Source organism: Streptomyces coeruleofuscus, assembly GCF_039532725.1.
In the GTDB taxonomy this organism is placed as follows: domain Bacteria; phylum Actinomycetota; class Actinomycetes; order Streptomycetales; family Streptomycetaceae; genus Streptomyces; species Streptomyces coeruleofuscus.
This window is the reverse complement of the sequence record NZ_BAAASE010000003.1, coordinates 686,429-799,564: the sequence shown is the minus strand read 5'-3', so window position 1 is coordinate 799,564 and position 113,136 is coordinate 686,429. Positions and strand designations below refer to the sequence as shown.

The window sequence follows — 113,136 nt, the reverse complement described above, 5'->3', positions numbered from 1 at the left end:
TAGGCCGCGAGACACGCCGGGACGGAGGGCAGGTGGGCCACGTCGTACGGATTGCGGGTCGCGACCGCCACGACCGGCCGTCCCGTCGCCGCGAGCTGTTCGACCAGCGTCTTCTGCCCGCTGCCCGCCGTGAGGTTGTACGTCGCCGCCACCACCGCGTCCGCGTCCTGAGCCGCCGCGACCGCCCGGGCGATGACCGCCGCCGACGGGGACGTGCCCGTCGGCAGGGCGGTGGCGGTGAAACCGAGTTCGGTCAGCGCGGCGGCGAGCACTCCTGTCGGCGGCCCGGTCGTCCCCGAGGGCGAGGCCGGATCGGCCCCGACCACCAGCACCTTGGGGTACCGGCGCCGGGACAGCGGCAGCAGCCGCCCCTCGTTGACGAGCAGGGTGGTCGTCCGCTCGGCGATCCGGTCGGCCGCCGCCAGGTGCGCCCGGGTGCCGACGGCGCGGTCGACACCCTTCTGACTGACGTACGGGGCGCGGAACAGCCCCAGCTTCGTCTTCAGCCGCAGGACTCGCAGGACCGATTCGTCGAGCCGCGCCTCGGTCAGCTCGCCGTTCCGCACGGCTGCCAGGACCGCGTTCCAGGCGAGGTCCAGATCCGGCGGGTTGAGGAGCTGGTCCACGCCCGCCTTCAGCGCGAGCACCGGCACCCGGTCGTCGCCGTACTTGGTCCGCACGCCCTCCATGCCGAGGGAGTCCGTGACCACGACCCCGTCGTAGCCGAGCCGCTCGCGGAGGATGCCGGTGAGGATCGGGCGGGAGAGGGTGGCCGGGTCGCCGGAGTCGTCCAGGGCCGGGACCATCAGATGCGCGGTCATGATCGAGTCGATGCCCGCGGCGATCGCCGCCCGGAACGGAGGCGCGTCCAGCTTCTCCCACAGCTCCCTGCTGTGCGTGATGGTCGGGAAGCCGGTGTGGCTGTCGACGTTGGTGTCCCCGTGCCCGGGGAAGTGCTTGGCGGTCGCCGCCACCCCGGACCCCTGGTAGCCGGCGACCTCGGCGGCCACCAGCGCGGCCACCGCCCGCGGATCGGCGCCGAAGGACCGTACGCCGATGACCGGGTTGGCCGGGTTGACGTTCACGTCGGCGACGGGGGAGTAGTCCTGCCGGATGCCCATCGCCCGCAGCTCACGCCCCGCGATCCGCCCGAGGGCCCGGGCATCGGACCGCGACCCGCCCGCGCCGACGGCCATGGCCCCCGGGAAGAGCGTCGCGGGCCTGCCCACCCGGGCGACGATCCCGTGCTCCTGGTCGGTGGAGACGATCACGGGCAGCCCGCGCGGCAGTTCCAGGGAGGCCCGCTGGATGCCGTTGGACAGGTCCGCGATCTGGTGAGGCTCGCGGGTGTTGTGCGCCCAGGCGAAGTAGATGATGCCGCCGACCCGGTACTTCTCGACCAGCTCGGCGGCCGTACGGACCCCGATCTCCTTCAGGTTGGCGTCGATGTCGGCCTGGTCGGGGGCGGTGGCGGAGTGGCCGTACACCCGCATCACGAAGAGCTGGCCGACCTTCTCCTCCAGCGTCATGCGCGAGACGAGGGCGCGGAGTCGCTTGTCGTCGGGGGCGCCGGCCGCGTACGAAGGCCCGGCGGCCGCGAGGGCGCCGGCGGCGCCGGCCGTGGCGGCGAGGACGGCGCGTCTGGAGGGCTGTGCGGTGTTTCCCGTGCTTCCCGTGCCGGTGTCGTGCACGTGCGCTCCTTCCGGAGGTGATCCGCTCGGATCCGCTGAAGGAAACTTCCAGGAGGTCACCAATAACCGGGAAGTTTCTGCCAGTCAAGGGAACGCACACTAACCGCGCGGGGGCCGCCACCGGCGCGGTTGGAGGGGGGCGCGCCGATGGCGGCGGGGCCGCCGGCCGCGGTACGGCGGAGAGGGTGGTCAGCGATCGCAGCCAGCAGCGAGGGCCGACACCGCACCGTGGTGACTCTCCGGCGGCCGGCGATTGGACGACGGGAGTCCGGGCCGGGTTCCCGACCCGGGCCGGATTTTCCGGAAGTCGGTACGCGGGGTGACACAGGGGCCGACGGGGCCGGTGAGCCGAGCACGCGGAGGCGGACGGCCGGCTGCCCCACCCCGATCTTCGGGGCAGGGCAGCGAGCGCGCTTCAGGGCCGGATCACAGGGTGTGCTCGACGAACCTCGCCGCCGTCTCGGCCAGTACCTCCCGCCCGTCCCTCGCCCACAGCACGTCGTTGAACAACTCGACCTCGATGGCACCGGTGTAACCGGCGTCCTCCACGTACCGCTGCCACTCCTGCATGTCGATCGAACCGTCGCCGATCTGGCCACGGCCGGTCAGCACGCCCTCAGGGAGCGGAGTCGTCCAGTCGGCGAGCTGGAAGGTGTGGATACGGCCGCCCGCGCCCGCCCGGGCGATCTGCGCGGGAGCCGTGTCGTCCCACCAGATGTGGTACGTGTCGACGGTGACCCCGACCTGGTGCGCCGGGAAACGTTCGGCCAGGTCCAGCGCCTGGGCCAGCGTCGACACCACGCAGCGGTCGGAGGCGTACATCGGGTGGAGGGGCTCGATGGCCAGGCGGACGCCGTGCCGCTCCGCGTAGGGGCCCAGTTCCGACAGGGCGTCCGAGATGCGTTCCCGCGCGCCGTGCAGGTCCTTGGAACCGGCCGGGAGACCGCCCGAGACCAGGACCAGGGTGTCGGTGCCCAGCGTCGCCGCCTCGTCGATCGCCCGGCGGTTGTCGGCCAGGGCCTCCGCACGCTCCCGCGGGTCGATCGCCGTGAAGAAGCCGCCCCGGCACAACGTTGTCACCGTCAGGCCCGCGTCCCGGACCAGCTTGGCCGTGGCCTCCAGGCCGTACGACTGGACCGGCTCGCGCCACAGGCCGACGTTGCCGATGCCCGACTGGACGCAGGCGTCCACCAGGTCCGGCATCGACAGCTGTTTGACCGTCATCTGGTTGATGGAGAAGCGCTCCAGCTCCGCAGTGCTCACTGGTCCACCCCGTACACGCTCAGCAGGTTCTTCATCCGCTCCTCCGCCAGCTTCGGGTCGGGGAACAGGCCCAGCCCGTCCGCGAGTTCGTACGCCTTCGCGAAGTGCGGGAGCGAGCGGGCCGACTGGAGGCCGCCGACCATCGTGAAGTGGGACTGGTGACCGGCCAGCCAGGCCAGGAACACCACGCCCGTCTTGTAGAAGCGGGTCGGCGTCCGGAAGAGGTGCCGGGACAGCCCGACCGTCGGGTCCAGCAGCTCCCGGAAGCCCTTCACATCGCCCGTGTCGAGCACCCGCACCGCCTGCGCCGCCAGCGGGCCCAGCGGGTCGAAGATGCCCAGCAGGGCGTGGCTGAAGCCCTGTTCGTCGCCGGCGATCAGCTCGGGGTAGTTGAAGTCGTCGCCCGTGTAGCAGCGCACGCCCTGCGGCAGGCGGCGGCGGATGTCGATCTCGCGCTGCGCGTCCAGCAGCGAGACCTTGATGCCGTCGACCTTGTCCGGGTGGGCGGCGATGACGTCCAGGAAGGTGTGGGTGGCGGCGTCCAGGTCCGTCGTGCCCCAGTAGCCCTCCAGGGCCGGGTCGAACATCGGGCCGAGCCAGTGCAGGATCACCGGCTCGGACGCCTGGCGGAGCAGGTGGCCGTAGACCTCCAGATAGTCCTCCGGCCCCTTGGCGACCGCCGCCAGGGCCCGGGAGGCCATCAGGATCGCCCGCGCGCCCGACTCCTCGACGAGCGCGAGCTGCTCCTCGTACGCCGCGCGGATCTCCGCCAGGCTGTACGGGTATCCGATCTCGGTGGCCGACAGCTGGTCCGTGCCCACACCGCAGGCGATCAGGCCGCCGACCGACTTCGCCTCCGCCGCCGACCGGCGGATCAGCTCCGCCGCCCCCGCCCAGTCCAGGCCCATGCCGCGCTGGGCCGTGTCCATCGCCTCGGCGACGCCCAGGCCGTGCGACCACAGGTGACGGCGGAAGGCCAGGGTGGCGTACCAGTCGACGGCGGCGGGCGAGTCGGGCGACACGTCCGCGTACGGGTCGGCGACGACGTGCGCCGCCGAGTAGACCGTGCGGGAGGTGAAGGGGGTGCCGGGCGTCACCAGGAGCGGTTCGGTGCGCGGCTCGTACGTCCGCGACGCCCCGTTGCTGTCCGGGAGTCGGATGGTCACGGCTGGATCTCCGGGACGTCGATACGGCGGCCCTCGGCCGAGGACTTCAGGCCCAGCTCGGCGAGCTGGACACCACGGGCACCGGCCAGCAGGTCCCAGTGGTAGGGGGCGTCGGCGTAGACGTGCTTGAGGAACAGCTCCCACTGCGCCTTGAAGCCGTTGTCGAACTCGGCGTTGTCCGGGATCTCCTGCCACTGGTCGCGGAAGACCTCGGTGGCGGGGATGTCCGGGTTCCAGACCGGCTTGGGCGTGGCCGAGCGGTGCTGGACGCGGCAGTTGCGCAGTCCGGCGACGGCCGACCCCTCGGTGCCGTCCACCTGGAACTCGACGAGCTCGTCGCGGTTGACGCGCACGGCCCAGCTGGAGTTGATCTGGGCGATGGCGCCGCCCTCCAGCTCGAAGATGCCGTACGCGGCGTCATCGGCGGTGGCGTCGTAGGGCTTGCCGTTCTCGTCCCAGCGCTGCGGGATGTGCGTGGTGGCGATGGCCTGGACGGACTTCACCCGGCCGAACAGCTCGTGCAGGACGTACTCCCAGTGCGGGAACATGTCGACGACGATGCCGCCGCCGTCCTCGGCCCGGTAGTTCCAGGACGGGCGCTGGGCGGCCTGCCAGTCGCCCTCGAAGACCCAGTAGCCGAACTCGCCGCGCACGGACAGGATCCGGCCGAAGAAGCCGCCGTCGATGAGGCGCTTCAGCTTGAGCAGGCCGGGGAGGAAGAGCTTGTCCTGGACGACGCCGTGCTTGATGCCGGCCTCGTTCGCCAGCCGGGCGAGGTCCAGGGCGCCGTCGAGGCCGGTGGCCGTGGGCTTCTCGGTGTAGATGTGCTTGCCGGCCGCGATGGCCTTCTTGAGCGCCTCCTCGCGGGCGGAGGTGACCTGGGAGTCGAAGTAGATGTCCACCGTCTCGTCGGCGAGGACCGCGTCCAGGTCGGTCGAGACGTGCTCCAGCCCGTGCCGCTCGGCCAGCGTCTTCAGCGCGTGCTCACGGCGGCCGACCAGGATCGGCTCGGGCCACAGCACGGTGCCGTCGCCGAGGTCGAGGCCGCCCTGCTCACGGAGGGCGAGGATGGAGCGGACCAGGTGCTGGCGGTAGCCCATGCGCCCGGTCACGCCGTTCATGGCGATACGCACCGTCTTGCGTGTCACGTCGTTCCCTTCGTACGCGGTCGTCGCGCCGCGTACGCCTCACCCGTCACTGGCGGACCGGTGGGCCGCCGGTGGACTGGTGAGCGTTACAGCAAGCGCTTTCTATACATGAAGAAGCTAGCCTCTGAACCGCGGTCCGGACAAGACCGTGACCAGGACGAGTTGTTCGAGGGGGCGAACAACCCGGGGCCGGGGGCTTAAGGTCTGCTCGGAACCAAGGCCACAGGTCCGTCGGAACAGGGGCCTCGGTTCTGTCGGAACCAAGGTCACAGGTCTGTATGTGTACGAGGGCGACGAGGGCGGACGACGAGATGCGCGACCGGAGGACGACGAGATGACGGTGACCCTGGCGGACGTGGCGGCCCGCGCGCAGGTCTCGCCCGCGACGGTGTCGCGCGTGCTGAACGGGAACTACCCCGTGGCCGCCTCCACCCGGGAGCGGGTGCTGAAGGCCGTGGACGAGCTGGACTACGTGCTCAACGGGCCCGCGAGCGCCCTGGCCGCCGCCACCTCCGACCTGGTCGGGATCCTGGTGAACGACATCGCCGACCCGTTCTTCGGAATCATGGCGAGTGCGATCCAGGCCGAGATCGGCGGGCCGGGCGGCCGCGCGGGCGGGGAGAGACTCGCGGTGGTCTGCAACACCGGCGGCTCTCCCGAGCGGGAGCTGACCTATCTCACGCTGTTGCAGCGGCAGCGGGCGGCGGCCGTGGTGCTGACCGGCGGGGCGATCGAGGACGCGGCGCACCAGGCGGCGATGGACACCAAGGTGCGGAAGCTGACCGACGCCGGGACGCGGGTCGTCCTGTGCGGACGCCCGCCGGCGCCGGAGACCGGGGCGATCGCGCTCACCTTCGACAACCGCGGCGGCGGGCAGGAACTCACCGAGCACCTGATCGGGCTCGGGCACCGGCGGCTCGGCTACATCGCGGGCCCGGAGGAACGGACGACGACCCGGCACCGGCTGGAGGGGCACCGGGCCGCGCTCGCCGCGCACGGCATCGAGGAGGACCCCCGGTGGACGGTGCACGGGCGCTACGACCGGCGGTCCGGCTACGAGGCGACGCTGGAACTGCTGCGGCGCGACCCGTCGCTGACGGCCGTCGTCGCCGCGAACGACTCCGTCGCGCTGGGGGCGTGTGCGGCGCTGCGCGACTCCGGGCTGCGGATTCCCGAGGACGTGTCGGTGGCCGGTTTCGACGACCTGCCGTTCAGCATCGACGCGGTGCCTTCGCTGACGACCGTGCGGTTGCCGTTGGCGGAGGCCGGAGCGCGTGCCGGGCGGATCGCGATGGGGCGGGAGGAGGCGCCGCCCGGGGGGATCGCCTCGGTGCGGGGGGAGTTGATGGTGCGGGGGTCTTCCGGGGTGCCGCGGGTTTCCTGACCTGGGGGGGTGTCCGCACGCACGGGCAACTACGCCTTCACCCCGAGGAACCCGAACAGATCCGGCACGCCGTCCGGCCCCGCCTCCGCAGTCCGCTCGATGCGCAGCCCCGCTGCCGCCGCCCCGTTGAGCAGGTCGGACAGCGGGACGTGCCAGGCGCCGAGGCGGGCGCGGACGCCGGTGGTGTTCCAGGAGTCGAAGGTGTGGGACCGGTCGGTGTAGCGGGAGTCGATGACCGTCCTCGACGCGTCCCTGCGGTCGGCGAAGGCGCCGACGAAGCACGGGTGCACTCCCAGATGCACGAAGCGGCCGCCCGGGGCCAGTACGCGGGCGATCTCGCGCAGGACGGCCGGGTAGTCGGGCACGTCCGTGCTGGCCAGGACGCACACCGCGGCGGGCACCGAGCCGTCGGCCAGGGGCAGGGCGGTCGCGTCGGCGACGGCCACGGGCAGGCGGTGGGCGGCGTGGCGCAGCTGGTTGCGGGAGAGGTCCACGCCGACGGGCGTCCAGCCGAGGCCGGCGACGGCGGACGCGTGGGCGCCGGTGCCGCAGCAGACGTCGAGGCAGGTGCGCCCGTCGCCGGGGCCGAGCAGGTCACTGAGGGTGGCGTGGACACGGCGGATGTAGTCGCCGCCGCCGGTCGGTGACATCAACTCGTTGTACCAGTCGGCGTGTTCGTCGTATACGGCCGTCGCCTTCGAGGACACCATGTCCCGGACGCTAATCCCCCTCTGCCGGCCGTGCGGAGGTGTTCGCCGCGGGCGTGACGTGGCGTACGGACCCACCGGCGATGAGTTTCGCGTCCTGCCCAGGTCTGTAGTGCGTCATCGTAAGAAACCGTCATCGCACGAACGAGAAAAGCGGAGTGAGTCCCATGCGCATCGTCATCACCGAGTTCATCAGCCTGGACGGCGTCGTGCAGGCCCCGGGCGGGCCGCAGGAGGACACCGACGGCGGCTTCGCGCACGGCGGGTGGTCGCATCCGTACTTCGACGAGGAGGTGCTGGGCGGCGCCTTCGACGCGGGGCTGGCCGGGGCCGAGGCGCTGCTGTTCGGGCGGCGTACGTGGCAGACCATGGCGGGCGCCTGGCCCGAGCGGGCCGGGGACCCGTTCGCCGACCGGATGAACTCCCTCAAGAAGTACGTCGTCTCCAGCACGCTCGGCGAGGCCGACCTCACCTGGAACAACACCTCGCTCATCCCCGGCGACCAGGCCGTCGCCCGCATCCGGGAGCTGCGTGAGGCCGAGGGCGGCGACCTCGCGATGATGGGCAGCCCGACGCTCGTGCGCACGCTCCTGTCCGAAGGCCTGGTCGACGAGCTCCAGCTCATCGTCATGCCGGTGCTGCTGGGCGGCGGCAAGACGATCTTTCCCGACGACGGTGGCAAGCGCCCGATGGAGCTGGTCTCGACGACCACCGCCAAGACCGGCGCGCAGGTGTGCGTCTACCGGCCGGCCACCCCCTAGTCCCGGAGGTCCTGGACGTCTAGGCTCGACCCACGGGAATCTCTGACTGAGTCAAGCATCGGGGGTCGTGGCCATGACCGTCCAGGACATCCGCTCCTTCAACCGCTTCTACACGAACGTGATCGGCGCGCTCGACTACGGCCGTCACCTCTACGCCCCCTACACCCTCACCGAATCCCGCGTGCTCTACGAGCTCGCCCACGCGCCGCGCACGGACGCCGCCGACCTGCGGGCCCAGCTGCACCTGGACGCCGGGTACCTGAGCCGCATCCTGAACAGGTTCGAGGAGGACGGGCTGGTCGAGCGCGGGCCGTCCGAGACGGATCCGCGCCGCCGCAGTGTCGCCCTCACCGGGCGCGGCCGGGAGGCAGCCGCGCTCCTCGACGAGCGGGCGCGCGAGACGGTCGGGGCACTGCTGGACACCGTGCGCGCCGAGGACCGGCCACGGCTGGCGGAGGCGATGCGGACCGTCCGGGAGATCCTGGGCGAGGGCCTGGCGCCACGTCCCGAGGACGTCGTCCTGCGCGACCCCGCCCCCGGCGACCTCGGCTGGATCGTGCAGCGCAACGCCGCGCTGTACGCGGCCGAGTACGGCTTCAACCTCGACTACGAGGGCCTGGTCGCCCGGATCGTCGCCGAGTACGGCGAGGACCACGACCCCCATCTGGAGCGGACGTGGATCGCCGAGCTGGACGGCCGGCCGGTGGGGTGCGTGATGTGTGTACGGGACGACGTGCCGGGTGCCGCCCGGCTCCGGCTGCTGCTCGTCGAGCCGGACGCGCGTGGCCTGGGCATCGGGGACCGGCTGGTCGGGGCCGTGGTCGGCTTCGCGCGCGAGGCCGGATACCGCGAGGTGGTCCTGTGGACCAACGACATTCTCGCCGCGGCCCGCCGCATCTACCAGCGCCACGGCTTCGTCCTCGTCGCGGAGAAACCGCACCGCTCCTTCGGCCAGGACCTGGTCGGCCAGGACTGGCGACTGGATCTTCTCGCAACACCCGAGTGACGAAGGGGAGTCGCCGGCGGGGGTGCCGGGTAGGGTCCGTCCACATGAAGCTGGCGTTCTCCACCCTCGGTGTCCCCGGCCTGCCCCTGCCCGACGTCCTGCGGCTCGCCACCGCCCACGGCTACCACGGCGTGGAACTGCGCGCCCATCCCGAGGAACCGGCCCACCCCGGCCTCGGCCCCGCCGAACGGGCCGATGCCGCGGCCGAGTTCAAGGGGTCGGGCGTAGAGATCCTGGGCCTGGCGGGCTACGCGCGCGTCGCCGCGCCGGGCGACGACGAACCCGTCCTGGCCGAGATCCGCTCCCTCCTCGACCTGGCCCGCGACCTCGGCGCCCCGTACATCCGGGTCTTCCCCGGCGGCGACCTGGACGTCCAGACCCCCGAGGAGGCCGACGCCACGGCCGCCCGGCGGCTGGGCACGGCCGCCGAGTACGCGAACGACCTGGGCGTGCGCATCCTCCTGGAGACGCACGACTCGCACCGCACCGCCGCCGACGCGATGCGCGTCCTCGGGCTGGTCGGCCACCGCCAGGTGGGCGCGCTGTGGGACGTGATGCACACCTGGCTGGGCGGCGAACAGCCCTCGGAGACCTACGCGGCGCTCTCCCCGCACCTCGGCTACGTCCAGGTCAAGGACATCGCCTCCGCCGAGGACACCACCCCCCTGCCGCTCGGCGCCGGCGTCCTGCCGCTGGCCGAGTGCGTGGAGGTCCTCTCCCGGCACGGCTGGGACGGCTGGCTGTGCTGGGAGTACGAGAAGCGCTGGTACGAGTCGGCTCCCGAACTGCCCGGCCTGCTGAAGGCGGGCCACGAGCATCTGAACCGGCTGCTGAACGACTCGGCGTGACGGGGCGCGGGGCGCCGGCGCCCTCCCGGTGAGGTCGGATCACACGGAACAGGTCGGCGGTGGCGTGGACGCCGGTGAGGTCCTCGACGGAGCGGAGGTTGTCGCACAGGGCCTCCAGCACCGAGCCGGCCTCGCCGACGAGACGGGCCTGCCCCAGAACCTGTGACGAGGCGAAAGATAGCCTGGCCCATCACCGGTCGCTCCCGGGAGGACCCCGCCACGGCCCTCGCCGAGGACGGGGAACCACCGGCCGGCCGCGCACAGGGGGAGGCACAGCACGATGACGAACGGCGACAGCGGTGACACCACTGCACTCGACGACCCGGTGGGCGAGTCGCTGCGCGGCCGCCATGCGGATCTCGGCCGCCGGGCCGGCCGGGCCGCCACCTACCTGCCGGAGGTCGCGACCTTCTCGGCGGTACCCGCCGAGGCGGACGGGGCGGACTGGGCCGATCTCGCACGGCTCCTCGGCCGGGACGCGTTCGCCGACATGTTCAGCTGCCCGGCGACCCCACCGCCGGACTGGGAGCCGGTTTTCGTCCTCGAAGGCCGCCAGATGTTCTGGCCCGCCGACCGCCGGCCCGATGAGGCCCATGCCGCCGCGACCGGCACCGACGTGGTCGAACTGGGCGAGGCCGATGTGCCCGAGATGCTCGACCTGGCCGCACGAACCCGACCCGGGCCGTTCTGGCCGCGGACCCGGGACCTCGGCACCTACCTCGGCGTCCGCGACGGAGGCACGCTGGTGGCCATGGCGGGCGAGCGCCTCCGCCCTCCGGGATGGACCGAGATCAGCGCCGTCTGCACCGCCCCCGAGGCACGCGGGCGAGGCCACGCCATCCGCCTGGTCACCGCCCTCGTCACCCGCATCCTGGCTCACGACCGACGCCCCTTCCTGCACGTGGCCGAGACGAACACCGAGGCGATCGCCCTCTACGAACGACTCGGCTTCACCAGCCGCAAGCACGTGACGTTCCGGGGCTTCCGCACCCCGTGACGGTCCAGGGGGCAAGCTGTCCGGCAAGAATCCGGCAAGAAATTCTTACCTGACCGTGCAACCCTTTCTGCCCTACGCGGGTCGTACATGGCGTCAGGACTTTCTGGAGGGGGATCTGGGGGGATCGCGGGGGTTCTGACGGGAGGGGAAAGCCGAGGGGGCCCGGTCGACAGACGGGCCCCCTCGAAGCCGTTCCGGGCACTGGCTCAGCCGCCCGGAGCCGCCGGAAGAAGACAGCCGTCCGAAGGAAGACAGCCGTCAGAAGAAGACGCCGCACCTCAGCAGCACGTTCGCGTACGGCCGTGCCTCGCCCGTGCGGACCACCAGCCGGGCCCCGGCCGACAGCTCCTTGAGCCGCTCGTGCGACACCAGGTCCAGCGACGGGAAGTGCCCGTCCAGGAGGTCCGAAGCCTCCTGGTTCGCTTCCCGCACCTCCGTCGCCGCCGTCGCCCCCTCGACCACCAGCTCGGCCAGCAGCCCCTCCAGCACCTCGGCGAACGACGGCACCCCGGCCCGGAAGGCGAGGTCCACCACCCGGGGGCCGTCGGGAATGGGCATGCCCGCGTCGCACACCAGCACCCCGTCCCCGTGGCCCAGCTCGGCCACCGCACCGGCGAGATGACGGTTCAGTATTCCGTTCCGCTTCACAGCCCGGCGACCTCCGCAGCCGTCGGGAAGGACGCCTGCGCGCCCTCCCTCGTCACGGTCACCGCCCCGACCCGCGCCGCGTACGCGGCCGCCTCCACGAGGGACTCACCGGCCCCCAGCCGGAAGGCCAGCGCGGCGGTGAACGCGTCACCCGCGCCGGTCGTGTCCACGGCGCTCACCTTCACGGACGGCACCCGGGAGACACCCTCCGCCGAGGCGACCAGCGCGCCCTCCCCGCCCAGCGTCACGACCACCGACCGCGGGCCCTTCGCGAGCAGGATCCGCGCCCAGTCCTCCGGGCTGTCCCCCACGGCGGCCGAACCCAGGATCACCTTCGCCTCGTGCTCGTTGACGATCAGCGGGTCGCACGCCGCCAGCACCTCCCGCGGAAGGGGGCGCGGCGGCGAGGGGTTCAGCACGAAGCGGCTCTCCGGCGCCAGGTTCCGTACGACCTCCACCACCGTCTCCAGCGGGATCTCCAGCTGCGCCGAGACCACCCGGGAGGCGTGGAAGAGGCTCCCGGCGGCGCTGACGTCCTCCGGGGCCAGCCGGCCGTTGGCGCCCGGCGAGACCACGATGCTGTTGTCCCCGGACGGGTCGACCGTGATCAGCGCGACCCCGGTCGGCGCGCCGCCCACCAGGACGCCCACCGTGTCCACGCCGGCCGAGCGCTGCGAGTCGAGCAGCAGCCGGCCGTACGCGTCGTCGCCGACCCGGGCCAGCAGAGCCGTACGTGCCCCGAGCCGGGCGGCCGCGACCGCCTGGTTCGCGCCCTTGCCGCCCGGGTGGACGGCCAGGTCGGAGCCGAGCACGGTCTCGCCGGCACCGGGCCGGCGCTCGACACCGATCACCAGGTCGGCGTTGGCCGACCCCACGACCAGGAGGTCGTAGTCGTACATGAGTCGTCTCCCCACATGAGTGACATGGGCGGGCGGCCCCACCAGCGTGGGTGACCGCCCGCCGTTCCCCGATGTCAGCCGCTGAAGCCGGCCACGTTCTCCTTCGTGACCACCTTCACCGGCACCTTCACCGTCTCCTCGACCTTCTTGCCCTGAAGTGCCTTCAGCGCGTTGTCCACGGCGATCTTCCCGAGCTCGGACGGCTGCTGCGCCACGGACGCGTACAGCGTGCCGCCCTCGACCGCCTTCAGTCCGTCAGGCGTGCCGTCGAAGCCGACCACCGAGACCGACTTGCCGGCCTTGGAGCCCAGCGCCTTGATCGCGCCGAGCGCCATCTCGTCGTTCGCGGCGATGACGCCCTGGACGTCCGGGTGGGCCTGGAGCAGGTTCGACATCACGTCGAGGCCCTTGGTGCGGTCGAAGTCCGCGGGCTGCTGGGCCACGACCCGGATGCCCGGGTAGGCCTTCAGGCCGTTCGCGAAGCCCTGGGCGCGCTCGCGGGCGGCGGAGGTGCCCGCCTGGCCCTGGAGGATCACGATCTTGCCCTTGCCGCCCAGCTTGTCGGCGATGCTCTTCGCGGCGAGTTCACCGCCGGCGACGTTGTCGGAGGCGACCAGGGTGGCCGTCTTCGCGTCGTTGACGACGCGGTCGACGGCGATGACCGGGATCTTCGCCTGGTCGGCTGCCTGCACCGAGTTGCTCGCCGCGTCCGAGTCGACCGGGTTGACTATGATCGCGCCGAGTCCGGAACTGGTGAAGTTCTGGAGCTGGTTGGCCTGCTGGGAGGCGTCGTTCTGCGCGTCCGTGACGGTCAGGTCCACGCCCAGCTTCTTCGCCTCGGCCTGCGCGCCCGCCCGGATCTGCACGAAGAAGGGGTTGTTGAGGGTGGACAGCGACAGGCCCATCTTCGGGGCGCTCGCGGAGGAGGAGCCGTTGTGCAGGAAGGACGTGGCGCCGACGATCGCGACGGTGACGACGGCCGCGAGCGCGTAGGTCGTCGCCTGCTTGCCCTTGCCGCCGCCCGCGCCGCCCGCGACCGGGGTCACCCCGGCCTTGCGGCGCGCGGTGTCGAGCAGCACGGCCAGCGCGATGACGACACCGATGACGACCTGCTGCCAGAACGCTGACACGTTCAGCAGGTTCAGCCCGTTGCGCAGCACGGCCAGGATCAGCGCGCCGATCAGCGTGCCGGACGCCTTGCCCGTGCCGCCGGCCAGGGACGCCCCGCCGATGACGACCGCGGCGATCGCGTCCAGCTCGTAGCCGTCGGCGGCCTGCGGCTGCGCGGAGGAAAGGCGGGCGGCGAGGACGACACCGGCGACGGCGGCGAAGACGCCCGAGAAGGCGTAGATCGCGAGCTTCTGCTTCTTCACGCGCAGGCCGGACAGCCGCGCGGCCTCCTCGTTGCCGCCGATCGCGTACATCGAGCGGCCGATGTACGTCCGGCCGAGCACGAACGCGGCGATCAGGCCCATCACGACCATGACGAGCAACGGCACCGGCAGCCAGCCGCCGAGCGTGTCCCCGAGGCGGGAGACGGAGTCGGGGAAGGCGATCGGGGTGCCCTCGGAGATGACGAGGGACAGGCCGCGGGCCGCGGACAGCATCGCGAGCGTCGCGATGAACGGCGGCAGCTTGCCGTAGGAGATCAGGACGCCGTTGACCAGGCCGCAGACGATGCCCGTCGCTATGGCCAGCAGGACGGCGAGGAACACGGGGACGCCCGCCGAGGTGGCGCTCCACGCGAGGACCGTGGCCGAGAGCGCGGCGACCGAGCCGACCGACAGGTCGATGCCCGCCGAGACGATCACGAAGGTGACGCCGAAGGCGAGGATGGCGGTGACGGCCGCCTGGATGCCGACGTTCAGGAGGTTGTCCGTCGTCAGGAAGTCGCCCGACAGTGCCGACATCGCGACGACGAGGACGATGAGCGCGGTGAGCGCGCCGTTGTCGAGCAGGAGACGGCGCAGGCCGCCGGAGGCGCCACCCGCGCCCGTCGTGCTCTTGAGCGTGTCAGTGGCCACGGGAGGCCTCCGTTCCGCTGGTGGTCGTGATCGGGGTCGTGGTCGTCGGAGTGCTGACGGCGAGTGCCATCACGGTGTCCTGGGTCGCCTCGTCGGCGGAGAGCTCGCCGGCGATCCGGCCCTGCGCCATGACCAGCACCCGGTCGCTCATGCCGAGCACCTCGGGCAGATCACTGGAGATCATCAGGACGGCGGCACCGGCGGCGGTGAGTTCGTTGACGAGCTGGTAGATCTCGACCTTGGCGCCGACGTCGATGCCGCGCGTCGGCTCGTCGAGGATCAGCACCTTGGTGTCGGCGAGCAGCCACTTGCCGATGACGACCTTCTGCTGGTTGCCGCCGGAGAGCGTGCGCACGTGCTGGCCGAGTCCGGCCATCCGTACCCCGAGCTGCCCCGCGATCCGCTCGGCGGCCTCGCGCTGCCCCTTGAGGTCGACGAGCCCCGCCCGGGTGGCCGAGCGCAGCGTCACCAGGCCGAGGTTCTCCTCGACCGACGCGTCCAGCACCAGGCCCTGGCCCTTGCGGTCCTCGGGGATGAGCCCGATGCCCGCGGTCATCGCCGCGTTGACGTCGTACTTGAGGACGGCCGAACCGGCGACCTTCACGGCCCCCTTGTCGTAGGGGTCCGCCCCGAACACGGCCCGTACGACCTCCGTACGGCCGGCGCCGACCAGTCCGGCGATGCCGACGACCTCGCCGGCGTGCACCTCGAAGCTGACGTCGTGGAAGACGCCGTCGCGGGTGAGTCCCTCGACGGACAGCAACGCGGCGCCGCGATCGGCCCGCTCGCGCGGATACTGCTGTTCGATCGAGCGTCCCACCATGAGCCGGACGAGCTCGTCCTCGGGCGTGGCGGCGGGCACCTGCCCGACGCTCCTGCCGTCCCGGATGACCGTCACCCGGTCACCGAGTGCGGCGATCTCCTCCAGGTGATGCGTGATGAACACGATCCCGACGCCGTCCTCGCGCAGCGTGCGCACGATCGCGAAGAGCTTGTCGACCTCCTCGGAGGTGAGCACGGCGGTCGGCTCGTCCATGATGAGCACGCGCGCGTCGAGGCTGAGCGCCTTGGCGATCTCGACCATCTGGAGGCGGGCGATACCGAGTTCGCGGACACGCGCGCGTGGCGACACCTTCACGCCCACGCGTGCGAGGAGGACCTCGGCGTCGGCCTCCATCCGCTTCCGGTCGATCACCCCGAACCGGCGCGGCTGCCTCCCCAGGAAGATGTTCTCGGCGACCGTCAGATCCGGAACGAGGTTGAACTCCTGGTAGATGGTGGCGATCCCGAGCCGCTCGGAGTCCTGCGCACCGTGGATGCGCACCTCCTCGCCGCCGACCAGGATCCTCCCGGCGTCGGGCGTGTAGGCGCCGGAGAGCATCTTGATGAGGGTGCTCTTGCCCGCGCCGTTCTCACCGAGCAGCACGTGCACCTCGCCCCGGCGCAGGTCGAAGTCCACGCCGTCCAGCGCGACCACACCCGGGAAGGTCTTCCGTATGCCCTCGATGCGCAGCAACTCGTCCGCGTTGCTCACGTGTGGCTCCTGTTCTCAGCGGGGGGCTGCACAGCGGGGGCCTGTGCAGAGTCCGGCTCCGGGGAGGCCGGATACGGCTCGCCGCACGAGCGGCGTGCGACGAGCCGGGCGGGGAGGGTGACGGACTCGCCGGGCCGCCCCTCGATCCGGTCGGCCAGCGCGCGCACGGCGGCCCGCCCCAGCTCGCCGGTCGGCTGGGCGATCGCGGTGATCGGCGGATCGGTGTGCACGAACCACGGGATGTCGTCGAACGCGGCCAGCGCGATGTCGTCCGGCACGCGCAGGCCACGCGCGCGTACGGCGTCCAGAGCGCCGAGCGCCATCAGGTTGTCGGCCGCGAACACGACCTCGGGCGGCTCGGCCAGGTCGAGGAACCCCTCGGTGACCCGGCGCCCGCTCTCGGCCTGGAAGTCGCCCTGCCCTATGTAGGCGTCGGGCAGGCCGAGCCCGTACTCCTGGAGGGCCTCCCGGAAGGCCTCCACGCGTTCGCGTCCGGTCGTGGTCGCCGCCGGGCCCGCGATGATCGCGACCCGCCGGTGCCCGAGCCCGTAGAGATGCGCCACGAGGTCCCGCACGGCGGCCCGGCCGTCCGCCCGGACCACCGGCACGTCCACGCCCGGGATCCACCGGTCCACGAACACCATGGGCGTTCCCGCCCGCGCGGCGTCCAGCATCAGCGGCGAACCGCCGTCCGTCGGGGAGACGAGCAGCCCGTCGATCCGCCGGTCCAGCAGGTTGCGTACGTGGTGGTCCTGGAGGTCGGGCCGCTCGTCGGCGTTGCCGATGATGACGCTGTAGCCGAGCGCGCGGGCCTCCTCCTCGACGGAGCGGGCCAGCTCGGTGAAGTAGGGGTTCATCACGTCGCTGATGACCAGGCCGAGGGTGTGGGTCTGGTCGGTGCGCAGGGAGCGGGCGACGGCGTTCGGGCGGTAGCCCAGGGACTCGACGGCGGCCAGGACGCGCGTGCGCGCGTCGGCGCTGACCGACGGGTGGTCGTTCAGGACGCGCGAGACCGTGGCGACCGATACGCCCGCCTCGGCAGCGACGTCCTTGATGCTGGCCACCGCCGCTCCACCTCCTTGTGGATCAGTCGTGGGAGCACTTGCTGAAGCGCTCGTGGAATCGATTACATCGACGGGTGGATGGAATCGATTACACGCCGGTAAATCAAGACCCCGAGGGCAGCTCTTGACCGGATCGTGATGTCGCGGGCGGCTCGGCGGCGGTTCAGGGTGGAAGGAGAGGTCCGTTGTCGCGAGGCCCAACCCGGGCCGGAGCGGAGGAGTCATGACGGCGGCGACCCGGAACGACGTACCCGTCGCACTCGAGGGCGACGGCGTGGAACTGCGCCTCATGCCGATCGGGGGCGGCATGTCGGTGGGCTACATCAGCCTGCCCCAGGGCACGGACATGGGCCCGGCCCTCAAGGGTCTGCCCGACGACGCGTGCCAGTGCCCCCACTGGGGCTATCTGCTGAAGGGCCGGATCAGGATGCGCACGGCCTCCGGCGAGGAGGAGTACGAGGCGGGCCAGGCGTACTACTGGGGCCCCGGTCACGTCCCGTTCGCCCTGGAGGACAGCGAGTTCGTGGAGTTCTCCCCGAGTGAGGACTTCCAGCAGGTGATCGAGCACGTGGCCGCGCAGGGCGGGTGAGGCGGGGGAGCGGTCTGGACGGTGAGTTGCGGGAGCCGGACGGGCCGGTGTGGCCGGAGGGACCCCCGACGGGCCGGTGAGCGGGAACCCCTGACGGGCCGGTGAGCGGAACCCTTGACGGGCCGGTGAGCCGAGGAAGCCGAGGGACCGTCGAACAGCCGGAGGCACTCGGGCCTTCGGTGAGCAGAGGGGGCCGACGCGCCTTCGGTGAGCTGAGAGAGCCGATGGACCACCGGTGAGCCGAGAGAGCCGCGGACCACCCGTTTGCCGAGAGAGCCGACGGACCACCGATGAGCGAAGGAAACCGCCGGGCCGCCGATGAGTTTCGCCGGCCCGGGCGGTCCACCCCTCGTCGACCACAGGAGGAACGCCGTGCCCCACCAGCTACTGCGAGTGCAGAACTTCAACGTCTCGAGCGACGGGTTCGGTGCCGGAGAGCACCAGAGCTTGGAGCGCCCGTTCGGTCACGCCGACCCGGGACAGATGTTCGCCTGGGCCGGCGCCACGGCGAGCTGGCCCAACCGCACCGACCCCGGCGGGAGCCGCGGTCTCGACGACTACTTGACGCGCGACTTCGCCAACAACATCGGCGCCGAGATCATGGGCCGCAACAAGTTCAGCCCCCATCGCGGGCCGTGGCAGGACCACGAGTGGCGGGGCTGGTGGGGCGACGAGCCGCCGTTCCATACGCCGGTGTTCGTCATGACCCACCACGAGCGCCCCTCGTTCACGCTGTCCGACACCACGTTCCACTTCGTCGGCGGCGATCCGGCCGACGTCCTGGAGCAGGCGCGCGAGGCGGCCGGCGGCAAGGATGTCCGGCTCGGCGGCGGGGCGGCCACCGTCCGGGAGTTCCTCGACGCCGACCTGGTGGACACGCTGCACGTGGCGGTCTCGCCCGACGTGGTCATCGGGTCCGGCTCACGGCTCTGGGAGTCCCCCGAGGAACTGTTCGACCGCTTCCACTGCGATGTGGTGCCGAGCCCCAGTGGGGTGGTCCATCACCTGTTCTGGAGGAAGTGACGGCAGGTCAGGCGTCCTTGCTCCAGTCCAGCCGGTCGGCGAGCCCGGCGGCGGTGAAAGCGGCCTCCAACTCGTCGCGGCCCTCGGTGAAGTGGGCCCAGCTGTCGTAGTGGACGGGGACGACCCGGCGGGCGCCGAGGATCCGCGTGGCCTCGGCGGCCATGGCGCTGTCCAGGACGATGACCTTTCCGTCGAAGACGTCGGCGAAGCGCGGTGCGCCGGCGAAAAGGATGGCGGTGTCCACCGGGGCGAAGCGCTCGGCGACCTCCTTCACCGCGTCCAGTGAGGCGTTGTCGCCGCTGACGTAGACGGTGGGCAGGCCCTCGCCGGTCAGGACGAAGCCGACGACCTCGCCGCAGATCGGCTCGACCTCCTCGCGGGGGCCGGGGCCGTGGATGGCGGGGACGCCCGTGACGGTGACCGTGCCGCCGTCGGGGCGGTCGAGCTCGACGGACTGCCAGTCGGCCAGGCCCGTGGCCTTCGCGCCGAGGCGCTGTCCGCCCCCGGGGGTGGTGAGGGTGAGCGGGACGTCGGCGAGCAGGGCCCGGCCGGAGGTGTCGAGGTTGTCGGCGTGCTCGTCGTGGGAGAGGAGCACCACGTCGACGGGGCCCAGTTCGGCGGGCGAGGCGGCGGAGGGGGCGGTCTTCGTCAGGACCACGGCGGGCGCGGGGAAGTCACCGGGGCCGTCGAAGGTCGGGTCGGTCAGGAAGCGCAGGCCGCCGTACTCGAAGAGGGCGGTCGGGCCGCCGAAGACGCGGACAGGGAAGGGGGTGGTCGTCGCGGGAAGCGCAGACATGAAGGAAACCTCACGGATAGATGCGTTCGAACCGTGAGACGACCGTAGCTGCTTCTCACGGATACAGGCAAGCCGTACCATGAGAGGTATGCAGGAGCCCGTGATCGACCAGCCCGCCCCGCCGCCCGCGCAGGGCGAGGAGGAGCACCCCTCGCTCGCCCTCGTCAACAGCGCGATCGCGCTGCCCGGCGGGCACACGGTCGATCTCCTGGGCACCCCCGCGCAGACGAACCACTGGCTGACCCAGCGCGGTCTCGCCCCGGTCGACGCCGGCATGCGGGAGATGTGCGCGACCCAACTGCGCTCCCTGCGCGAACAGATCAGATCGCTGTTCGCCGCCCGAGCCGAAGGCCTGCCCGCCCTCCCCGCGGCCGTGGCGGCCGTCAACGACGCGATGACCCGGGTCCCCACGGCCCCGCTGCTGCGCTGGGACGACAAGACCGGCCCCTACCGCACGGCCCCCCACCCCACCACCGCGATCGTCGACCTCGCCCTGGCCACCCTCGCCGCCGATGCCGCGGACCTGCTCACGTCCCCCGACGCCGAGCGCCTCACCGCCTGCGGCTCCCCGCCCTGCAACCGCTACGTGCTCCGCCACGGCCGCCGCCAGTGGTGCTCCACCCGCTGCGGCGACCGCGCCCGGGCGGCGCGGGCCTATGCCCGCCGCAGCACCCCGCGATGACTCGATCGCTTCGCTCATGTGGGACGGTTCGACCATGACCAGCGACTACGACCGTCTGCGTAACGGCATCGAGTTCATGACCGCCTACGTCTCCGGCAACGACCTGCTGACGGCCTACGTGACAGAGCGACGGCGCGAGGACCCCATGGCGAACGAGGCCCTTATGGACGGGGCGGCGGCCCTCTGCGCGCTGTTGCTGCGCAAGATGGCCCGGGATACCGGAAAGACCGAGCACGAGCTGCTCCAGGAACTGGCCCGCGGCACCCACCGGCACGAGCGGCAGTCCGAAGAGTGACTCCGATCCTCGGTCAGAGTCATGGCGACGGGGCACACCGTGCCCCTCTGCTCTCCGCCACCCGCTTGACGTCCCGCAGGGACTCGGTGAGCCGCAGGGCCAGATAGCGCAGCTCCGCGCTCGTCACGCGGCGTTCCGCGAGGAGTGCGGCGGCGTGGCCGAGAAGACCGTCCGCCATGTCCAGCTGTACGGCTTCGATGTCGTCGGCCAAGCGTGAGACGTATCCGGCCCCGTCGCCCACGAGGTAGCACGGCCTCCCGTCGACAGTCGTCCAAGGCAGCAGCCGCCCGGCCATCACGCGCTCACTTCCGCCGCCAGGTAGGGACGGACCAGTCGGTTGTCCTCTCCGTGCAACGGACGTTCCTGTGCGCGGCAGTACGGGCACGGGGGCGGTGCCGGGGATCGCCGTCGCCGTCCGCGTGGAGGGAACAGGACGCGGAGGAGCGGTTCGAGGGCTCGAGCGATGAGGTCTGTCACGACTGCTTACCTTCCGACCTGCGGTGACTGCGTTCTGTGGTGAATCACTCACAGAGTGGGGTCGGTGGTGGCTACGCTGCCAGGGGTCGGGACTTGACATCGCGCTTGTCAAGAAGAGGAGTTGCCGCATGGACGAACGCCGCACACTTCGGACGCCGCGCCAGAAGTACGGAGAGGAACTGCGGCTGCGGCGGATTGCTGCCGGCCTCACCCAGGAGGAACTGAGTGACCAGGTCGTGTGCTCGCCCACGCTGATCAGCCATTTCGAGGCCGGGAGGCGCCTTCCGAAGCCCGACGACGCGCAGCGGATCGACCGCGCGCTGGGAACGGACGGGTTCTTTGCGCGGTGGCTGGAGGATCTGGAGTCGAAGTACACCGACCACTTCGCAACGGTGGCCGAGCTTGAGCAACTGGCCGTGGTGATTCAGCAGTTCGCGCTTTCACTGGTTCCCGGAGTGCTTCAGACCGACGACTACGCACGCGCCCTGTTCCGTGCATACCGGCCGAACCACACGGTTGAGGAACTTGACGAGCTCGTTGTCATCCGAACAGAGCGCCGTCGAATCCTCGACGGACCGGCGCCGCCCGTGGTCTGGACTCTGCTCGACGAGGCGGTCCTCCGGCGTTGCGTCGGCGGGCCGCAGGTCATGGCAGAGCAGCTCCACAAGATCGCGGACATGGCCGAGTGGGGACGACTACGCTTGCACGTCCTTCCGTATGGAGTGGGGGCACACGCGCTCATGCAGAGTCTGCTCACGCTCATGACGTTCGAGGACTCGGCCCCAGTGGCCTACGTCGAGGGCTTCCAGACCGGGAACCTGATGGACGATCCGGCCCTGGTGAGGGCATGCCAGACCGCCTACTCTCTGGCTCTGAGCGACGCGTTGTCGCAGCAGGAGTCACTGGCCCTCGTCAGGGCGGCAGCGGAGGAACACGCGCATGGGCACCACTGAAAGAAGCATCACCGGCTGGTACAAGTCCAGTTACAGCGGCGGCGATCAAGGAGAGTGCCTCGAAGTCGCCCGCAACCACCCCGACGTACCCGTCCGCGACAGCAAGACCACCCCCGGCCCCACCCTGGTCTTCTCCACCCACGGCTGGACGGCGTTCGTGACGGCCGTCAAGGAAGGGCACATAGAGGCCTGACTGTCGTACCCCGGCGGTACGGTCGGATCATGCCCAACCAGACGGGAACCCCCGCCGGCGAACGGCGACTCGCCGTGCTCGAAGGCGTTCTCGAGCGGATCACGTACGCCAACGAGGAGAACGGCTACACGGTCGCCCGGGTCGACACCGGCAGAGGCGGCGGCGATCTGCTCACGGTCGTGGGCGCGCTGCTCGGCGCCCAGGTCGGGGAATCCCTGCGCATGGAGGGCCGCTGGGGCTCGCACCCCCAGTACGGCAAGCAGTTCCACGTGGAGAACTACACGACGGTCCTGCCCGCCACCGTCCAGGGCATCCGCCGTTATCTCGGCTCCGGCCTGGTCAAGGGCATCGGGCCGGTCTTCGCCGACCGGATCACGCAGCACTTCGGGCTGGACACCCTCCAGATCATCGAGGAGGAGCCCAAGCGGCTCATCGAGGTCCCGGGGCTCGGGCCCAAGCGGACGAAGAAGATCGCCGACGCCTGGGAGGAACAGAAGGCCATCAAGGAGGTCATGCTCTTCCTCCAGACGGTCGAGGTGTCCACGTCCATCGCGGTGCGGATCTACAAGAAGTACGGCGACGCGTCCATCTCCGTCGTGAAGAACCAGCCCTACCGCCTCGCCGCCGACGTCTGGGGCATCGGCTTCCTCACCGCCGACAAGATCGCCCAGTCCGTCGGCATCCCGCACGACAGCCCGGAGCGCGTCAAGGCGGGCCTCCAGTACGCGTTGTCGCAGTCCACCGACCAGGGCCACTGCTTCCTCCCGGAGGAGCAGCTGATCAAGGACGCGGTCAAGCTCCTCCAGGTCGACACGGGCCTGGTCATCGAGTGCCTCGCCGAGCTGGCCGAGCCCCAGGAGGACGGCGAGGACCCCGGCGTCGTACGGGAGAAGGTCCCGGGCCCTGACGGCGGCGAGCCCGTCACCGCCGTCTACCTCGTGCCCTTCCACCGCGCCGAACTCTCCCTCTCCGCCCAGATGCTGCGCCTGCTGCGCACCGAGGAGGACCGGATGCCGGGCTTCCGGGCGGTGGCCTGGGACAAGGCCCTCGGCTGGCTGAGAACACGCACCGGCGTCGACCTCGCCCCCGAGCAGGAGGCCGCCGTCAAGCTCGCCCTGACCGAGAAGGTCGCCGTCCTCACCGGCGGCCCCGGCTGCGGCAAGTCCTTCACCGTCCGCTCCATCGTGGAGCTGGCCCGCGCGAAGAAGGCGAAGGTCGTGCTCGCCGCCCCGACCGGCCGGGCCGCCAAGCGCCTGTCCGAGCTCACCGGCGCCGAGGCCTCCACGGTCCACCGCCTGCTGGAGCTGAAGCCCGGCGGCGACGCGGCCTACGACCGGGACCGCCCGCTGGACGCCGACCTGGTGGTGGTCGACGAGGCGTCCATGCTGGACCTCCTCCTCGCCAACAAGCTCGTCAAGGCCGTGCCACCGGGAGCCCACCTCCTCTTCGTCGGGGACGTGGACCAGCTGCCGAGCGTCGGCGCGGGGGAGGTCCTGCGCGACCTCCTGGCCGACGGGGGCCCGATCCCCGCCGTCCGCCTCACCCGGGTCTTCCGCCAGGCCCAGCAGTCGGGCGTGGTGACGAACGCGCACCGGATCAACGCCGGCCAACACCCCCTCACCGACGGCATGAAGGACTTCTTCCTCTTCGTCGAGGACGACACGGAGGAGGCGGGGCGGCTCACGGTGGACGTGGCGGCGCGGCGGATCCCCGCCAAGTTCGGTCTGGACCCCCGCCGGGACGTGCAGGTCCTGGCGCCCATGCACCGCGGCCCGGCGGGGGCCGGCACCCTCAACGGCCTGCTCCAGCAGGCCGTCACACCGGCCCGCCCCGACCTTCCCGAGAAGCGGTTCGGTGGTCGCGTCTTCCGCGTCGGCGACAAGGTCACGCAGATCCGCAACAACTACGAGAAGGGCGAGAACGGCGTCTTCAACGGCACGGTCGGCGTGGTGACTTCCCTCAACCTCGACGATCAGCGGCTGACCGTGCGGACGGACGAGGACGAGGAAGTGCCGTACGAGTTCGACGAACTCGACGAGCTCGCCCACGCGTACGCGGTGACGATCCACCGCTCCCAGGGCAGTGAGTACCCCGCTGTCGTCATCCCGGTCACCACCGGGGCCTGGATGATGCTCCAGCGCAACCTGCTGTACACGGCGGTCACTCGGGCGAAGAAGCTGGTGGTGCTGGTCGGTTCGCGGAAGGCCCTGGGCCAGGCGGTCCGTACGGTGTCCGCCGGGCGGCGGTGCACGGCGCTGGACTTCCGCCTGGCCGGGGGCCGGCTCCCGGACGAATCAAACTGACGCCGACGTGTTCACGCGCTGCCGGGCGAACGCCGTCCTGCCCCGCTGTCGGAGTGGTCGTGGCAGGTGCAGTCGCCGCGGCCGAGAAGCCCTGCCCGGTGCAGGCACTCGCGCGCCTGGACCCATGCCCACCGTGACAGGACGCGGGTCCTGGGGCCGAAGAAGCCGCTGAGCAGCACGCCCGGCGTCAGGTTGACGACCTCGTGCCACCAGTACGCGGGCACGTAGAGCACATCGCCCGGCTCGAGATCCACCACGAAGAAGCCGCCGTGCTCCTGCCCGGCTGCCAGCTCCTCGGCGCCGACCAGGGACAAGCGGGCCCATGCGTCGTACTTCCCGGATTCCTTTCCGGCCCGTTTCACCGCCCCGGGGCCGGCGAGATAGAAGCGCTTCGTCCCCATGATCTGAACGGCGAGATTGTCCAGGAGATCGCAGTGCAAGCCGGTACGAGCGCGGGAGGGGCCGATCCAGGTGGCGCTCGACCTGATGGTCCCCGACGGGAAGAGTTCGCGGCTTCTGAGATCCGCGCGCAGTTGCGGGAACTTCTTGAGCAGATCGAACTCTTTGAGATAGGCCGGTGCGTCGTCCGAGGGTGCATCGCGCGTCAGACTGCCGATGTAGGAACCCAGGGTCGACGACGTGAATCGAGTCCTTGCGGTCTCCCTGTTTCCCGCAACCAATTGCACGGGGAGGCCGGGGTCGAGTGAGGCGAGGTACGGGAAGCTCCAGTCTTTGACGGCCGGCCAGGTGGCGGCGGCCGCTCGGAATACCGTTGGCGTACGAGTACGGACATGAAGTGCGGGCGCTTCCTCGGAAGCGGGCAGCGGTCGGAACATGGGCATGATCCCTCTCCCTTCAGGGATGAACAGGATCCGCCGCCCTGGGCAGCGCCAGAATCAGATCGTCTATATCGCCTCGTATCACGGCCGCATGGTCCAGTGACCGTTCGTGCGGAAAGTAGTTCTCCTTGCAGGCGACGATGCTGTGGAACCCTTTGCCGTGGTAGTAGCGGAGCTGAGGGTCGAGCGGCAGGCCGTTGCGCTTGGCGTATACGTAGTCTCCGGCCGGCACCTCGGGGTTGGCGCGCTTCCAGGCGTGCAGGCCGGGCAGGGGGGACCCGAGATACACCTCGTGGTATCCGAGGGCCCGTACGTGCGGAAGGAAGAATTGGAAGACAGCCGTCACCGCGTCACCGTCGATACTGCTGAGGCTGATGCCGAAGAGGGAGCGTTTCGCGCCCGGACGCGGAGACGGAGATGCGGCGTCGGCGCATTCTTCCCAGGAAAGCGCAGTGCGGGCCCTTTCGGGCGTGATCGGCTTCACGAACAGCGAGGTGAGGACTTTACCGGTGGTGACAGAGAAAGCGCCGGCGTTGAGTTGCGGATTCTCCGTGATGCGCTGGATGAGACCTTCGCGGCTCCCCGACTGTTCTCGTGTCCACTTGACCTCCTCCAGCACCATGAGCCCGTCGATGTCCTCCGGTCGAAGAAGGCGCACCTCAATATCACGGAATGTCGGAGGGCGGTCGGATCCGTGCGCGTCGATGGCGGAACTCCCTAGGCTGCGGCTGAAATGAAGCTGGGGTCTTCTGAATATTTGCATGCCAAGTGGGAGCCGGGCGGTAAGGATACTTTTTGTTGCGGTGGCATTCACTCGGAGTTGAAATTCCCGGTCGCAGTTCTGGGCTGTGTGACTTTTGGAACCAACCGGCTGAAGTCGTGAAGGTCCGGGGGAGGAGGGCGAACGCCGGGGGGCGCGGGCGTCCGGGTGCCGCCTCCCGGCGACGAGGCCGCCCCGCTCGCCCGGCGGCGGAGCTGACCCCGGGTCAGGGCCACCGGGGGCCTCGGCCGACACCCGCCGACCGAAAAATGATCGATCAAACAAGTCGGAAAGGTCACACAGTGCTTTCCTCGGGAGGGCAGGAGGGGGCAGGATGGACAGGTTGGCGGCACTCAGTGCCGCCGATAGGCCCAATGGTCGACCCCGAGTGCACTCTCCTGCGCCAAATGGGGGATGGTAGAGACAGTCAGGGCACCTCGAAGAAGAGGCACAACGTCGGTGAGGGATGACGTGAGCGACAACTCTGTAGTACTGCGGTACGGCGACGGCGAGTACACCTACCCGGTGATCGACAGCACCGTCGGTGACAAGGGCTTCGACATCGGCAAGCTCCGCGCCCAGACCGGTCTGGTGACGCTGGACAGCGGGTACGGCAACACCGCCGCCTACAAATCCGCCATCACCTACCTGGACGGCGAAGCGGGCATCCTGCGGTACCGCGGCTACCCGATCGAGCAGCTGGCCGAGCGCTCCACCTTCCTGGAGGTCGCCTACCTGCTGATCAACGGCGAGCTGCCGACCGTCGACGAGCTCTCGACGTTCAAGAACGACATCACGCAGCACACCCTGCTGCACGAGGACGTCAAGAACTTCTACAAGGGCTTCCCCCGCGACGCCCACCCGATGGCCATGCTGTCCTCGGTCGTCTCGGCGCTGTCCACGTTCTACCAGGACAGCCACAACCCGTTCGACGAGCGCCAGCGCAACCTCTCCACGATCCGCCTGCTCGCCAAGCTCCCGACGATCGCGGCGTACGCGTACAAGAAGTCGATCGGTCACCCGTTCGTCTACCCGCGCAACGACCTCGGCTACGTCGAGAACTTCCTCCGGATGACCTTCTCGGTCCCGGCGCAGGAGTACGACCTGGACCCGACCGTGGTCTCCGCGCTCGACAAGCTGCTGATCCTGCACGCGGACCACGAGCAGAACTGTTCGACGTCCACGGTCCGCCTGGTCGGCTCCTCGCAGGCGAACATGTTCGCCTCGATCTCCGCCGGCATCAACGCGCTGTGGGGCCCGCTGCACGGCGGCGCCAACCAGTCCGTGCTGGAGATGCTGGAGGGCATCCGCGACTCCGGCGGTGACGTCGACTCCTTCATCCGCAAGGTGAAGAACAAGGAGGACGGCGTCCGCCTGATGGGCTTCGGCCACCGGGTCTACAAGAACTTCGACCCGCGCGCCAAGATCATCAAGGCCGCCGCGCACGACGTGCTGTCCGCCCTCGGCAAGTCCGACGAGCTGCTGGACATCGCGCTGAAGCTGGAGGAGCACGCGCTCTCCGACGACTACTTCGTCTCGCGCAGCCTCTACCCGAACGTCGACTTCTACACCGGCCTGATCTACCGGGCCATGGGCTTCCCGACCGAGATGTTCACGGTCCTGTTCGCCCTCGGCCGGCTGCCGGGCTGGATCGCCCAGTGGCACGAGATGATCAAGGAGCCGGGCTCCCGCATCGGCCGCCCGCGCCAGATCTACACGGGCGTCGTCGAGCGCGACTTCGTGCCCGTCGAGGAGCGCTGAGGCGCAGTACCGCTCGGCCCCCGTATCCGCGCTCGTGCGGGTGCGGGGGCTCTTGCGTACGCGCGGAGCGGGACGGCTGCGTACTGAGGCGGGACGGCTGCGTACGCGCGGGGCGACAAGGCCCGGGAGACGGAAAGGCAAGAAAGAAGGCGCCCTGTCGCCGGTCCCCCCACGGGCCGACGACCAGGGCGCCTTCCCAGTCCCGGTACGGATTCCCCCCACGGGATCCGGCCGGGCGTCTGTGAGGACAGCGCCTGAATCGCTGTTGAGCACAACGAGCAAAACTCGCCGTACTGCGGTGTGCGGTCTGCCGGGACAGCGCACTACCGGGAGGGCCGCTCAAAGCTTCCCGGTGTACGTGCCCCGGCAACGCATCTCTGGAGAGGTCCCCCAAGACATCTCCAGATGCCAGGTGGCGCCCCCCAAGACGCTCCCCGACATCGTCAACTTAGACCTTCGAACCCCTTCGATGGTTACGTTCACATCACTGTGATCTGCGTCTCTTGCGTATGTCCGTAAGGTGCGCAAGAGCCCGGGTATGCCGCTTGGGGCTCAAGCGTAAGGATGGTGCGTGAGCCTTGTGAAGAGCTTATGTGAGCCGGGCCCGGGACTCCAGAGGGGCTCATATCACGTTCGCCGTGAACTTAGGGCGAATTCGGGCGACTTCACCGGAATGTCCGCAGTCGGAGACTGTTCGTGACGACGAAGACCGACGAAAAGGCCATCGCGGCCCCGGCGATCATCGGGTTCAGCAGTCCCGCGGCGGCCAGCGGCAGCGCGGCCACGTTGTAGCCGAAGGCCCAGACCAGATTGCCCTCGATCGTGGCCAGTGTCCGGCGCGACAGCCGGATCGCGTCCGCGGCCACCCGCAGGTCGCCGCGGACCAGCGTCAGATCGCCCGCCTCGATCGCCGCGTCCGTGCCGGTGCCCATGGCCAGGCCGAGGTCGGCGGTGGCGAGCGCGGCCGCGTCGTTGACGCCGTCGCCCACCATGGCGACGACCCGCCCCTCAGCCTGCAACCGCCTTACGGCGGCGACCTTGTCCTCGGGCAGGACCTCCGCGATGACCTGGTCGATCCCGACGGCCTCGGCCACCGCTTCGGCCACCGCCCGGTTGTCCCCGGTCAGCAGCACCGGTGTGAGCCCCAGTGCGCGCAGTTCCCGCACCGCCTCGGCACTGGTCTCCTTGACCGCGTCCGCCACGGCCAGCACGGCCCGCGCCGTCCCGTCCCAGCCGGCCAGGACGGCCGTACGACCTGCCCGCTCGGCCTCGTCCCGCGCGCGGGCCAGTCCGGGCGGTACGTCGTCGAAGAGCCGCCCCACGGCGACCTCACGGCCCTCCACACGCCCCCGTACGCCCCGCCCCGGGACGTTCTCGAAGCTCTCGACGTCCGGGAGCCGTCCGGCCCTCTCCTCGGCGCCCAGCGCGATCGCACGGGCCACGGGGTGCTCGGAGGCGTGCTCCACGGCGCCCGCCAGCCGCAGTACCTCCTTCTCGTCGGCGCCCTCGGCGACGTGGACGTCCTGGAGGGTCATCCGGCCCGTGGTGACCGTGCCGGTCTTGTCCAGGACGACCGTGTCGATCCGGCGCGTGGACTCCAGGACCTCCGGGCCCTTGATGAGGATGCCGAGCTGGGCTCCACGGCCGGTACCGACCATCAGCGCGGTCGGGGTGGCCAGGCCCAGCGCGCACGGACAGGCGATGATCAGGACCGCGACCGCGGCCGTGAACGCGGCGACGCCGTCGCCGGTCGTACCCAGCCACGCCCCGGCCGTGGCGGCGGCGATCAGCAGGACCACCGGCACGAAGATCCCGGAGATCCGGTCGGCGAGCCGCTGTACCTCGGCCTTGCCGTTCTGCGCGTCCTCCACCAGCTTCGCCATCCGCGCGAGCCGGGTGTCGCCGCCGATCCGGGTCGCCTCGACGACGAGCCGTCCGCCCGCGTTGACCGTCGCGCCGGTGACCGCGTCCCCGGCCGTCACGTCCACCGGCACCGACTCGCCGGTCAGCATCGAGGCGTCCACCGCCGAGGCGCCCTCGACGACCGTGCCGTCGGTGGCGATCTTCTCGCCGGGCCGTACGACGAACCGGTCGCCGACGGCCAGCCGCTGCGCCGGGATCCGCACCTCGCGCCCGTCCCGCAGCACGGCGACGTCCTTGGCGCCCAGCTCCATGAGCGCGCGCAGGGCGGCTCCCGCGCGGCGCTTTGAGCGGGCCTCCAGGTAGCGGCCCAGCAGGAGGAAGGCGGTGACGCCGGAGGCGACCTCCAGGTAGATCGAGGAGGCGCCGTCGCCGCGCGAGACCGTGAACTCGAAGGGGTGCCGCATGCCGGGCATGCCCGCGTCGCCGAGGAAAAGGGCCCACAGGGACCAGCCGAACGCGGCCAGCGTGCCGAGGGAGACCAGTGTGTCCATGGTGGCGGCACCGTGCCGGGCGTTCGTCCACGCCGCCCGGTGGAACGGCAGCCCGCCCCAGACGACGACCGGGGCGGCGAGGGTGAGCGAGAGCCACTGCCAGTTGTCGAACTGGAGCGCCGGGACCATAGCCAGCAGGACGACCGGGACGGCGAGCGCGGCGGAGACGACGAGGCGGCGACGGAGAGCCGACAGCTCGGGGTCCTCCTCGGCGGGGCGCGTCCCCTCGGCGGCGGACTCCTCCTCGCGCGCGGGCGCGGGCTCCTCAGCGGTGTATCCGGTCTTCACCACGGTCGCGATCAGGTCGGCGACCTCGATGCCCGCGGGGTAGGTGACCCGGGCCTTCTCCGTCGCGTAGTTCACCGTGGCGGTGACGCCGTCCATGCGGTTGAGCTTCTTCTCCACGCGGGCGGCGCAGGAGGCGCAGGTCATCCCGCCGATGAGCAGCTCGGCCTCGGCGAGCGCCGGCTCGCGGTCCGTCGGCGCCTTGGCGGTGGTGCTGGTCATGTCCGTACTCCAGGTGGTGCGGGGTGCCCGGGAAGCGGAACGGGCCGTACGGGCCGGGGCGGCGGTGTACGGCCCGTACGTCGGTACGAGTGCCAGGACCGGGATGTCTCAGGCCTGCGCGTCTCGGGCTTTTGCGACCGGGCCGGGCTGTTGGAGCCGGCTCGGGCTCTTGAACCCGGCCCGGGCTTTGGAGCCGGCTCGGGCTCTTGAACCCGGCCCCGGCTCTTGGAACCGGCTCAGGCCTTCCCGGCCAGCTCGTAACCGGCCTCGTCGACGGCGGCGCGCACGGCTTCGTCGTCGAGCGGGGTGGCCGAGACGACGGTGACCTCGCCGGTCTTGGCGACGGCCGTCACCGAACTGACGCCGGAAATCTCGGAGATCTCACCGGAGACGGCGCCCTCGCAGTGTCCGCAGCTCATGCCGCTCACCTTGTAGACGGTGGTGACGGGGCCCATGGTTTCGGTCTGGGCGGTCATGTCGTTACTCCTCGTCGACTGCATGTGGGGCAAGGGGGACCTGTGGGGTCCGCACACACCAACTGTACCCCTAGGGGGTATCAGTTCACGACGTCCTCGACCAGGGGTCGCAGGTAGCGCAGGAGGGCGTCCTTCAGCTCCTGGACGTAGGCCTCCCGCTCGGTGCCCTCATGGGCCAAGACCAGCTCCAGACCCGCCTTGTAGATGCCGACGCACATCTGGGCGGCGCGGGCGACGGCCGGGGCGGGGGCCCCAGGGGTGAACGGGGCGAGGAATGTCTCGACCCGGGCGGCCAGCGTGCGGTGCAGCGCGTCGTGCTCCTCGGCGATGCGCCCCGGGATGTCGGAGCCGTGCATCAGCGCGAAGAAGGCCGGGTGGCGGCAGTTGAACTCGATGAAGCGGTCGACGGTCCCGGCGATCACGTCCTCGATCGGGGTCGCCGCGGGGTCGATCGGGGCGAGGACCTCGTCGTAGGACTGCCGCATCTCGTGCATGAGCCGGCTGCCCAGCTCGATCGCGATCGCTTCCTTGTTCGGGAAGAACTGGTACAGCGTCCCCGGCGAGACGCCCGCCTCGCGGGCGATGGCGTTGGTGCTGGCGGCCGTGTAGCCGGTCGTGGAGAAGACGGTGGCGGCGGCGTCGAGGAGCTGGGCGATCCGGCGCTCGCCGCGCGCCTGGCGGCGGCGCGGCCGGTCCTCGGCCGCCGTCGTCGTCTCTGCTCCGGGTTTCGCCGTTCCGGGTTTCTCGGTCTTCTCGGGCACGCGTTTTCCCCAGGTCTCAGAACGCGATTGACAAACACGAGCGGCCGCTCGCATTCTGGAGTCGGCAGAAATGCGAGCGATCTCTCGTGTTTGCCAGTCTACGGCAGCCCCGTGCTGCCAGGCTGCGCCTGGACACGGGTCACGGTGAAGGGGACACCGCACGATGACCGAAGTCAACACACCACCACGCGTCGGATCCTGGACCCGCTTCGTGACCGCCCGGCCCAGACTGTCACTGCTGGTGGCGCTGGTCCTCACCGCTCTCGCGGTGCTGGCCGGCAGCGGCGTCGCCGACCGGCTCGGCGCCGGCGGCTGGGAGGACCCGGCCGCCGAGTCCACCTACGCGACCAAGGCCCTGGAGCGCGAGTTCCCCGGCTCCCAGCCCAACCTGCTGCTCCTGGTCGACGCGGGCGACGCCTCGGTCGACGACCCGGCCGTCGCCGCCCGGGCCGAGCGTCTCGCCGAGCGACTGGCGGACGAGAAGGGCGTCACCGGCGTCGGCTCCTACTGGCAGTCCGGCACCCCGGCCCTGCGCGCCGAGGACGGCCACGAGGCGCTGATAGCCGCCCGCATCACGGGCGACGAGAAGACCGCCGGCGAGACCCTTGAGCGCATCGCGCCCCACTACCGCGGGGTGCACGGCCCGGTGGAGGTCACCGTCGGTGGCCCGGTCGCCGTGCGGCACGAGATGCAGACGGTCATCCAGGAGGATCTGACCCGGGCCGAGCTCATCGCCCTGCCGGTGACGCTCGTGCTGCTGGTGATGGTCTTCGGCAGCGCCGTCGCGGCCCTGCTGCCGCTGGGCATCGGCATCGTCGCCATCCTCGGGACGAACGCGATCCTGCGCGGCCTCACCGAGCTCACCGACGTGTCCGTGTTCGCGATCAACCTCACCACGGCCCTCGGTCTCGGCCTCGCCGTCGACTACGCGCTGTTCATCGTCCGCCGCTTCCGCGAAGAACTGTCCACCGGTGCCGAGCCCCTGACCGCCATCGGCACGACGCTGCGCACCGCCGGCCGCACGGTGCTGTTCTCCGCCCTCACGGTCGCGGTGTCCCTGGCGGCGATGCTGGTCTTCCCGCAGTACTTCCTGCGGTCCTTCGCGTACGCCGGGATCGCCGTGGTGCTGCTGGCCGCGGCCGCCGCGCTGATCCTGCTCCCGGCGGCGCTGATACTGCTGGGCCACCGGGTCAACTCCCTGGATCTGCGCCGCGTCTTCCGGCGCGGACAGCGGCCGGAGCCCGCCGGGGAGGACGGCAGGGCCTGGGCGCGCTCGGCGTCGCTCGTCATGCGCCGCGCCCCGTTCTTCGCCCTGGGCACCACAGCCGTCCTCGTCCTGCTCGGACTGCCCTTCCTGGGCGTGAAGTTCGGCACCGCCGACGACCGCCAGCTGCCCTCGACGTCCGAGTCCCACGTCGTGCAGCAGCACATCCGGGAGGGCTTCCCGGGCAGTCCCGGCGGCGGCCTCGAAGTGCTCGCCGAGGGCCGCGCGACCGAGGCGCAGTACGGCGCCTACAAGGAGCGGATCGCCGGACTGCCCGAAGTGCTGCGGGTCGACGGACCACTGGTGAAGGGCGACTCGGCGTACTTCACGGTGCTGCCGAAGGGCGAGGCGGTCGACGACCCGGCCCAGCGCCTCGTCGGCGACCTGCGTGAGGTCCGGGCCCCCTTCGACACCAAGGTGACCGGCACGGCGGCCGTCCTGGTCGACTCCAAGGACGCCATAGGGGAACGCCTGCCGCTCGCGGCCGTCTTCATCACGATCGTCACCCTGCTCCTGGTCTTCCTCCTCACGGGCAGCGTGCTGATACCGGTCCAGGCGGTCGTGCTCAACGCGCTCAGTCTGACGGCCATGTTCGGCGCGGTCGTCTGGATCTTCCAGGACGGCCACCTCTCCGGCCTGCTCGGCTTCACCAGCCCCGGCTCCATCGAGACGACCCTCCCGGTCCTGATGTTCTGCGTGGCCTTCGGCCTGTCCATGGACTACGGCGTGTTCCTGCTCTCCCGCATCAAGGAGGAGTACGACCACACCGGCGACCACGACCAGGCCGTCCGCCACGGACTCCAGCGCACCGGCGGGCTGATCACGGCGGCGGCGGTCATCCTGGCCGTGGTCATGGTCGCGATCGGCACCTCCCGGGTCACCAACACCAAGATGCTCGGCCTGGGCATCGCCCTGGCGGTCCTGATGGACGCGATGATCGTCCGCAGCCTCCTGGTCCCGGCGGTCATGCGCCTCACCGGCCGCGCCACGTGGTGGGCCCCGGGCCCCCTGCGCCGCTTCCACGAACGCTTCGGCCTGAGCGAGTCGGACCAGGAACCGGCCAGAGCCCCGGAACCGGACAGGGACAAGGTCGGAGCCCCGGGCTGAGGCACGGTCCGCAGGGCACGGGCTAGCGTTCCCCGAGACGCTGACTGCCCGGGGCGCCAGGACACCGGGCGATCCCGGACACGGACGAAGGGCGGGCAGAACATGCGTGCCGTGGTGTTCGAGCGGTACGGGGAGCCGGCCGAGGTGCGCGACGTCGCCGATCCGGAGCCCGCGGAGCACGGGGTCGTCGTGCGCGTCGAGGCCACGGGGCTGTGCCGCAGCGACTGGCACGGCTGGCAGGGCCACGACCCGGACATCGTGCTGCCGCACGTGCCGGGGCACGAACTCGCCGGGGTCGTCGAGGCGGTGGGCGACCGGGTGGCCCGCTGGCGGCCCGGCGACCGGGTCACCGTGCCGTTCATCTGCGCCTGCGGCACCTGCCCGTCCTGTGCGGCGGGTGACCACCAGGTGTGCGAGCGGCAGACCCAGCCCGGCTTCTCGCACTGGGGCTCCTTCGCCCAGTACGTGGCCCTGGACCACGCCGACGTCAACCTCGTGGCGATCCCTGAGGAACTGTCGTTCGCGACGGCGGCCTCCCTCGGCTGCAGGTTCGCCACGGCATACCGGGCGGTGGTGCGGCAGGGCCGGGTCGCGGCGGGGGAATGGGTGGCGGTGCACGGCTGCGGCGGGGTCGGCCTCTCCGCGGTGATGATCGCGGCGGCGTCGGGCGCGCGGGTCGTGGCCGTCGACGTGTCGGCACGGGCGCTGGACCTGGCGCGGAAGTTCGGGGCGGCGCAGTGCCTGGACGCGGCGGCCGTGCCGGACCCCGCGGCGGCGGTCCGTGACCTCACCGGCGGCGGTGCCCATCTCTCCCTCGACGCCCTCGGCTCACCCGGCACCTGCGCCGCCTCCGTGAACGGCCTGCGCCGCCGCGGCCGGCACGTCCAGGTCGGCCTGCTGCCCTCGCCGACCGGCACGACACCCGTGCCGATGGCCCGCGTGATCGCCCTGGAGCTGGAACTGCTCGGCAGCCACGGCATGGCCGCGCACGGCTACCCGCCGATGCTGGAGCTGGTCCGCGGCGGCGTCCTGCGCCCCGACCTGCTGGTGACGTCCACGATCCCGCTGGACGAGGCCCCGCCCGCGCTGGCGGCGATGGGGACGGCGCCACCGGCGGGCGCGACGGTCATCGAGCCCTGGCGCTGACCATTCCCCGAAGTCACCCGTGCCCACGCGACGGTGGGGGGCCATGGCCGGGCCGGGAAGGTCAGTCGGCTCTTCGGCCACGGTTGCCGGGCCTGGAAGCCACCCAGGCCCGGACCGTGTCGGCGTACCAGTAGGGCTTGCCGCTCTCGACGTGGTCGGGCGGGGGCAGCAGGCCGTGCTTGCGGTAGGACCGCACGGTGTCCGGCTGCACCCGGATGTGTGCCGCGATCTCCCTGTAGGACCAGAGCCTTCGGTCGGTCATGACGTGCACCTCCCCGCGCGCACCACGGCGGCGACCGGGGACGGCCGTCCGGGGGAGCCGGGCGCTGCGCTGGCGATCAACAAGCCTGTGTCCGGACAACGACGCTCCCGTGACACCGGGCAGTGCCTGTGCGCGGGGTGTGACGGAAGACCCGCCTGGATGCGACACCTGTGACAGGAAGGGGGCCTTTGTGACACAGCCGGGGCAAAGGCGCGCGCCGGAGCTCCGGCGGGGCGCCTTGACGCGGCACCGGGCGAAGACTGGGAACTGAGCGGGCACGCACAGCGGACACATCCCCCGGCTCGCCGAAAGCGCTGTCATGATCTGGTCCGAATGTCCGGACAAAACATTGACAGGGCTTCGGGAAGGGGACTACAAAGCCGGGGAGAGCCGACACGAGGGGAAGCCGATGGCGTACGACCTGATCACCATGGGGCGTATCGGAGTGGATCTGTATCCGCTCCAGACGGGCGTCCCGCTGCCGCAGGTCACGTCCTTCGGCAAGTTCCTCGGCGGCTCGGCCACGAACGTCGCGGTCGCCGCGGCCCGCCTGGGACGGCGGACCGCGGTGATCACCCGCACCGGCGACGATCCCTTCGGCACCTACCTGCACGAGGCCCTGAAGGGCTTCGGCGTGGACGATCGCTGGGTCACCCCGGTCCCTGGCCTGCCCACCCCGGTCACCTTCTGCGAGGTCTTCCCGCCGGACGACTTCCCGCTGTACTTCTACCGGCAGCCCAAGGCCCCCGACCTGGAGATCGACGCCCACGAGCTCGACCTCGACGCCATCCGCGACGCCCGCGTCTTCTGGGTCACGGGCACGGGCCTGAGCGAGGAGCCGAGCCGTACGGCGACCCTCGCGGCCCTCGCCCACCGCGCCAAGTCCGGCACGACGGTCTTCGACCTCGACTGGCGCCCGATGTTCTGGACCGACCCCGACGCGGCCCGCCCCTTCTACGAGGAGGCCCTGCGCCACACCACCGTCGCCGTCGGCAACCTCGACGAGGTGGAGGTCGCCACCGGCGTGCGCGAGCCCCACGCCGCCGCCCGGGCCCTCCTGGACGCCGGTGTCGAGCTGGCCGTCGTCAAGCAGGGGCCCAAGGGCGTCCTGGCCGTGAACCGCGACGGTGAGAGCGCCGAGGTCCCGCCGCTGCCCGTGAACGTCCTCAACGGCCTCGGCGCCGGTGACGCCTTCGGCGGCTCCCTCGTCCACGGCCTGCTGTCCGGCTGGGACCTGGAGAAGACCATGCGGCACGCCAACGCCGCCGGCGCCATCGTCGCCTCCCGCCTGGAGTGCTCGTCCGCGATGCCCACCCCGGACGAGATCGAGGCGGCCGTCACCGCGGGGGCCGTCAAGTGACCGTCGACGTCTCCGAACTCGTCCGCCTCCGCAGCCACCGCCCGGAGGCGATCGCCGAGGCCGCCGCCCGCCGCCCCCGCCGTTCCCTGCTGAACGACAACGGCCGGCTGATGATCGTCGCCGCCGACCACCCGGCCCGCGGCGCCCTCGGCGTCGGCGGCCGCAGCATGGCCATGGCCAACCGCGCCGACCTGCTCGAACGCCTCTGCCTGGCCCTGTCCCGCCCGGGCGTGGACGGTGTCCTCGCCACCGCCGACATCCTCGACGACCTGCTCCTGCTCGGCGCCCTCGACGGCAAGGTCGTCCTGGGCTCGATGAACCGCGGCGGCCTCCAGGGCGCGCGCTTCGAACTCGACGACCGCTTCACCGGCCACCGCCCCGAGGACATCGAGCGCCTCGGCTTCGACGCGGGCAAGCTGCTCCTGCGCATCGACTACGACGACCCGGGCTCCCTCACCACCCTGGAGTCCACCGCCCGCGCCATCGACGACATGGCCGCCCGCCGGCTCCCCGTCTTCGTCGAGCCGTTCATCTCCCGCCGCGACGAGACGGGCAGGCTGCGCAACGACTTGTCCGCCGAGGCCGTCACCCGGTCCATCGCCATCGCCTCGGGCCTGGGCGGCAGTTCCGCCTACACCTGGCTGAAGGTGCCGGTCACCGACAACCCCGACGACATGGCCGAGGTCATGACCGCCTCCACGCTGCCCGCCGTACTGCTGGGCGGCGAGGTGGGCGACGACCAGGACGGGGCGTACGAGAAGTGGCGCGGCGCCCTGCAACTGCCCACCGTGCGCGGGCTGGTGGTCGGCCGGTCGCTGCTGTACCCGGCGGACGGCGACGTGGCCGCCGCCGTGGACACCGCCGTAGGACTGCTGTGAGGGCCGTTTCATGACCAGTGAGCTGTACGTCCCCAAGGGCACCACCACCGACGTGAACTACGTCCTGGACATCGACCCCAAGCGGGCCGGCTGGACGCACAGCAGCCTGCGGATCGTGGAGCTCGCACCGGGCGGCACCCACACCTTCACCACCGGGGACAGCGAGTGGATCGTGCTGCCCCTGACGGGCGCGTGCACGGTGCGCGTCGAGAACGAGGAGTTCCACCTCTCGGGCAGACAGAGCGTGTTCGCGTCGGTCACCGACTTCGCGTACGTGCCCCGTGACGCCCGGGCCCAGATCGCCTCCGGCGCGGGAGGCCGCTTTGCTTTGGCAGGAGCGAAGTGCGAGCGACAACTCCCCGCCCGCTACGGCCCCGCGCCGGAGGTCCCCGTCGAACAGCGCGGCAGCGGCACCTGCGCCCGCCACGTCCGCAACTTCGCCTCGGCCGACGCCTTCGACTGCGACAAGCTCATCGCGGTCGAGGTGATCACACCCGGCGGCAACTGGTCGTCGTACCCGCCGCACAAGCACGACGAGCACCGGCCCGGCGAGGAGGCCGAGCTGGAGGAGATCTACTACTTCGAGATCGACGGCCCGAACGGTTTCGGCTATCAGCGCGTATTCCCCTCGCGTGAGGGCGGATCCGACGTCCTCACGGAGGTCCGCTCCGGCGACGCCGTCCTCGTCCCCGACGGATGGCACGGCCCGTCGATCGCCCAGCCCGGCCACGACATGTACTACCTCAACGTCATGGCCGGCCCGGGGGAGACACGGGAGTGGCGGATCTGCTTCCACCCGGACCACACGGAGGGTTACCGATGACCACCCGCCTGACCGTCGCGCAAGCGCTGGTCCGTTTCCTCGCCGCCCAGTACACCGAACGCGACGGCGTCCGGCAGCGGCTCATCGGCGCCACCTGGGGCATCTTCGGCCACGGCAACGTCGCCGGCATCGGCCAGGCGCTCCTGGAACACACCGACGCGATGCCGTACCACCAGGGCCGCAACGAACAGGCCATGGTGCACGCGGCGGTCGGTTACGCGCGCCAGTCCAACCGCCTGTCCACGCACGCGGTGACGACCTCCATCGGCCCGGGCGCCACCAACCTCGTCACCGGCGCGGCCCTGGCGACCATCAACCACCTGCCGGTGCTGCTCCTGCCCGGCGACATCTTCGCCACCCGCCCCGCCGACCCGGTCCTCCAGCAGCTAGAGGTGCCGTACGCGGGCGACGTGTCGGTCAACGACTGCCTGCGCCCGGTGTCGAGGTTCTTCGACCGGATCACCCGGCCGGAGGCCCTGATCCCCTCGGCGCTGAACGCGATGCGCGTGCTCACCGACCCCGTCGAGACCGGCGCCGTCACGCTCGCCCTGCCCCAGGACGTGCAGGCCGAGGCGTACGACTGGCCCGACGAGTTCTTCTCCGAGCGCACCTGGACCGTACGGCGTCCCGGTGCCGACCCGACGGAACTCGCCGAGGCGGTACGGCTCATCCGCGCGGCGCAGAGGCCCCTGGTCGTCGCCGGTGGCGGCGTCCACCACAGCCGCGCCGAGGAGGCGCTCGCCGAGTTCGCCGAGACCACCGGCATCCCGGTCGCCTCCACCCAGGCCGGCAAGGGCTCCCTGCGCCACGACCACCCCCAGGACGTCGGCGGCATCGGCCACACCGGCACGGCCACCGCGGACGAACTCGCCCGCACCGCCGACCTGGTGATCGGCGTCGGCACCCGCTACACCGACTTCACCACCGCCTCCGGCACCCTCTTCACCGGCGAGGACGTCCGGTTCCTCAACCTCAACATCGCCTCCTTCGACGGCCACAAGCTCGCCGGGCAGCCCCTGATCGCGGACGCCCGCACCGGCCTGGAGGAACTGACCGAGCGGCTGGAGATGCACGGCCACCGGGTCGCGCCGCTGTACGCCACCGAGTACACCGAGGACAAGGAGCGCTGGGAACAGCGCGTCGACGCCTGCTACGAGGTGGACGAGCCGGACACCCGCCCGACCCAGCCGCAGGTCCTCGGTGTGCTGGACGCCCTGGTCGACGAGTCGGACATCCTCATCAACGCCGCCGGTTCTCTCCCCGGCGACCTGCACAAACTGTGGCGGACCCGCTCGTACGACCAGTACCACCTGGAGTACGGCTACTCCTGCATGGGCTACGAGATCCCGGCCGCGATCGGCGTCAAGATGGCCGCTCCCCACCGGCCCGTGTGGGCGCTGGTCGGCGACGGCACGTACCTGATGATGCCGACGGAGATCGTGACGGCCGTGCAGGAGGGCGTCGCGATCAAGGTCCTGATCATCCAGAACCACGGCTACGCGTCCATCGGCGGACTGTCCGAGTCGGTCGGCGGCGAGCGGTTCGGCACCGCCTACCGCTTCCCGTCCGAGGACGGCACGTACACGGGGCCGCCGCTGCCGGTGGACCTCGCCGCCAACGCGGCCAGCCTCGGCATGCGCGTCCTGCGCGCGAAGTCCGTACGGGATCTTCGGGAGGCGCTCGCCGAGGCCCGGGCCGCCGACACTCCCACATGTGTCTATGTGGAGACCCAAACGGCAGACACAGTGTCGGGCGCGCCTCCCGCCCAGGCCTGGTGGGATGTACCCGTGGCCGAGACCGCGACACGGCCGTCCGCGGTCAAGGCACGTGAGCTGTACGAACGGCACGTCTCCACCCGACGCCGCCATCTGTGAAGGAGTTCCCGGCCATGACGAAGATCGTCAACCACTGGATCGGCGGCAAGACCGTCGAAGGCGCCTCGGGCACGCACGGGCCGGTGACCGATCCGGCGACCGGCGAGGTGACGACCAAGGTCGCGTTCGCCTCGGTCGACGAGGTGGACGCGGCGGTCGCCGCCGCCAAGCAGGCCTTCGCCACCTGGGGCCAGTCCTCGCTGGCCCAGCGGACCTCGATCCTCTTCAGGTTCCGGGCGCTGCTCGACGCGCACCGCGACGAGATCGCCGAGCTGATCACCGCCGAGCACGGCAAGGTGCATTCCGACGCGCTCGGCGAGGTGGCGCGCGGCCTGGAGATCGTCGACCTGGCCTGCGGCATCAGCGTCCAGCTGAAGGGGGAGCTGTCCACGCAGGTCGCGAGCCGCGTCGACGTCTCCTCCATCCGCCAGCCGCTCGGCGTCGTCGCCGGCATCACGCCGTTCAACTTCCCGGCGATGGTGCCGATGTGGATGTTCCCCCTCGCCATCGCGTGCGGCAACACGTTCGTGCTGAAGCCGTCCGAGAAGGACCCGTCGGCGTCGGTCAGGCTCGCCGAGCTGCTCGCCGAGGCCGGCCTGCCGGACGGTGTCTTCAACGTCGTCCACGGCGACAAGGTGGCCGTCGACCGCCTGCTGGAGCACCCGGACGTCAAGGCCGTCTCGTTCGTCGGCTCGACCCCGATCGCCCGCTACATCCACAGCACCGCCTCCGCAAACGGCAAGCGCGTCCAGGCGCTCGGCGGCGCCAAGAACCACATGCTGGTCCTCCCGGACGCCGACCTCGACGCCGCGGCCGACGCCGCCGTGTCCGCCGCCTACGGCTCGGCGGGCGAGCGCTGCATGGCCATCTCGGCGGTCGTCGCGGTCGGCGCGATCGGCGACGAGCTGGTGGAGAAGATCCGCGAGCGCGCCGAGAAGATCAAGATCGGCCCCGGCAACGACCCCACCTCCGAGATGGGCCCGCTGATCACCAAGGTCCACCGCGACAAGGTGGCCACCTACGTCGAGGGCGCGGCGGCCGAGGGCGCCGAGGTGGTCCTCGACGGCACCGGCTACAGCGTCGACGGCTTCGAGAACGGCCACTGGATCGGCATCTCGCTGCTCGACAAGGTGCCCACGTCGGCGAAGGCCTACCAGGACGAGATCTTCGGCCCGGTCCTGTGCGTGCTGCGCACGGAGACCTACGAGGAGGCCCTGGACATCGTCAACGCCTCGCCGTTCGGCAACGGCACCGCGATCTTCACCCGGGACGGCGGCGCGGCCCGCCGCTTCCAGCTGGAGGTCGAGGCCGGCATGGTCGGCGTGAACGTCCCCATCCCGGTCCCCGTGGGCTACCACTCCTTCGGCGGCTGGAAGGACTCGCTCTTCGGCGACCACCACATCTACGGCAACGACGGCACGCACTTCTACACCCGCGGCAAGGTCGTCACCACCCGCTGGCCCGACCCGGCCGACGCCCCCGCCGGCGTGGACCTGGGCTTCCCGCGCAACCACTGAGGTTTCGTTCCGGCAGTACCACACCCGCGGTATGCCGAAGGCCCCCGTACTCCCCGGGGAGGGTCCGTACTTCAGTCTCCGGTCGACAACCGTTCGACAGGTTGACCCCGTACCGTTGACGCATGGATCTTCGACTGCCCGGACTGAACGGGCTGCTTCGGAGGCCCCGGAGGCTCCTCGCCGCCGGGGCCGCCGTCGTCGTGCTCGCGGGAGCGGGGACGTGGACGGCCGTCGCGTCCGACGAGGTGCCCCCGGTCGACCGCGCCGACCGGGTCCTGGACACGGGGAACGGGGTGCGTATCGACACCTCGTACTTCACCTCCGGCGGTGCCGGTCGCCGCCCCGCCGTCCTGCTCGGCCACGGCTTCGGCGGCAGCAAGAACGACGTACGGCAGCAGGCCGAGGATCTCGCCAGAGACGGCTACGCGGTGCTGACCTGGTCGGCGCGCGGCTTCGGCAAGTCCAACGGGAAGATCGGGCTGAACGACCCCGAGGGCGAGGTCGCCGACGCCTCCAAGCTCATCGACTGGCTCGCCAAGCAGCCCCAGGTCGAACTCGACAAGCCCGGTGACCCCCGCGTGGGCATGGCCGGCGCCTCCTACGGCGGTGCCATCGCGCTGCTCACGGCGGGACACGACACGCGGGTGGACGCCGTCGCCCCGGCCATCACGTACTGGAACCTCGCCGACGCGCTGTTCCCGAACGGCGTGTTCAAGAAGCTGTGGGCCGGCATCTTCGTCAACTCCGGCGGCGGCTGCGAGCGGTTCGAGCCCGCGCTGTGCCGGATGTACGAGCGGGTCGCCGAGTCGGGCGAGCCGGACGCCGAGGCGCGCAGGATGCTCGACGAGCGTTCGCCCTCCGCGGTCGGCAAGGACATCAAGGTGCCGACGCTGCTGATGCAGGGCCAGTCCGACTCGCTCTTCCCGCTCGGCCAGGCCGACCAGGCGGCGAAGGCCATCCGTGCCAACGGCGCCCCCGTCGACGTCGACTGGATCGCCGGCGGCCACGACGGCGGCGACATGGAGACGAGCCGCGTCCAGGGCCGCGTGCAGAGCTGGTTCGACCGATACCTGAAGGACGACAAGGGCGCCGACACCGGCCCCGCCTTCCGCGTCACCCGCACCCTCGGCCTCGGCTCCGGCGACGGCGAACCCCGCCTGACCGGCGTGACCTCGGACCGCTACCCCGGCCTGGAGAGCAAGCAGCGCTCCATCGCCCTGGCCGGCCGCGAGCAGAGCTTCGACAACCCGCCAGGCGCCAGCCCGCCCGGCGTCTCCGCCCTGCCCGGCCTCGGCGGCGAGGGCGGCCTCAGCCAGCTGTCCTCGCTCGGCGTAGGTGTCTCCCTCGACTTCCCCGGCCAGTTCGCCGCGTTCGAGTCGGCCCCCTTCCGGGACGACGTCCAGATCACCGGCTCCCCGACGGCCACGGTCCACGTGAAGTCCACCAGCGACGACGCCGTGCTCTTCGCCAAGGTCTACGACGTCGGCCCGGGCCGCACCCAGCCGGTGCTGCCCTCCCAGCTCGTCACGCCCATCAGGGTCGAGGGCGCCAAGGCCGGCAAGGACGTCACCATCACCCTCCCGGCGATCGACCACGAGGTCGACGACGGCCACCGGCTGCGCCTGGTCCTCGCCTCGACGGACCTCGGCTACGCCTCCCCGGCGACCCCGGCCAAGCACACCGTCTCCCTCAAGGGGGACCTGAAGGTCCCGTCGGCGCTCGGCGAGAGCAACGCACAGGGCCCGCTGCCCGCCTGGGTGTGGTGGATGCCGCTCGCCGGCGCCGCGATCGCCCTGGCGCTGATCATCACGGGACGCCGCCGCACGGCCGCACCCGCCCCGCCGGACCCCGACCTCGCCGAAGTACCGCTCCAGATCACGGACCTGACCAAGCGGTACGCCAAGTCCTCCGACCGGTACGCCGTCAAGGACCTGTCCTTCCGCGTGGAGAAGGGCCAGGTCCTCGGCCTGCTCGGCCCGAACGGCGCCGGCAAGACCACGACCCTGCGCATGCTGATGGGCCTGATCAAGCCGGACGGCGGTGAGATCCGCGTCTTCGGCCACGCCATCAGCCCGGGCGCCCCGGTCCTGTCCCGGGTCGGCGCCTTCGTCGAGGGCGCGGGCTTCCTGCCGCACCTGTCCGGCCGGGAGAACCTGGAGCTGTACTGGCGCGCCACCGGCCGCCCGGCCGAGGACGCGCACATGGAGGAGGCCCTGGAGATCGCGGGCCTCGGCGACGCGCTCGCCCGCGCGGTGCGCACCTACTCCCAGGGCATGCGCCAGCGCCTCGCCATCGCCCAGGCCATGCTCGGCATGCCGGACCTGCTCATCCTGGACGAGCCGACCAACGGCCTCGACCCGCCCCAGATCCGCGAGATGCGCGAGGTGATGATCCGCTACGCCGCGGCCGGGCGCACGGTCATCGTCTCCAGCCACCTCCTCGCGGAGGTCGAGCAGACCTGCACGCACCTGGTCGTGATGGACCACGGGCAGCTCGTCCAGGCGGGCCCGGTCGAGGACATCGTCGGCTCGGGCGACACCCTCCTGGTGGGCACGGCCACGCCCGTCGACGAGCCGATCGTCGAGAAGGTCGCCGCCCTGCCGGGCGTCGCCTCGGCCGTGCCCGTCGACGAGGGCCTCCTGGTCCAGCTCGACGCCGACGGCATCCCCCAGCGCCTGGTCGCCGAACTCGTGCGGCTGGACGTGCCCGTGCGGTCGGTCGGCCCGCACCGTCGCCTGGAGGACGCCTTCCTCACCCTGATCGGAGCCGAAGCATGAGCAAGCTCGCCGACCGGGCCGAGCCCGTCGAGGTCGCCGAGGGCTACCGCGCGGGCCGCACCCTGCCCTTCCGCGTCGAGCTGGTCCGGCAGCTGAAGCGGCGCCGCACGATGGTCATGGGCGGTGTCCTGTTCGCCCTGCCGATCATCCTGCTCATCGCCTTCCAGGTCGGCGGCGACCCGGGCGGCAACAACAACCGCGTGAACCTCATGGACACGGCGACGGCGTCCGGCGCCAACTTCGCCGCCGTCAACCTCTTCTCCGCCGCCGGGTTCCTCCTCGTCATCCCCGTCGCCCTGTTCTGCGGCGACACGGTCGCCTCGGAGGCGAGCTGGTCGTCCCTGCGCTACCTGCTCGCGGCCCCCGTACCCCGGGCCCGGCTGCTGTGGTCCAAGCTCGCCGTCGGACTCAGCCTGAGCCTGGCCGCGCTGGTCCTGCTCCCGATCGTCGCCCTCGTCGTCGGCACGGCGGCCTACGGCTGGGGCCCGCTCCAGCTGCCCACCGGCGGCACCCTGCCCACCAGCACCGCCGCCGTGCGCATACTGATCGTCGTCGCGTACATCATGGTGTCCCAACTGGTCACCGCGGCCCTCGCGTTCTGGCTGTCGACCCGGACGGACGCACCGCTGGGCGCGGTCGGCGGCGCGGTGTTCCTCACCATCATCGGCAGCGTCCTGGACGAGGTGACGGCCCTCGGCGACTGGCGGCACTTCCTGCCCGCGCACTGGCAGTACGCCTGGCTCGACGCCGTCCAACCGCAGTTGCAGTGGACGGACATGATCCAGGGCACGTCGATTTCCGTAACGTACGCGCTCGTGCTGTTCGCCCTGGCCTTCCGGGGTTTCGCCCGCAAGGACGTCGTCTCCTAGGTCAACGGAGGATCACCCACCGGTCTCGAAGACCGGTCCCCGTGGCCGCTTCGAGACGCTTCCGCAACCCTCCGTACCGCACGTTCCGGCCCCCTGCGCCGTCACAGTCGCAAGAAGGCGACGCCAACGGACCAAGGGGGCACGGATGATGAAGCCGTACGAGCGGTACCGGACACGCAGGCTGCTGCTGGCGCTCACAGCGGCGGGCGGGCTGCTGCTCACCGCGTGCAGCGGGGGCGGCGGCAGCAGCGAGGGCAGCAATGCCGCCGACCGCGACACCTCGGGTCTGCCCGCGCCCGCCCATGGAGACAAGGACGGCACGAGCGAGCAGGAGGACCAGGACCGCGAGGCCGCCCCCGACCACCTGTCCACCTTCGCCCTCGACGTCGACACCGCCTCCTACGACTACGCCCGCCGCGCCCTGGCCGACGGCCGGCTCCCCGACCCCTCGACGGTCCGCCCCGAGGAGTTCGTCAACAGCTTCCGCCAGGACTACGAACGCCCCGACGGCGACGGCTTCTCGGTCACCGTCGACGGCGCCCGCACCGACGACGAGGACTGGTCCCTGGTCCGCGTGGGCCTGGCCACCCGCACCACACAGCGCACCGGCGAACGCCCGCCCGCCGCCCTCACCTTCGTCATCGACGTCTCGGGCTCCATGGCCGAACCGGGCCGCCTGGACCTCGCCCAGGAGTCCCTGTCCGTGATGACGGACCGGCTGCGCGACGACGACTCGGTCGCCATCGTCACCTTCAGCGACGAGGCCGAGACCGTCCTTCCCATGACGCGCCTCGACGGCAACCGCGACGAGATCCACGACGTCGTCTCCGAGCTGCACACCCGCGACTCCACCAACCTCGGCGCGGGCGTCGAGACCGGTTACGAGACGGCCGTCGAGGGCCTGCGCGAGGGCGCGACCAACCGGGTCGTCCTCGTCTCCGACGCCCTCGCCAACACCGGCGACACCGACGCCGACACGATCCTGGAGCGCATCTCCGGCGAACGCCGCGAGCACGGCATCACCCTCTTCGGCGTCGGCGTCGGCAGCGACTACGGCGACGCCCTGATGGAACGCCTCGCCGACAAGGGTGACGGCCACACCGTCTACGTGTCCGACGAGGACGAGGCCCGCAAGGTCTTCTGCGAGGAACTCCCGCGCAACATCGACCTCACCGCCCGCGACGCCAAGGCCCAGGTCGCCTTCGACCCCGAGACCGTCGAGGAGTTCCGCCTGGTCGGCTACGACAACCGCCGGGTCGCCGACGAGGACTTCCGCGACGACCGCGTCGACGGCGGCGAGGTCGGCCCCGGCCACACCGTCACCGCCCTGTACGCCGTCCGCACCGAGCCCGGCGCCGGGGGTCACCTCGCCACCGCCACCGTCCGCTGGCTCGACCCCGACACCCGCGACCCGCACGAGGAGTCCGGCGACCTCGAGACCGATGCCCTCCACGAGTCCCTGCGTGCCGCCCCCAGCCGCTTCCGGGTCACCGCGGTGGCGGCCTACTTCGCCGACGCCCTCCGCTCGGGCGACGACCGCTACGACCGCATCCCCGGGGCCCCGGTGTCCTTCGCCGAACTCGCCGGTAGCGCTCGCGCGTTGGCCGGGACCACGGAGGACAGGGCGGTGCGCGAACTCGCCGAGGCCATCGAACAGGCCGACCGCCGCCGGGATTGAACACGGTTGCGGTCTTTCGAAATGCGATGCGGGCCAACCGGGTGAACCTGCGGAACCAATTCTCCTGCACCGGGTTGATGAGGCAGTAGAGCATGCGGCGCTACGAGAAAGGAACGCGCAGTGCTCAAGGAGGCTATGAACGTCGCGGCCGCCGCCGCTTCTGCCATCGGCATGCCGGTGACGGCCGCTGCCCCGGCGCTTGCCGGCGGACCGGCCGTCGCGATGGGCCAGGGCGGGGAACGCTGAACCGACTCCGCAGCCCTTCGGCGCGAGCGAGCATCCCGTACGCCTCATTCCTGTTCAGCACTGCGACTTTCCGTGCCGCCACACCGCCGACCTTGGATGTGGATCTCCGTTCCGCGGCCGGCTGCCCCAATTCTTCAAGCAGGAGGACAACTGCAATGCGACAGACCCTGAGCAAGGGAGCGTTCGCGGCGGCCGCCGCCACGGGGATTCTGTCCCTGTATGGCAGCCCCGCCCTCGCTGACTCCGACGCGTCGGGAGTGGCGAAGGACTCTCCCGGTGCGTTGTCCGGGAACAACGTGCAGGTGCCGATCGACGTGCCGATCAACCTGTGCGGCAACACCGTCGAGGTGCTCGCGGCGCTCAACGAGTCGTTCGGCAACGTCTGCCGCAACGGCTCGCACAAGGGGAAGGGCTCCGGCGCGGACGCCTCGGGGGTCGCGAAGGGTTCCCCCGGCGTGGGATCCGGGAACGTCGTGCAGGTGCCGGTCGACGTGCCGGTGAACGCGTGCGGCAACAGCGTCGCCGGACTCGGGGTGTTCAACGAGGCGTCCGAGAACTCCTGCCACAACGACTCGTACGGCGGCCACGGCGGCTACGGCGGCGAGGACGACACCGAGAAGCCGAGTGGTGAGGACCGGACGGTCCCGCCGGCCAAGGACCGTCCCACCCCGCACGACGAGGAGACGCCGGGTTCCCCGTCCTCACCCGAGAAGGACAGCGAGACGCCGTCCACCCCGGAGGAGGAGACGGAGAGCGGTCCGCTGCCCCAGCTGGCCGAGACCGGAAGTGAGGCCCTGGTGGCCGCCTCGGTCGCCAGTGCCGCCCTGATGGCCGGCGGGGTGCTGCTGTACCGCCGCGGTCGCACCGCCTGGTCCCGCTAGCTGTCACCGGGTGCCGGACGCGACCCGCCCGGCACCCGCCCCCCACCCCGGACCGGAGGCTGCCGCCACCCGAGGCAGGCCCCAGCCGGTCCGGGGACCACACGCCGCACGGGCCGGTGCGGCAGCGACTCTCCGCCGGAACCGCCCGCCAGGCCCGGGGCGGGCCGACGCCGGAGCCGTCCCGTCACTTTCCTGGTCCCGGTGCGAGGCCCCTGGCTTCCCGGGACAAGTACCACCCGCACCCCCCGTCGACATGATCCGGGGGGTGTCGGCCGTCGCGTCACACCGCCCCCTCCACCGCCGTCCCCGGCACGAGGGCGGGCCGCCGGCGACTCCGTCGCCGCCAGCGGCCCCCGTGTCACCCGCGCGGTTCCCCGTCAGCGCCGTACCGGCGACGGCGACTCGCTCCGGCTGCCGTCCACCGGTGCGGGGACGGTGCCGCCCGCCGGTGTCGTCCCGAGCCGGCGGCGCACACCCCGGACGAGGGTCGACGCCGTGAAGGACGCGCCCTGCACGAAGCGCATGGCCGGGCCGAAGCCCGAGGCCGTCACCAGGCCGGCGAGGAACAGGCCGGGGTGCGAGGACTCGAAGCTGCGCCCGACCTCCGGGGAGCCGTCCGGCAGTGCCGCAAGCGTTCCGCGCAACTCGGGGGAGAGCAGTCCGAGCCGGTCGCAACGCGCCCGGAACCCCGTAGCGGCGATGACGTGTTCGGTCTCCAGGCTGCGCAGGGCACCCGCGCGGCTCACCGTGTCCAGCCGTACCCCGCCCGGCACCGCACAGGCCGCGGTGACCTCATGGCCCGGCAGCAGCTCCACCACGCCCTCCACCCGGTCCCGCACCCACCACGCGCCCGCCGGCCCCAGCGCCGTGGTCGCGATGCGGGCCCGGGTCGGCTCCGGCAGCCGCCGGAAGAGGTTGGGACGCTCCGCGTAGAACCAGTTGCGCCATCCGGGGCCGAGCCCGCTGTGGGGGGAGCGGGCCGACTGCCACCAGGGGCGCTCCCAGGGCGGCGGCACATCGTTCCACCGCAGCTGTTCCGCTCGCGCCAGCACACGGACGCGGGTGCCCTGTTCGGCGAGCAGCGCCGCCGTCTCCAGGGCCGCCTGACCGCCGCCGATCACCGTGACGTCCTTGCCGCGGAAGCGGTCGAGGTCGCTGTGGTGGCTGCTGTGCGTCACCAGCGCGGGGTGCAGTCCGCGCAGTGCCTGCGGCACCTCGACGAACGGCATCACGCCGACCGCCAGGGCGACCGTCCGGGCGTGCACCTCCGCCCCGTCCTCGGTGACCGCCGTGAAACCGCCGGGCGCGGCCGCCACACGGGTCACCGTGCGCTCGTCCACCTCCGGCACGGCGTGGCGGGCGAACCACAGGCCGTACTCCGCGAACGCCTCGACCGGAATCGGCTTCGCGTGACGTGCCGTCAGGCCGTGCTCGGCGCAGTAGACGTCCAGTCGCCACCGCCCGGCCGGGTCGGAGAGGTTGGACGCCCACGGTTCCGACTTCAGGAACATGCCGCGGGGCATGTTGTCCCGCCAGGAGGCCATGGGCCGGCCGAACACGCGCAGGTTCAGCCCGGCGGCCGCGGCGTGGGACGCGATCGACAGGCCGTACGGGCCTGCGCCCACCACCAGAAGGTCGTACACCATCAACTGCTCGCTTTCTCGTTGTCGGTCAGGGAGGGCGAGGCTGCCCGGGGGATCAGCCGGGGCATAGGCGCCGCCGTCGTCGTGCCCAGCCGCTCACGCAGCCGACGGGACACGTGCCGGCACCACTGGGCCCACATGACCCGCCCGGGGGAGCGGTCGTCAGCGGCGTACCAGGCCAGCTCACGCCCGCCCGGCGCCGCACGCAGCGCCGCCAGCGGCGCGTAGTTCTCCACCACGAACGCCCGCCCGGGCATCGGGACCCCGTCCGGCAGTGGACGGCCCGTCAGGTCCAGGTGCATGGCCCGTACGACGTCCAGGCCCGCGCTGTCCGCGAAGAGCCGGAACTGGGCGCCGGCGCGCGGGTTGAAGTCGAGCAGGTGGTAGCGGCCCGTCGCGCCGCAGCGGCGGAAGTCGAGGTCGAAGATGCCCCGGTAGCCCAGTTCGTCGGTGAGCCGCTCGGCCAGCGCCTGCACCTGAGTGTTGGGCGTCCAGCAGCCGACCGCGGTCAGCCCCGCCCCGCGCGGCCAGGCCAGCTGCTTGCGGCCCGGTCCGCCCGCGCGCACGGTGCCCGAGTGGTCTGCGTAGCCGTGGAAGAACCAGTCCCGGTCCGGCCCCGGTGGCAGGTACGCCTGGAGCAGCAGCCGGCTGCCCGCTTCCTCGGTGCGCAGGAACAGCTCCCGGGCCTGCTGCACGGACCGGACCAGCGCCGTGCTGCGCAGCCCGCTGCCGGCGGGCAGCAGCCAGGGCCGGCTCCACTTGGCCACCACCGGCAGCCCGAGCCGCCGCATGGCGTCGGCGACCTCCGCCGGACTGTCCGGGATCAGCGTCGTCGGGTGCGGGACGTCGGTGGACGCGCACACGGCGGCCAGCTCCGCCTTGTCGGCGACGCGTTCGGCGAGGCTGCCCGGCATCGAGGGCAGGAGGTAGGAGGGGGCGAGTTCGTCCCGCATCCGGCCCACGGCGATCGCGCTCGCGTCGTCCAACGGGACCAGCACGGCGGGGCGTGCGATTTCGTCGGCCACGCGGCGCAGCACGGCGAGAACCTCGTCCGGGGACGCTCCCGGGAGCGGCGGGGGATGCATTCGACGTACGTAACGTGACGCGCCCACGGGACTCCCCGCGGAATCCGCGACGACGTGTACCTCCACTCCCGACCTGCCGAGCGAACGCGCGGCCCCCAGGGTTCCGTGGTGAAAGGGATTCCGGTCGATCCGCAGCAGCACAGCGGGGACGCGGATGTCGAGTAGCGACACGAACTCTCTCTTTCTTTTCTCATCGGCTCACCCGCACGGGCGAGCCCGGCACTCGAAAGTCGTAACGGTTGTGGCGCTATTGGCTTTTCTGTGACTGACTTCATGTGACTGCCCGTCAATAACACAAACAGTGGCAGCAGTCCGGACGAGAGCGAAGGAAGGAACAGGCATGGCCCCACAGCACAAGCGGGCCGGGGTCCGCCGGCTTGCCCTGGGCGCGGCAGCGGTCGCCGCGTCGGCCGCCCTGGCGTCCGGCCCCGTGGCGGGGGTGGGGGTGGCGCGAGCCGCCGATCCGCGGGCTCCGGCACCGAGCCCGACGACACCCGTGGCCACGCCCTCGGCCCTCGCGCCTCCGGCCGTCCCCCTGCCCTCGGCGTCGGCTTCGGCCACCACTCCGGCGGGCGAGGAAGCCCCGGCCTTCGGTGTCTTCCTCAAGTCCGATGCCCGCGGTGTGGCCCGGATGCCGCTGTTCAGCCACTGGCTGGGCGGCGCCGAGCTCCGCGCCGGCCACACCTATCTGCCGGGCCACCGCTGGCGCGACATCGAGGGTTCCGCCGACTTCCTCAAGGTGTGGGCGCACTGGCGCAACAAGAAGGCCGATCGCATGCTCGTCCTCAACGTCCCCATGCAGGAGCGCAATGAGGAGGGCGTCTCCGACGGCGAGGTCCGGCGGCTGCTGCGGCAGGGCGCGGCCGGGGAGTTCGATCACCACTTCCGTGTCCTCGCCGAGCGGCTGGTGGAGTTGAAGGTGCCGGACACGGTCATCGTGCTCGGCTGGGAAATGAACGGCACCACGTACACCCATCGGTGTGGGCCGGACCCGGAGGCCTGGAAGAAGTACTGGAATCGGATCGTCACCACCATGCGTTCCGTGCCGGGCCAGAAGTTTCGGTTCGATTTCACGCCGAGTCGGGGCGTGGACGCCGTTCCATGGACGAAATGCTATCCGGGAGACGACACGGTCGACATCATTGGCATGGACTCCTATGACCAGCCGGCCGGGATGTCGTTCGAGCAACAGGTGAAAGAGCCCTACGGGCTGCAACACCACGTGGATTTCGCGAAGGCTCACGGCAAACCCATTTCCTATCCGGAATGGGGGCTCTTCCGCAACGGTGACAATGCCGAGTACATGCGGAGCATGCTCGCCTGGATGGAGGAGCACAAACCGCTCTACAACACGCTGACCGACTACTGCCCGCACGGTGTGTGGCAGTGCGGGGCCAACCCGAGGTCGTCCCACCTCTACCGGTCCGCCCTGTTCGGCCGAACCGACCAGGCGACCCCGCCCCTCACGCCCACGCCCACGCCGAAGCCGACCCCGCCCAGCACACCGCCGCCCCCGGCGGACTGCACGCCGCTCGACCTGGGCAGCTGGGTGGAGGAGTGGCTCGGCGGGAAGCTCTGCCTCCGCTTCGACTGGTGGTAGGGCGCGGTGAAACAGCGCTCCCCGGTGCCGTGTCCCGCCAGGCCCGCCGTCGTCACCGTTGTCCGCGCGCATCGGCGGCGGCGGCCGGGCCGGGCACCGAGGGGGCCGGGGCGGGTTCGTCGTCCTGGCCGGCCTTCCTCGGCCGCGCCAGCAGGGCCAGGCCGCCCAGCAGACCGCCCGCGCTCGCCCCCACCAGACCGGTCACCGCCGGTGACGCGGACGTGGGCTCGCTCGGCTCCACCGCCCGCGAGAACTGCACGAGCCGCACGTTGGTGTTGCCCCTGCTGTCGTCCGCGTGTCGGGTCAGCGCGCGGGTGACCGCGTTGGCCATGTCGACGGCGAGGCCGGGGCGCGAGGAGGTGGCCGAGACGGCGACCATCGGCGCGTCCGGCGACGTCGCCGAGCGCACACTGCGCTGCAGGGTGTGCACCGGCACACCCGCGTACACCTGCGCGTCCCCGAGCACCGCGAGCTGGGTGGCGACCCGGCCGTACGCCTGGGCGAATCCGAGGGCGGCGTCCGGCGTGGACTTCCCGGTCGGCACGGCGATGACATAGCTCGTGGCCGTGTACGTGGAGGGGGTGAGCAAGCCGTACGCACCGCCGAGCAGACCCCCGGCGAGGGTGCCGGCCGCGAGCACGGACCACAGGGGGAGCCCCCTGAGACGAGCCAGGGACAAGCGGCGCTGACGGGGCGGAGTGTCGGTCATGAGGAGGTGGCTCCCAGAGGTGAGAGGGACGGCGAACTGGAGACCGCTGCCGCGTACACGTCCGTCAGACGGGCCGCGCAGTGGGTGATGCTGTAGTGGTGGGCGACCTCCGAGGCCGTGCGCGGCCGGGCGCCGGCCGCGCGGACCTCGGCGATCGCGCGGGCGTATGCCTCGGGGCCGCCGCGCACCCGCCGGGCGCCGGCGGCGGCGGGCGGCCGCACATCCTCGATGGCCGGGCAGGAGGCGTAGAGCACGGGCAGGCCGGACGCCAGCGCCTCCACGGCCGCCAGACCGAAGGCCTCCTCCGTGGACGGGGACGCGAGCAGGTCCATCGCCGAGGTGAGCGAGGGCAGGTCCGGACCGGGCGAGCCGTCGGGCACGTAGGGACGTTCGCCGGTGAACACGACACGGCCGGCCACGCCGGCGTCGTGGGCCGTGCGACGCAGGGCGTGCTCCTCGGGGCCCCCGCCCACCAGCAGCAGCCGGTGGTCGTCCGGGAGCAGGGTGAGCGCGCGGACGAGGACGTCGAACCGCTTCCCCGCGGTGAGCCGGCCGACACCGCCCACGACCCAGGCGTCCTGCGGCAGGCCGAGGTGCCGGCGGGTGTGCTCGCGCCGCTCCGGGTCGAAGCGGAAGCGGTCCAGGTCGATGCCGTTCGGGACGACCTCGATGCGGGGCGCCGGCACGCCCCAGCGCCTCAGGCGCTCGGCCACCGTCGGGGAGACGGCGACCGTCGCCGAACCGAGCCGCTCGCTGGCGAGATACAGCCCGCGCACCCCAGCCGTCAGCCTGCGGCCCTCCATCTGCGAGTCGCCCAGGGAGTGTTCGGTGGCGACGACCGCCCGGACCCCGGCCGCGCGCGCGGCGAACCGGCCGTAGACGCAGGCCCGGTACAGGTGGGTGTGCACCAGGTCGTAGCCGCCGGCGCGGATCAGCCGGACCAGGCGCGGCAGCGCGGCCAGGTCACGGTTGCCGCCCATGCCGAGATGCGTGACGCGGACGCCGTCGGCCACGAGGCCCTCGGCGACCGCACCGGGGTTGGTGAGCGTCACGACGTCGCAGTCGACGGGCAGGTGACGCAGCAGCAGGCGCAACTGCTGCTCGGCCCCGCCGACGCCGAGGCCGGTGATGATGTGCAGAGCCCTCATCTCACAGGCCCTCCACCGGGCGCCGGCGCAGCCGGTGCAGCCAGTACTTGAGGTGCAGGCGCCAGGCCGTGTCGTCCTGGCCGACGTACACGCGCGGCAGGGCGTGCGGGCCGGTCAGCGGGCCGGGGTCGATGGCGCAGGCGTAGGTGTATCCCGCTTCCCGTACGGCCTGGACGGCGCGGGCGTCGATCGTGCCGTACGGGTAGCAGAAACCGTCGACCGGGGCGCCGGTCAGCTCCTCGATCTGTGCGCGGCTTTCGGCGACCTCGGCCTTGAGGGTGAGGTCGTCCGCCTTGGTGAGGTCGACGTGCGTCAGCCCGTGCGAGCCGATCTCCACGCCTTCGGCGGCCGCGCGCCGGATGCCGTCCGCGGTCAGGAGCGGCTTGCGCGGACCGAGCGGATCCCAGGCGTTGTCGCCGCCGAGCCGCCCGGGCAGCACGAAGAGGGTGGCGCCGCAGTCCCAGCGGTGCAGCAGCGGCAGGGCGTCGGTGACGAAGTCGGCGTACCCGTCGTCGAAGGTCAGCCCGACGAGGTTCCGCCCCTCGCCCCGGGCGCGGGCGGCGAGCAGCTCGGTCACGGACACGCCCCGCAGCCCGCGCCGGCGCAGCCAGGCCAGCTGCATCGCGAGCCGCTCGGGCGTGACCGTGATGCGGTACGGGTCGTCCGAGCAGTCGCCCACCGAGTGGTACATCGCCACCCACGGGACGGGACCCCTGTGCGGGGCCGCGGGTCTGCCGGTGCCGAGGGAATCAACGGAAGCGGCCATGTGTGAGCCTTCGTGTGACGGCGCGTAGGGAGCGCAGAGCGGACGCGGGAGTCTGGGCACCGAGGGCCCAGGTGAGCGGGAGGAAGACGAAGGTCACGGTCAGGAAGCCGGCCGCGAGGCCCGCAGCCGGCGACGGCAGCCGGCTCGCGGCGAACGCCCCCGCGGCCGTGGCGACGACCGCGGCGCACACCAGCCTGCTCAGTTCGTCCAGGACCCGCCGGACCCGGACCGAGACGCTGTGGGGGCTGTTCGGCCGGCCCGTTCGCAGCCCGGCGAGCAGCAGGGTGGCCGTGACGGTGATGCCGAGGGCATTGGCGGCGGCGATGCCCGCCACGCCCCAGGAGTGCACGGTGGCGGCGCCGATCCACGACGTCACGGCGATGCCCGCCGTCATCGCGCCCAGGGGATACCAGCTGGCCCGGCCCGCCGAGAAGTAGGAGCGCACGAGCGCGCCCACCAGGGTCTGGCTCAGCAGCCCGAGGGCGTACACGCGCATGACGTCCGCCGTCGCGGCGGTGTCGCTCGCGGTGAACGCGCCCCGCTGGAAGAGCAGCTCGATCATCTGGGGGGCGCAGGCGATCACCGCGCACGTGCCCAGCAGCACCAGGCACGAGGCGAGCGCCAGATCCCGCTCCACGCGGCTGCGGGCCCGCGCCGTGTCACCGTCCGCGAGGGCCCGCGCCACCACCGGGAAGGTGACGGTGCACACCATCAGCGACAGCGTCATCGGGATCTGGGCGACCTTCTGCGCGTAGTTCAGGTGCGAGATGGCACCGGCGGGCAGGCCGGAGGCGAGGAAGCGTTCGGCGAGGACCTGGGACTGGCGGCACAGGGCGAAGAGGAGTACGGCGGCGACCAGGGCGAGTTGCATCGGCCGCTCCTCGACGTCCGCCCCGGCCCTGGCGGGGGGCGGCGCGGGCGACGCCAGTCGCCGCCACAGCGACGGCAGTTGCACCGCCACCATCAGACAGCCGCCCGCCGCTACCCCGACCGCGGCAGAGCGCACGCCCCAGTCGTCACCGAGGAGGAACATCGCGGCGATGATGCCGGCGTTGTAGGCGACGTAGATCGCCGCGGGCGCGAGGAAACAGCGGTGTGCCCGCAGGGCGGCACTGCAGTACCCGGCGAGCCCGAAGGCCAGCACGCAGGTCGCCGTGATCCGGGTGCAGTCGGCGGCGAGCCGGGGGTCGGGCAGGCCGGGAGCGAGAGCCTGGACCAGGTAGGGAGCCGTGCCGGCGATCAGCGCGGCCACCGCGGCGAGGGCGAGGCACAGCCGGGGCAGGGTGGCGCCGACCAGGGCGCGGACCGGGTCGCCCGGGGCGCCCCGGGCGCGGCGCGCGAGCGCCATGCTGAACGCCGGGATGAGCGCGATCGCCAGCCCGTCCTCGATGAGCAGCGTGGCGGCGAACTCCGGGACGGTCCATGCGACCAGGAAGGCGTCCGTGTCGCTCCCGGCGCCGAACAGCCGCGCCAGCGACTGGTCGCGCACCAGGCCGAGCAGCGAGCCGACGATGGACAGCGAGGCCGTGACGAGCGCGGCCCTGGCCAGGAAACTCCCGGAAACCGACGCCGCCGAGGACGGGTCGGCGCCCTCCCCGGCCTTGGTGGCGGCACGTGCCGGGGGCACGGTCGCCACGTCGTCCGTTTCGGAGCCGGGGGACTGCGAAGGCACCACCGTCATCGCGCCAGGGCCTCCTCGGCGCGTTCCCGCACCCCGCTGCGGGGCGCATCCGCAGGCGCCTCGCCGGTCAGCGCCCACCACGCCCCGAGCCCCATGGCCACGGCGATCAGCACGGTCGAGGGACCGCCGATGTCTCCGTACATGAAGTCGGTCAGCAGCCAGACCAGCAGCCCGCAGGCGACGAGTCCGCACTCGAGTCCCGGCCCGCGGTCGCGGACGCGCAGCAGCCGCCGCATCCCGCACACCAGCAGCGCCAGCCAGCTCCCGGCGAGCGCGAGCAGCCCGATCAGGCCCTGCTCGCTCAGCACCAGCAGGTACATGTTGTGCGGAGACAGCAGCGGCTGCCTCTGGTAGGCCACACCCGCGCCGTCGGTCTCGCTGCCCGAGGACAGCGCGAGCGTGGCGTGCCCGTCCCGGTACTCGGGGAAGCCCTTCAGCCCGACCCCTGTCAGCGGGTGCTGCCGCCAGATCTCCGTGGCGGACGCCCACAGGGTGTACCGGTCGACGACGGACTGGTCGGGAGCGTCGGTGACCTGGGCGATGCTGTCGATCCGCTCCTGGAGAAGCGCCGAGCCCACACCGAAGCCGCCCACGAGGATCACGCCCGCGGCGAACGTGGCCGCCACGACCACGAGCGCGCGCCGCAACCCGGCCAGCACCAGCTGGAGGGCGCATGTCAGGACGGTCGCGATCCAGGCTCCGCGGCTGAAGGAGAGCGCGAGCGGCAGCAGCAGCACGAAGGCGCACGCGGCGGCGGCCACCCGCTGCCGTACGGGCACCCGGCCCAGCGCGATCCCGACCGCGCACACCAGGCCGAGGGAGACCGCCGTCGCCATGCCCATCACGTCGTGCGGTCCGAAGGTGCCGACCGCCCGGATGTTCTCGCCCTGGTAGGAGGCGCCGGTCCGGGTGACGAACTGGTGGACGCCGACGGCCCCCTGACACAGACCGAGGCCCACGAACGACCAGGCCACCAGCCGGAAGCCGGCCCGGTCGCGGAGCAGCAGCAGCACGGCCGCCGGCACGAGTACGAAGGTCTGCAGATAGCGTCCCAGGCCGGTGAGCCCGGCCTCGGGCGAGAACGCCCCCATGGCGGCGAGCGCGAGCCCCACGACCGGCAGGCCCAGCACCACGGCGGCGGCGGGCGACAGCGGGCGCCGCCGTTCGAGCAGGAGGCGGATCACGCAGTACACCACCATCAGCCCGGAGAGCACGTCGGCGGGCCCCGCACCGTCCGGCGTCAGCGGCAGCGCCAACAGGGCGGGTACGGCCACCACGGGCAGGGCCGGTGTCAGCGCGGCGACGCGGCGGGGAAGCGGTGTCAGTGCGAGGCTCACCTCTCTCAGCTCCCCGTGGGACGTACCACCGTGGCCGCGGTCCGCAGCAGGATGCAGACGTCCTGCCACAGGGACCAGTCGTCGATGTAGGCGTTGTCGAACCGGCAGCGGTCCTCGATCGAGGTGTCGCCGCGCAGTCCGTGGATCTGGGCGAGGCCGGTGATGCCGGTCCGCATGCGGTGGCGGACCGCGTAACCGGGGTAGGTCTGGCCGAACTGCGCGACGAAGTAGGGGCGTTCGGGCCGCGGTCCGACCAGGCTCATGTCGCCCCGGAGCACGTTCCACAGCTGGAGCAGTTCGTCGAGCGAGGTGCGCCGCAGCATCCGGCAGAACCAGCGCATCTCGTTCTCGTTCGCCACGCTCCACCGGGTTGCCGACTCGTGCTCGTCGACCGGGCGGTGCGTACGGAACTTCAGGAGCGTGAACGGCTCGCCGTTTCTGCCGATGCGCTCCTGCCGGAACACCACGCCCGGCCCGTCGCTGATCCGCAGCGCCACGGCGAAGGCCAGCAGCAGCGGGCTGACCAGCAGCAACAGCGTTCCCGACACAAGGATGTCGAGCGTCCGTTTGGCCGCGCTGCCGCGCCGGGCCGGGGACATGTCCAGGCGCCGGCAGGAGAACCCGGCCAGCCGCTCCCGCGTCGCGTACGACGGGGAATCGGCGTCGACCTCCCAGACCACGCAGCCCGACTCGGCCAGCGCCCGCAGCAGCGGCTCCTGTTCGGCCCGTACGGAGGGGTGAACGGCGAGCACCGCCCGCACCCCGTTCTGGATGACCGCACGCTCGACCTCCTCAGGGGTCGTCAGCACCGGCAGGCTCTCGGTGCCGTCCGGCTGCTCGGCGACGATCCCCACCGGCCGCACGCCGCACCGCGGGTGACGCAGTACGGCGGCGGCCACGCGCTGCGCGGTCGCCGCCGGTCCGAGGACGAGTGCGGTGTGCGGGTGACGCAGCAGCGCGGCGCGCCGCCGCGCGTGCACGGCTCCGCGCAGCACACAGCCGGCCGCCGCGTGCAGGGCGAGGCCCGTCAGCACGGTACGGAGGGACAACGCGTGCTCCGGCCGGTACGCCGCCAGGAGCGCCGCGAGTGCCAGCCAGGCCACCGCGATGCGGCCGCACACGGCGGGCAGTTCCTCCAGCAGCCCCGGTACCGGCGGCCGCCCGTCGCGCCGGCGCAGCATCAGCGACATGACGATCAGCAGGGTGACGAGCAGGGGATGGCGCTGGGGATCGGTGAGCGCCGGTGCGCCCGCCAGGGCGGCGACGCCGTCCGCGACGAGCAGCGGAACGGGGGAGGCGGGCCGGGCCGGGCGCCGCGGGGCGGACGACCGGAAACCGGTGGCGGTGCCGCGCGGCGGCATGACCGAGACTGGTGAGGATCCGTGGTCCCGTGGCGGTACGCCGGGGGTGGGCACGGTACGTTCGGCGGTCACGAGTGGATGGACTCCCTGTACTCGGTGGGCTCGACGCGCTGTGTCGTCCGGTTCACCTCGGCGCCACGTCCGGTGCCGAGCGGCTGACCGTGGTCAGCGCTGGGGGTGGTGGCGGTCCATGGGCCGAGCAGCTCGCGATAGAGGTCCGAGACGGCCTCGGCGGTGTACCGCACGTCGTGGGTGGACAGCACGTGCCGACGGCCCTGATGGCCGAGCGACTCGCGCAGCAGCGGGTCGGCCAGCAGCTCGGTGACGGCCCCGGCCAGCGCTGCCGGATCCTCCGGCGGGACCAGGCACCGGGCGGCGAAGGAGGGCGGCAGGCTCTCGCGGGCGCCGTCGACGTCCGTCACCACTACGGGCCGCTCGCTGGCCATCGCCTCCAGTGGCGCCAGGGCCATGCCCTCCCAGCGGGACGGCAGGACGACGAGATCGGCGGCCTGGTACCAGGGGGAGGCGTCGGCGACGGCTCCCGCGAACACCACCGATTCCGGGGCGCCTTCGCGAAGCCGGTCGAGGTCCGGCCCGTCGCCGACCAGGACGAGGCGGGCGTCGGGCACCTGCCGCACGACGGCTTCCCAGGCCCGCAGCAGGACGTCCTGCCCTTTCTGCCGGCACAGCCGCCCCACGCACACGGCGAGCGGTGCCGCCGGGTGGATTCCGGCGAGCGGTGCGAGTCCGGCCCGCACGGCGCCCGCGGCGGCCGGGTGGAAGCGCTCGGGGTCGATGCCGTTGGGGACGACGGTCCACCGGCCGGTGATCCTGGCGCCCATGCCGGTGGCGCGTTCCGCCTCGCTCACACACACCACGCGTGAGGCCCAACGCGCCCCCCAGCGTTCCCACATGAGCGCCAGGGCCGCGGTGCCCCCGCTGACCGCTTCGAACGACCAGGCGTGCGGCTGGAAGACCGTCGGAATCCGCCCGCGTACCGCGAGCCGTCCGGCGAGCCCGGCCTTCGCGCTGTGCGCGTGCACCAGATCGGGCCGCACCTCGTCGATCACCTGCGCCAGGTGCCGTACCTCCCGGACGAGCGACGTACCCGGCGACCGTGTCGCGTGCCAGTGCCGTACGCGCGCGCCGAGGGTCCGCAGTTTCGTGGTGAGCGCGCTGTCGGGGCAGGCCACGGTGACGTCCAGGCCGTCCGACAGTTGTGCCCGGACCAGGTCCGTCACGACGCGCGCGACGCCGCCGTCCACCGGTTGGGTGAGGTGCAGGACTCTTGGGAGAGGGACGGTGGATGACAGGTGCATGTGGGCGGATTCCTCGCTCGCGAAGGTGTTCGGGGCGGGCGGTGACGAAGTCACCGCCGTGCGTCGACGGCGACGAAGAGCACGCCGCCCCATGCCGCGTCCTGCTGGGAATGGAGCCGGAAGGTCGCCTGGTCACCGGCGTGTTGCAGGCCTCTTCCGAGATCGAACACGTCGGAGTCGTAGCCGAGGTTGTTGGCGTGCGCGGGCACACGTGCCGCATCCGCCCCGGGCTCACTGATGGTGGAGTTGAGGACGTCGTCCTGGGGGTTGGCGGCGTTGCCGAGGGCGACCTCGGACTGGCCGGTCGTCATGGTGAGCGCGTCGCCGGTGGTGCCGCGGTCGCCGTTGTACGCCACCAGCCCCGCACGGCCCGACGCGCCCGCGGCGAACCCCAGGCTGGTCAGGGCGATCCCCTGTCCCGCACCGGACTTGAGCGGGGTGAAGCCGTCCCAGAGCGCGAGGTGCCGCAGTGGCTCCGACGGGTTCTCGTAGACCACCACGAGCGTCCAGCCACCCCACGCCCCGGCCGTCGATCTGCCCATGGCGACGTTGATCTGCGCCACGGTGTACAGGCCCGGCCCCCCCTCCCGCACCAGCCGTGTCACGTCGGACGAGGCCTGGAAGGCGTCCATGCCGTCCGCCACGCGGTGTCCGACCGTCGTGTCCGCGACCAACTCCTTGTACTCCCCGCCGGGTTCGGCGATCAGCACGCGTCCGTTGTCCTGCGGCGGCTTCTGTTCGCCCACGCGCAGATTGCCGCCCCAGTAGAGGCGCGCGTACGTCACCCGGGAGCCGTTGGGGAGGCGGACCTCCGCGCGGGAGGAGTTGTAGGTGTTGGGGTCGCGGTCGACATCGACGTAGAACATGTCGAAGTCGCCGTTCACACCGGACCCGCCTGCCTGGGCGTCCTGGCACGAAGGCCGCTGGGCCGAGCGGCAGGTGATCGATGCGTTGGCCGCGCGTACGATGCCGCCGTGCTGGAGGGTGCGGTACCGCTCGGCGAACCCGAGGCTCTCGGCCTCCGGTGCGGGCGCGGCGGCCGGCGCGGCGGCCGGGGAACTGGTGGTTGCCCACACGGCGGCAAGGGCCAGGACGCCCACGGTCGCGCGGCGAAACACGGGGCCCAGAGGATGGCGCATGACCGGTCGTTGCCCTTTCGGAACAGGTGGCCGTGGCAGCAGCGCCACGAGTGCGGTGTGTCCGCGCTGAGAGTGCGTCGGGCGGTTCGCAACTCTAGTCACCAATCGGACATAGGTGAAGAAATTCGGTGAAGTCTGACAAGTGTGTCGGAATCGTGAAACCGCAAGTCTTCGCGGGTTCCGGCCGTCGCCTCCCGTGCCGGTCAGCGCCTCCGCTCGGGGGCGGCCGGTGCCTTACTCCGGCAGAGGCGGAGAAGGGGACGTCCTGACATACCGTCTGATCAGGGTGGGCACGGCGAATGGGGGAATTGTTAAATCCTGAAAAGCGTATGAGCGGTTGCGGGAAGTCGCGGGCGCTTTCACGGTGGGCTCAAGATCCAACGCCGTCGAAAGGAATCCCCATGTGTGCTCTGCCCGCACGGCGCATCGCGTCCAGCGCCCTGTGCGCCGCCCTTCTGGTCGGTATCACCGGCCCCGTCGCCATGGCGGCCGACTCGGCTCGCGGGCACGCTCATGTGGCGCCCGATGCCCGGCTTCCCGGCGCGGACGCGCGTCTCGCACAGATCGCGAAACTCAACGGGGGTGAGCTCACCCCGGTCGCCGACCTGCTGAACGCCGTGCTGGACAGTAACGGCCTACTGCCCCCGGCCGAGGCCAGGAAGCTGGGAGCCGAAGCGAAGGCCGCCCTGGCCGAGGTGGCCGCCAAGGACGCGCGAACCCCGCTGACGCCGACGGTCGTGCTGTTGCCGGCCCCCGCCCTGCCCGCCCTGGTGCCCGCAGCACCCGAGCGGCGCGCCGCCGACCCCGTGACCGACCTGCTGGACCTCGTGCTGGGGGCTGTCGACAGTCTCCTGCAGGCGATCACCTCTGGTGTCGGCGGCATCCTTCCCTCCGTCGACGACCTGCTGAACGGGGTGGACGACCTCCTCGCCGGACTGATCGGAGGCAATCTGACGCCTCAGGACGAGCCCGTTTCGTCGACGCCGTCCAGCACGTCGCCGACATCGGTGTCGACGACGACGCCGGAGGCCGTCACGTACCCTGCGGTCACGCTGCTGCCGCCGGCGCAGCCGGCCTCCTGAGCCACGTCCAGTCGTGGTGCCGACCTCAGGGAGCGGCGCCACGACTGTTGTTCCTCCCGCCCGACTTCGCGTATTCCTCCGGTTCTTTTCCGTTCCGCGGCCCGGTCTGTTAATAGATCTCGTATGAGGTATCGGCAATCTTGGGCTTCTCCGGTTTCCGCCCAGGCCAGGGCTCGTTAGGCACGGCGACAGAATCCCCTCCGGCGACGCGCGTTGCCGAAGAAAGGAACACGATGAAGTCTCTGAAGGCTGCCGCCGTCTTTGCCGGGTCCTTGATCGCCGCTGGTTCCGCCACCCCCGCGTTCGCCCAGGACGCCATGGTCGCCCCGAGCGCGCCGACCGCTCAGAGCGTTCCGGACGTGCAGGCTGCTCCGGTCGCCCAGAGTGCTCCGGCTGCTCCGGTTGCTCAGGCTGCTCCGGTTCAGAGCGCTCCCGTCGCCCAGAGTGCCCCGGCTGTTCAGAGCGCTCCGGTTGCTCCGCCTGCTCCTCAGCCTGCTCCGGTCGCTCAGCCCGCCCCCGCTCCTCAGCCCGCCCCCGCTCCTCAGCCTGCCCCCGTTGCTCAGCCTGCCCCCGCCCCCGCTCCTCAGCCCGCCCCCGCTCCTCAGCCCGCTCCGGCCGCTGAGAACACTCGCGACCTGGCGTCCACCGACCTCACCGGCGGTGTGAGCACCAGGGTCCCCCTCGATGTGAGCGCTCAGGGCAAGGAGTCCCTGGTCCACACGGCGAAGAATGCCGCGTCCGCGGTCAACGACGCCAAGCCGGTGCACGGCAACCTGTGGTTCTAGAGCTGGGACCACGTCGTACGGAAGGCCGGCCCTCGGACAGTTCGAGGGCCGGCCTTCCGTGTGTGTCCGGCCGGTGACGCGACCCGTTCCCCGCCGGGACGGACGCCGGCGATCACTTGTCTGGCCGCGCGGCGGTGACCGCGCGGGACGTCCGGCGGTTACGGCTACGACACCGGAACCGGACGAGGAGTGGACATGGTCGTCAGCATCGGCGGAGGACCGGCGGGGGGCGAGGCGTCAGCCCCGGCGCACCCCGGACCGGCGGGCAGTACTCGGCGGGAGGTGACGCGCGGTCTGCGTGCCTGCGCCCTCGCCGCAGCCCTGGCGGCCCCGGTGGCCGCCGCCTTCCGGCTCCTGCGCCCCGGACCCGGGAACGCCCCGGGCGACACCGCTTTCGACCAGACCTACCGCAACCACCGCATCCGTGTGACGTGGACCCGGTCGGGCGGTTCGGCCGAGCAGGGTCGGTGGCACGTCACTGTGGACGGCCGCCCTCTGCATCTGATGCGCCGGGCCGACGGGACCTGGCTGAGCATGGTCGACCACTACTGTTCGTACCGGTCACCGCTCGAGGCCGCCCGCGCCGCCGTCGACGAGCTCGGCCCCGGCCGACGGCTGCGCGACCTGGCTCCGGAACCAGGAGACGCGGGGCATGTACACACGGGGGACCGGCATGGCGTACGTGCGTAGGGACGCCGGCACGCTCACCAAGGCCGAGAAGCGGCGGTTCGTCAAGGCGCTGCTGGAGGTCAAACGACGGGGCGAGTACGACGAGTTCGTGCGGATGCACGTCGAGTACTTCTCCTCCGACGGCGAACACGGACTGCGCGCCGCGCACATGGCGCCCTCCTTCCTGCCCTGGCACCGCCGGTTCCTGCTCGACCTGGAGAGCGCGCTGCGCCGGGTGGACTCCTCGGTGACCGTGCCGTACTGGGACTGGACGCGCTACCGCACGACCACCTCCGCACCCTGGACGGCGGACCTCCTCGGCGGCAACGGACGCCGTTCCGACCACCAGGTGATGACGGGTCCCTTCGCCTACCGGGAGGGCAACTGGACCATCAAAGTGGCCGTGACCGACGCGGTGTTCCTCACCCGGGACCTCGGCCGCCGCCGTTCCCCCATCGAACTGCCCACGAAGAGCGAGCTGCAGTGGGCGCTGAAGGACCCCGTCTACGACGTGGCGCCCTGGGACTCGACGGTCACACGGGGCTTCCGCAACAAACTGGAGGGCTGGGGCACCGGCGGGGGCGGCGCGTCGTGGCGCAACCACAACCGGGTGCACGGCTGGGTCGGCGGGGACATGCTCGGCGGCGCCTCCGTCAACGACCCCGTGTTCTGGCTGCACCACGCCTTCATCGACCTGCAGTGGTACCGCTGGCAGCGCAGACACCGCGGGGCCCGTTACCTTCCCGCGGCAGCGCCGCGTACCGGCGACGCGCAGCACGGTCGGATCGTGGCGCGGCACCAGAGGCTGCCTCCGTGGGACGTGACGCCGGACGAACTGGAGGACGTGGGCCGGATCTACCGGTACGCGTGAGGTGACGAGGGCTCTCACGCCGGAATGGGGAGAGCCCCGGCGTTCGGGGGCCGGGGCTCTCGAGGCAGACAGCGGACGTCAGTGGCGGTGGCCGCTCTTCGTGCTGCTCTTCTTGTGGTCGTCCTTCTTGTGGCCCTCGTTCTTGCAGGTGTTGCCGACAGCCGGGTTGAGCAGGCCGACGAGTTGGACGGTGTTGCCGCACACGTTGATCGGCACGTGGACCGGCACCTGAACCACGTTGCCGGACAGGAAGCCGGGCGAGCCGATGGCAGCGCCCTTGGCGCCGGCGTCCGCCGCGGCGAGACCGGCGCCACTGAGCACCAGAGCGCCCGTGCCGAGAGCGACAACGCCAACCTTCGCGATGCGAGACATCACGTTCTCCTTAGTGACTCGGTGAGTGCGGCAGCAGTACGCGCGGCCGCACTGCCCGTTTCAACGCGAGGACCTCTGACCGGTAACGAGGTTTTTCTCCGGATCACCCTTTTTGAACAGATGCTCCGCCGTACGGGCGTTGTTTCCGCGCGACCCGTGCCGAGGGCGTGGTGCGGCGAAGGCTGCCTCCCGCCTCTCGGTTCTGGAAAGTTAAGCGATTGGGCGTTTTGCGTATAAAAACCATCGATCGTGACCTACAGTACGTGACTGTTAGTGACCAATCCATAACGGATTGTGTCGACTCGAGAACGGAGAAGTAATGCGCAACTTCCAGAAGGCCGCGGTCGTCATGGCCATGCTCGGTAGCGTCAGCTTCCTGGGTGCCGGTGTCGGCCACGCTGCGGACGGGGACAAGGTCAAGCTCGACAACGACCAGAAGCAGGCATGCACCCAGAACGACACGCAGACGGGGCTCATCCAGCTCGACGACGTCAACGTCTCGGTCGGCCTCCTCGGCTGGTCGCAGCAGGACAACAGCGAGAAGGAGTCGCTGGCCTGCTCCCAGAGCTTCGGCAAGCACTGATCGGTTGATCTAGGGCAGGCTCCGGGGTGCGACCATGTGTCGCCCCTCGGGGCCTGCTCCTTTTTGATGCCGTCGACGCGCGGTATCGCTCGTGCGGTCGACCCGCGAACGTGTGCGCGGCCATCCTGCCCGGACCTCGGGCGCACGTGGTCCGACACGCACCCCGAGTCGGCAGGTGCTCTTTCTGTTCGCGGCGGCGATGACGCCCTTCCATGGGCGGTGGAGGCTCCGTTCGCCGTGAACAGCCGCTGCTCGACCGGTAGTTGGCCGACGCCGGTGGCCCGTGTCGCTGGCCGCTCGACATCTGCACGGCAACATCACAATGTGTTTTTTCAGGAAAGTTACGCGATTGGGCGTTTTGTCTATCAAAAGCCTCGAACGTCGCCTACAGTTGCGACTGTCAGTGACCAGCCACTCACGGACTGTGTCAATTCGAGAACGGAGAGGTAATGCGCAACTTCCAGAAGGCCGCGGTCGTCATGGCCATGCTCGGCAGCGTCAGCTTCCTGGGTGCCGGCGTCGGCCACGCGGACGGGGGCGACAAGGTCAAGATCAAGAACGACCAGACCCAGGCGTGCGCCCAGAACGACGCGCAGACGGGGCTCATCCAGCTCGACGACGTCAACGTTTCGGCCGGTGTCCTCCTCGGCTGGTCGCAGCAGGACAACAGCGAGAAGGAGTCTCTGGCCTGCTCCCAGAGCTTCGGCAAGCACTGATCGGTTGATCTGAGGCAGGCCCCGGGACTCGGCCATGTGTCCGAGTCCCGGGGCCTGCTGTGTGCCGTCCAGCTGGTCCACATGTCCGGAACGACTCCGCCGTTCAGCCGCGGGGAGTCGACCGTATAGGAGAAACAGATGTTCAACTCGAAGAAGATCGCAGCGGTGGTAACGGCCGGAGTCCTGGGGGGCTTCGCGCTGATCGGTGGCGGAGTCGTCCCGGCCGCCGCCCAGGGCGGCCCCGGCAAGTGCGTCGACGACGGCAAGGGGCACGTCCGCTGTGTGCAGACGACTGCGTACAAGCTCACCACGAGCAAGGACGGCAGCGTCCACCTCAGTAACGAGTCGACGCAGACCTGTCCGGCCTCGCACGGTCAGGTCACGTGTGTCGACAGCGTCGTCCCCCCTCGGCGCTAGGCCTCGCCGGCCGATGCGGGCGCGTTCGGCTCTTGGGCAAGGGGCGCTCTAGCGGTAGTCGGTCGGAGTGGCCAGCTGGGTTCGGCCATCCGATACATGCAAAACCGCGTTACAACGCACTTTTTTTCAAGAAACTTGCCTGAGTGGGCGTTTCGCCCGGCAGAAGCCGCATGAGGGTCCCTAGAGTTGGCGACTGTCGGTGACCAACTCATCACGGGTTGTGTCCACTCAAGAACGGAGCAGTAATGCGCAACTACCAGAAGGCCGCGGTCGTCATGGCCATGCTCGGCAGCGTCAGCTTCCTGGGGGCCGGTGTCGGCCACGCTGCGGACGGGGACGAGAAGGTCAAGCTGGAGAACAAGCAGAACCAGTCGTGTGAGCAGAACGACTCGACCAAGGGCCTCATCAACATCGATGACGTCAACATCTCGCTCGGCATCCTCGGCTGGTCCGAGCAGGACAACAGCGAGCGCGAGTCCGTGACTTGCTCCCAGAACTTCATCCTCGGTGGCAAGTGATCACTGATCAGGTGATCTAGGCAGGTCCCGGGGCTCGAACCAGGTGGTCCGAGCCCCGGGGCCTGTCGTCTGGCTTCTTTGTCGGCCCAAGCGTCCGGAACGACCCCGCTGTTCAGGGGGCGTCCGTAAAGGAAAAGTAGATGCTCAACTCGAAGAAGATCGCAGCTACAGCGGCAGCCGGAGTCCTGGGGAGCTTTGCTCTGATCGGGGTCGGCGCAGCCCAGGCCGCGGCCCATGGCGGCCCCGGCAAGTGCGTGGACGACGGCAAGGGGCAGGTTCGCTGCGTACAGGGGGACACCTACAAGCTCACGACCGCCAAGGACGGCAGCGTCCGCTTCGCCAACGAGTCGACGCAGAGCTGTCCGACCTCGCACAGCCAGGTCACCTGCGTCAGCAACGTCATCGTCCCTGGCAAGCAGTCCTGAAGTCCGAAGAGGCAGTCGAGGCGCCCTTGTTCACGTCGGCGCCCGTGGTGTGAATTCACCGCTTACGGCGGTGACAGGCCGGGACCCGTTACCGGGTCCCGGCCATCTCCGTGTCCTCGCCCGGACGGTCTCGGGCGCGGCCCCGGCCGGGCGTCAAGGCAGCCGTCGTACGGGCGCCCCGTCGAGGAACGCGCGGATGTCTTCGACCGCCTGCCCGTAGTACGTCGTGTAGTTGGCGCGGGAGACGTAGCCGAGGTGCGGGGTCGCGAGAAGGCGGGGGGCGGTGCGCATCGGGTGGTCGGCGGGCAGGGGCTCGATGTCGAAGACATCGACGCCGGCACCGGCGATCCGTCCCTCGTGCAGGGCGGCGAGGAGGGCTTCCTGGTCGACGATGGCCGCGCGCGAGGTGTTGATCAGGTACGCGGTCGGCTTGAGGAGGGCGAGTTCGGCGGGTCCGAGCAGTCCGCGGGTGCGGTCGCTCAGCGCGAGGTGGATCGAGACGAAGTCGCTGCCGGCGAGGAGGTCCTCCCGGGAGGGGGCGAGTTCGACGCCGACCTCGTCGGTGCGCTCCTTGGTGAGGTTCTGACTCCACGCACTGACGTGCATGCCGAAGGCGAGGCCGACCCGGGCCACGCGGCTGCCGATCTTGCCGAGGCCGAGGAGGCCGAGGCGGCTGCCGTACAGGTCGGCGCCGACGGTGGACTGCCAGGGGCCGCCGGAGCGCAGGGCGTTGCTCTCCTCGACGAGGCCGCGGGCGAGGCCGAGCAGCAGGGTCCATGTCAGTTCCACGGGCGGGGTGGAGGAACTCGTGGTGCCGCACACGGTGACGCCGTGCTCCTCGGCGGCCGCGTAGTCGATGACCGAGTTGCGCAGACCGGAGGCGACGAGCAGTTTCAGCCGGGGCAGGCGGGCGATCAGCGACCCGGGGAAGGGCACGCGCTCCCGCAACGTCACCACGATGTCGAAGTCGGCCAGGGCCGCGGCCAAGGCGTCCTCGCCGTCCAGGTGGGTGTCGAAGGAGACGACCTCCACCTCGTCGGCGACCGGCGACCAGTCGGCGACTTCGGTCGCCACCCTCTGAAAGTCGTCCAGCACAGCACAGCGCAGCCGCACGTCACACCCCTTCCTCGGCCCACGACGGGTTCCCGGACCATGATCGGGACTGAGCCGCGCTGCGGGAAGCGGGGTGGGACCCGCGGGACACGGCGGGGGCGGTCAGGAGACGGCCCTCGCCAGGCCTCCGGGCGTGGCCGCGGCGCTGCGCATGGCCAAGCGGCCGACGAGGGTCGTCGTCGCGACGGCCACCAGGGGCGCCCCGGCGGCCAGCGCGGCAAGCGGCCCGCCGGCCAAGGCCGGCACGGCGGAACCGGTGACCGCGATGCTGAGCGGCACCAGCACCGCCGCGCAGACCAGAGTGGCCAGCAGCAACGCGACCGCGCAGGTGAGCACGGCTTCCCAGGCCAGCATCCGCAGCACCTGCGCCGACTGCGCGCCGGCCAGCCGCAGCAGGGCGAACTCCCCTCGGCGGCCCGCGGTCACCATGCTCAGGGTGTTGACGACGGCGATGGCCGTGAACACGTTGATCATGGTCAGTAACAGCAGGACGAACAGGTTCGCCGCCGCGCCGGACTCCGAATGACTCCCAGCGTCCCCGCTCGCGGCGCCGTCCACCGACGCCCCGGGGAAGACAGCCGCGAGGTCGTCCAATTGCCGTTCGACGGCGTCCCGGTCGGCTCCGGGGGCCGTCCGAACGAGGACGGTGTCGTCCAGCAGCGCGGGCGCGTGCCGGGCCGCCGAGGCGCGGGGCAGCAGCGCGTCGGCGAAGTCCCGGTCGCGGGAGTAGACGGCCGCCACGCGATACGTGTCCCGGCCACCGTCGTCCCAGTCCACCCGGACACGGTCGCCGACCGTGACACTCAGGTCCCGGGCGGCGCTGTCGCCGAGCGCCACGGACGCCTCGCCGAGGCGGGCGAGCGAGCCGGTGTGGACCCCGAGGTCGAGGAGTTCGGGCACCGCGTCGGCCCGCATCGCGACCAGGTTTCCGCCGATGACGGACGCGTCGTCGTCCTGGTCGGCGTCCGCGCGGCTCAGTTCGCCGTCCACGGACAGCTGCCCGGAGGCCGCCGCCACGCCGGGGAGCCGGGCGGCCCGCTCCGCGTAACCCGGTGCGATGCCGGGCCCGGCCGAGGACACCACGTGATCGGCGAGCAGCCGCTCCCGTTCCGCCCGCTGCGCTCCCTGCGACGTGATCAGCGGCACGCAGAGCAGGGTGCCGGTGAGGGAGAGGGCGAGCACGAGCGGTGTCACGGTGGCGGCCAACCGCGCCTCATTCCTGAGGAGGTTGCGGACCGCCAGCGTGCCTTCCCTGGGCAGGAACCACGCCACCGGAGCCAGAAACAAGGCACCGGCCACCCGGCAGATCAGCGGCGCCAGCAGCGCCGTCCCGACCAACAGGACGAGCACCATGCTCTCGGTCGTCCCGCCGCCCCCGTCCAGCCGACCGGTCGCCACCGCGCCGAGACAGCCGCCCGCCCCGGCGAACACGCCCACCCCGAGCAGCACACGCAGCCGGCCCGGTTTCGGCGCCGGAGCGGCCGACTCGCGCAGCACCTCCACCGGCCGTACCCGCGACGAGCGGCGTGCGGCGGCAAACGCCGCGAACTGCGCCACGACCGCTGCCAGCACGACGGTCGCCCAGGGCGCGACCGGCCCCACGGACAGGACGAACGACGGGGGCAGCACCTCCCCGTCGACCAGCACCCGGTGCAGGAGCATCGCCACGCCGATCCCGCCGGGGGCGCCGAGGAGCGCCGCCGCCACCGTCACCAGCAGGACCTCCACCGCGATCATCCGGCGGATCTGCCCCTTCGTGGCCGCGACGGCCCGCAGCAGGCCGATCTCCGTCAGCCGTCCGGCGACCGCGAGCGTCAGCGTGCCGGCGACGACGAAACCCGCCACGAACAGCGACAGCACCCCGAACGTCCCGACGAGGGAGGACAGCACCGACGCCGGGGACGGCACGCCCCAGAACTCCGCGTCCGCCCGCCCGGCGCCGGAGGCGACCACGAGGGACCCGGCGTTGTCGCCGTACAGGTCCCTGACGGCCTTCTCCACCTGCCGCCGGAGCGTCTCGGGGTTGGCCGTCCCCTTGGCCGCCAACACCCCGAAGGCCCGCACGGGCTGCTCCGATCCCGCGAGCCGCTCCGCCTCACGGGCCGTGTGGAACACCGCGTACTGGCGCGCCGGTCGCCGGGGCGGGTCGGCGACGCCCGAGACCTGGTACGGACGCAGCCCGTCCGGTCCGCCCAGCCGTACGGTGTCGCCCGCCCCGACGCCGAGACGCCCCGCCAGCTCAGCATCCAGCACGACCTCCGAGTCGCCGGCGGGGGCGCGGCCCTGCCGCAGCAGGAAGGGTCCGAGGGCGGCGCTCTCCCACGAGTGCCCGAGGAACGGTCCGTCCCAGGGCGCCTCGACCGGCTCGCCCGACGCGTCCACGGCCGTGGTGGGGAAGGACAGTTCGGGAACGGACCGCTCGACGGACGCCAGCCGGTCCAGCGCCGCACGGAGTTCCCCGGCCCGGGGGACGAACGGCTGCCCGGCGACGACCACGTCCGTGCCCGCGTAGCGCTCGGTGGGGGAGCCGGCGCGGGCACTCGACTCCAACAGCACGGCACATGCCGTCGTCGTGACCAACGCGAGGACGAGAGCCACGAAACCGGCCGCCCAGCCTGCCCTGCGACCCGTAAGGGTCCGCCATGCGAGTCGTAACACGGGTGCCTTTCGGAGTGGGCGGCGTTCCCTTGCAGGAGTGCCGAGAGCCTATCGAAAATCGTTCGATTCGAGGCCGAGTCCTGGTCGCGGACAGGGCTTTGGCCGGCTCGGGGTGTGGGCGCTCGGTCTTCCGGTATGGGGAAGCGGCAGGGCGTCCGGACCCGCTCGGTCGTTCGGTATGGGGAGGCGGCAGGGCGTCTGGGCCCGCTCGGTCTTGCCATATGGGGAAGCGGCACGGACGTTCCTCGACTCACCGAGGGCAGGGTGGAGGCGGGCCCGCCGCTGCATGGCTGGGCCCGGCGCTGCTCATGGTCGGCCGGCGCGGCTCGCACATCGGCTCCTCGTCGGCCGACGCGTCCCGGAGTGGTGCGCAGGCGAGGACAAGGCCTCGGACAGTAAAAACGCCCTCCCGATGGGAGGGCGGAGACTTGCGCCCCCGGCAGGACTCGAACCTGCGGCCAAGCGCTTAGAAGGCGCTTTGTGCGTAGCGTGCCACGCCCTGGCTGACCTGCTTCTCTTATCGTGCAGCGCGGGTCATCGTCTGGACTTCGACACGTATTCGACGCGGCTCGGACTACTCGTACGTCGTCGCTGCCTGCAGAGCTCGCGCGAAGAACGCCCAGTCACCGCTAGGCGGCAACTCCCGGCCGGTGTTGCGGTACCAACCGTCCGCGTCATCCGTCCAGGCGGCCAGAGCGTCCAGGAAGCTCGGAAGGTCCGCGTTCCCCCATGAGTTTCCGTCCTCGGCGTGACTGCGACGCAAGGAGCGAACGAAGGCTGCCAGGTCTTCTCTGCTGTCGACGTGATCAGGAGAAGTGGTCATGCCTGGGGACCCTACTTGGCACGCCAAGCCGAAGTCGCCCTGTGAGCGGAGCTAGCGGTTGATCGGGATCTCGTAGACGATTTCGCAGTGAGCTGCGGGCACCACGATGTCTGCCGTCTCCACCGGCCGACCCTCGTCGCTGTGTAGGTCCGCCGGATGTGCGTGACGAGTGCGGCCTTCTGGATGCCTAGGAGGGACGCTTCCTCGGCGGTTGCTTGCCTCGGCTCCGGCTGCTCGACGGCGTGGCTGACGGTGACACCGATTGCGGCCATGCGGTTCACGACACCCGTTCCGGCGTGCGGCCCACCCTCGGGGAGGACGACGAGTGTGCCGGCGGTGACGTCGTACGGCTCCCAACTCGTCGACAACTGCACCGGCCTGCCGTCGGCCAGGAACTCGTACACCGTCCGGACGCACAGGTCACCCTCAGCGATTCCGAGCCGCGCCGCGATGTCTGCCGGAACCGGCACTTTGGCCTCGGTCCGGCTCTCCCAATCCCCTTGCCTGCCGAGGGCCTTCATGTCCGCCCGGAAGGGCGATCCGCTGGGCTGCTCGCGGGCTGATGACCGGACGACCCGGACCCGCTGTCGGGGCTCGGCGACGTACGTGCCCGAACCGGCGCGTCCCTCCAGCACACCCTGGGAGATCAGCAGCTCCTGAGCCCGGCGGACCACGTTCTCGCCCACGCCGCACTCCTGGCCGATCTGCGCGCGGGAGGGCAGGCGGTCCCCGGGCTCCCATACGTGTTCCGCGATCCGCCGCCGGAGTTCGTCGGCGATGCGGAGATAGGGCGGCTGCTCAGGCATATGGAAAATCTAGTCCACTAGCTCTAATCTAGTTAACTAGCTTTACTCAACGTGATCGTCGGTGACGGAGGCTGCCCTGTGCCCGCTTCGGGAGTTCGCGCGGCAGCCATCGCTGCCCGGCTGTCCGACCTCGGGCTACCCGCGCGCGTGGAGGAACACGACCGGCACGCGTCGGTCGAAGCGGCAGTGCCGGAGTCGCTCTCCGCCGACTTATGGCGGGAGGTCCTGGAAGTGGTGGCCGAGGCCGATCGATTCGGGCTGCTCGCCACCAGCTTGAACGACCGCACCCTCTGGGCGGTCGTACGTAAAGCGGTCCCCGCGACGGGCGATGTCGGGGGACCGAGCCATCAGCGATAGGAGCTGACCAGCATGCTCAACCGTATCCATCGCGCAGTTGCTCTCGCCAGAGCGCGGCATGTCCCCAAGGGCAGGCACCGCCGCACGTTAAGGCCCTCGCGGCCACCGATCGCCCCTGCTTTCCCGGCATCCGCTGACGAGCCGACAGTCGCCCTCGCGCAGGCCGTCGACGAGCCGAGCCATCGGCACTTGCTCAGGGGCGAGGACAGTGCACTCGTCCGTCCGTACGTGCTGGCGCGAGAAGAACGCACCCGACGGCGCCCGACGGTCGTCATTGCTCCCTGCCTGTCGACCGACGCCTGGTCGAATCTCCTGGGGGTTCAGTGACGTCCTCGCGGCGGCAGACTCTTGGCCCGGACATCTCAGCTACCTCGTACCGCTCGGCTGCTTGCCAGGTCGGCACGCACCAGGCCTGCGCGGAGTCCACTCCGGATTTGGCGCCGGTCGACCTCCCCTTGATCTACGAGGCTTGCGGCTGCCTGTGCCACGCGGCATCTGACCAGTCTCGGCCCGGAGGCGACGCAGCGAGGAGCTCGACATCCAGCGGTACGCCGGCGCCCAGCATCGAGGCTACCGAGGGGCGAGCATAGGGATGACGACAGAGGACGAACTGAGGCTCCTCCCATGGGTGGGGCCGGACGGCAAGCCGTGCTATCTGAGCACGGGTGACCAAGGGGGTTACGTGTCCCGCCTGGCGGACCACATCGAGGCGTACCAGCTTGGGATGGCATCCCAACTGCTTGAGCATGCGCGTCAGGTACTCGACGAGGACCCCGAAGACCTGGAGGAGTTGCATCTTCTCGCCGCCCAGTTGACCAGCGCATTGCGGGACGTGCTGCGCGTAGCGACCAGCCGCGGACGCAGGCCCGTCGCGCCTGGGCATCGTTGAGGGGACTGAGCGGCAGCCGTGTGTAGTGCGGCAGGGGCCTCGGAGACGGTCCGGGGCTCCCCGTTTCATCTGGCGTGCCCTTGGCACGCTCGCATTGGGGCTGAACTTGGTGACCACCGCTTTAGGAGTTCGATCTATCCCTCACCCAGGTGTGGCCTGCCCTGTGCATCGGTGCCACACGTGGCTGCTGTGTGTCGCCGCCGTCCGGGGTCGTTGATGTCAGCGTTGGATGTCAGCGGAACAGCTCCGACGCCGGCAGGACTCCAAGCGCAAACACACGACTAGCGTCTCAGGCTTGTCATCCCTGCCGGGACCTGCCATGAGTTGGCGCGGCTGCCCTTCACCCACCGTCCGGTACCTAGGAGAACTGCGGCCCGGCAGGTCAGAGGCTCACCGGGACGGGAGGCGCGGATCGTGTCGATGATCTGCCACATTGGCAAGAGCCATGTCTTCGCCTCACCAGGCTCCAGACGGCAGACGCTCCCTTGCATCGTGAAGTCGACCGCTCGAACGCGAGATGGCGCACCGCCCCAGTAGGAGCGACGTCTGTCGGATATGCATGGCACGCGTACGCTCACGGGTCCACGCCCAGTGTTGCGTACGACCACACTGAATGCGTCGTGCACGTACGATTCGAACTCTGCGCCTTGGATGCGTTGAAGGTCCGTTGTAGTGCGATCGACAACCTCCGAGACGATGGACGGGACAGGATCCCCATCGTCATGGATCGCGATCGACAGTTCGCAGCGCACCCGGGCGCCGCTCAAGAAGTGGCTAACGACTTGCCAACTGAGTGACACCGTAGACACGGCCAAGCTGAGAGCGGCGACAGCGAATGCCCCGGACGCGTCGGTCATTCGAGGATGATATGGGCCTCGGGTCGAGACGTGCGACGTTTTTCCCGGTTCGTGTCACCTCGCTGGCATGGCGGTAGCACCAGGCACCACAGGTGCGGAACGCCTTGTCACCCGTATCCATCAGCTACCCGTTCGGGGCTCTCTCCGCGACAGGCGCGAGTCGTGGGAGTGTTGGGGGTGACGATCTGGTGGCCAACACGCTTTCCAACTGTGTTGGTGGGGTGGCGGGCTGCGTGCAAGGGAGTTCACCTGCGGTCATTGGCGGTTCGGCAGCGAGCTGGGATCGGCTCCGGGCCTCGGCTGAACGCCGGTGAACCGGGCTGAATGAGACGGAAACTGAGACGGTCCGTCCGACGGCCGTTGTCAGTGGCCCCGCCTAGTCTCCGTCCATGAGCATGATCGGCGAGTACCTGCGTGTCACGGCTGCTGAGCTCGATAGGGCGATCCAAGACCCAGACTGGCTTTGGACTTCGTCGAAGAGGTTCAGGACGCCGAGGAGGAGACGGAGCCTGCGTTGTACGAAGCGCGCCACTTCACCACATACAAGGCTTGGGACTTGCTCCGCTTCCTGCTGGCGCGCACCGGGTTCCCCGTGAACGTGATCCACGGTGAGGAGCCGTTCGCCGAGGATGAGGATTGGGGGTACGGGCCTCCGAGGTACCTGCGGCCTGAGCGGGTCCGGCTCGCGGCGGGAGCTCTGCGGGCTACCAGTTATGCCCAGCTCATCAGTGGCGTGGAGCCTGCTGAACTGACCAGCGCCGAGGTGTATCCGCTCGGATGGGGTGAGCCAGGCTCCCTGGAGTGGGGGCGTCCTTGGTACGACGGCCTCACACAGTTTTTCGACGCTGCTGCCAGGGCAGACGACGCGATGCTCGTCTGGCTGGACTGACAGGCCATCACAGCCGTGATCAGGTGGGACGAGTACACGGATAGGCCACGACCGGCTGAGCACCACTTCAGGAGAGCGGCTGGGACGTCTGGCAGTGCCCACTGGCCGACCGCAGCGAGCTGAGATGAGCCGCTACTCAAGCCACCGCATCGTCGCCAGAATGACTGATATGACGTCGTTGCTGGCCCTACTGGCGGCTCCGGTCGGGGCCGTGCTGACCACACTGATTGGCGTATTCGTTGGGAGCATCGTCAGCAGAAGAGCTCAAGATCGCCACTGGATCAGGGAACAGCAGGCGGCAGCGTGCGTCCGCGTACTGCGGGAATCATCCTCAGTGCTTGTAGACCTCAGCGACATGGACCGCAACCGGCCTGACGACATCCCTCAAGGCGTGCTGGCCCCGACGACAGTCGACTGGCGCCCCTGGGGCGAGGCCCTCGGCAGCGTCAATCTCGTTGCCAGCAGGGACATTGCAGCAGCCGCGCACGCCATCGACGAGCAGATCTGGCGGTTTCACATTGCCATTCGGCGGGGTCTAACTCCCGAGGAGAACTGGATGGAGCTCAGAGGGAGAGTCGTCGCCGCGCAGGGGCACTTCATAGCCGTCGCTCGTCGGCATCTCTCGCTCACCGGAGAACCCCTCCAGCGCCTAGACGGACGCCCCGCACCGGACGACCCGATCTGGCAGACGGGGCGGCTCTAGAGCCTGGCCTGAGCTACGTGGCCGTGCGTGCGCCTCGATGCGAACTCCTAGCAGCAAGGTCGCTGAGGGTCTGACGCACTGATCAGATCGTCTGTCAGAGCCACCGGCGGTCGATGCCAATCGCCACAGTTGCTGTACCGGGCACGGCTCCGGAGGCCCTTTGAGGCCAAGATGACGCAGCACGTCAGGGCCTCAGGCGTGGCAGATCTGGCGAGCTGAGCCCGCAGATAGTCCACAAGCAAATGAGGGACCCACGGGAGCTATCCGTTGGGCTGCGCCGCTGCTCATTCAGCCACGACGTGACACGAGGGTCGACGGACAGAGTCGTTCCGACGACATGTGCGTCGATGTTGCGGGAATGCTCGTCTCAATGCAGCCCGCTTCTGGGTGTCGGGATTACGAGGCAGACCGTCGTACTCTTGGCGAGGGCGATTGCGGCCGGCGCCTGTTGGGCGTCGGCTTTGACCGGCAAGCCGAGGAGCTGGAGATCAAGCGGTCACTGGGCAGGGGAGCAGGAGAGCCCTAACATGCCGGCCCATGGGCATCGAGGCGGAAGGCATCGCGCAGCTGGCTGACGAACTCAAGATTGGGTTCTGTGGTCTCAGCCTGGCCATACTTCCGCTAGCTGACCCCCGTCAGCCGCTCATGGCCATCTACCGCGACCTGTACGAGCAAACCGCTGACTCACCGCTGGTCATCTACCGCAATGACGGTACGCCGCACTCTGCGGAGCGGCTGACAGACATCTTCGCCAAGGCCAGCTCAACTGCGGGTGCTGGACTCGGTGAGGACCTGCTGAACTTCGCGACGATGCATGGTGCAGCCCGCCTGGGTGATGCCATTCAGCGCGCCGGGCTGAGTGACAGGACACGCCCGTTGCTTCAGTTCGTGCGGCACTTCCGCAACGCCTGTGCGCACGGCAATCGTTGGTACTTTCAGAACGGGGAACCGAGGCAGCCAGCAGAGTTGCGCGGCATTGTCCTGGCATCGGCGCTGCACGGCTCCAAGGCGGCTGGGGGCACTGTTGGTGCGGGCGACTACCTGGACATGCTCGACGACGTGGCGGCCCACTTCCGGGCCTGAGGCTCGTCAGTCCGTCTCGATGACAGCCAGGACAAGCCGCCTCTGTCACTCGCCATCCGCTTGTGTCATCGGAGCCCCGGTGCACGCTGGATGACGGGTCATCACGGTTCCTTGGATCAAGCCTTGTCGTACAGGCTGGTCATCGACTGATCGCGCGGTACCGTGATAGGTCGGTGACAGTGCGTGTGGAGGAGGGGCAGGTGCAGCAGCCTGATGCCCGCAAGAAGACGATCAACCCCAGCGCGTACAACGCACTGGCCGACGCACTCTGGTTGATCTACTGGAACAAAGACCCCTTTGAGCTGTACGTCCGCGGGATGCTGAAGGACCACAGTGAGCTCCTGCCGCAGCTCAACTTCCAGGCCACCAAGCGCGAAGTCTCCGGCCAGTTGGTCAAGCTGCTGCGGTCCAATGAGACCCGGTACCTGGACGTGACCGTGGCGCTCATGCTCGACATCGCTGCCATGGACCGGTTTCCGAACCTCGAACGACAGGTCGATGGTGACGTCATGGTGGCCAAGGCCACGGCGGCCGTTGCGGAACTGCGGCGCTGGACTGGCAAGCAGCAGGACATCATCAAGGAACACGAGGAGCACGCGGCGGCCATAGCCGAGAGTGCGAAGAAGGACCAGGATGGCCGGGTCTTCGCCCAAGCTCATGACGATCTGAAGCAACGGTTCATCGTGATGCACGCGGCAACCGACAAGCACCAGCGGGGGACGGACTTCGAGGGCTTTATCAACGAGCTCTTCGCCCTGTACGACTTGGAGCCGCGGGCGGCCTACATCATGGAGTACGAGCAGATCGATGGCGCGTTCTCCTTCGACACTGACTACTACGTTCTTGAGGCCAAGTGGTGGAAAGAGCGCATCGGCCGGCGGGAGCTGGACGTCTTTAAAACCAACATCGAGCGCAAGGGCAAGAACACTCTCGGCTTGTACGTCAGCATGAGCGGCTTCACGTCCGATGCCCTGGCGATCTACAGCCTTAGCACGCCGTTCATCACGATGGACGGCGGCGACTTCATGGCTGTGCTGGACCAACGCATCCGCCTGGACCACCTGATGACTCACAAGAGGAAGCACGCCAGCCAGACTGGTCACTGCTATCTGCCCGTCTCTGAAATCCTCTCTAGGACGGAATAACATAGTAGGCGAGGTGGAGATAGACGATTGCGCCAACATCGGTTTTCTGCAAAGTGGAGCAATTAACGCTGACGATGAAGTCTTCAAGTCTGTTTGGTTTCATCGGGTGTCCATCTGGCTGACGGTGGCTATGAGTGGCGGCCCGAGACCTAGCTCATCCGAAACCCACATGCGCGCATCGCGCTCCCTGAATGGATCGCGGAGCAGGTAGAGCGCTTCAGGCCTTGACCGGTCGCTCCTGCCCATCATCGGGCTAGGTCATCGTGCCGCCGGCGCGGGCGACCACATATGTCTTCTTGCCCTGGGTCCTGCCGGGGATCTTGGTGAGCTGGGTTTTTGCTGTCAAGGGCGGTGGGCGCGTGGGCCTGGTGGTCGTCATTGGCCACTGTTGAGCGACCTCGGACGGCCCAGGGACGGCCCAGCCTTCCGCTCATCGGCCCGCCTGGGAGGCGGTGCCGTTGGTTGCTGTGGCTCTCTGGTGCGACCGCATTGCGGTTCGCAGAGATTCGAGTTCGGTTCGGGGAAAACGGTCGGCCCTGGCCTCTGTCTCCCCGTGATCATCAGCGACTTTGACGCTCGCCCAGCCGTGATTGCCAACGTCCATGTGATCGCTAGAGACGACATCTCCCCCTCCTCCGGGGTGACTCTATGAACTCAGATGCCGTGCGGCCGAGCCATCAGCTTGGGAAGCTCGGGTCTCTAGGTGGCCGTTGCTGCGCCGACCTGCGGTTGAGCGGGGGTTGGAGTTTCTGACCGCTCCCAGGGCAAGTTCCGGCGGTTCCCCGTGGTGCCCCGCAGTATCTGGCACGCGAATGGCACGGCCCTTCGCCTCGGCCACCCCTCGGCGGAGCAGGTCCCCCGGCGGGGGCCTAGTGCATCCTCAGTTCAGCTACAACTGATCACCAGTTGCCGTGGCGTGCGGTCGCAAAACGATCAATGTCCTGACTAGCAATGCAGGCCGCTGCGCTGGCTCAACTGCTCAGGTCGATGTCTTCGGGCGAGTCGCCACCCCGGGAGTGCGTCGGCCGCCAGGGTCTTTCCTGCAGGCAGGTCGCCCCGACATCGCGGCGGTAAATGACGCGTTTCGAGCCGCACACGGCAATCCGCCATGGCGACCCTGGGCGCCCTTGGGGCTTGAATTGGCCGCGAAGCTGCTTGACCGCCTCCGAGGCAGGCCCTCAGGGGCGAACAGCGAGTACTTGCACCATCGCGCACCAAGATCGCTTGATAGCAGACTAGGGCCTTGCTGGGCCTGACTTGCGACTGACAGGTATGGAATTAGAATTACTCAAAGGGGTGCAAGGAGCAACACGCCAGTTGCGTAGTGGGGTGTTGGCCGTGCGTAGTGACCAGGAGAAGCGCGAGCGCCAGGAGAAGCGCGAGAAGCGCGAGCGCAAGAAGCGCGAGCGCCAGGAGAAGCGTGCCCTCAAGAAGCGTGCCCGCAAGCGGCGCGACCGAAAGAAGACGATCGTCCGGAGCATTCTTTGGGCTTTCACCGTGGTTGGCCTTGCCCTAATAGTCGGCATGCATGTTAATCACACAGTCGAGGAACGTTGGTACGCATCCCTACTCGGCTCTATTGGCGAAGCCATGTTCATTGCTGGCGCTCTCGGCCTTACTGTGGACGGCCTACTCAAAGCCCAATTGGTTCGGGAGATTGCCGCTAAAGCCCTTCGAAATTCCTGGGGGGTCAATGCGCCGCAGGACTACATAGAGAAACTGAGCGAGTCGCTTGGTAAATACAAAGGGGTCACCCTGGTCACGGAATTGAGAGTCAACCTTGAATGGCATGACGACCGGCATACCATTATCAAAACGACCTATGAAACCCGAAGCGTTAAGCAGAATATATCGGACTATGAATGGAAGCCCTCTCTCCCGTGGCTTCCTCCTTCGATTGAAGGGGGGCCAACAAGCGCACTGCAGGGCTTGGAATTCACGATCCGAAACCCACCTCAAGGCTTGCGCGCCCCCGTCGAATTCCACAAACGGTGGAGAGCCGGCGATCTGGCCGACTTCATTAGGGAAATAGATGGCGGTGTCGGCCTAGGGGATGATTTCAAAGAGCGTCACTGGATCCCACATATCGTACCGAGCGGCACTTGTGAAGCGCGATGCGAAGCTGTCGGGTACCGGAATGTCGATGACATAATTCCCTTGTGGAGCAATGCTCCCGCCCTCTCATGGATTCTGGAAATCGAGGGATCGGCATTGGGTGACCTAGAAATTCGGGCCGCCATTGGAACTGAAGACTTGCAACTAACCGACTCCATCCCCATGCGCGGCGAGCACGGATTTACTCACGCGGGAGCCACAATGCGGGTGACTTGGAATCGGAAGCAGGCTGGTGCTCCCGAGGAAGCGGATAGCGGCCAAGCAACACACGCCGAAACTGCTTCGCCGCAAGGTCGACCAGTACCGGATACCATCACTCGCCGTACCAACGCTGCCCGCGGCGCGGATACCCCGAGAACATAACCCATCCAGTGTGGCAGATCATCGCCGGGAGCCCAGGCCGGAGCGGGGTGGGGGTGGTCACCTGTGGTGCCGACTGTCAGCGGCGGTCGGCCTAGAGGCGGCCCAGCCCTGGTCCGAGTACGCCGTGATCACCGCCATCCCAATCGCTATGGAACTACCAGCAGCCTTCCGTTCACCCAGCCCACGTAACGTGAGCCGGCCAATCCAGGAACGCCGCAGTCCTGGCCGCTAACCGGAAGCAACCGAGTCATAGTCCGCAGAGACTTTGGGAGCCGCATAGTTGTTGGCTTCCAACCATTCCCGAGTCACTACGTTGCTGGCATCCTGCTTGATGGTACGCGAAATCAACAACCTCTCATCTCGCGCATTCATTAGAGCCAGAGAATAGACTCGCTGGAAAATAGGTCGCGCCTCATCATCCAGGCGTCGACGAATGATGTCCTTGGTTGCGGTGGGGTCAATCTGAGCCAAGCGTTGGGCCGCCACCGAGATTTGATGCAGGTCAGAACCCTTTTCCAGCCATTCCGCCATCACTTCTCGATATACTGGCAGCCGATTGGAACTGGGGATAGCCAAGGCGAACTGGGCAGACGACCAGTGGATTGCCGCCCATTCGGTTGCACGGTAGCCACTGTACCAATCACAGTAGGCATCCATTCTACGCGAATCTTCCTTAACGGCATCGCGGAAGTACCTGCCTAGCGCGTCTGCAACGTGGGAGAGCTTCTCCGCAAACTCAAGCCATCGGTCAAAATTCCCGTATTCCTTATGCTTTCTGAGAGTCTTCAGGATCACTTTGATCGTGGCAGAAGATTGACTAAACGGCCTTTCTAGAGCTGCACCCTCTAGCTTCCTGAGCCATTCGATGTCCATCTCCTCGACCGCGGCTTCAACGACATCGGATCCATTCTCCAGTATCTGAATCCTCTTCTTCACCGGGATCGGCACTTCTTGAAGGCCTTCTAGTAGAACATCCTGTCGGATCTCTTTAAGTCGACCCAGGCGACTCTTCGAGGCGTTGGCCTCAAGACCCAACTCTCGAACGCGAGACTGGAAGTCAAGGAAGAATTTATAGAGCGTCGCCTCTTCTCCGGTTACGTAAATATCATCCATCCACCTGACTGCCCCTGTTAGTTGACCTGAAGACAACCTCTGTGAAATCAGGTTGTCGAGTGGGGCCATGTATCGGTTCGCCAGGATGGCGGATGGCCAACTTCGCTGAGGAAGTCCATTTCTGGATGCAAGCTCGTGATGAGATCGGACAATCTTTTCAATTAGGCGCGCACCGGCAGAATCACCCGCCTCGGAATAGACGACATCTACCGCCTTGTTGACATCAATGGAAGCAAAGAAGGAGGTAATATCAGTCTGGAGTGCGTACCCTTCCATCAGTGCAGGGTCATGAAAGAATGAAGAATAATTCTTCCATTCGTCACCATTGCTGGCCAGTCTCTTCTCATTACGCAATCGCCAGCCGTAAACCCATTCGGGCAAATTGGCGTGAAGCTTTGAGGTTACCTGCGCGATAGCCGCCGCATAGGCAATCCTTACATCCAGCGACATCACTACGGCCGGACGTACGCCTAGGCGACTTTTCGGCACGACGGTAGGTTCGAACCTAGGCTCTCGCCGCAGAGTGATATTGCCGTCTCGGTGCACGATCTCCGACCATGGAAATTCCTGCGGACTTTTCATCACCCAAGACAGTTCGGGCCACCCCCAGGGGTCCCGGTACCAATCTCCGTACATTTCCGTCTGGCAGATGTCCGCAGCCTTCTTTGCGTCAAGTCCAAAGCTCATTAGTCCCCCTGACTTGCGCTACCGATATAATGTGCGCGATGACCTTGGGCATCGAGAATAACTTAGCGTACAGCGTCAGGGGCTCGACAGTGCTTTTCAGACTGTCGGCTCTGGTCGCAGGCTTCCGGTTAGGTCGGCGGAACGGCTTTGGGCTGGAGCTGCTTTGGGGCGAGTGATCATGGCCCCGTAAGCTTCCGGCGCGTCGGGCAGTCTGTGGACCTGCCCGTTAAAGCACGACGTTGGGGCCATGATCTTAGAGGCTCGCCCCAAAGTGGCTGCCTAAAGCCGTGGAGCCGACCGCCCCAGCCACAGAGGGTGTCTCCCACTTCATGCCCGCAACTCGCCAGCGCGCCGCCGGGCGCGGCCAGCCGGGGCGAAGACAGGAGGCAGGCCGCGCCGCAGAGGCGGCGCGCGCCCGCGCCGTGCGCGGGCCTTGATGAAGTAGGGAAAGTTCTACCGCGCTCTTGGCTGCTGATCTTGTCCGGTCCCGGGAGATGCTTGGCGCCGCTTGCCTCGGCTTGGCTGCTGATCGTCGACGTGGTCAGTGCCTACTCTTGAGAGTGGGCTCCGGGCTACGCTTGTGCCGGCCGACACAAGAGGACGACAGGGAGCGTGCTGACCGGATGGGACCCAAGTCGGAGCGGGTCTACCGCACGATTCGCGAGTGGATCGCGGCGGGACAGTACCCGCCAGGTTCCAAGCTCCCGTCTGAGCGGACTTTGTCGGACGAGCTGGCCATCGGCCGGACCGCGCTACGGCAGGTGCTCGCCAAGCTCGTTGCGGAGAGTGTGATTGAGGTACACGGCCGCAGCTCCTACCGGGTGCCGGATCGGTCTGTGACGACGCAGGCGCCGGCTGATGTTGAACCGTGGCAGATCCATGGCGAGCGGACTCTGTATGACAACCGCTGGGTGAAGCTCAGCCTCGTCGACGTCGAACCGCCAGGGGTCGAGCGCTTCGAGCACCATGTCGTGAAACTTCATCACGTGGCCATCGCGGCCGTGATCGACGACCAGGACCGTGTGCTGATGATGTGGCGCTACCGATTCGTGCCAGACTCGTTCGGGTGGGAGCTCCCGGGCGGCATCGTCGACGAGGGGGAGGACTCCTTGGAGGCGGCGCTGCGTGAGGTCGAGGAGGAGACTGGTTGGCGGCCGGATTCCTTGGAACACGTGGTCACGTATCAGCCCATGGTGGGCATGGTCGATTCGCCGCACGACATCTTCGTGGGCAAGGGCGCCAAGCTCGTTGGTGAGCCGTCCGATTTGGAGGAGGCCGGGCACATCGCCTGGGTGCCGCTCGCCGACATTCCTGGCCTCATGGCGCGGGGTGAACTAATGGGCTCCGGCACGCTCGTGGCTCTGCTCCATGTCCTCTCCGCACGAGGTGCTGGAGCTCCGCCTACAAACGCTGCGTGAGCTGTTCGACTCGACGCCGTTGGCGTACGGACCCGGTGCGGTTCGCTATCAAGCGGGCCTGGCGGAGGTGCTTGTGCGCCTGGTCGTACTCGCCGCGGGCTATGTGTGCCTGCGCCAGGTCGCAGCGCAGGCCTGCGGAGGCGCGTATGAAGGTCGGGTCGGAGGTCTCCAGGGCCGTGTAGAGGCTTTCTACCGCTTCTTCGTCGCCGATCAGGGCCAGTGCGTTACCGCGCCATCTGGCGAGGTGTCCGCCGTTGAGGAAGATGCTCAGCATGTCGGGGTCACGGGCTTCGTCACCCGAGGGCAGGGAGCGCGCCGCGCTCTCCAGTGCGCGCTTGCACTCGTCGGGCATACCCGCTCTGGCGCATATCTCGGCTTCTGCGGCGTACAGCCAGGCTGTGAGGCGTGGAGACATGGCCTTTCCGCCGAGTCGCTGGGCCTCGTGTATGAGCTGCACTGCCATGGGCGCGCGTCCGGCGTCGCAGAGGACGTAGGCCTGTTCGGCTGTAGCGTGTGCCAGGTACATCGGCTCTTCGGCCTCTTGGGCGGCTCGCTTGCCCAACTCGTAGTGCCGCCAGGCTCGCTCGATGGCTCCGACGTCAAGTGCTTGCCAGGCAGCCAGAGTCGCTGCTCCAGCCAAGGCGCGTGCGACTGGACGCCGAGTCTCGGGCAGGACGGCGAAGGTGAGAGCGTCCTCAAGCGTCGCAAGGTGGGCCGTCATCTGGTCGACCAGGCTTGCAGCGCCCATCTGCCGGTCCACGGTCCTGAGCAGTTCCGTTTGATCCATGAACGTGCTCACCATGGTCACGCTGATGCTGCGAGCCGCGTCGATACGTCCCATCAGGTCGTCGTACCCGTCGGTCGTGGCGGCAGGCACCAGCAATTCCGTCCGGCCCGCCAGCTCGTCGTCCGTGATGCCGAGCAGCGCTCGCAGTATCTTCGCGTAGCGGGCTGAGATGGAGCGCCGGCCGTTCTCCCACTCCGAGACGTACACGCGCAGGCTGGCTGTTGAAGCGACGTCGAGCATGTGTTGTCGCGCATAGCGCTCGATCTCCCGAACGAGCCGCTCTTGCGACCACTCCCGTGCGCTCCTTGCTGTCTTGAGTCCGTTCGTCACGTGGCGCCGCCCTGCCTGGATTACAGAGACTTCATTGCAGCATGCCTGAGATCACCGCAGGTCGGCAGGGGTTAACGCGTCAGGTGTTAACCCCTGTTGGCTACCGGGGCGTTGGCGGAGACGGTTCCCTAGAACCATCGCAGCAAGGCGAGTTGAGAAGCCGAAGCAGCGACAGCGCTTGACATCTGGTGCGCACCAGATGCAGCCTACTGGTGCGCACCAGTTGGGGCGCACTCCCCGCAGCTTTGCTGCATTCATCTGTCAATGCACGAGAGCGGCGACCCACCGCCAAGCAAGTACGCCGCCCCCGCCCCTCGCAAGGGAGTTCCATCATGCGTCAGATTCCCGTTGAGACGTCCGGCGCGACCGTGATGGTCGCCAAGGCCCCGCAGCCCAAGGTCCGTGACCGCCGTACCGGTGAGATCGCTATCGACGCCGACGGCGTCAAGCTGATGACCGTGGACGTGATGTTCGCGGCGAACGACGAGGTCGAGATCCTGTCCATCACCGTCCCGGAGCCCGGTATCTCCAGTGACCTGGCCATGGGCACCCCCGTAGCGCTGACGGGTCTGATCGCCCGGCCGTGGGAGAACGAGTTCAACGGCCAGAAGCGCCACGGGATCGCCTTCCGCGCGGTCGCCGTCACCTCGCTGGCCGCTACCGGTTCGGCCTCTGAGGCGGCCTGATCATGACCTGGTTCATGGTTGCTGTGGTTGTGGTCGTCGCCGCTGCGGGTCTCCTGCGGTGGCGGCGCCCCGCCCGGTACTGGCTGACCTTCGGCGTCGTCGTCGCCACGGTGCGGATCCTGGTCCGCTACGCCTCGGGCATGGATGCCTGCGGCCTGACGGTTCCGCCCTCGCGCTGGCGCCTGGCGCTGGCCCGGGTGGCCAACCGGCCGGTGCCGGACTCCCGTGTCCCGCGCATCCTGCGGCTGCGGCCCACCCGCACCGGCTTGGTCCTGCGTCTCAAGCTCCGACCGGGACAGGACGCCTTCGACGTCTCTGCCGCGACGGACCGGCTGCGCCACTCCTTCGGGATGTACGGCGTGACCTCCCGCGAAGTCCGCTCCGGTGTCGTTGAGGTGCGGATGACCGGTTACGACGTGCTCAAGCAGGTCCAGATGCCCGCCAAGACCGAGGAACGTCCGATGCGGGTTCCGGTCGCACTGCGGGAGGACGGCTCGGTGCATTACCGCGACTATCGCGCCGTTCCCCACGGGCTGACCCTGGGGGCCACGGAGTCCGGCAAGTCGGTCTACCAGCGCAACCTGGTGGCCGGGCTGGCCCCGATGGACGTGGCCCTGGTCGGCATCGACTGCAAGCAAGGCGTCGAGCTGTTCCCGCTGGCACGCCGGTTCTCCGCGCTGGCCGACAACCCGGACACCGCCCTGGAGCTGCTGGAAGCGCTGGTTGAGCACATGGGGGAGGTCTACCAACTGATCCGCGCTGAGCAGCGCATCAGTGTCGCGGTGCCGGATGCGGAGATCGCCGCCGACATCTGGGACCTGCCCGACGACATCCGACCCGTCCCGGTCGTGGTTCTGGTCGACGAGGTCGCCGAACTCGCTCTGTTCGCCAGCAGGGAGGAGGAGAAGCGCCGGGACCGGATCATCACTGCCCTGGTTCGTCTCGCCCAGCTCGGCCGCGCGGCTGGCATCTATCTGGAGATCTGCGGGCAGCGCTTCGGCTCCGAACTCGGCAAGGGCATCACCATGCTTCGTGCCCAGCTCACCGGCCGCACCGCGCACCGCGTCAACGACGAAACATCCGCCAACATGGCCTTCGGGGACATCTCCCCGGACGCCGTCCTGGCCGCGATCCAGATCCCCGCCGAGACACGCGGCATCGCGATCGCCGGTGACTCCACCGGGGGCTGGCACCGCATTCGCGCCCCGCACACTTCGTTGCGCCAGGCCGTGAACATCTGCAACAAGTACGCCGACCGCACCCCCGATGTGCCCGCCTTGGAGGCCTACCGGCCTGCGGTCGCCGTGCTGCCCTCGGCCCGGGTGCCGCTGTCCAAGACAGCCCCCGCCACGGCCTGACCTTCCCCGCTCCCCGGTCGGTGCGACCGCTTCGCGCCAGGTCCCTACCCCCGCCATGCCACATCACAGGAAGGAGCCGTGATGGCCCGCCCCGCTCTCCGCGTCGACGCGGTCCTGGTCCAGGCCGTCATTGCCGGGGCGCTGTCCTTCGCCCACCTGCACGACCTCGCCGCCGCTGCCGGACAGGACGGCTGGAAAGCCTGGGCCTACCCGATCAGCGTGGATCTGCTCCTGGTCGCCTCCTGGCGGCGGCTCCGTGCCGATGGCCCGTCCCGGCTGGCCTGGGGCTGGTTCATCGTCGCCCTGGTCGCCTCCCTCGGCGCCAACGTCACCACCGCCGGACTCCTCGACCTCGACCACGTCCCGGCGTGGCTGCGGATCCTGGTCGCCGCCTGGCCCGCCTTGGCCTTCATGGGCGGCACCCTCCTCGCCCACTCCGCACCGGAGCAGGTTCCGGATCCGCCGGCACCCATAGCCCCGGCCACCCAGCAGGACGAGATCGAACCAGAGCCCGAGCCTGAGCTGGTTCCGGCGATCGACGACACCCCGGCCCCTGCCGCCGCCGAGCCCGTCCCGCCCGTGCCCGCTACTGCTGTGCCGGTCCCGACCGCGCTGGTCGACCACGCCCGCAAGGTCGCCGACGACCACCGCACCCGCACCGGTACTCCGATCGACACCGACACCCTGCGCGCCCGCCTCGGCGTCCCGCCCCAGCTCGCCGACGCCATCGCCGCCCAACTCGCCTGACATCGACGGGAGACACGCCATGACCAGTGACCCGGCCGACCTGACCGCCGCAGACCACCTCGACGCCGCCCGCGAGATGGCCGCCGCGAACCGGCCCCTCCTCGCGCACCTGCTCGCCGAGGAAGCCGCCCGCCGCACCGCCGACCCGGCCACCGCCGCCGGTATCCGCGCCGCCTACCCCGACCCGGCCCTGACCCGAGAGGAGACCGACTGACATGCCCGTCCGCGACCACTTCCACTCCGTGATGCGCATCGGCCCCGTGCAGATCGGCACCCACCGCGACCGCCACGGCCAGACCAAATACGCCGCCGTGTGCACCGCCGACCGCTGCGGCTGGTCCGCCGACTACTCCAGCCAGTCCGCCGCCCAGCTCGCCGCCCGCACCCACCGCTGCCGCGTCCGTTAGGAGGCCCTCCGCCATGGAAGTACCGCTCTGGCTTGCCCTGCTCGTCGTCGGCTACCTCGGCGTCAAGCTCATCCGCCCGCCCGCCTGGCTCATCGCCGTCCTGCTGCTCGGCGGCTTCCTCCTCGCCGACAGCGTCCTCGCCCCAGCCATCGACACCTTCATCAAGTAGCCACCCCCGCAAGGGAGAACCGCTGATGTTCCGTCCGAAGATCCCGACCATGCCCACGCCGACCGGCCACGTCACGCCTTCCGTGGTCGAGCCGACCACCGTTGTCCCGGCCGCTCAGACCCCGCCGCCCGCTCCGGTGGCCCCGGCCCCCGCGCCTGCTCGGCCGACGGTGCAGCTCACCCCCGGCACCGCTCTCGCCCTCGTCGGCGGCGGTACCGCCGTGGTCCTGGTCGTCGGCGCCGTCCTGGTCTCCATGCTCCTGGCGGTCGCCACCACCGGCGCCTCGGTCGCCGTCTGCGCCGTCGTCCTGCGCTCGCTCCTCGCCTCGGAGACGAAGCGACGCTGACCGGCCCCCGGGCGGCCTCGATACCGCCAAGCATCCGCCGCCCGGGCGCCGTCCCTGTCCGATCTCACAACCGGAAGGAACGCCCAGCATGACGCACCCCACCACGCCGACGCCCCGCATCTGCCCCAACTGCGACGGCTTCGCCACCGCCGCCATCACCACCGGCAGCCGCGACCAGCACGGCCACCTGCCCACGCTCACCATCGCCTGCTGGGCCTGCAACGGCCAGGGCACCGTCCCCGCCCGCCGCGTCCAGGAGGGTGCACGTGCCTGACCTGCTCGACCCGACCACCCTCGGCGACCTGCTGAGGGTGGCTTCGGCCCCTGACTACCACCGCTGGCACGAGCAGATCCGCTGCACCGGCGGCTGCGCCGACCCCATTCACCTCACCGGCTGGACCCTCACTAAGGACAAGACCACTGGCGAGACCCTGCACCACTACTCCACCGCCAACGAGCCGGGCGGACGCCTTCGCGTCGCATGCGGCAACCGCCGCGCTTCGCGCTGCCCCTCCTGCGCCTGGACCTACGCGGGCGACACCTACCACCTCATCCGCGCGGGCCTGGCTGGCGACGACCGACGTGACATCCCCGCCACCGTCCGCGACCACCCGCGCGTCTTCGCCACGCTCACCGCCCCCTCATTCGGTCGCGTGCACAACCGGCCCGACCACGACGCATGCCGCTGCGGCACCCGCCACGCCCCGAACGCCCCGGAACTGGGCACCGCCCTGGACCCGGCGACGTACGACTACGCGGGTGCCGTGCTGTTCAACAACCATGCCGGGCAGCTCTGGCAGCGCTTCACCAACCGCCTCCGCCGCGAGATCGCCGCCCGCGCCGGCATCACCCAACGAGAGCTGAAAGAACGCGCCCGCCTCTCCTACGGCAAGGTCGCCGAGTTTCAGAAGCGCGGCGCCCTGCACTTCCATGCCGTGATCCGCATCGACGGCCCCGACGGACCCGAGACCACCCCGCCCTCCTGGGCCACCGTCGACCTCCTCGCCGACGCGATCCGAGCAGCAGCTGCGCACTCCTACACCTCGGTCTCCGTCCCCGCCGCCGACGACCAGCCCGCCCGCACCTTCCGCTGGGGCACCCAGCTCGACGTCCGGCCCGTGAAGGCCTTCGGCGACGGCTCCGACATCACCGAACAGGCAGTCGCCTCCTACGTGGCCAAGTACGCCACCAAAGCCGCCGAGAACACCGGCACCCTCGACCGCCGCATCGGCGAACTCGCCGAACTCGACCGCCACCAAGTTCCCGACCACACCCGCCGCCTCATCGAGGCCTGCAAAGTGCTCGACCCGCTCTACCCAGAACGGCGTCTGTGGGCCTGGGCTCACATGCTCGGCTTCCGCGGCCACTTCTCCAGCACGTCGCGCCGGTACTCCACCACCCTCGGCGCCCTCCGCCAGGCCCGCGCCGACTACCGCGCCGCCCAGGAACACGCCGCCCTCGGCCTGGAGGAACGCGAGCCCGACACCGTCCTGGTCCTCGCCGACTGGCAGTACGCCGGACACGGCCACACCCCCGGCGAATCCGCTCTCGCCGCCACCATCGCCCGCGACCTCCAACTCAATCGCGAAACCGCACGCGAAGCCTTGCTCAGCGAAGGGAGCAGTACATGACCACGGCCACCAGATCGCGCACCATGCTCACCCTGGCCGAAGTCTGCGAGGAGCTGGCCGTCTCGCGCTCCACCTTCTACGACTGGCGGGCCAAGCGTCGCGCACCGCGCTGCATCAAGCTCCCGAACGGCGACCTCAGAATCCGGCGGAGCGACCTCGACCACTGGCTTGACGACCGGGAGGACGCCGCCTGATGGAGACGACCTACGACGTCAAGGTCTACAAAATCCTCACCTACAAGGGAGCCCGAAAGACCACATACACCGTGCGCTGGGTGGTCGCGGGGAAGCGCTGGCGTGAGCCCTTCGGCACCGTCGCCCTCGCCGAGGGCTTCCGCTCCGAACTCATCCGGGCCACCGGAAAGGGCGAGGCGTTCGTCATCGCCACCGGACTCCCCGTGTCTCACCGCTCCAAGTCGGCTGCCATGACCTGGTACAAGTTCGCCGTCGAGTACGTGGATGCTCGCTGGGCACAACTCGGCGGCAACAGCCGTAAGAACATCGCCAAGACCCTGACGGCGACCACCATCGCGCTGCTGCGGGCCAAGCCCACCCAGTTCGCACCTGTGGCCGTGCGCACCGCCCTGCGTGAGTGGGCGTTCAACACCAACCGACGTCCCGACGCACCCCGAGACGTGGTGGCCATCCTCCGATGGGTGGAGCGGAACTCCCTGCCCGTCTCGGCCTGGGAGGACCCGGAGAAGGTCGACCAGGTCCTACGCGCCATCGACACGCGCCTAGATGGCAAGCAAGCGGCGGCCTGGTCCCGCAAGCGCAACCGCCGCATCCTCAATGTCGCCATGAAGTACGCGATCCGGCGGCGCATCCTACGAACCAACCCGCTTCCCAAGGGCAAGGAGTCGACGGCCGTCGTAAAGACCACGAACGCCGTGGACAAACGGTCCCTGCTTAACCCGGAGCAAGCGGCGGCCATCCTCGACTGGATACGGCGCCGGCCACGCGGCGGCGAGCGACTTCACGCCTTCTTCGCCACGTTGTACTACTGCGGTCCACGGCCCGAGGAAGCCGTAGCAATGCGCGTGGAGGACGTGACCCTGCCCGAGCCTGACGCCGACGACCAGTGGTGCGAGCTGCTGATCCACACCGCGACCCCCGAGGTCGGAAAGCAGTGGACAGACACGGGGGAGATCCACGAGCAACGCGACCTGAAAGGCCGTGCGGAGGGTGAGACCCGCACTGTCCCTGGACATCCCGCCCTGACCCGCATCCTTCGGCAGCACATCGAGGACGAACAGCTCAGGCCGGGTGACCTGCTGTTCCAAGGCGAGTCTGGAGGCATCCTCGCCGGTTCCGTCATCCGCCGGGCATGGCGCAGCGCGCGTAAGGCCGTACTGCCCCCGCACGTCTTCGAGTCGCCCACCGGACGGCGCGTCTACGACAACCGGAACACGCGCCTGACGAAGTGGCTGAACGACGGGATCCCACCCGCCCAGGTGGCCGACTGGGCCGGGAACAGTGTTGCCGTGCTCCTGGCGACCTACGCCCGATGCGTCGAGGGCCAGCTGCCCGACCTGAAGAGGCGGCTCGAAGCTGCTGGAGATCTCCCCGAGCGGCCGTCCGACTGACCTCGCGGCCCGCAGAAACTTCGACACGTATTCGACACGGCCACCCGCAAAAACCCGGTAACAGCCGGACAGCCCCGGAGCCCGCCCTTGATCATCGAGGGGGCGTCCGGGGCTTCGTGCTGTCGGCTGACACCCACCCTGACCAGCAAAAAGCCCTCCCCAAAGGGAGGGCGGAGACTTGCGCCCCCGGCAGGACTCGAACCTGCGGCCAAGCGCTTAGAAGGCGCCTGCTCTATCCACTGAGCTACGGGGGCCGGTGTGGTGGCCTCTGTCGTGGTGCCCTGGTGTGGGCCGATCCGTGACGTTGCCGGGGACAAGGATAGGGCTCCCGCGTCCTTGTCCCTGTTGCTTCGCCTCCGTGGCTCGATGTGGAGGTTCGGTGAAGCGGTCCTGATAATCGCAGGCAGGTACGAATCGTGCACCGCTTTTGGCGTCAGAGGCATCGGGTGTTGTGCACTCGTTATGCCTGGAGTGGGCCCGTGTCCCAGTAGTCCCTTCCATCCCTTGTGTTCCATCGGCGCGCAGACATGCTCATATGCTTCAGAATTCCCCCAAAGTTGGGCATTCTTCACATGTGGTGACCTTGGACGTACGGCCTCAGCTGCTCAACGCACTCTCCGCCCTGCGCGACCGTGTCGCCGCCGCACGCTTCCCGCTGCCCCTGGCGGGGGCCCCACGCGCGCGTGCCAGCCGCGACGAACTGCTCGCCCAGCTCGACGACTACTTGGTGCCCCGGCTGAAAGACCCCGAAGCGCCACTTCTGGCCGTCGTCGGGGGCTCCACCGGAGCTGGTAAGTCGACGCTGGTGAACTCCCTCGTGGGACGTCGGGTCAGCGAGGCCGGGGTGCTGCGGCCGACGACACGGACGCCCGTGCTGGTCTGCCACCCGGAGGACCATCACTGGTTCAGCGGGATGCGCGTGCTGCCCGATCTCACCCGTGTGTGGGTACCACAGCAGGACCCACCGGACGATCTGCTGCTCCCGGGCGAGAACCCCGCGCGCGTGATGCGCGTCGAGACCGCCGAGACGCTGCCGCCCGGCCTCGCCCTCCTCGACGCCCCCGACATCGACTCCCTGGTCTCCGACAACCGCGTCCTGGCCGCCGAGCTCATCTGCGCGGCCGACATCTGGATCATGGTCACCACGGCCGCCCGCTACGCCGACGCCGTGCCCTGGCACATGCTGCGCACCGCCAAGGAGTACGACGTCACCCTCGTCACCGTTCTGGACCGGGTGCCCCACCAGGTGGTCGCCGAGGTGTCGCGCCAGTACGGGGCCCTGCTCACCAAGGCCGGACTCGGGCAGGTGCCGCGGTTCACCGTGCCCGAACTGCCCGAGTCGGCCTGGGGCGGCGGTCTCCTGCCGGCCAGCGCCGTGGCCCAGCTGCGCACCTGGCTGGTCCACCAGGCCCAGGACCCGGCGGCTCGGCAGCAGGTCATGGCCCGCACCGCGCACGGCGTCCTCGACTCCCTCAAGTCCCGGATGCCCGAGCTGGCCGGCGCCGCCGCCGCGCAGTACGCCGCCGCGCTGCGGCTCACCACCGCCGTCGACGGGGCGTACGACAGCGAGCACACGCGCGTGCGGGGCCGTTTGCAGGCCGGGGCGGTGCTCGCCGGGGACGCCCTCAAGCGGTGGCGCGCCTTCCCCCTGGACTGCACCGCCGGCGAACTCCTCGACGCGCTCGTGGAGAGCCTGAGCACACTGCTGCTGTGCGCCGTCACCGCCGCCGACGAGCGCATCGACGACGCCTGGCGGCGCGAACCCGCGGCGGCCGCACCCGGGCTCGCCGACCGGGAACCCGCCGCGGAGAGCGCCGAGCACCGGATCGGTCTCGCCGTGCGGCGGTGGCGGCGGGAGCTCGAGGAGTACGCCGAGGACGAGGTGCGCGAGCTCGACCGGAATCTCGCGCCCGACCCCGAGCTGGTCGCCGCCCTGGTCGCCACCTCCCTGCTGGGCGGCCGCCGGGGACGGATGGCAGGGGAGAGTCTCGCCGAGCGGATCGGCGCCCACGGCGCGCTGCGCCTGCGCGACCGGGCCGGACGGCTGCTCGCCGAGCACGTCGACCGGGTCCTGCACGCCGAGCGCGAACGCCGGCTCGCCCCGCTCGACGCCCTCGACGTCCATCCGGAGCCCCAGGCCGAACTCATCGCCGCCCTGTCCGTACTGCAGAAGGAGAGGTGACCGGTGACCGCCGTCACTGACCAGGACCACACCGAGCGCGCCGACCAGCCGGGCGACGCGGGCAAGGCGGGAGTCTCCGAGAACCCATCGTCGAAGGCCCCCGAGAACGCCTCCGAGAACGCCTCCGAGAACGGCTCCGAGGGCGCGCCGGACGGCGACTCCTCCTCCCGTATGGATCCCCGTGCGGATCCCCGTGCGGATCCCCGTGCGGATCCCCGTGCGGAACCACGTGCGGATTCCCGTACGAATCCCCGCACGAATCCCCGCACGGACTCCTCCGGCGCCTGGGACGACGGCCTCATCGCACGGCGGGTCGACGAGACCACCGGAGGGAACCAGTACGCCGCAATGGACAGCCGTACCGCCGCCCCGCCGACGGTGTCCCCGCTGGTGTACGACAGGCCGCTGCGCTCCCGGCTGGAGGCGTTGCGCGAACTGGTGGGGCTCTCCCGTACCCGGCTCGACAGCAGGACGCTGGCGGAGGCGGGCCGGGTGCTCGACGAGGCGTCCGCGCGGCGCAGGCTCTCCGGGCAGCACACCGTCGTCGCCATCGCGGGCGCCACCGGCAGCGGCAAGTCACAGCTGTTCAACGCGCTCGCCGGGGTGGCCATCTCGGAAACCGGTGTGCGCCGGCCCACCACCGCGGCGCCCATCGCGTGCAGTTGGAGCGACGGAGCCGCGAGCCTCATCGAACGGCTCGGCATCCCGCCCCGGCTGCGCCGGCGTCCGCTGCCGACCGGGGACGGGGACTCCCAGCTGAGCGGACTCGTCCTCATCGACCTGCCCGACCACGACTCCGCTGCCGTACAGCACCGCGAGCACGTGGACCGCATCCTGGCGCTCGTCGACGCGGTCATCTGGGTCGTCGACCCGGAGAAGTACGCCGACGCCGTCCTCCACGAGCGCTATCTGCGGCCGATGGCGGCCCACGCGGAGGTCATGTTCGTCGTCCTCAACCAGATCGACCGGCTGCCCGGGGAGGCCGCCGAGCAGGTCCTCGACGATCTGCGGCGACTCCTCGACGAGGACGGCATCGCCCTCGGGGAGCACGGCGAACCGGGTACGACCGTGCTCGCGCTGTCCGGGCTCACCGGGGACGGTGTCGGAGAACTGCGTGAGGCGCTCGGCCAGTTCGTCGGGGAGCGCGCGGCGCCGGCCCGCCGTATCTCGGCCGACGTGGACATCGCGGCGGCCCGGCTGTGGCCCGTCTACGCCACGCAGCGCCGGACCGGGCTCAGCGAACAGGCCCGGGAGGAGTTCGCCGACCGGCTCGCGGACGCCGTGGGCGCCACGGCGGCGGGCGAGGCCGCCGAGCGCGCGTGGCTGCGCAACGCCAACCGCGCCTGCGGCACGCCCTGGCTGCGGTTGTGGCGCTGGTACCAGGACCGTGGCGAGCCCGCCACGGGGCGGCTCCCTTCGCGCACGCAGGCTGATGAGGAGGCCACCGCCCGGCAGCGGGTCGAGCAGGCGGTACGGACGGTGGCGGACCGGGCCTCGGCCGGTCTGCCCGTGCCCTGGGCGCAGGCGGTGCGCGAGGCGGCCGTCCGCGGCTCCCAGGGGCTGCCCGAAGCGCTGGACGAGCTGAGCGTGCGCGCGGGCGTGCCGACGGGGCGGCCGCCGCGGCCGGGGTGGTGGCCGATGGCCGTCCTGTCCCAGGCGTCCATGACCATCCTTCAGTTCCTGGGCGGTCTGTGGCTGCTGGGCCAGATCGTCGGGGTCATGTCGCCGAACCTGGGCGTGCCGGTGCTGCTGATGGTGATCGGCATCGTCGGCGGGCCGCTCATCGAGTGGGGCTGCCGGATGGCGGCGCGGGGGCCGGCGCGGCGCTACGGACTAGAAGCGGAACGCCGGTTGCGGGAGGCGGCGGCCGGGTGCGGGAGGGCGCGGGTGCTGGATCCGGTGGCGGCGGAGCTGTTGCGGTACCGGGAGGTTCGGGAGCAGTACGGGAGGGTGGTGGGGGCGGGGGGCTGACGCCGGGCCGGCGTCATTCGGAACTTGGCGTCCCTCGCTACTCCGCGTTCCCTCGCTACTCCGCGTTCCCTCGCCACTCCGCGTCCCTCGCCACTCCGCGTCACCCGCCCGGGTGGCGGCGTTGTCCACAGGCGGGCGGTGATCCACAGCGCTCAGCGGGCTCGGCCGGGCGGCGGCAGTCTGGCAGACACAGCCGTACGGGACGGGCCCGTACGCGTGTCGGCCCGGTGTCGCAGTCCGGGCGAGGGAGGGGTTCGCGATGAACGAGACGATGGTCTGCGCGGTCGGCAGGGTGGCGACACAGCCGGTGTACCGGGAGATGGCGTCCGGCCCGTCGGCGAGGTTCCGGCTGGCGGCAACCGCGCGTTACTGGGACCGCGAGAAGAACATGTGGACGGACGGGCACACCAACTTCTTCACGGTGTGGGCCAACCGGCAGCTCGCCACGAACACGGCGGCGTCGCTGACGGTGGGCGAGCCCGTGATCGTCCAGGGCAGGCTGAAGGTGCGGACCGATGTGCGCGAGGGGCAGAGCTGGACCTCCGCGGACATCGACGCGGTCGCGATCGGCCACGACCTGGCGTGGGGCACTTCGGCGTTCCGCCGCGCGGGCAAGCCGGAGACGGCGTCCGCCCCGACCCAGCCGGAACCCAACTGGGAGACAGCGCCCGGGGGTTCGCCGGACCGCATCCCGGATCCCATGGACGCCACCACCCAACAACCTCCCGAAGCCGCCGCGTTGACGTGAGGTCAATCACCCGACTGCCCGCCCGAACTGCGGCTTATCGGCGAGTGCGCACCGAAAGATCGGCGGTGGACTTGTCGATAAGCCCTGCTCACAAGGGGTCTTGGCGATAACGATTCCGAGTCGGATCGCTCGTCCGACCGTCTCACCGGCGAGCGGCGTCCGCGGCGTACCTAGGATGCCGGGCATGGCTCTCGGGGCTCTTGCGGCCTATGAGGCTTCTGATTCTGCAGGTGGGACCGTACCCCCCACATCGACGGGTCCTGCTCGAAGGGGAATTTGGTGTTTGCTTCGTTCTCTGCGGTGTTCGTACGCAGGCGAGGGGCTGCCCGCCTCGGTGCCGCGACGCTGGTGTCCGGGCTCGTCGCCGCGGGCGGGCTGGCCGGCGCCGGCCAAGCGACCGCTCAGGAGACCCCGCGGAGTCAGGGCGGAGCGACCGCGACGATAGCCGGGCTCAAGACGTTCGGCACCGCGGTGATACACGGCGCCAGCGGGGACCAGCAGGTGTCGGCGGGCCTGTTCGAGATGTCCGTCGAGGGCGGCGGCATGCTCCAGACGTACTGCGTCGACCTGCACAACCCGACGCAGCGGGACGCCAAGTACCACGAGACGCCCTGGAGCGGCACGTCCCTGGGCGCCAACAAGGACGCCGGCCGGATCCGCTGGATTCTTCAGAACTCCTACCCGCAGGTGAACGACCTCGCGGCGCTGGCCCGGAAGGCGGGCGTCCGCGGTGCGCTGACCGAGCAGGACGCGGCGGCCGGCACGCAGGTGGCGATCTGGCGTTACTCGGACGACGTGGCCGTCGACGCCCTCGACCCGCAGGCCGAGCAGCTCGCGGACTATCTGGAGAAGAACGCCCGGAGCCGGCCGGAGCCCCGGGCCTCGCTGACCCTCGACCCGCCGGCGGTCTCCGGCCGGCCGGGGGAGCGGCTGGGCCCGGTGACGGTGCGCACCGGCGCCCGCAGCGTGACGGTGAGCCCGCCCGCGGACGCCGCCACGAGCGGGCTCCGGATCGTCGACAAGCAGGGCAAGGCCGTCACCTCGACGTCCGACGGCGGACAGGTGTTCTTCGAGGTGCCCAAGGACACGACGGCCGGCACGGCGGAACTGACCGTGCAGGCCTCGACCACCGTGCCGGTCGGCCGTGCCTTCGCCTCCGAGAGCCGGAGCCAGACGCAGATCCTGGCCGGTTCCAGCGAGTCGACGGTGTCGGCGGCGGCTGCGGCGACCTGGGCGAAGGAGGGCCCGATCCCGGCACTGACGGCGGCGAAGAATTGCGCCGAGGGCGGTGTGGACATCATCGCGTCCAACAAGGGCGACGAGCCCTTCACCTTCGAACTGGCCGGGCTCGAGCACACCATCGCCGCGGGTGAGTCCCGTACGGTGACGGTCCCGCTCCAGGAGGACCAGGCGTACGACTTCACGATCCACGGCCCGGGCGGCTTCACCCAGCGCTTCACCGGCATGCTGGACTGTCAGATCCAGGGCGGTGAGACCGGCACGGCCACACAGACCCTCAGCGAGCCGAGCCCGGCCTCGGTGGGCGGCACGGCTTCGGACACCAACCTCGCCGAAACCGGCAGCTCCGGAGTCACCCCTCTCATCGCCGGCATCGCCATCGCCCTGGTCCTGATCGGCGGAACGACCCTGATCGTGCTCCGCCGCGGGGAGACGCCGACGGGGGACTGACGGTCACACTCCGCTGAAGGCCACTGCCCGGGCAGGCCCTCGCTCTACGCTCACCCCATGAAGATCACGACACGTGCGGCAGGCGAGGCGGATCTGGGGGCGTTGCTGGGCCTCTACGGCGAACTGAGCCCGGACGACGTGCCGTTGTCCCAGGGGGCCGCGGAGGCCGTCTGGGCGGCGATATCGGGGCAGCAGGGGCGGACCGTCCTGGTCGCCGAGGTGGAGGGTGTCGTGGCCGGGACGGTGGACTGTGTGGTGATGCCGAATCTCACCCGCGGTGGTCGGGCCATCCTGTTCGTGGAGAACGTGGTGGTGGCCGGCCGCTACCAGCGGCGGGGCGTCGGGCGTCGGCTGATGGAGGCGGCCGTGCGGCTGGGGGAGTCGGCGGGCTGCTACAAGGTGCAGTTGCTGGCGGCGGACGACGAGTACGTGCACGGCTTCTACGAAGCGTGCGGCTTCAAAGCGCTGGCGCAAGGGTTTCGCCGCTACGTGGAGTAGCTGTGCGCATTCCAGGGGAACCGAACCGATTCCCCTGACGTGTTTCTGGGCAAGGGGTGGTGCCTCGCGCTGCGATCAGATCAAGATCGAGGCAAGGCCGGTGCGGATGTCAGTGCCGGAAGGGATACTTGCGGCGACGGATGACCATGGGGGAGGTCACAGTGACACACCTGCCGACGAGCAGCACACCACCAACGGGGCCGGGCGTGCCCACTCTCCCGGCCGTGCCGGCCCAACCGGCACCGCCGACACCACCGGCCCAAGCCCCCCACGGCAGCCCTGCGGTGCCTCAGCCCCGGCGTACCGCCTTCGCCGAGGGGCTGGACCAACTCCGGGCCGCCGCCACCACAGAGCCCGGCCGCCTGCGTATCATCGGCGCCCTGCTCGCGCTCCTCGTCGTCGCCTTCGGTGCCGTCACCGCCTGGCAGATGACCGACCGCGCGGCCGCCGCCGACGACGTCCTGACCAGCAGCCAGCCCCTCAGTTCGGACGCGGCCGACATCTACCGCTCCCTCGCGGACGCCAACACCGCCGCCTCCAGCGGCTTCCTCGCCGGCGGCCAGGAGACGGCAGCCTCCCGCGACCGCTACGAGAAGGACATCCGCACGGCAGCGGAGAAACTCGTCAACGCCGCCGCCAACTCGGACCCGGACTCCCCGTCCGCGGCGACCATCGCCAAGCTCAACAGACTCCTCCCGGAGTACAAGGGCCTGGTCGAACGCGCCCGCACCTACAACCGCCAGGGCTTCCCGGTCGGCGGCGCCTACCTCCGCTACGCCAACGAGAAGATGCAGGAGGAGATGCTCCCGGCGGCTGAGGACCTGTACAAGAAGGAGAACCAGCGCCTGCGCGCGGACTACGCGGACGCCACGCCCTACCCCTGGGCCGCCATCGCCCTCGGCATCGCCGCCCTGGCCGCCCTGGCCTGGGCCCAGCACCGCAACTACCAGCGCACCAACCGCGTCCTGAACCACGGCCTGGTCGCCGCCACGGCCACCGCGACCGTGGTCCTCCTCTGGCTGGTCGTCGGCCACAGCGTCGCCCGAGCGGGCCTGAACGACTCCTACGACCACGGGGTCCGCTCCCTGAACGTGCTACACGACGCCCGTATCGCCTCCCTCAAGGCCAGGGGCAACGAGAACCTGACCCTGGTGGCCCGCGGCGCCGAGACGAAGAAGGTCGGCGAAAAGACCTACGACGCCTATGACTACGACTTCAGCACGGACATCAAGGCCCTGGGCAAGTACCTGGCGGCCGCCGGCGAGCTCGCCGACGACGCAGCGGGCGAAAGCCCCGTCACCGCCGCCGTCGGCAACATGACGGAGTGGAAGAAGCGCCACGGCGCGGCCCGCGATCAGGACGAGAAGGGCAACTACCAGCAGGCGCTGGAGAAGGTCATCGGCACCGACAAGGCGACCGGCGAGTGCTTCGACAGCGTCGACGAGAACCTGCGCACGGCACTCGCGCACGAGGAAACCGAGTTCAAGCGCGCGGCCGGTGACGGCAGGGACGCTCTGACGGGCCTGTCGGCAGGCGCGGCCGTTTTTGCGGTGCTCGGCGCCGCGGGCGCCGTGCTGGGCATCGGCCGCAGGCTGTCGGAGTACCGATGAACGGGACACGGGTGAACGGGACACGGGTGAAAGGGGGCGCGACCATGCGAGCACGACGTCTGCGGGCCAGTCTGAAGGGCTGGGGCGGGGTGGCCGCGATGGCGGTCGTCTGCGCCCTGGTGGCCTTCTTCGCACTGTGCGTCCCGCTGTCCGGACCGAAGACCGTGGACGGCCAGTCCGTGGCCCAGTCGGCCCGGGTCAAGGCCGAGAAGGCCGAAGAGGACTGCGAGGCCCCCGAGAAGCAGACCCTGTCGCCCTCCTCCGCCGACGGCGACACCATCCAGAAGATCAAGAACCGCCAGGGCGACAAGCGAAAGCTGATCGTCGGCGTCGACCAGAACAGCTACCGCTGGGGCTACCGCAACCCCAACAGCGGCAGGACCGCGGAGCTCGAGGGCTTCGACATCGACCTGGTCCACCGCATCGCCGAGGACATACTCGGCGACCCGAAGGCGGTCCAGTTCAAGGCGATCCCCACCGACCAGCGCATCCCGGCGATCCAGGGCGGCCGCGTGGACATGGTCGTCCGCACGATGACGATCAACTGCGAGCGCATCGAGGACGTCGCCTTCTCCGCGCCGTACTTCAAGACGGGGCAGCATGTCCTGGCCCCCAAGTCCTCGCCCATCAAGGGCTATGACGACACACTCGCCGGCAAGAGGATCTGCACGGCCACGGGCTCCACGGCGTACTCCACGCTGAAAGCGGACAAGAAGAGCGGCGAACTCCCCGCCTCCACCGACATCTCCGGGACCGTCCCGAACCAACTCGACTGCCTGGTCAGGCTCCAGCTCGGCGAGGCCGACGCGGTGGTCACCGACGGCGCACTCGCCGCGAGCCAGGCGGCACAGGATCCGACGGTCGAGCTCAAGGGCGACGCCTTCACTGCCGAGTACTACGGCGTGGCGATGAAGAAGGACGCCGACGATCTGGTACGCCGGGTCAACCAGATCCTGGTGGACTACCGCAAGGACATCGCGAACGGCTGGCAGGCGTCGTACGACAAATGGCTGTCGGCGACACTGGGCAAGGATTCGGAGAAGTCGGAACCACCGGCACCGCAGTACCTGCGCACGACCTGACAACCGCACCGACCCCCCAACCGGCACAACCGCAGCGAGAGGTGATCGATGGGCGTCACGGGATCCACCGGGCCGGTGATGGACCGGGACGAGGTGGACCGTGCGCTGGCGCGGCTCGGCGCGGAGCACGAGGCGATCGAGACCTCGCTCCTCGCCCTCCAGGACCACGCGGGCCGCAGACTCCTGGAGGGCGCCGAGCTCACCGGCGTCACCCAGGAGCGCTGGACGTCCACAGAGGCGTCGATCACGCTGCTGTGGACGTACTTCGACGCGTACACGGACGCCTTGCGCTCCGCCCGGGAGATCCGTGCCCGCCGCCGCTGGTCCAGCCGCGAGGACCTGGTGGAGCTGACGGAGCTGCTGAGCGGCGAGTCGGTCACGGTCGCGGGCAGCGTCACCGCGACGGCCAACGCCCCGACGCTGCACGGCACGGGGAACAAACTCAGCGAACGCTACTCGCTCGTCACCCTCGTCGACCGGATGAACGAGCTGTACGCGACGAGCCTGGACATGGTCGTCGCGGCCGATGCGGTCTGGTCGGCGCTGCCCGCCCGGATCGATCTGCTGGCGGCCGAACTCCAGCGCACCCGCCGGCTCGCGCACTCGGTCGGGGTGCGCCCCGGCGAGCACCCGGCGGGCGACGACCTGGAGCGCATCACCCGCACGCTCACCAAGCTGCGCGAGCAGGTGGTGTCGGACCCGCTGGCGTTCTGGCTGGCCGCGGAGGGCAGTTCGGCCCCGGGCGGCGGCAGGCCGGACACGACGGTGTACGACCGTGAGGCGCGCGCCCTGGAGGACGTGCGCCGGGAGATCGACGCGGTCCTGACCGTACGGCAGGACGCCGAGAAGCGGATCGTCAGACTGCGGGACGTCCTCAGCCGGGCGGACCGTACGCTCGCCGAGGCGCGCACTGCCCGCGGCGAGGTGCTCGCCAAGATCGCGGCGACGGAGGTGCCGGTCGTCAGCGGACCGCCGACCGCGTTGCAGGAACAGCTGGCGGCGGCCGCGGAGTACCGCAGACAGGCACAGTGGCACCGGCTGTCCCCGCTCCTGGAGTCGCTGGAGGAGAAGGCGGAGGACGAACTGCTGCGGGCCCGCGAGTCGTTGACCGCGGTCACCGCACCCCTGGCGGTCCGCGCCGAACTGCGTGGCCGGCTCGACGCGTACAAGGCGAAGGTCGCCCGGCACGGCTTCGCCGAGGACACGCTGCTCGTCGAGCGGTACGAGAAGGCCCGTCGCATGCTGTGGAGCGCCCCCTGCGACCTGCGCGCCGCCGAACAGGCCGTGCTGCGCTACCAGCAGGCCGCCGCGGAACTGCTCGGCGGCCCGCGGGTGCCGGACCAGGGCGTGCCGGAGGACGACCGGAGGGGGCCGGGCGCATGAGCGACAAGGGGGAGTCCGTGAGTCAGGCACCGAACGAACCACCGAACGAACCGCCGAGCCGGTCACCGGGCGAAGTCCGGGGTGAGCCGCAGCGCACCTGTCAGCGCCCCTCCTGCGGCGGCACCTACGAAGACGTGGGCGGCGGCGAACTGTACTGCGACACCTGCGGCCTGGCCCCGGTCGTCGCGTCGAACGGCATGGTCGGGTCACCCCCGACCGGCATCACCGCCGGCGGCAAGGGCGGCTCCCGCGGCTCGGGGGGCAGCGGCAGCTCCCGTTCCACCGGCCGCACTTCCCGTACGTCGTCCCAGTCGTCGAAGTCCCGCCGCTCGGTGTCGGGACGCCTCTCGCGCTCCCTGTCGGGCAAGGCGACGGGCCGTTCGGTGTCGGTGCGCAGCTCCGGCTCCGCCGCCGGTTCCTCGTCCCGGGGCCGGCTGGGCGCCGGACTGGTCCAGGTCCCGCCGATCCCGCGGCCCGACCCGCGCGCCATGGTCCTGGACAACCCCGAAGTGCCCGAGCGGAAGCGGTTCTGCTCGCGCTCGGACTGCGGTGCCCAGGTGGGCCGTGCGCGCGGCGACCGTCCGGGCCGTACGGAGGGCTTCTGCACCAAGTGCGGCCATCCGTACTCGTTCGTGCCGAAGCTGAAGGCCGGGGACGTCGTGCACGGCCAGTACGAGGTGGTGGGCTGCCTCGCGCACGGCGGTCTGGGCTGGATCTACCTGGCCGTCGACCGGGCGGTCTCCGACCGCTGGGTGGTCCTCAAGGGTCTGCTGGACACCGGCGACCAGGACGCGATGGCCGCGGCGATCTCCGAGCGGCGCTTCCTGGCGGAGATCGAGCACGCCAACATCGTGCGGATCTACAACTTCGTGGAGCACCTGGACCAGCGCACGGGATCCCTCGACGGCTACATCGTCATGGAGTACGTCGGCGGGAAGTCGCTGAAGGAGATCGCCAACTCCCGCCGCACCCCGCAGGGCAGGCGCGATCCGCTGCCGGTGGAACAGGCCTGCGCGTACGGCCTGGAGGCCCTGGAGGCGCTCGGCCATCTGCACAGCCGCAACCTGCTGTACTGCGACTTCAAGGTCGACAACGCCATCCAGACCGAGGACCAGCTCAAGCTGATCGACATGGGCGCGGTCCGCAGGATGGACGACGAGGAGTCGGCCATCTACGGCACGGTCGGCTACCAGGCGCCGGAGGTCGCCGAGGTCGGCCCGTCGGTGGCGAGCGACCTCTACACCGTCGCCCGCACCCTGGCCGTCATGACCTTCGACTTCCAGGGCTACACGAACGTCTACGTCGACTCCCTGCCCGACCCGGACAACATCGAGGTCTTCCGGCAGTACGAGTCGTTCTACCGCCTCCTGGTCCGCGCCACCGACCCCGACCCGGCCCGCCGGTTCGCCTCCGCGCAGGAGATGACCGAGCAGCTCACGGGCGTCCTGCGGGAGGTCGTCTCCCTCCAGACGGGCCGCGCCCGGCCCGCCCTGTCGACACTGTTCGGGCCCGAGCTGCGGGTCACGGACACGGTGTTGTTCCCGAAGCTGGACGGTGAGGTGTCCCGGCTCGGGGCGAGGGCGGTACGGAAGCGGCGCCATTCCGGGACCGCGGCGGCGCTGCCCGCTGTCCCCTCCCAGCCCCACGCCGCCCAGCTTCACGCCGGACCAGGAGCCGCGGCAGGGCCGGGCCCCGGCGGCCAGGGTGGCGCGCAGAGCCCTCCCACCCTCCACGGCCTCGTCAAACCCGTCGACACCCCCGCCGCCGCCCTCGCCCTTCCCGTCCCCCGCGTCGACCCGTCCGACCCCAACGCCGGTTTCCTGGCGGGCCTGATGACCTCCGCGCCGGCCGAACTGCTCGGCGCCCTCGCGGCGGCTCCGGCCCCGTCGATCGAGACGCGGCTGCGGCAGATCCGGGCCTGGCTGGAGACCGGCGATCCGGCCGCCGCGCTGGAGGCGCTGGTCACGCTGGAGGGGGAGCGGCCCGACGACTGGCGGGTGGTCTGGTACCGGGGCGTGGCCGCGCTGGTGACGGGCGACGACGAGGGCGCCGCGCTCGCCTTCGACGCGATCTACGACGCCTTCCCCGGCGAGATCGCGCCCAAGCTGGCGCTGGGCCTGTGCGCGGAGGTGCTGGGCCAGCTCGACAACGCCGCCGAGTACTACCGGCTGGTGTGGTCGACCGACCCGAGCTATGTGAGTGCCGCGTTCGGGCTGGCCCGCGTGCAGTTGGCGACCGGGGACCGGCGCAGCGCCGTACGGACGCTGGAGTCGGTTCCGGAGTCCTCCATCCACTACACGGCCGCGCGCGTGGCCGCCGTCCGGGCGCGGCTGCGGCAGCGCACGGCGGCCGCCTCGGACGTACCGTTCCTGGAGGACCTGACGGCCGCCGCGGCGCAGGTCGAGGCCCTGGACGCGTACGGTCTGGACCCGGCGCGGCGCGAGCAGTTGTCGGCCGAAGTCTTCGGCTGCGCGCTGGACTGGGTACTCTCCGGGGGCCAGGGTTCCGCCCCTCCCGCCGCCGGGGGACGGACGCTGCTCGGCAGCGGCCTGGACGAGCGGGGCCTGCGTTTCGGACTGGAACGCTCGTACCGCACGCTGGCCCGGCTGGCGCGGGGCGGCGAGGAGAGGATCGACCTGGTGGAACGTGCCAATCGTTACCGCCCCCGGACGTGGGTGTAGTTGATGTCGCAGATGCCCCAGTTGTCCGCCTGCCCGAGTTGCGAGGAACCCCTCGAATCGGGTGACCGTTTCTGCGGCGCGTGCGGATACGACCTGTCCGCCGTGCCGGTACGGCCGGAGGACAACCCGACCATCACCATGAACGGCTCGGTGCCCGCGCAGGGCGCCCCGGCCGCCGGTGCGTATCCCGAGCCGCCGAGGGTGCCGCCCGCCGGCGGGGGCTGGCCCGCCCCCGGGCCGAACGGCGCGGGCGGACCGCAGGCGGCGCACCTGCCGACGGACCTTCAGGGCACGGACTCGGGCGGCTCCGCGCTGCCCCCGGACGCACCCCCGCCCCCCGGCGTTCCGCCGGCCCCGGCAGCGGGCGTCCGCTTCGACCATCCGCCGCAGGCCGCGGGCCACCCCGTACCGCCCGGCAGCGCCGAGGGACACCCCGTGCCGCCCGGCGGCTACGCCCCGCAGTCCGACGGATATCCGGCACAGTCAGAGACCTATCAGGCACAGCAGCCCGACGAGTACCTCCTCCAGGCACCGGACCCACGGGTGTCCGCCGACCCGGCGGCCCAGGCCGCCGGCGCCGGCGGCAAGGTCTGCGTGGCCTGCCGGGCCGGCCGCGTGGACGACGACGGCTACTGCGAGAACTGCGGCCACGCCCAGCCGCGCGAACGGGACCACATGGAGCAGGAGTCCGGCCCGGTGGCCGCGGTCAGCGACCGCGGCCTGCGCCACCACCGAAACGAGGACGCGTTCGCGATCGGCAGCACCGCGCTGCCGGACGGCTCGCCCGCCTCCGTGGCGATCGTCTGCGACGGCGTCTCCTCGGCGACCCGCCCGGACGACGCCTCGATGGCGGCGTCGAAGGCGGCGAGCGAGTCACTGCTGGCCGCCCTGCCGCGCGGCACGCACCCGCAGCAGGCGATGCACGACGCGATCATCGCCGCCTCGCGCGCGGTGAACTCGCTCGCCGCGGAACCCGCCACGGCCCGCGAGCACGCCCCGCACCAGAACGCCCCCGCGTGCACCATCGTCGGCGCCGTGGTCACATCGGGCCTGCTGATCGTCGGCTGGGTCGGCGACAGCCGCGCCTACTGGGTCCCGGTCGACCGGAGCGCACCCCCCGCCCGGCTCACCGAGGACGACTCGTGGGCCGCGCAGATGGTCGCCGCGGGCCTGATGAGCGAGGCCGAGGCCTACGCCGACGAGCGCGCCCACGCCATCACCGGCTGGCTCGGCGCGGACGCCTACGAACTGGAGCCGCACACCGCCGCGTTCAAGCCGGACCGGCCGGGCGTGGTCGTGGTCTGCACGGACGGCCTGTGGAACTACGCGGAGGCGGCCGAGGAGCTGGCCCGGGTCGTCCCGCTCGACGCCGCGGCCCACCCGCTGCACAGCGCCCGGGTGCTCGTCGGCCACGCCCTGGACGGCGGGGGCCACGACAACGTAACAGTGGCCCTCGTGCCGTTCCCGGCCGTCTCTCAGGGGGCAGGATCGGCCTGAGGCCGCGTTACGGGGATGCCTCAGCGGACCGGAGGGGACCGGTCCGCATTCCGTCATCACCCCGCTCCGGTGGGGGCTTTCGAGGGGGATCGAAGCAGGCATGGCCAATTTCTCGAAGTCGAACGTGCCCCAGTTCTCGGTGGACGTGTACCAGAACGAGTACCTGCCGGAGGGCGCCGGCGAGGTCAACGCCATCGTCACGGTGACGGCGACCGGCGGCGGCACGATCGGCACCGCGGTCTCGGCGCCCCACCTCTTCTCGCCCGGTCAGGGTCCGTCCGCGGCCGTGGCGATCATGGTCGACTGCTCCGGGTCGATGGACTACCCGGCGACCAAGATGCGCAACGCCCGCGACGCCACGGCCGCCGCGATCGACACCCTGCGCGACGGTGTGCACTTCGCCGTAGTGGGCGGGACACACGTGGCCAAGGAGGTCTACCCGGGCGGTGGTCGCCTCGCGGTCGCCGACGCCACCACCCGCGAGCAGGCCAAACGGGCGCTGCGCTCGCTCAGCGCGGGCGGCGGCACGGCCATCGGCACCTGGCTGAAACTGGCCGACCGCCTGCTGTCCTCCGCGGACGTCGCCATCCGGCACGGCATCCTGCTCACCGACGGCCGCAACGAACACGAGTCACCCCAGGACCTGAAGGCCGCGCTCGACGCGTGCGCGGGGCGCTTCACCTGTGACGCGCGCGGCGTGGGCACCGACTGGGAAGTGAAAGAAGTCACAGGGATCGCCTCCGCCCTGCTCGGCACCGCCGACATCGTCGCCGACCCGGCCGGACTCGCCGCCGACTTCACGCAGATGATGGAGACGGCGATGGGCAAGGAGGTCGCGGACGTCTCCCTGCGGCTGTGGACCCCGGTCGGCACGACGGTGAAGTTCGTCAAGCAGGTCGCGCCCACGGTCGAGGAGCTGACCGGACGGCGCACCGAGGCGGGGCCGCGCGCCGGTGACTACCCCCTGGGTTCCTGGGGGGACGAGTCCCGTGACTACCACGTATGCGTCGAGGTCCCGGCCGCGAACATCGGGCAGGAGATGCTGGCGGCCCGGATCTCGCTGGTCATTCCGCAGCCCGACGGCACCGTCCAGAACCTCGGCGCGCAGGGCCTGGTCCGTGCCGTGTGGACGGACGACATGGTCGCCTCGACGTCGATCAACCCCCAGGTCGCCCACTACACCGGGCAGGCAGAACTGGCACAGGTCATCCAACAAGGGCTGGATCTTCGTAAGTCGGGAGATATGGACGGAGCAACGGCCAAACTGGGCCGGGCCGTTCAGCTCGCGAGTGCCTCCGGGAACGCCGATACTGCGAAACTGCTTGCGAAGGTGGTGGACGTGGTCGATGCCGCGACCGGTACTGTGCGACTGAAGGCGAAGGTCGAAGAGGCCGACGAGATGACGCTCGAGACCCGGTCCACCAAGACTGTTCGCGTGAAGAAGTGACCTAGAAGGAATCGAAGGAGGGACGCGCCGACATGCCGACCTGCCCGAACGGACACCAGTCGGGTTCCGACGACTGGTGCGAGGTCTGCGGTCACCGCATGGCGGGTGCCGTGCCTCCGCCTCCTCCGCCGCCGCCCCCGCCCGGCGGCGGCTACGGCTTCCCGCCCCCGGGCGGCCCCGGTGGCCCTGGGGGACCTCCCGGCGGCCCCGGCGGTCAGCCCGGCGGGCGCCCGCCGCACCTGTCCGCCGTGCCGAGCGCCGAGCCGGAGCTCTGTCCGCAGTGCCGTACGCCGCGTGAGGGCGGCGCGCCGTTCTGCGAGGAGTGCCGGTGGAACTTCCTGACGAACACGGCGACTTCGTACACCCCCGCCGCCCCGCCCCCGCCGCCGCCCGGCCCGGGCGTGCGCTTCCAGCCGCCGGGCCAGCCCGGTCCGTCCGGCCCGCCGGGACCGTCGTACGGCGGCGGTGACTCGTACGAGTACCAGGGCTCCCGCCCGTCGCAGATGAACCGCCCGGCCGAGCCGATCCCGCCCTTCGGCAGCGACCCCTCGGGCTACCCCGGACCCGGCGGGCCCGGCGGTCGTCCCGGCCCTGGTGGCCCCGGCGGTCCTGGTGGCCCCGGCGGTCCTCCCGGTCCGGGCGGTCCTCCCGGTCCCGGTGGTCCTTCCGGCCCGCCCGGATTCGGTGCCGACCCCTCGCGGCCTGTCCCGCCGCCGCCCGGCCCCGGCGCGCCCGGTGGCCCCGGCGGTCACGGCGGTGCTCCGCAGGGCTTCCAGCAGTCCGGTCCGCCGGCTCCGCCCGGATTCCCGCAGGAGACCCAGCGTCCGCAGCAGGGCGGTCAGTCCTTCGGCGGCGGCGGTGACGACTGGGTGATCTCCCCGCCGTCGTCCACCGGTCCGGGCGGCGGCCCTGGCGGGCCCGGTGGCCCTGGCGGCGGTTACGGCTATCCGCAGCCCGGCGGGACCCAGGCACCGCCCGGGCCCGGCGGCGGCTACGGTTACCCGCAGCCCGGCGCGATCCAGGCACCGCCCGGCCCCGGCGGAGGTCAGGGCGGCGGTTACGGCTATCCGCAGCCCGGCGCGACCCAGGCACCGCCCGGGCCCGGCGGCTTCCCGCAGCAGCCCCAGGCGCCCCAGGGACCGGTGACCTGGACCGCGACCATCGGCCCGGACCGTGAGTACTTCATGGCGATGATGCAGCGTTCCGGCCCCGAGGCCGCGGGCCTGAACCTGCCCGCGTACTCGCCCGAGCAGCAGCGCACGCTCACCGGCAACCAGCTCACGATCGGCCGCCGTCGGCACTCCACCGGCGACACCCCCGACATCGATCTCTCGGTGCCGCCGGAGGACCCGGGCGTCTCGCACCAGCACGCGGTGCTGGTCCAGCAGCCCGACGGCAGCTGGGCGGTCGTCGACCAGAACTCGACGAACGGCACGACGGTCAACGGCTCGGAGGAGCCGATCCAGCCGTTCGTCCCCGTACCGCTCCAGGACGGCGACCGGGTGCACGTCGGCGCCTGGACGACGATCACGATCCGCCGCGGCTGAGCCCCGGCAGCAGCCTCGTCAGGCCGGGAGGGGCCAGGCGTACGGCCCCTCCGGGTCGTCCAGCCAGGCCCACTCCCGGTCCCCGCTGACGGTGATGCCGTAGCGCTCGCGCTGCGGCATGCCCTCCTGTTCCCACAGCGCGTGCGCCTCCTGCGGGTCGAGGCTGCCGCGGGTCAGGGCCAGCAGGAAACGGAACAGGTCGTCTTCCCTGGCCCGGCGCGGTACGCCGCCCAGTTGGAGCGGCTCGCCCCCCGGTCGGCTCCCGCCGCGCAGCGGCACGAAGTAGGCGGGCGTGTGCAGGAAGCGCCCCTCGGCATGGCCGGCGTCGCGCACGGTGAGCACGACCAGGCCGGTGGCGAGCGGCATCAGGATCCGGCCACCGGGGCGGCTCTGGGCGAGCCAGGCGCGCGGCACGGTGCTCAGCGCGCAGGTGGCGATGACCCGGTCGAACGGCGCGCGCTCGGGCACGCCCCGGGCGCCGTCGCCGGTGACGACGACCGGGTGGTACCCGGCCGCGGCCAGGTGCCGGCGGGCCGACTCGGTGATCTCCGGGTCGAGGTCCACGGTCGTCACCCTGTCGTCGCCCAGCCGGTGGGCGAGCAGCGCGGCGTTGTAGCCGGTGCCGGCGCCGATCTCCAGGACCGTGTGCCCGTCCGCCACGCGCAGCGCGGCCAGCATGTCCGCCATCAGGGACGGCTGGCTGCTGGAGGAGAGCAGTTCGCCGTCGCGCAGCCGGGTCGCCAGCGGGGTGTCCTCGTAGGCGCCCCGCAGCCACCGCTCGCGCGCTTGCGGGTCGGGGCTCTCGCCCCACCGGCGTTCGTAGCCGCCGGCGACGCCGACGTAGTAGTACGGCACGAAG

General features: G+C 70.5%; 101 protein-coding genes, 2 tRNA genes and 2 pseudogenes (2 of these 105 only partly in view). 66 read left to right on the top strand and 39 right to left on the bottom strand.

Features of this window, described 5'->3' with window-relative positions:
* From ABFX81_RS14830 to ABFX81_RS14815, 4 genes are all read right to left on the bottom strand, one after another.
* Window positions 1-1,691, bottom strand: partial view of a glycoside hydrolase family 3 N-terminal domain-containing protein gene (locus ABFX81_RS14830; protein ID WP_086846788.1) — the 5' portion only. The gene continues 145 nt to the left of window position 1, outside the view; 1,691 of the gene's 1,836 nt are visible here — the first part of the coding sequence; it begins with the start codon at window positions 1,689-1,691; its stop codon lies off the left edge, out of view.
* A gap of 426 nt (window positions 1,692-2,117) precedes the next feature.
* Window positions 2,118-2,954, bottom strand: coding sequence for a TIM barrel protein (locus tag ABFX81_RS14825; protein ID WP_086846790.1), 837 nt, complete (start codon window positions 2,952-2,954; stop codon window positions 2,118-2,120).
* Window positions 2,951-4,120 carry a DUF993 family protein gene (locus ABFX81_RS14820; protein WP_086846792.1) on the bottom strand — a complete coding sequence of 390 codons (1,170 nt, stop codon included), beginning with the start codon at window positions 4,118-4,120 and terminating at the stop codon, window positions 2,951-2,953. The genes ABFX81_RS14825 and ABFX81_RS14820 overlap by 4 nt, the downstream gene beginning before the upstream one ends.
* Window positions 4,117-5,268, bottom strand: a complete 1,152-nt coding sequence (locus ABFX81_RS14815) for a Gfo/Idh/MocA family protein (RefSeq protein ID WP_086846794.1) — start codon at window positions 5,266-5,268, stop codon at window positions 4,117-4,119. The genes ABFX81_RS14820 and ABFX81_RS14815 overlap by 4 nt, the downstream gene beginning before the upstream one ends.
* Window positions 5,269-5,602: 334 nt before the next feature.
* Here ABFX81_RS14815 and ABFX81_RS14810 point away from each other — a divergent pair, with 334 nt between their 5' ends.
* Window positions 5,603-6,652 carry a LacI family DNA-binding transcriptional regulator gene (locus ABFX81_RS14810; protein WP_274816516.1) on the top strand — a complete coding sequence of 350 codons (1,050 nt, stop codon included), beginning with the start codon at window positions 5,603-5,605 and terminating at the stop codon, window positions 6,650-6,652.
* 29 nt (window positions 6,653-6,681) lie between these two features.
* Here the strand turns inward: ABFX81_RS14810 and ABFX81_RS14805 are convergent, their stop codons facing one another.
* Window positions 6,682-7,362: a class I SAM-dependent methyltransferase gene (locus tag ABFX81_RS14805; protein WP_346138156.1), complete on the bottom strand. Its 681-nt coding sequence runs from the start codon at window positions 7,360-7,362 to the stop codon at window positions 6,682-6,684.
* Window positions 7,363-7,526: 164 nt separating this feature from the next.
* On the opposite strand from ABFX81_RS14805, the gene ABFX81_RS14800 reads away from it, so the two are divergent.
* The 4 genes from ABFX81_RS14800 to ABFX81_RS14785 all read left to right on the top strand — a co-directional run bounded on the left by ABFX81_RS14800 (window position 7,527) and on the right by ABFX81_RS14785 (window position 10,971).
* Window positions 7,527-8,120 carry a dihydrofolate reductase family protein gene (locus ABFX81_RS14800; RefSeq protein WP_086853931.1) on the top strand — a complete coding sequence of 198 codons (594 nt, stop codon included), beginning with the start codon at window positions 7,527-7,529 and terminating at the stop codon, window positions 8,118-8,120.
* 73 nt (window positions 8,121-8,193) lie between these two features.
* Entirely contained in the window at window positions 8,194-9,126 is a 933-nt protein-coding gene (locus tag ABFX81_RS14795) for a GNAT family N-acetyltransferase (RefSeq protein ID WP_086853929.1), read from the top strand.
* A 44-nt stretch (window positions 9,127-9,170) separates the two neighbouring features.
* A complete protein-coding gene (locus ABFX81_RS14790; protein WP_086853927.1) occupies window positions 9,171-9,974 on the top strand; it encodes a TIM barrel protein in 804 nt (267 codons plus the stop codon).
* Window positions 9,975-10,254: 280 nt separating this feature from the next.
* The gene (locus tag ABFX81_RS14785) at window positions 10,255-10,971 is read left to right on the top strand and encodes a GNAT family N-acetyltransferase (protein ID WP_086853925.1); all 717 of its coding nucleotides are present in this window, start codon (window positions 10,255-10,257) and stop codon (window positions 10,969-10,971) included.
* A 258-nt stretch (window positions 10,972-11,229) separates the two neighbouring features.
* Here the strand turns inward: ABFX81_RS14785 and rbsD are convergent, their stop codons facing one another.
* From rbsD to ABFX81_RS14760, 5 genes are all read right to left on the bottom strand, one after another.
* Window positions 11,230-11,619 (bottom strand): D-ribose pyranase, encoded by a 390-nt coding sequence (gene rbsD, locus ABFX81_RS14780; RefSeq protein ID WP_086851540.1) that lies wholly within the window; start codon window positions 11,617-11,619, stop codon window positions 11,230-11,232.
* Complete coding sequence (locus tag ABFX81_RS14775) at window positions 11,616-12,518, bottom strand: PfkB family carbohydrate kinase (protein ID WP_086851543.1); 903 nt, start codon at window positions 12,516-12,518, stop codon at window positions 11,616-11,618. Before ABFX81_RS14775 ends, rbsD begins: the two co-directional genes overlap by 4 nt.
* A 74-nt stretch (window positions 12,519-12,592) precedes the next feature.
* Window positions 12,593-14,542 (bottom strand): substrate-binding domain-containing protein, encoded by a 1,950-nt coding sequence (locus ABFX81_RS14770; RefSeq protein WP_086851545.1) that lies wholly within the window; start codon window positions 14,540-14,542, stop codon window positions 12,593-12,595.
* Complete coding sequence (locus ABFX81_RS14765) at window positions 14,532-16,076, bottom strand: ATP-binding cassette domain-containing protein (protein WP_086851548.1); 1,545 nt, start codon at window positions 16,074-16,076, stop codon at window positions 14,532-14,534. Before ABFX81_RS14765 ends, ABFX81_RS14770 begins: the two co-directional genes overlap by 11 nt.
* Window positions 16,073-17,140: a substrate-binding domain-containing protein gene (locus ABFX81_RS14760; protein WP_086851550.1), complete on the bottom strand. Its 1,068-nt coding sequence runs from the start codon at window positions 17,138-17,140 to the stop codon at window positions 16,073-16,075. Before ABFX81_RS14760 ends, ABFX81_RS14765 begins: the two co-directional genes overlap by 4 nt.
* A gap of 223 nt (window positions 17,141-17,363) precedes the next feature.
* Between ABFX81_RS14760 and ABFX81_RS14755 the strand changes: the two genes are divergently transcribed.
* Window positions 17,364-17,729: a cupin domain-containing protein gene (locus ABFX81_RS14755; RefSeq protein WP_086851552.1), complete on the top strand. Its 366-nt coding sequence runs from the start codon at window positions 17,364-17,366 to the stop codon at window positions 17,727-17,729.
* A gap of 372 nt (window positions 17,730-18,101) precedes the next feature.
* Complete coding sequence (locus ABFX81_RS14750; protein WP_086851554.1) at window positions 18,102-18,752, top strand: dihydrofolate reductase family protein; 651 nt, start codon at window positions 18,102-18,104, stop codon at window positions 18,750-18,752.
* Window positions 18,753-18,759: 7 nt separating this feature from the next.
* On the opposite strand, the gene ABFX81_RS14745 is transcribed toward ABFX81_RS14750, so the two are convergent.
* On the bottom strand, window positions 18,760-19,548 hold the full coding sequence (locus ABFX81_RS14745) for an MBL fold metallo-hydrolase (RefSeq protein WP_346138155.1): 789 nt from the start codon (window positions 19,546-19,548) through the stop codon (window positions 18,760-18,762).
* 88 nt (window positions 19,549-19,636) lie between these two features.
* Between ABFX81_RS14745 and ABFX81_RS14740 the strand changes: the two genes are divergently transcribed.
* Both ABFX81_RS14740 and ABFX81_RS14735 read left to right on the top strand, forming a co-directional pair.
* A complete protein-coding gene (locus ABFX81_RS14740) occupies window positions 19,637-20,230 on the top strand; it encodes a CGNR zinc finger domain-containing protein (protein ID WP_346138154.1) in 594 nt (197 codons plus the stop codon).
* A 34-nt stretch (window positions 20,231-20,264) separates the two neighbouring features.
* Entirely contained in the window at window positions 20,265-20,525 is a 261-nt protein-coding gene (locus ABFX81_RS14735) for a hypothetical protein (protein WP_086852363.1), read from the top strand.
* A 19-nt stretch (window positions 20,526-20,544) separates the two neighbouring features.
* On the opposite strand, the gene ABFX81_RS14730 is transcribed toward ABFX81_RS14735, so the two are convergent.
* Window positions 20,545-20,736 carry a hypothetical protein gene (locus ABFX81_RS14730; protein WP_346138153.1) on the bottom strand — a complete coding sequence of 64 codons (192 nt, stop codon included), beginning with the start codon at window positions 20,734-20,736 and terminating at the stop codon, window positions 20,545-20,547.
* A 394-nt stretch (window positions 20,737-21,130) separates the two neighbouring features.
* On the opposite strand from ABFX81_RS14730, the gene ABFX81_RS14725 reads away from it, so the two are divergent.
* Genes ABFX81_RS14725 through recD2 form a run of 3 tightly spaced genes read left to right on the top strand, consistent with a single transcriptional unit; the run spans window position 21,131 to window position 24,451 of the window.
* A complete protein-coding gene (locus tag ABFX81_RS14725) occupies window positions 21,131-21,955 on the top strand; it encodes a Scr1 family TA system antitoxin-like transcriptional regulator (RefSeq protein WP_086852359.1) in 825 nt (274 codons plus the stop codon).
* Window positions 21,942-22,148 (top strand): DUF397 domain-containing protein, encoded by a 207-nt coding sequence (locus ABFX81_RS14720; RefSeq protein WP_086852357.1) that lies wholly within the window; start codon window positions 21,942-21,944, stop codon window positions 22,146-22,148. The genes ABFX81_RS14725 and ABFX81_RS14720 overlap by 14 nt, the downstream gene beginning before the upstream one ends.
* Window positions 22,149-22,177: 29 nt before the next feature.
* Window positions 22,178-24,451 (top strand): SF1B family DNA helicase RecD2, encoded by a 2,274-nt coding sequence (recD2, locus tag ABFX81_RS14715; RefSeq protein ID WP_086852355.1) that lies wholly within the window; start codon window positions 22,178-22,180, stop codon window positions 24,449-24,451.
* Window positions 24,452-24,462: 11 nt separating this feature from the next.
* Here the strand turns inward: recD2 and ABFX81_RS14710 are convergent, their stop codons facing one another.
* Together ABFX81_RS14710 and ABFX81_RS14705 are read right to left on the bottom strand one after the other, a co-directional pair.
* Complete coding sequence (locus ABFX81_RS14710; RefSeq protein ID WP_086852353.1) at window positions 24,463-25,293, bottom strand: cupin-like domain-containing protein; 831 nt, start codon at window positions 25,291-25,293, stop codon at window positions 24,463-24,465.
* A gap of 13 nt (window positions 25,294-25,306) precedes the next feature.
* On the bottom strand, window positions 25,307-25,912 hold the full coding sequence (locus ABFX81_RS14705; RefSeq protein ID WP_086852351.1) for a hypothetical protein: 606 nt from the start codon (window positions 25,910-25,912) through the stop codon (window positions 25,307-25,309).
* 609 nt (window positions 25,913-26,521) lie between these two features.
* Between ABFX81_RS14705 and ABFX81_RS14700 the strand changes: the two genes are divergently transcribed.
* The gene (locus tag ABFX81_RS14700; protein ID WP_086852349.1) at window positions 26,522-27,811 is read left to right on the top strand and encodes a citrate synthase; all 1,290 of its coding nucleotides are present in this window, start codon (window positions 26,522-26,524) and stop codon (window positions 27,809-27,811) included.
* Between the two features lie 665 nt (window positions 27,812-28,476).
* Here ABFX81_RS14700 and ABFX81_RS14695 read toward each other — a convergent pair.
* The 3 genes from ABFX81_RS14695 to ABFX81_RS14685 all read right to left on the bottom strand — a co-directional run bounded on the left by ABFX81_RS14695 (window position 28,477) and on the right by ABFX81_RS14685 (window position 31,969).
* Window positions 28,477-30,732 (bottom strand): heavy metal translocating P-type ATPase, encoded by a 2,256-nt coding sequence (locus tag ABFX81_RS14695; protein WP_086852347.1) that lies wholly within the window; start codon window positions 30,730-30,732, stop codon window positions 28,477-28,479.
* Between the two features lie 236 nt (window positions 30,733-30,968).
* Entirely contained in the window at window positions 30,969-31,208 is a 240-nt protein-coding gene (locus ABFX81_RS14690; RefSeq protein ID WP_086852345.1) for a cation transporter, read from the bottom strand.
* A gap of 80 nt (window positions 31,209-31,288) precedes the next feature.
* A complete protein-coding gene (locus tag ABFX81_RS14685) occupies window positions 31,289-31,969 on the bottom strand; it encodes a TetR/AcrR family transcriptional regulator (RefSeq protein WP_428837175.1) in 681 nt (226 codons plus the stop codon).
* Window positions 31,970-32,132: 163 nt separating this feature from the next.
* On the opposite strand from ABFX81_RS14685, the gene ABFX81_RS14680 reads away from it, so the two are divergent.
* Both ABFX81_RS14680 and ABFX81_RS14675 read left to right on the top strand, forming a co-directional pair.
* On the top strand, window positions 32,133-34,340 hold the full coding sequence (locus tag ABFX81_RS14680; protein ID WP_086847000.1) for an MMPL family transporter: 2,208 nt from the start codon (window positions 32,133-32,135) through the stop codon (window positions 34,338-34,340).
* Between the two features lie 102 nt (window positions 34,341-34,442).
* Window positions 34,443-35,486, top strand: a complete 1,044-nt coding sequence (locus ABFX81_RS14675) for an alcohol dehydrogenase catalytic domain-containing protein (RefSeq protein WP_086846999.1) — start codon at window positions 34,443-34,445, stop codon at window positions 35,484-35,486.
* Window positions 35,487-35,547: 61 nt separating this feature from the next.
* Here the strand turns inward: ABFX81_RS14675 and ABFX81_RS14670 are convergent, their stop codons facing one another.
* Window positions 35,548-35,748 carry a MerR family transcriptional regulator gene (locus ABFX81_RS14670; protein WP_086846997.1) on the bottom strand — a complete coding sequence of 67 codons (201 nt, stop codon included), beginning with the start codon at window positions 35,746-35,748 and terminating at the stop codon, window positions 35,548-35,550.
* Between the two features lie 409 nt (window positions 35,749-36,157).
* Between ABFX81_RS14670 and iolC the strand changes: the two genes are divergently transcribed.
* From iolC to ABFX81_RS14620, 10 genes are all read left to right on the top strand, one after another.
* Entirely contained in the window at window positions 36,158-37,108 is a 951-nt protein-coding gene (gene iolC / locus ABFX81_RS14665; protein ID WP_086846995.1) for a 5-dehydro-2-deoxygluconokinase, read from the top strand.
* Window positions 37,105-37,986 carry a Cgl0159 family (beta/alpha)8-fold protein gene (locus ABFX81_RS14660; protein WP_086846992.1) on the top strand — a complete coding sequence of 294 codons (882 nt, stop codon included), beginning with the start codon at window positions 37,105-37,107 and terminating at the stop codon, window positions 37,984-37,986. Before iolC ends, ABFX81_RS14660 begins: the two co-directional genes overlap by 4 nt.
* A 10-nt stretch (window positions 37,987-37,996) precedes the next feature.
* Window positions 37,997-38,809 (top strand): 5-deoxy-glucuronate isomerase, encoded by an 813-nt coding sequence (gene iolB, locus ABFX81_RS14655; RefSeq protein WP_086846990.1) that lies wholly within the window; start codon window positions 37,997-37,999, stop codon window positions 38,807-38,809.
* A complete protein-coding gene (gene iolD / locus ABFX81_RS14650; RefSeq protein ID WP_086846989.1) occupies window positions 38,806-40,683 on the top strand; it encodes a 3D-(3,5/4)-trihydroxycyclohexane-1,2-dione acylhydrolase (decyclizing) in 1,878 nt (625 codons plus the stop codon). The genes iolB and iolD overlap by 4 nt, the downstream gene beginning before the upstream one ends.
* A gap of 14 nt (window positions 40,684-40,697) precedes the next feature.
* Window positions 40,698-42,200, top strand: a complete 1,503-nt coding sequence (gene mmsA / locus ABFX81_RS14645) for a CoA-acylating methylmalonate-semialdehyde dehydrogenase (RefSeq protein WP_086846987.1) — start codon at window positions 40,698-40,700, stop codon at window positions 42,198-42,200.
* 122 nt (window positions 42,201-42,322) lie between these two features.
* Window positions 42,323-44,977, top strand: coding sequence for a CocE/NonD family hydrolase (locus ABFX81_RS14640; protein ID WP_086846985.1), 2,655 nt, complete (start codon window positions 42,323-42,325; stop codon window positions 44,975-44,977).
* On the top strand, window positions 44,974-45,846 hold the full coding sequence (locus ABFX81_RS14635; RefSeq protein ID WP_086846983.1) for an ABC transporter permease: 873 nt from the start codon (window positions 44,974-44,976) through the stop codon (window positions 45,844-45,846). Before ABFX81_RS14640 ends, ABFX81_RS14635 begins: the two co-directional genes overlap by 4 nt.
* A gap of 148 nt (window positions 45,847-45,994) precedes the next feature.
* Window positions 45,995-47,524, top strand: a complete 1,530-nt coding sequence (locus ABFX81_RS14630; protein WP_086847004.1) for a YfbK domain-containing protein — start codon at window positions 45,995-45,997, stop codon at window positions 47,522-47,524.
* Between the two features lie 120 nt (window positions 47,525-47,644).
* Window positions 47,645-47,770 carry a hypothetical protein gene (locus ABFX81_RS14625; protein ID WP_346138152.1) on the top strand — a complete coding sequence of 42 codons (126 nt, stop codon included), beginning with the start codon at window positions 47,645-47,647 and terminating at the stop codon, window positions 47,768-47,770.
* A gap of 155 nt (window positions 47,771-47,925) precedes the next feature.
* Entirely contained in the window at window positions 47,926-48,651 is a 726-nt protein-coding gene (locus ABFX81_RS14620) for a chaplin family protein (RefSeq protein WP_086846980.1), read from the top strand.
* A gap of 377 nt (window positions 48,652-49,028) precedes the next feature.
* Here the strand turns inward: ABFX81_RS14620 and ABFX81_RS14615 are convergent, their stop codons facing one another.
* Window positions 49,029-50,297 carry an NAD(P)-binding domain-containing protein gene (locus tag ABFX81_RS14615; protein ID WP_346138151.1) on the bottom strand — a complete coding sequence of 423 codons (1,269 nt, stop codon included), beginning with the start codon at window positions 50,295-50,297 and terminating at the stop codon, window positions 49,029-49,031.
* Entirely contained in the window at window positions 50,297-51,550 is a 1,254-nt protein-coding gene (locus ABFX81_RS14610) for an ATP-grasp domain-containing protein (protein ID WP_086846978.1), read from the bottom strand. Before ABFX81_RS14610 ends, ABFX81_RS14615 begins: the two co-directional genes overlap by 1 nt.
* A gap of 169 nt (window positions 51,551-51,719) precedes the next feature.
* Here ABFX81_RS14610 and ABFX81_RS14605 point away from each other — a divergent pair, with 169 nt between their 5' ends.
* Window positions 51,720-52,979 (top strand): glycosyl hydrolase, encoded by a 1,260-nt coding sequence (locus ABFX81_RS14605; RefSeq protein ID WP_086846976.1) that lies wholly within the window; start codon window positions 51,720-51,722, stop codon window positions 52,977-52,979.
* Window positions 52,980-53,031: 52 nt separating this feature from the next.
* Here ABFX81_RS14605 and ABFX81_RS14600 read toward each other — a convergent pair whose 3' ends face one another.
* From ABFX81_RS14600 to ABFX81_RS14565, 8 genes are read right to left on the bottom strand one after another with little or no spacing between them, the layout of a single operon-like run.
* A complete protein-coding gene (locus ABFX81_RS14600; RefSeq protein ID WP_346138150.1) occupies window positions 53,032-53,688 on the bottom strand; it encodes a YveK family protein in 657 nt (218 codons plus the stop codon).
* Window positions 53,685-54,836: a glycosyltransferase gene (locus ABFX81_RS14595; RefSeq protein WP_346138148.1), complete on the bottom strand. Its 1,152-nt coding sequence runs from the start codon at window positions 54,834-54,836 to the stop codon at window positions 53,685-53,687. The genes ABFX81_RS14600 and ABFX81_RS14595 overlap by 4 nt, the downstream gene beginning before the upstream one ends.
* Before the next feature lies 1 nt (window position 54,837).
* Window positions 54,838-55,602, bottom strand: a complete 765-nt coding sequence (locus ABFX81_RS14590) for a polysaccharide deacetylase family protein (protein WP_086854803.1) — start codon at window positions 55,600-55,602, stop codon at window positions 54,838-54,840.
* Window positions 55,586-57,283 carry a lipid II flippase MurJ gene (locus tag ABFX81_RS14585; protein ID WP_086854804.1) on the bottom strand — a complete coding sequence of 566 codons (1,698 nt, stop codon included), beginning with the start codon at window positions 57,281-57,283 and terminating at the stop codon, window positions 55,586-55,588. The genes ABFX81_RS14590 and ABFX81_RS14585 overlap by 17 nt, the downstream gene beginning before the upstream one ends.
* On the bottom strand, window positions 57,280-58,620 hold the full coding sequence (locus tag ABFX81_RS14580; RefSeq protein WP_086854805.1) for an O-antigen ligase family protein: 1,341 nt from the start codon (window positions 58,618-58,620) through the stop codon (window positions 57,280-57,282). The genes ABFX81_RS14585 and ABFX81_RS14580 overlap by 4 nt, the downstream gene beginning before the upstream one ends.
* A gap of 5 nt (window positions 58,621-58,625) precedes the next feature.
* Window positions 58,626-60,053, bottom strand: coding sequence for an exopolysaccharide biosynthesis polyprenyl glycosylphosphotransferase (locus ABFX81_RS14575; protein WP_086854806.1), 1,428 nt, complete (start codon window positions 60,051-60,053; stop codon window positions 58,626-58,628).
* Complete coding sequence (locus ABFX81_RS14570) at window positions 60,050-61,300, bottom strand: glycosyltransferase (RefSeq protein ID WP_086854807.1); 1,251 nt, start codon at window positions 61,298-61,300, stop codon at window positions 60,050-60,052. The genes ABFX81_RS14575 and ABFX81_RS14570 overlap by 4 nt, the downstream gene beginning before the upstream one ends.
* 50 nt (window positions 61,301-61,350) lie before the next feature.
* Window positions 61,351-62,439: a DUF3344 domain-containing protein gene (locus tag ABFX81_RS14565; RefSeq protein WP_086854808.1), complete on the bottom strand. Its 1,089-nt coding sequence runs from the start codon at window positions 62,437-62,439 to the stop codon at window positions 61,351-61,353.
* A 401-nt stretch (window positions 62,440-62,840) separates the two neighbouring features.
* On the opposite strand from ABFX81_RS14565, the gene ABFX81_RS14560 reads away from it, so the two are divergent.
* The 4 genes from ABFX81_RS14560 to ABFX81_RS14545 all read left to right on the top strand — a co-directional run bounded on the left by ABFX81_RS14560 (window position 62,841) and on the right by ABFX81_RS14545 (window position 65,846).
* The gene (locus ABFX81_RS14560; RefSeq protein WP_086854809.1) at window positions 62,841-63,521 is read left to right on the top strand and encodes a hypothetical protein; all 681 of its coding nucleotides are present in this window, start codon (window positions 62,841-62,843) and stop codon (window positions 63,519-63,521) included.
* A gap of 662 nt (window positions 63,522-64,183) precedes the next feature.
* Window positions 64,184-64,306: a hypothetical protein gene (locus ABFX81_RS14555; protein WP_020270406.1), complete on the top strand. Its 123-nt coding sequence runs from the start codon at window positions 64,184-64,186 to the stop codon at window positions 64,304-64,306.
* 195 nt (window positions 64,307-64,501) lie between these two features.
* Window positions 64,502-64,996, top strand: coding sequence for a tyrosinase family oxidase copper chaperone (locus tag ABFX81_RS14550; protein WP_086854810.1), 495 nt, complete (start codon window positions 64,502-64,504; stop codon window positions 64,994-64,996).
* Entirely contained in the window at window positions 64,980-65,846 is an 867-nt protein-coding gene (locus ABFX81_RS14545; RefSeq protein WP_086854811.1) for a tyrosinase family protein, read from the top strand. Before ABFX81_RS14550 ends, ABFX81_RS14545 begins: the two co-directional genes overlap by 17 nt.
* 78 nt (window positions 65,847-65,924) lie before the next feature.
* On the opposite strand, the gene ABFX81_RS14540 is transcribed toward ABFX81_RS14545, so the two are convergent.
* Complete coding sequence (locus tag ABFX81_RS14540; RefSeq protein ID WP_086854812.1) at window positions 65,925-66,218, bottom strand: chaplin family protein; 294 nt, start codon at window positions 66,216-66,218, stop codon at window positions 65,925-65,927.
* A gap of 319 nt (window positions 66,219-66,537) precedes the next feature.
* Here ABFX81_RS14540 and ABFX81_RS14535 point away from each other — a divergent pair, with 319 nt between their 5' ends.
* The 5 genes from ABFX81_RS14535 (at window position 66,538) to ABFX81_RS14515 (ending at window position 68,877) form a co-directional block, all read left to right on the top strand.
* Complete coding sequence (locus tag ABFX81_RS14535; RefSeq protein ID WP_086854813.1) at window positions 66,538-66,801, top strand: hypothetical protein; 264 nt, start codon at window positions 66,538-66,540, stop codon at window positions 66,799-66,801.
* A 449-nt stretch (window positions 66,802-67,250) separates the two neighbouring features.
* A complete protein-coding gene (locus ABFX81_RS14530; RefSeq protein WP_086854814.1) occupies window positions 67,251-67,517 on the top strand; it encodes a hypothetical protein in 267 nt (88 codons plus the stop codon).
* Between the two features lie 138 nt (window positions 67,518-67,655).
* The gene (locus ABFX81_RS14525; protein WP_086854815.1) at window positions 67,656-67,934 is read left to right on the top strand and encodes a hypothetical protein; all 279 of its coding nucleotides are present in this window, start codon (window positions 67,656-67,658) and stop codon (window positions 67,932-67,934) included.
* 245 nt (window positions 67,935-68,179) lie between these two features.
* Window positions 68,180-68,452: a hypothetical protein gene (locus ABFX81_RS14520; RefSeq protein ID WP_010046785.1), complete on the top strand. Its 273-nt coding sequence runs from the start codon at window positions 68,180-68,182 to the stop codon at window positions 68,450-68,452.
* A 140-nt stretch (window positions 68,453-68,592) separates the two neighbouring features.
* Entirely contained in the window at window positions 68,593-68,877 is a 285-nt protein-coding gene (locus ABFX81_RS14515) for a hypothetical protein (RefSeq protein WP_086854816.1), read from the top strand.
* Between the two features lie 153 nt (window positions 68,878-69,030).
* Here ABFX81_RS14515 and ABFX81_RS14510 read toward each other — a convergent pair whose 3' ends face one another.
* From ABFX81_RS14510 to ABFX81_RS14495, 5 genes and pseudogenes are all read right to left on the bottom strand, one after another.
* Window positions 69,031-69,990, bottom strand: coding sequence for an NAD(P)-dependent oxidoreductase (locus ABFX81_RS14510; RefSeq protein ID WP_086854817.1), 960 nt, complete (start codon window positions 69,988-69,990; stop codon window positions 69,031-69,033).
* Window positions 69,991-70,092: 102 nt separating this feature from the next.
* Window positions 70,093-72,588 carry an ABC transporter permease gene (locus ABFX81_RS14505; protein ID WP_346138147.1) on the bottom strand — a complete coding sequence of 832 codons (2,496 nt, stop codon included), beginning with the start codon at window positions 72,586-72,588 and terminating at the stop codon, window positions 70,093-70,095.
* 491 nt (window positions 72,589-73,079) lie between these two features.
* Window positions 73,080-73,152, bottom strand: a tRNA-Ser gene (locus ABFX81_RS14500).
* A 70-nt stretch (window positions 73,153-73,222) separates the two neighbouring features.
* On the bottom strand, window positions 73,223-73,471 hold the full coding sequence (locus ABFX81_RS42195) for a DUF7660 family protein (RefSeq protein WP_086844798.1): 249 nt from the start codon (window positions 73,469-73,471) through the stop codon (window positions 73,223-73,225).
* A gap of 51 nt (window positions 73,472-73,522) precedes the next feature.
* Window positions 73,523-74,277, bottom strand: a pseudogene (locus ABFX81_RS14495) (GntR family transcriptional regulator).
* Between the two features lie 78 nt (window positions 74,278-74,355).
* On the opposite strand from ABFX81_RS14495, the gene ABFX81_RS14490 reads away from it, so the two are divergent.
* From ABFX81_RS14490 to ABFX81_RS14465, 6 genes and pseudogenes are all read left to right on the top strand, one after another.
* The gene (locus ABFX81_RS14490) at window positions 74,356-74,634 is read left to right on the top strand and encodes a hypothetical protein (RefSeq protein WP_086844796.1); all 279 of its coding nucleotides are present in this window, start codon (window positions 74,356-74,358) and stop codon (window positions 74,632-74,634) included.
* A gap of 592 nt (window positions 74,635-75,226) precedes the next feature.
* Window positions 75,227-75,523 carry a hypothetical protein gene (locus tag ABFX81_RS14485; protein ID WP_086844792.1) on the top strand — a complete coding sequence of 99 codons (297 nt, stop codon included), beginning with the start codon at window positions 75,227-75,229 and terminating at the stop codon, window positions 75,521-75,523.
* A gap of 1,246 nt (window positions 75,524-76,769) precedes the next feature.
* Window positions 76,770-77,269: pseudogene (locus tag ABFX81_RS14480) on the top strand (YfbM family protein).
* Window positions 77,270-77,438: 169 nt separating this feature from the next.
* The gene (locus tag ABFX81_RS14475; protein ID WP_283974813.1) at window positions 77,439-77,972 is read left to right on the top strand and encodes a hypothetical protein; all 534 of its coding nucleotides are present in this window, start codon (window positions 77,439-77,441) and stop codon (window positions 77,970-77,972) included.
* A gap of 537 nt (window positions 77,973-78,509) precedes the next feature.
* Window positions 78,510-79,055: a hypothetical protein gene (locus ABFX81_RS14470; protein WP_086844787.1), complete on the top strand. Its 546-nt coding sequence runs from the start codon at window positions 78,510-78,512 to the stop codon at window positions 79,053-79,055.
* Window positions 79,056-79,255: 200 nt separating this feature from the next.
* Window positions 79,256-80,200 (top strand): restriction endonuclease, encoded by a 945-nt coding sequence (locus ABFX81_RS14465; protein WP_346138145.1) that lies wholly within the window; start codon window positions 79,256-79,258, stop codon window positions 80,198-80,200.
* Window positions 80,201-80,453: 253 nt separating this feature from the next.
* Here ABFX81_RS14465 and ABFX81_RS14460 read toward each other — a convergent pair whose 3' ends face one another.
* A complete protein-coding gene (locus ABFX81_RS14460; RefSeq protein WP_346138144.1) occupies window positions 80,454-80,579 on the bottom strand; it encodes a hypothetical protein in 126 nt (41 codons plus the stop codon).
* A 959-nt stretch (window positions 80,580-81,538) separates the two neighbouring features.
* On the opposite strand from ABFX81_RS14460, the gene ABFX81_RS14455 reads away from it, so the two are divergent.
* Window positions 81,539-82,678: a hypothetical protein gene (locus tag ABFX81_RS14455; RefSeq protein WP_346138143.1), complete on the top strand. Its 1,140-nt coding sequence runs from the start codon at window positions 81,539-81,541 to the stop codon at window positions 82,676-82,678.
* A gap of 228 nt (window positions 82,679-82,906) precedes the next feature.
* Here the strand turns inward: ABFX81_RS14455 and ABFX81_RS14450 are convergent, their stop codons facing one another.
* The gene (locus tag ABFX81_RS14450; protein WP_346138142.1) at window positions 82,907-84,280 is read right to left on the bottom strand and encodes a reverse transcriptase domain-containing protein; all 1,374 of its coding nucleotides are present in this window, start codon (window positions 84,278-84,280) and stop codon (window positions 82,907-82,909) included.
* A gap of 821 nt (window positions 84,281-85,101) precedes the next feature.
* Here ABFX81_RS14450 and ABFX81_RS14445 point away from each other — a divergent pair.
* The gene (locus tag ABFX81_RS14445) at window positions 85,102-85,896 is read left to right on the top strand and encodes an NUDIX domain-containing protein (RefSeq protein ID WP_086844782.1); all 795 of its coding nucleotides are present in this window, start codon (window positions 85,102-85,104) and stop codon (window positions 85,894-85,896) included.
* On the opposite strand, the gene ABFX81_RS14440 is transcribed toward ABFX81_RS14445, so the two are convergent.
* Entirely contained in the window at window positions 85,880-87,013 is a 1,134-nt protein-coding gene (locus tag ABFX81_RS14440) for an NsdA family TPR-like regulatory protein (RefSeq protein WP_086844780.1), read from the bottom strand. The two genes, ABFX81_RS14445 and ABFX81_RS14440, sit on opposite strands and share 17 nt — an antisense overlap.
* A gap of 332 nt (window positions 87,014-87,345) precedes the next feature.
* Between ABFX81_RS14440 and ABFX81_RS14435 the strand changes: the two genes are divergently transcribed.
* The 11 genes from ABFX81_RS14435 to ABFX81_RS14385 all read left to right on the top strand — a co-directional run bounded on the left by ABFX81_RS14435 (window position 87,346) and on the right by ABFX81_RS14385 (window position 93,942).
* Window positions 87,346-87,699: an SCO3933 family regulatory protein gene (locus tag ABFX81_RS14435; RefSeq protein ID WP_030835946.1), complete on the top strand. Its 354-nt coding sequence runs from the start codon at window positions 87,346-87,348 to the stop codon at window positions 87,697-87,699.
* A gap of 2 nt (window positions 87,700-87,701) precedes the next feature.
* Window positions 87,702-89,057 (top strand): FtsK/SpoIIIE domain-containing protein, encoded by a 1,356-nt coding sequence (locus tag ABFX81_RS14430; protein ID WP_086844778.1) that lies wholly within the window; start codon window positions 87,702-87,704, stop codon window positions 89,055-89,057.
* A gap of 81 nt (window positions 89,058-89,138) precedes the next feature.
* Window positions 89,139-89,804 (top strand): DUF2637 domain-containing protein, encoded by a 666-nt coding sequence (locus ABFX81_RS14425; protein ID WP_086844776.1) that lies wholly within the window; start codon window positions 89,139-89,141, stop codon window positions 89,802-89,804.
* A 19-nt stretch (window positions 89,805-89,823) separates the two neighbouring features.
* A complete protein-coding gene (locus ABFX81_RS14420; protein WP_346138141.1) occupies window positions 89,824-90,018 on the top strand; it encodes a hypothetical protein in 195 nt (64 codons plus the stop codon).
* A 1-nt stretch (window position 90,019) separates the two neighbouring features.
* A complete protein-coding gene (locus ABFX81_RS14415; protein WP_346138140.1) occupies window positions 90,020-90,211 on the top strand; it encodes a mobile element transfer protein in 192 nt (63 codons plus the stop codon).
* Between the two features lie 13 nt (window positions 90,212-90,224).
* Entirely contained in the window at window positions 90,225-90,380 is a 156-nt protein-coding gene (locus tag ABFX81_RS14410; RefSeq protein ID WP_104779910.1) for a hypothetical protein, read from the top strand.
* A 25-nt stretch (window positions 90,381-90,405) separates the two neighbouring features.
* A complete protein-coding gene (locus ABFX81_RS14405) occupies window positions 90,406-90,726 on the top strand; it encodes a SpdD-like protein (protein ID WP_346138139.1) in 321 nt (106 codons plus the stop codon).
* Between the two features lie 88 nt (window positions 90,727-90,814).
* Window positions 90,815-91,000, top strand: a complete 186-nt coding sequence (locus ABFX81_RS14400; protein ID WP_086854611.1) for a hypothetical protein — start codon at window positions 90,815-90,817, stop codon at window positions 90,998-91,000.
* Complete coding sequence (repSA, locus tag ABFX81_RS14395) at window positions 90,993-92,357, top strand: replication initiator protein RepSA (protein WP_086854612.1); 1,365 nt, start codon at window positions 90,993-90,995, stop codon at window positions 92,355-92,357. Before ABFX81_RS14400 ends, repSA begins: the two co-directional genes overlap by 8 nt.
* Complete coding sequence (locus ABFX81_RS14390) at window positions 92,354-92,551, top strand: helix-turn-helix domain-containing protein (protein WP_086854613.1); 198 nt, start codon at window positions 92,354-92,356, stop codon at window positions 92,549-92,551. Before repSA ends, ABFX81_RS14390 begins: the two co-directional genes overlap by 4 nt.
* On the top strand, window positions 92,551-93,942 hold the full coding sequence (locus ABFX81_RS14385; protein ID WP_086854614.1) for a mobile element protein: 1,392 nt from the start codon (window positions 92,551-92,553) through the stop codon (window positions 93,940-93,942). Before ABFX81_RS14390 ends, ABFX81_RS14385 begins: the two co-directional genes overlap by 1 nt.
* A 181-nt stretch (window positions 93,943-94,123) precedes the next feature.
* Here the strand turns inward: ABFX81_RS14385 and ABFX81_RS14380 are convergent.
* Window positions 94,124-94,196, bottom strand: a tRNA-Arg gene (locus ABFX81_RS14380).
* Between the two features lie 320 nt (window positions 94,197-94,516).
* On the opposite strand from ABFX81_RS14380, the gene ABFX81_RS14375 reads away from it, so the two are divergent.
* The 12 genes from ABFX81_RS14375 to ABFX81_RS14320 all read left to right on the top strand — a co-directional run bounded on the left by ABFX81_RS14375 (window position 94,517) and on the right by ABFX81_RS14320 (window position 112,277).
* Window positions 94,517-96,124, top strand: coding sequence for a dynamin family protein (locus tag ABFX81_RS14375; RefSeq protein WP_086854615.1), 1,608 nt, complete (start codon window positions 94,517-94,519; stop codon window positions 96,122-96,124).
* Window positions 96,125-96,127: 3 nt separating this feature from the next.
* Window positions 96,128-98,095, top strand: a complete 1,968-nt coding sequence (locus tag ABFX81_RS14370) for a GTPase (RefSeq protein ID WP_346138137.1) — start codon at window positions 96,128-96,130, stop codon at window positions 98,093-98,095.
* A 259-nt stretch (window positions 98,096-98,354) separates the two neighbouring features.
* Window positions 98,355-98,843 (top strand): single-stranded DNA-binding protein, encoded by a 489-nt coding sequence (locus ABFX81_RS14365; RefSeq protein WP_086853297.1) that lies wholly within the window; start codon window positions 98,355-98,357, stop codon window positions 98,841-98,843.
* A gap of 279 nt (window positions 98,844-99,122) precedes the next feature.
* Entirely contained in the window at window positions 99,123-100,532 is a 1,410-nt protein-coding gene (locus ABFX81_RS14360; RefSeq protein ID WP_086853294.1) for a Cys-Gln thioester bond-forming surface protein, read from the top strand.
* 57 nt (window positions 100,533-100,589) lie between these two features.
* A complete protein-coding gene (locus ABFX81_RS14355) occupies window positions 100,590-101,030 on the top strand; it encodes a GNAT family N-acetyltransferase (RefSeq protein WP_086853292.1) in 441 nt (146 codons plus the stop codon).
* Between the two features lie 146 nt (window positions 101,031-101,176).
* A complete protein-coding gene (locus ABFX81_RS14350; RefSeq protein WP_428837174.1) occupies window positions 101,177-102,640 on the top strand; it encodes a hypothetical protein in 1,464 nt (487 codons plus the stop codon).
* A gap of 44 nt (window positions 102,641-102,684) precedes the next feature.
* Entirely contained in the window at window positions 102,685-103,722 is a 1,038-nt protein-coding gene (locus tag ABFX81_RS14345) for a transporter substrate-binding domain-containing protein (RefSeq protein WP_086853290.1), read from the top strand.
* 48 nt (window positions 103,723-103,770) lie between these two features.
* Window positions 103,771-105,105, top strand: coding sequence for a coiled-coil domain-containing protein (locus ABFX81_RS14340; RefSeq protein ID WP_086853288.1), 1,335 nt, complete (start codon window positions 103,771-103,773; stop codon window positions 105,103-105,105).
* A 17-nt stretch (window positions 105,106-105,122) separates the two neighbouring features.
* Window positions 105,123-107,786, top strand: coding sequence for a serine/threonine-protein kinase (locus ABFX81_RS14335; protein ID WP_428837173.1), 2,664 nt, complete (start codon window positions 105,123-105,125; stop codon window positions 107,784-107,786).
* A 3-nt stretch (window positions 107,787-107,789) separates the two neighbouring features.
* On the top strand, window positions 107,790-109,283 hold the full coding sequence (locus ABFX81_RS14330) for a PP2C family protein-serine/threonine phosphatase (protein WP_346138135.1): 1,494 nt from the start codon (window positions 107,790-107,792) through the stop codon (window positions 109,281-109,283).
* Between the two features lie 100 nt (window positions 109,284-109,383).
* A complete protein-coding gene (locus ABFX81_RS14325; protein ID WP_346138134.1) occupies window positions 109,384-110,730 on the top strand; it encodes a vWA domain-containing protein in 1,347 nt (448 codons plus the stop codon).
* 32 nt (window positions 110,731-110,762) lie between these two features.
* Entirely contained in the window at window positions 110,763-112,277 is a 1,515-nt protein-coding gene (locus tag ABFX81_RS14320) for an FHA domain-containing protein (protein ID WP_346138133.1), read from the top strand.
* Window positions 112,278-112,295: 18 nt separating this feature from the next.
* Here ABFX81_RS14320 and ABFX81_RS14315 read toward each other — a convergent pair whose 3' ends face one another.
* Window positions 112,296-113,136, bottom strand: the 3' portion of a protein-coding gene (locus tag ABFX81_RS14315; RefSeq protein ID WP_086850800.1) for a methyltransferase domain-containing protein. It continues 143 nt past the right edge of the window; only the last 841 of its 984 coding nucleotides appear in the window; its start codon lies beyond the right edge, outside the window; its stop codon occupies window positions 112,296-112,298.

What these genes read in the sequence shown, in the direction of transcription:
- ABFX81_RS14515 (WP_086854816.1), top strand. Translation starts at nt 68,593, where the DNA reads ATGCTCAACTCGAAGAAGATCGCAGCTACAGCGGCAGCCGGAGTCCTG.
- ABFX81_RS14675 (WP_086846999.1), top strand. Translation starts at nt 34,443, where the DNA reads ATGCGTGCCGTGGTGTTCGAGCGGTACGGGGAGCCGGCCGAGGTGCGC.
- ABFX81_RS14775 (WP_086851543.1), bottom strand. Translation starts at nt 12,518, where the DNA reads ATGTACGACTACGACCTCCTGGTCGTGGGGTCGGCCAACGCCGACCTG.
- ABFX81_RS42195 (WP_086844798.1), bottom strand. Translation starts at nt 73,471, where the DNA reads ATGACCACTTCTCCTGATCACGTCGACAGCAGAGAAGACCTGGCAGCC.
- ABFX81_RS14735 (WP_086852363.1), top strand. Translation starts at nt 20,265, where the DNA reads ATGACCAGCGACTACGACCGTCTGCGTAACGGCATCGAGTTCATGACC.
- ABFX81_RS14795 (WP_086853929.1), top strand. Translation starts at nt 8,194, where the DNA reads ATGACCGTCCAGGACATCCGCTCCTTCAACCGCTTCTACACGAACGTG.
- ABFX81_RS14325 (WP_346138134.1), top strand. Translation starts at nt 109,384, where the DNA reads ATGGCCAATTTCTCGAAGTCGAACGTGCCCCAGTTCTCGGTGGACGTG.
- ABFX81_RS14430 (WP_086844778.1), top strand. Translation starts at nt 87,702, where the DNA reads ATGACCTGGTTCATGGTTGCTGTGGTTGTGGTCGTCGCCGCTGCGGGT.
- ABFX81_RS14560 (WP_086854809.1), top strand. Translation starts at nt 62,841, where the DNA reads ATGTGTGCTCTGCCCGCACGGCGCATCGCGTCCAGCGCCCTGTGCGCC.
- ABFX81_RS14415 (WP_346138140.1), top strand. Translation starts at nt 90,020, where the DNA reads ATGCCCGTCCGCGACCACTTCCACTCCGTGATGCGCATCGGCCCCGTG.
- ABFX81_RS14355 (WP_086853292.1), top strand. Translation starts at nt 100,590, where the DNA reads ATGAAGATCACGACACGTGCGGCAGGCGAGGCGGATCTGGGGGCGTTG.
- ABFX81_RS14365 (WP_086853297.1), top strand. Translation starts at nt 98,355, where the DNA reads ATGAACGAGACGATGGTCTGCGCGGTCGGCAGGGTGGCGACACAGCCG.
- ABFX81_RS14670 (WP_086846997.1), bottom strand. Translation starts at nt 35,748, where the DNA reads ATGACCGACCGAAGGCTCTGGTCCTACAGGGAGATCGCGGCACACATC.
- ABFX81_RS14535 (WP_086854813.1), top strand. Translation starts at nt 66,538, where the DNA reads ATGCGCAACTTCCAGAAGGCCGCGGTCGTCATGGCCATGCTCGGTAGC.
- ABFX81_RS14615 (WP_346138151.1), bottom strand. Translation starts at nt 50,297, where the DNA reads ATGGTGTACGACCTTCTGGTGGTGGGCGCAGGCCCGTACGGCCTGTCG.
- ABFX81_RS14385 (WP_086854614.1), top strand. Translation starts at nt 92,551, where the DNA reads ATGGAGACGACCTACGACGTCAAGGTCTACAAAATCCTCACCTACAAG.
- ABFX81_RS14485 (WP_086844792.1), top strand. Translation starts at nt 75,227, where the DNA reads ATGACGACAGAGGACGAACTGAGGCTCCTCCCATGGGTGGGGCCGGAC.
- ABFX81_RS14390 (WP_086854613.1), top strand. Translation starts at nt 92,354, where the DNA reads ATGACCACGGCCACCAGATCGCGCACCATGCTCACCCTGGCCGAAGTC.
- ABFX81_RS14550 (WP_086854810.1), top strand. Translation starts at nt 64,502, where the DNA reads ATGGTCGTCAGCATCGGCGGAGGACCGGCGGGGGGCGAGGCGTCAGCC.
- ABFX81_RS14635 (WP_086846983.1), top strand. Translation starts at nt 44,974, where the DNA reads ATGAGCAAGCTCGCCGACCGGGCCGAGCCCGTCGAGGTCGCCGAGGGC.
- ABFX81_RS14475 (WP_283974813.1), top strand. Translation starts at nt 77,439, where the DNA reads ATGACGTCGTTGCTGGCCCTACTGGCGGCTCCGGTCGGGGCCGTGCTG.
- ABFX81_RS14755 (WP_086851552.1), top strand. Translation starts at nt 17,364, where the DNA reads ATGACGGCGGCGACCCGGAACGACGTACCCGTCGCACTCGAGGGCGAC.
- ABFX81_RS14400 (WP_086854611.1), top strand. Translation starts at nt 90,815, where the DNA reads ATGACGCACCCCACCACGCCGACGCCCCGCATCTGCCCCAACTGCGAC.
- ABFX81_RS14340 (WP_086853288.1), top strand. Translation starts at nt 103,771, where the DNA reads ATGGGCGTCACGGGATCCACCGGGCCGGTGATGGACCGGGACGAGGTG.
- ABFX81_RS14605 (WP_086846976.1), top strand. Translation starts at nt 51,720, where the DNA reads ATGGCCCCACAGCACAAGCGGGCCGGGGTCCGCCGGCTTGCCCTGGGC.
- iolD (WP_086846989.1), top strand. Translation starts at nt 38,806, where the DNA reads ATGACCACCCGCCTGACCGTCGCGCAAGCGCTGGTCCGTTTCCTCGCC.
- ABFX81_RS14725 (WP_086852359.1), top strand. Translation starts at nt 21,131, where the DNA reads ATGGACGAACGCCGCACACTTCGGACGCCGCGCCAGAAGTACGGAGAG.
- ABFX81_RS14540 (WP_086854812.1), bottom strand. Translation starts at nt 66,218, where the DNA reads ATGTCTCGCATCGCGAAGGTTGGCGTTGTCGCTCTCGGCACGGGCGCT.
- ABFX81_RS14630 (WP_086847004.1), top strand. Translation starts at nt 45,995, where the DNA reads ATGAAGCCGTACGAGCGGTACCGGACACGCAGGCTGCTGCTGGCGCTC.
- ABFX81_RS14790 (WP_086853927.1), top strand. Translation starts at nt 9,171, where the DNA reads ATGAAGCTGGCGTTCTCCACCCTCGGTGTCCCCGGCCTGCCCCTGCCC.
- ABFX81_RS14680 (WP_086847000.1), top strand. Translation starts at nt 32,133, where the DNA reads ATGACCGAAGTCAACACACCACCACGCGTCGGATCCTGGACCCGCTTC.
- ABFX81_RS14720 (WP_086852357.1), top strand. Translation starts at nt 21,942, where the DNA reads ATGGGCACCACTGAAAGAAGCATCACCGGCTGGTACAAGTCCAGTTAC.
- ABFX81_RS14620 (WP_086846980.1), top strand. Translation starts at nt 47,926, where the DNA reads ATGCGACAGACCCTGAGCAAGGGAGCGTTCGCGGCGGCCGCCGCCACG.
- ABFX81_RS14470 (WP_086844787.1), top strand. Translation starts at nt 78,510, where the DNA reads ATGGGCATCGAGGCGGAAGGCATCGCGCAGCTGGCTGACGAACTCAAG.
- ABFX81_RS14565 (WP_086854808.1), bottom strand. Translation starts at nt 62,439, where the DNA reads ATGCGCCATCCTCTGGGCCCCGTGTTTCGCCGCGCGACCGTGGGCGTC.
- ABFX81_RS14785 (WP_086853925.1), top strand. Translation starts at nt 10,255, where the DNA reads ATGACGAACGGCGACAGCGGTGACACCACTGCACTCGACGACCCGGTG.
- ABFX81_RS14405 (WP_346138139.1), top strand. Translation starts at nt 90,406, where the DNA reads ATGTTCCGTCCGAAGATCCCGACCATGCCCACGCCGACCGGCCACGTC.
- ABFX81_RS14445 (WP_086844782.1), top strand. Translation starts at nt 85,102, where the DNA reads ATGGGACCCAAGTCGGAGCGGGTCTACCGCACGATTCGCGAGTGGATC.
- ABFX81_RS14345 (WP_086853290.1), top strand. Translation starts at nt 102,685, where the DNA reads ATGCGAGCACGACGTCTGCGGGCCAGTCTGAAGGGCTGGGGCGGGGTG.
- iolB (WP_086846990.1), top strand. Translation starts at nt 37,997, where the DNA reads ATGACCAGTGAGCTGTACGTCCCCAAGGGCACCACCACCGACGTGAAC.
- ABFX81_RS14805 (WP_346138156.1), bottom strand. Translation starts at nt 7,362, where the DNA reads ATGGTGTCCTCGAAGGCGACGGCCGTATACGACGAACACGCCGACTGG.
- ABFX81_RS14705 (WP_086852351.1), bottom strand. Translation starts at nt 25,912, where the DNA reads ATGGTGCTGGAGGAGGTCAAGTGGACACGAGAACAGTCGGGGAGCCGC.
- ABFX81_RS14740 (WP_346138154.1), top strand. Translation starts at nt 19,637, where the DNA reads ATGCAGGAGCCCGTGATCGACCAGCCCGCCCCGCCGCCCGCGCAGGGC.
- ABFX81_RS14800 (WP_086853931.1), top strand. Translation starts at nt 7,527, where the DNA reads ATGCGCATCGTCATCACCGAGTTCATCAGCCTGGACGGCGTCGTGCAG.
- ABFX81_RS14320 (WP_346138133.1), top strand. Translation starts at nt 110,763, where the DNA reads ATGCCGACCTGCCCGAACGGACACCAGTCGGGTTCCGACGACTGGTGC.
- ABFX81_RS14350 (WP_428837174.1), top strand. Translation starts at nt 101,177, where the DNA reads ATGGGGGAGGTCACAGTGACACACCTGCCGACGAGCAGCACACCACCA.
- ABFX81_RS14690 (WP_086852345.1), bottom strand. Translation starts at nt 31,208, where the DNA reads ATGACCGCCCAGACCGAAACCATGGGCCCCGTCACCACCGTCTACAAG.
- ABFX81_RS14745 (WP_346138155.1), bottom strand. Translation starts at nt 19,548, where the DNA reads ATGTCTGCGCTTCCCGCGACGACCACCCCCTTCCCTGTCCGCGTCTTC.
- ABFX81_RS14525 (WP_086854815.1), top strand. Translation starts at nt 67,656, where the DNA reads ATGTTCAACTCGAAGAAGATCGCAGCGGTGGTAACGGCCGGAGTCCTG.
- ABFX81_RS14435 (WP_030835946.1), top strand. Translation starts at nt 87,346, where the DNA reads ATGCGTCAGATTCCCGTTGAGACGTCCGGCGCGACCGTGATGGTCGCC.
- iolC (WP_086846995.1), top strand. Translation starts at nt 36,158, where the DNA reads ATGGCGTACGACCTGATCACCATGGGGCGTATCGGAGTGGATCTGTAT.
- ABFX81_RS14460 (WP_346138144.1), bottom strand. Translation starts at nt 80,579, where the DNA reads ATGACGACCACCAGGCCCACGCGCCCACCGCCCTTGACAGCAAAAACC.
- ABFX81_RS14640 (WP_086846985.1), top strand. Translation starts at nt 42,323, where the DNA reads ATGGATCTTCGACTGCCCGGACTGAACGGGCTGCTTCGGAGGCCCCGG.
- ABFX81_RS14410 (WP_104779910.1), top strand. Translation starts at nt 90,225, where the DNA reads ATGGAAGTACCGCTCTGGCTTGCCCTGCTCGTCGTCGGCTACCTCGGC.
- ABFX81_RS14570 (WP_086854807.1), bottom strand. Translation starts at nt 61,300, where the DNA reads ATGCACCTGTCATCCACCGTCCCTCTCCCAAGAGTCCTGCACCTCACC.
- ABFX81_RS14330 (WP_346138135.1), top strand. Translation starts at nt 107,790, where the DNA reads ATGTCGCAGATGCCCCAGTTGTCCGCCTGCCCGAGTTGCGAGGAACCC.
- recD2 (WP_086852355.1), top strand. Translation starts at nt 22,178, where the DNA reads ATGCCCAACCAGACGGGAACCCCCGCCGGCGAACGGCGACTCGCCGTG.
- ABFX81_RS14545 (WP_086854811.1), top strand. Translation starts at nt 64,980, where the DNA reads ATGGCGTACGTGCGTAGGGACGCCGGCACGCTCACCAAGGCCGAGAAG.
- ABFX81_RS14595 (WP_346138148.1), bottom strand. Translation starts at nt 54,836, where the DNA reads ATGAGGGCTCTGCACATCATCACCGGCCTCGGCGTCGGCGGGGCCGAG.
- ABFX81_RS14530 (WP_086854814.1), top strand. Translation starts at nt 67,251, where the DNA reads ATGCGCAACTTCCAGAAGGCCGCGGTCGTCATGGCCATGCTCGGCAGC.
- ABFX81_RS14590 (WP_086854803.1), bottom strand. Translation starts at nt 55,602, where the DNA reads ATGGCCGCTTCCGTTGATTCCCTCGGCACCGGCAGACCCGCGGCCCCG.
- ABFX81_RS14695 (WP_086852347.1), bottom strand. Translation starts at nt 30,732, where the DNA reads ATGACCAGCACCACCGCCAAGGCGCCGACGGACCGCGAGCCGGCGCTC.
- ABFX81_RS14810 (WP_274816516.1), top strand. Translation starts at nt 5,603, where the DNA reads ATGACGGTGACCCTGGCGGACGTGGCGGCCCGCGCGCAGGTCTCGCCC.
- mmsA (WP_086846987.1), top strand. Translation starts at nt 40,698, where the DNA reads ATGACGAAGATCGTCAACCACTGGATCGGCGGCAAGACCGTCGAAGGC.
- ABFX81_RS14520 (WP_010046785.1), top strand. Translation starts at nt 68,180, where the DNA reads ATGCGCAACTACCAGAAGGCCGCGGTCGTCATGGCCATGCTCGGCAGC.
- ABFX81_RS14710 (WP_086852353.1), bottom strand. Translation starts at nt 25,293, where the DNA reads ATGCCCATGTTCCGACCGCTGCCCGCTTCCGAGGAAGCGCCCGCACTT.
- ABFX81_RS14600 (WP_346138150.1), bottom strand. Translation starts at nt 53,688, where the DNA reads ATGACCGACACTCCGCCCCGTCAGCGCCGCTTGTCCCTGGCTCGTCTC.
- ABFX81_RS14425 (WP_086844776.1), top strand. Translation starts at nt 89,139, where the DNA reads ATGGCCCGCCCCGCTCTCCGCGTCGACGCGGTCCTGGTCCAGGCCGTC.
- ABFX81_RS14585 (WP_086854804.1), bottom strand. Translation starts at nt 57,283, where the DNA reads ATGACGGTGGTGCCTTCGCAGTCCCCCGGCTCCGAAACGGACGACGTG.
- ABFX81_RS14420 (WP_346138141.1), top strand. Translation starts at nt 89,824, where the DNA reads ATGACCAGTGACCCGGCCGACCTGACCGCCGCAGACCACCTCGACGCC.